We start from the raw sequence: 115,343 nt of genomic DNA on the forward strand, positions 1-115,343 counted from the left end.
CTGTTGAAGAGTCGCGATTGTTTCGCCGTTGGCAGGGTTAATACTATTAAATGTTTTACCACTGGTTGCTTCAACGTAGCGTCCATGGATATACAGTTGATAAACTTGTACATCACTCATTTTGTCTCTCCTGCAAAGGCTTGTTCGCAAATTGCAATTGCGTTTTTACATAATCGTAAGCAATGGAACGGGCCAGCTCGCTATCAAATTCATTGTGACGGCTTAAACTGCCACGTAGCCATAATCCATCAATCAATGCTGCCAGACCTCTTGCGGCAACACTGGCCTGTTGTTCATCCATTAACTTGAGAAAATAAAACTTCAAGTTGGAATACAGGCGTTGATCATTAATCTTTTGCAAACGGCTCAGGTCCGGTACATGCATACTTGCAGACCAAAAGTCTAACCAGACCCGCATTGCTTTTTCATTTACCTGACTAATGTCAAAGTTAGAGTCAATAATTGCCTTAATCTGGCTTTCCGGATGCGAATCTGCTTCTGCTCTGTATTGTTCGGTTTTCCGACGCAAAACATTGAGCATTTCTTGCATACAGGTATTTATTAACCCTTGTTTGTCGCCAAAATAATGGCTGACAATACCGGTCGACAACTCGGCTTTTTTTGCAATTTGTGCAATGGTGGTATTGGATAACCCCACTTCATAAATTACGTCGAGTGCAGCGTTCATAATCTCTTCACGGCGCACATGCTCTGGTTTTACTCTGCGTTTTGTCATGATTTTCCACATCAGCACTTTTAGGGGTGCTTTAAATTCAGCATGTTAACTTGCAGAGCATCATAGCACTTTTTTTATCATACTTGTTATTGATTGAACGTTCAATCAATAACAAGTATGATGTGTAAAAATCAATGAATTTTTGAATCTGACTTCGGGGAAGAAGAGGTAGAATCAGAAGTTCTTACGGATAGGATGATGCGCATAAGTCCAGTACTTATCACGTTATTTTGGAAAAAATACACCGATTGCAAGGAGCAATAAGATGGTGTTGAAAAGTGATGGATATTCTTCAGACCATATTCGGTTAAATCGTTTCGTATTTTGGAGTTCGGCAGTCAGTATCGGCATTTTTGGCCTATTATTTGTACTGTTTCCAGAAAAAAGTCAGTTTTGGCTGACCTATGTGCAAGAGCAGGTAAACCACTTTTTTGGGTGGTATTACATGTTAGTCATTGTGCTGTGTTTAGGCTTTGTGGCTTGGCTTGCCTTCTCAAAAGTGGGACAGATTCCTTTAGGAAAAGACCACGACAAACCTGAGTTTGGTTATTTGGCTTGGACCTCTATGTTGTTTTCAGCAGGTATTGGTATCGCGCTACTTTATTATGGTGTTGCGGAACCAGTTGACCATTTTCTAAGACCGCCAGAAGGTGAGGCCGGTACTATTCAGGCCGCCCGCAATGCCATGACCTATAGCTTTTTGCACTGGGGTATTCATGGCTGGGTGCTTTATGCCTTGCTGGGTGTGACATTAGGTTATTTTGCCTTTAGACAAGATTTACCACTCGCACTACGTTCGGCACTCTATCCAATTTTTGGAGAGCGAGTACATGGTCTAGTTGGCGATTTTGTTGATGGCTTTGGTATTTTAGCAACTGTCATTTCATTAGTGACCAACTTAGGTATTGGTGCTTTGGTGTTAGTTTCAGGTATTTGTTATTTAATTCCTGAAATACCGCATAGCTCTGCAACTTTAATCACTGCAGTTTTAATCATGATGTTTGTGGCGACAGTCACTACAGTGATCGGGATTGAAAAAGGCTTAGCATGGTTATCGCGTATTAATTTACGTTTGCTCTATGCTTTACTTTTATTTGTATTTTTAACCGGACCGACTAACCATTTGTTAAATGGTCTTGTACAAAATACGGGCGATTACCTTAATAATTTTATGGGTAAAAGTTTTGATATGTATTTATACAATCAAAAAGCCAGTGGCTGGTTGGGTTCATGGACTGTGTTTTATTGGGCATGGTGGATTGCTTGGGCACCTTTTGTAGGAATGTTTATTGCCCGAATTTCTAAAGGCCGAACCATTCGAGAAGTGGTTTTGGGTGTATGCCTCATTCCACTAGGTTTTACCTTGGCTTGGATCTCGATTTTTGGAAATACTGCAATTCATTTTATTCTTAACCAGAAACAGAAAGTTTTAGGTGATATGGTTTTAAGTGACCCTGCGTTGTCATTATTCAAATTACTCGAATATCTCCCGTTTAATCCGTATATTGCCGGGATTGTTGTTGTAATTTGTTTCGTTTTATTTTTGACACCGGTTGGGTCTGGTACACTAATGATCGCCAATTTGTCCTCGAAAGGGGGCACCAGTGATAGTGATTCACCGATCTGGTTACGCATCTTTTGGTCCGTGGTCATTACCATTGTAAGTATCGGCTTATTATTAGCAGGTAGTTTTAACTCCATGCAAAGTGCAGTGGTGTTATGTGGTTTACCATTTTCTGTGATTATTTTGCTTTATATGTTTGGCCTAGCCAAAGCCCTAAAGCAAGATGATTTTGACCCGAATGTTGCGAAAAAGCAGTTAGCTATTTCAAAAGACATTTCTATTCCATCGAATTGTGACCAGAACAAAGTGACCGAAGTTTTATAACCTTGGTTCATCACATTTATTTATATTTTTTGCGTTCAAAGCAGTCTTTTCATTATTGTTAAATAGTGAAAAGACTAAATTGAATATTTTATTTTTCTTCTATTCCTTGAGGATTGTATGGCAACAGATAATCCAAGAGCAGTTGATGATTTAACATTATCTAAATCTAAAAAAGACCCGCTTAACCGTGTGGTTTTTTATATTTCAGCTCTAATCATTTTAATCTTTTCTCTCGTTACTTTTTTATTTAACGATTTCGCAAATCGAACCATTAACACCGTTCTTGCGTGGGTAACGTCAACCTTTGGCTGGTATTATTTACTGGCTGCTACGCTGTATATGGTGTTTGTAATTTTCATTGCCTGCTCACGATATGGTGAAATTAAACTTGGTCCTAAACACTCAAAGCCTGAGTTTAGTTTACTGAGTTGGTCTGCCATGCTGTTTTCGGCAGGTATTGGTATCGATTTAATGTTCTTCTCGGTGGCCGAGCCATTATCTCATTATATGCAGCCACCTGTTGGTGTAGGCCAGACCTATGAAGCGGCACGCCAAAGTATGGTGTGGACGCTGTTTCACTATGGTTTGACCGGATGGTGTATGTATGCCTTGATTGGTATGGCACTTGGTTATTTCAGTTATCGCTATAACTTACCGCTTACCATTCGTTCTGCACTTTACCCAATTTTTGGGAACAGAATTAATGGGGCAATTGGCCATAGTGTAGATACTGCCGCCGTCATTGGGACAATTTTTGGTATTGCGACCACCTGCGGGATTGGCGTGGTACAGCTGAACTATGGTTTACATGTTTTATTAGGACTGCCAGAGAATATCTGGATGCAGTTTGCACTCATTGCTATTGCAGTCGGTATTAGTATTATTTCAGTGACATCTGGGGTAAATAAAGGCCTTCGGATTTTGTCTGAAATCAATATTTATGTATCGATTGGTCTTTTACTGTTTATTTTGTTCTTGGGCAATACCGAGTTTTTACTCAATGCGCTGGTACAAAATATTGGTGATTATTTAACTCGCTTCCCAACCTTAGCCTTACAAAGTTTTGCTTTTGAGCAACCTAAAGATTGGATGAGCAGTTGGACTTTGTTCTTCTGGGCATGGTGGATTGCTTGGTCGCCATTTGTAGGGTTGTTTTTGGCTCGTATTTCTAGAGGCCGTACTATTCGCGAGTTCGTGTGCGGGACTTTAATTATTCCTCTGCTATTTACCTTAACGTGGTTATCCATTTTTGGTAATAGCGCATTGCACAGCGTGATTTTTGAAGGCAACCAGACTTTAGCTGCAACGGTATTATCTAATCCGGCACATGGTTTTTATGACCTGTTAGCGCAGTATCCGGGCTTTACTTTCATTGCTTCAGTCGCAACAGTAACAGGCCTTTTATTCTATGTGACTTCTGCCGATTCGGGGGCATTGGTTTTAGGTAACTTCACGACCAAGCTTACCCATATTGATAATGATGCGCCGCGTTGGTTAAGCGTGTTTTGGGCAATTGCCATTGGCTTATTAACGCTCGCTATGCTGATGACCAACGGGATTACCGCTTTGCAAAATGCAACCATCATTATGGGACTGCCGTTTAGTTTCGTGATGTTCCTTGTGATGGCGGGGCTTTATAAATCGCTCAGACTTGAAGACTACAGGCATGCAAGCCGAAGTATGAACGCAGCACCTGTGGTGGGTAACGTCGACATTCTCAATTGGAAACAGCGTTTGAGTCGGGTTATGCATCATCCGGGAACCTCTGAAACCAGACGAATGCTCGATACCGTTTGCAAACCTGCTGTTCAGGCCGTAGCTGACGAACTCATTAAGCAAGGTATGAACGTAGATGTGCAGCAAACCCCACTTGAAGATGAAGAGGCACTATATCACCTCGATATCACCATTCATTTGGAAGAAGAGCAAAACTTCGTGTATCAGATTTGGCCAGTCCGTTATAGCGCGCCTAACTTTAGTCAACGTGTAAAACGAGGCAAACAGTTCTATTACCGTCTCGAAACTTATCTTTATGAAGGTTCTCAAGACAACGACCTTGTTGGTTACAGTAAAGAGCAGGTCATTAATGATATTTTAGATAAATATGAACGACATATGACGTTCTTGCATATTAATCGTATTAGCCCTGGGAACCGTCCATTATTCCCAGATCCGCAAGCTTAAGGGGAATATGCATGGTCTCACCATATCTGCATTCTTTTGCTTTATTTTTCTCTTTGCTCAATCCTTTTTTAATGAGCATTTATATGATTGGCCTGATCCGCCATTCAGAAACCAAGGTGTTTAACAAAGCCTTAATTCAGGGGAGCTTGATTGCTTATATCGTCTTTATGCTGTTTGCATGGGGCGGTGAAGCAATCTTTAGTAAATACCTGAATGTACGCTTTGAGGCTTTCCAGATTTTTGGTGGCCTTATCTTTTTGGTGATTGGCTATCGCTACGTGTTTCAGGGGGCCGACACCATTGGTGAAATGCGCGGTGCTCCTGAGCATTTAGCTGGAACCATCGCGATGCCTTTTATGATCGGGCCGGGTACCATTAGTGCGGCTGTGGTGACAGGTATTGAAATGTCGATTGGTGCTGCGGCACTTGTGATCGGATTTACCATGTTTTTAACATGCAGTATTTTGATTTTGATGAAATTTTCACATGATCATTTACGCTACAAACATGCAAAATACATCGATCGCTATTTTGATATAGTCGGGCGTTTATCTGCTTTATTAATCGGTACGATTGCTGTTGATATGATTATTAATGGTATTACCGGACTGATCCATAAAGTATAGTCAGGCTCATATAAAACGATGCTATGTCATTTAAAATGGAACAAAATGGCATAGCATCTTTTGATTACTTTTGGCTGCTTCTCAAATTTTTATTTAAGAAAAACTAAAAAATAATTAAAAATAATAGTTTAAAAAATATTCGTTCAAAAAAAGAATTAAGAATATTAAAAAATACGATGCTATGTTGTGGATTTAAGCATGTTTTTTTTGTGAATTATCAACCATAATGTTTTCTGAGCTTGTTTGAGACAGAGTTGAGTCATGCCTACATTAGATGAAATGACAACCGTAACTGATGATCAGTCAGAATTAACCATGTCAGTTTTAATGACACCGGACATGGCAAATTTTTCAGGTAATGTTCATGGTGGAACAATTCTAAAGCTGCTAGACCAAGTGGCCTATGCTTGTGCAAGTCGTTATTCAGGCAGCTACGTCGTAACGTTGTCTGTAGATAAAGTGAATTTTAAAGAACCGATTTATGTGGGCGAACTCGTTACATTTTTAGCGAGTGTCAACCATGTGGGTCGTACTTCAATGGAAGTGGGTATTCGTGTAGAAGCACAGAATATTCAAAAGCGTACCGTGCGCCACACCAATAGCTGTTATTTCACGATGGTTTCGGTTGATGAGAATGGTAAACCTCGTGAAGTGCCTCAATTAAAACTCGATACAGAGTGGAAACGCTGTCGATTTGAAGCGGCAGAACACCGCAAGGTATTACGCCTACAAGAAAATCATAATCCTTCTTGTAGCATGTATAAAAAAACTTCTTAAAAAGAAAAACGACTAAAATAAAAAAGATCGAACCGCAGCATGGTTCGATCTTTTTTTATTCACTGAAATTCAACTTCCTGTTTCGTTTCAGCAAAATTATCTCTGAGCTTGGAGGAGAGTACAGAGATAATTATTGAGCAGCAGGAGCAGCTTCAGAAGCAGAACCTACCGCTTCAGATGCAGCATTTGCAGTGTTTGCTTGTTCTTGAGTTGAAACTACAACTTTATCTTCTGCTGGAGCATGAACTTTATCATGTTTAGAAGCAGCAAAAGTTGAAGCAGCAGTTAAAGCTAGGGTAGTAGCGAGTAAAGTTTTAGCTAATTTCATTTTATGGCATCCTTAAATTCATTAAAAAATAAATCAAACCTAATCGTTCAACCTAACGGAGATAAAACATGTATGGCTAAATGACTAAGCTAGGACACATGCTAAGCCGAGCTTTGGATTACATCAATTAACTTAACAATCTATTACGCCTATCTTAACAATATGAAATATACGAGCCGTTTATGTGCGTCTACTGTAAAATTAAAGCGCTAGTTGAACGCTAAAAATGTGAAAGAATATTTCTTGTTGAGTAAAAAAAAGCCAAATTGTTTACGTAAACAAAACACTTTGGCATGAATTATGAATGCCTATAAATAGAATATTCCGTTTAATTCTTTTTTATCTAAAGTTAATTTAAATAATTGATGAGATTTATGTCACATAAAGGTTATTTTAGCCGGATAATTGAAAACTATAGCTTCAAAATGAAAAAACATTTTCATAGTAGTTAAACAGTGATATACCTTTTTTAGTTTTTAAACCTTGTTGATTTGAGCCACCTGTGAAAATTTTAGCCCAAAAAACTGTTCCTACCCATATTATTTCAGGGTTTTTAGGAGCAGGGAAAACGACGTTATTGCAGCATTTGTTAAGTCAGAAACCCAAAAATGAAGTGTGGGCGGTTTTAATGAATGAGTTTGGGCAAATTGGAGTAGATCAACAGCTTTTACCACAAGATCAGGGCTATGCAGTAAAGGAATTATTGGGCGGCTGTTTATGTTGTAGTAGTCAACTCCCAATGCATATTGCTTTGGCTCGCTTGTTAAGTGAACAAAAGCCAGACCGACTTTTTATTGAGCCTACTGGGCTTGGGCACCCTTCGCAATTATTTGATCAATTAACCGAACCGCATTGGCAAAACAGCTTGGCTATGCGTGCATTGATTACAGTTGTCGATGGTAGCCGTTTGCATGACACCAATTGGGTTAAACAAAACCTGTATGAAGATCAGTTAAAGGCTGCACAAATTGTGGTGGTCTCTCATGCTGACACCATGACTTTTGAAGATGAACAGGCACTGGTTGAGCTTAAAGAAGAATACCAACCTTATCAGCAGCAATGGCTAAAGACCGAGCATGGTCAACTTGAACTAGCACAAATTGATGTGCCTGCTCGTTTAACTGCACGCTCTATACAACCTTTACTGAAGCTTCAAAAACAAATGACCGAAGCTGAAGTTGCTAAAGAAATTCATCAATTGCCATATCACTATGTTGAGTCGGCACAAGGTTATATTGTGGCGGGTTGGAAATTACCTAAACGTTGGAAATTTGAATTTTATGCTCTGCTCGATGTGTTATGTGCACAGAAAGACTGGCTACGTATTAAAGGAATTTTTAATACAGATCAGGGATGGAAGACCTTTAACTTTAATCCTGAACAGTTTAACTATAAGTCTGGTGAAGAAGGGATTGATAATCGTATTGAAATGATTAGTCAACATGACCACGACTGGCTGGCCTTTGAAACTGAATTATTAGCGTGCAGAATTGCTGAATAGAGAATATTGAAAAGATAGTTCAATATTCTCCATAAGAAATTCAATTTTTTATATCAAGTACTTGTTTTGCTTGTGCATGGTCGATGTCTTTTTCCCAATGGGCAATGACTACGGTCGCAACACAGTTACCAATGAGGTTGGTACAGGCACGGATAATCCCGATAAACCAGTCTACAGACAGTAAAAGTACTAAACCAATTGCAGGTAAGCTTGGAATGACTGAAAGTGTTGCAGCAAGAATCACTAAGGCAGATCCTGGAATACCGTGTGCGCCTTTAGAGGTAATGAGCGAAACCAGCAAAATAGCCAACAAGTCATGCATAGAAAGATCGATATTGCAGGCCTGTGCAATAAAGATCACCCCTAGAGTTAAGTAAATTGAAAAGCCATCTAAATTAAAAGAATAACCGGTTGGGATGACCAGACCGACTGTTGAATCTTTAATGCCTAGGTTTTTAAGCTTTTTCATGACTTGAGGAAGTACCGAGTCAGAAGAGGCGGTCCCTAATACAATCGCGAGCTCATCTTTAAAATAGCCCACAAACTTGAAAATGTTCAGGCCGGTAAGCTTTAGAATTGAACCTAAAACAATCACAACAAATAAAATGCAGGTTGCATAAAAGAGTAAAACCAGATAACCGAGTTGCAGGAGTGAGTCTGATCCAAATTTTGCAGTGGTATAGGCAACTGAACCGAATACACCAATTGGAGCTAGGCGAATAATCAGTCCCATAATTTTAAAGAAAACTTCAGAAAAAGCTTCAAGTGCCTGACGTACCAGTTCTGCTAAATGTTTAGGAATTAAAAGGAGAGAAATACCAAACAAAATTGCGATGAGTAAAATCTGTAAAATATCGCCGTTGGCAAAAGCAGCCGTAAATGTTTTAGGAATAATATTAAGCAGAAAGTCCGAACCCGTATGCATGTCGTGAGCACGCTCGGTATAGGTGCTTAAATCTTTAGCATCTAAATGGCTAATATCAATATTCATGCCGACGCCCGGTTTAAAGACATAAGCAACAATAATTCCCAAAATTAAAGCAATACTGGTGACTACTTCAAAATAAAGAATGGTTTTTGCACCGACTTTGCCCATTTTTTTAATGTCGTTCGCACCATAGATTCCCAGTACTACTACACAAAATACAATTGGAGCAATCAACATTTTAATGAGAGAAATAAAACCATCACCAAGAGGTTTTAAAGCTAGGGAGAAATCATGAAAAGCAAGACCCACTGCAATACCAAGGAAGAGAGAGCAGAGGACTTGTAGAAATAAACTACGTTTAAGTTTTTGCCACATAAGTCATCAAATCAAAAGAGAGGAGTACAACCCTTTAAAGCAAAAAGCCCGCCAACTTTGTAAGTACTCGGCTGTTTTGGAATAAGATGCAAATGAAGCATGAAAGAAGTGTTGTATTACTGAGTTTTTTCTATAATTTTTTAATTAAAATCGAGTATTCTTAGCGCCAAATTTTTGGACATCTCAACTATGGCGCTTAAAGCAACAATTTATAAGGCAGACTTGAATATTGCCAATATGGATGACCATATTTATGGCGATTATCAATTGACTCTTGCCTTACATCCTTCAGAAACTTTAGAACGATTAATGGTTCGTGTTATGGCATTTGCACGCTTTGCCAGTGATAGTCTTGAATTCACCAAAGACCTTTTTGAAACCGATGAGCCGGCACTTTGGCAAAAAGACTTAACAGGGCAGTTAGAAACCTGGATTGAAGTTGGTTTACCATCTGAAGATAAAGTCAGAAAAGCCAGTGCTCGTTGTAAAACTGTGGCAATTGTTGCCTATGGTTCCCAAGTCGAAGACTGGTGGAAGAGAAACAGTAAAATTAAAACACTGGGTAATGTTCAGGTATGGCAAATCGCGCCTGAAAGTACAGCAGAGTTAGAACAACTTTGTGAACGTACGATGCAGCTACAGTTAAATGTTATGGATAACGAATGGACTTTGTTAAGTGACAAGGGCCAAGCAAATGTAGTGTGGACACAATTACAGTAAAACTGAAAAGCGCAACAAATTTTACAACTTCACTTGCTAGACTAAAGATTGAGTCTGAGCTGTGAAATTAAATGAAACGGAAATGTTATGATCACTGAATTAGAAATTATCGATTTAAAAGTAGGCGAAGGTAAAGAAGCAGTTAAAGGTGCCTTGATTACCACTCACTATACAGGGTGGTTAGAAGATGGTACTAAATTTGACTCTTCTATTGATCGCGGAAATTATTTCGAATGTGTCATTGGTACAGGCCGTGTGATTAAAGGTTGGGACCAAGGCATCATGGGAATGAAAGTTGGTGGTAAACGTAAACTTATTGTTCCTGCGCATTTGGCTTATGGCGAACGCAAAATGGGTAAAATTATTCCGGCAAACTCAAACTTGATTTTTGAAATTGAATTGTTTGATGTAAAAACTCGTGATGAATGAAATCAAAATTTTACCGTTTGATTTTTTTATATAAGCTTTAAATATGAATATATTCGTTATTTATATTTTAGCTTTTTGAATATTTAAGATTATTTTCAGTTTATTTCATTATAAAGGTGAACTGAAAAACTGTTCTTTTGGGGCAGTTTGAGCTTAAGAACTAAATAAATAAGAGTTTTAGTTCTTAAGTTTAAATTTCACATAAATAATCTATATTGCTATTGAGACGCTATTTCATGATTACCCGTTTTGCATCTCCTTTGTTGAATCTAACGCTTGGCTTAGCTTTAGCAGGCTTGTCAGGTATGGCACTAGCTAAGCCTCCTAAAATAGATGCTTCAGAACTTACTGTTATTGGCTATCATGAAATTACCGATACTAAAAATGCCTTAATTCCTCAATATGCAGTGACCACAAAACAATTTGGTGAGCATATCGATTGGCTGCAAAAAAATGGTTTCCATTTTATTACTGTAGATCAGTTGATTCGCGCTCATCAGGGCAAAGCTGCACTGCCGACCAAGCCAGTTTTATTAACTGTAGATGACGGTTATCAGTCTTTTTATCAAAATGCCTATCCAGTTATTAAGGCTAAAAAAATCCCGGTAGTGCTTGCTGTTGTCGGTTCATGGCTAGAGCCAAAAGCAAATCAAAAAGTAGATTTTTCTGGCGAAGAAATTTCACGTGATAAAATCTTAAGCTGGCCTGAACTTAAAGAAATGCAAGACAGCGGTTTTGTTGAAATTGCAAGCCACAGCTATCATTTACACCGTGGTATTACCGGTAACCCTCAAGGCAACTCTGAACCTGCAGCGACAACTCGTTTTTATGACGTAAAAACTAAAACGTATGAAAACGACAGCCAATATCAGACCCGAATTTATAATGATTTAAAAAAGAATAATCAGTTGCTTAAAGAACATGGTATACGTTCACCACGTATTATGGTGTGGCCATATGGTCGCTATAATATGCAAACTGTTCAAATTGCTAAAAAGCTTGGTATGCCAATTACTATCACACTTGATGATGGGGCCGATCATGCAAAACAGTCTCTACAAAATATGAGTCGTATTTTGGTCGAGGGTGGAATGAGCACAAATGATTTAGCTCAAGAAATTAAAAATCGTGAGTTAAATTTAACGGATAATAATCGTCCGCAAAAAATCATGCATGTGGATCTCGACTATATTTATGATCCAGACCCGCAACAACAAGAGCGTAATTTAGGTAATTTACTCGACCGTATTAATGCAATGGGTGTAAATACAGTTTATTTGCAGGCTTTCTCTGATGCAGATGCGAATGGTTCTGCCGATATGGTATACTTCCCAAATCGACATATTCCTATGCGTGCTGATTTATTCAACCGTGTTGCATGGCAAATTCAAACACGTACTCCTGTAAGCCGTATTTATGCGTGGATGCCATTATTGGCATGGGAACTACCAAAAACTGATCCAGTATCAAAAGACTTGGTTGTGACCCAACAGGATAAGACGAGTGGACACCTCAATATGGGATACATTCGTTTAAGTCCTTTTTCACCAGAAGCGCGTCAAACTATCCGTGAAATATATGAAGATTTAGCAAAATCATCGTCTTTTAATGGAATTTTATTCCATGACGATGTGACCTTGTCTGATTATGAAGATGCAAGTCCAGATGCTTTAAAAGCTTATGCAAAACAAGGCTTACCAACAGACTTGGCAAAAATTCGTGCGAATGACGAAGATTTGCAAAAGTGGACTGCATTTAAAACAAGATATTTAGATGATTTTGCAATGCAGCTTGTTGATGAGGTTCGTCAATATGAACCGTTCCTGTTAACAGCACGTAATTTATATGCGCAAGTGGCTTTAAAACCATATGCGGAAAACTGGTACTCTCAGTCACTTGAAGAGTCACTAAACCGTTATGATTTTACTGCTATTATGGCGATGCCTTATATGGAGCAAGTGAAAAATCCAGATCAATTCTATAAAGATATGGTTGATCGCGTGAAAAAATATCCAAATGGCATTAAGAAAACAGTTTTTGAGCTACAGGCAACAAACTGGCGTAATAACGAAAAGGTACCTTCAACTGAAATGGCTGCGACGATTCATTCTCTCTATGAACAAGGTGCAATGCATGTTGCATACTATCCAGATGACCCAATTAAAGATCATCCGGACGTGAACGTAATGCATAAAGCATTTGCTGAAAAGTCATCTCGTCTTGTGCCATAGACGAGGCTGAAACATGACAATCTTTGCTGCAATATGGTCGCACGCCCTAAAATTCGTTTTTTATTATCCATTGTTTATGTCATATCTATGGATGATTGGTGCGATCATTTTCTATTGGAAGGAACGTAAGGCTCCACCTTATGATCAACCCGCTCCATTAGAAAGCTATCCGAAAGTTGCTGTACTCATCCCTTGCTTTAACGAAGGTGATAATGCAGAGGAAACCATTAGCCATGCTTTAAAATTGGATTATCCAAATTTTGAAGTCATTGCGATTAATGATGGTAGTTCGGATAATACGGGTGAAGTGCTCGATCGTTTAGCTGAACAATACGAAAAACTTCGTGTTGTTCATCTTGCACAAAACCAAGGAAAAGCGATGGGGCTACAGGCGGGCAGCCTGATGACCGATGCCGAATTTTTAATTGGTATCGATGGCGATGCTTTGCTTGACCCACATGCAGCAAAATGGATGATTCGTCATTTTCTTCAGAACCCAACGGTTGCAGCTGTAACTGGAAACCCACGTATACGTACGCGTTCAACTTTGTTAGGCCGTATTCAAGTCGGTGAATTTTCTTCGATTGTGGGAATGATTAAACGTGCACAGCGTACATTTGGTCGTTTATTTACAGTGTCTGGTGTAATTACAGCTTTCCGTAAAAGTGCTGTTCATCAAGTCGATTATTGGTCACCAAATATGTTGACTGAAGACATCGACATTACTTGGAAGTTGCAGCGTGCAGGCTGGGACATTCGTTTTGAACCGAATGCCTTGGTTTGGATTTTGATGCCTGAAACTTTAAATGGTTTATGGAAACAGCGTTTACGTTGGGCAATGGGTGGAGCACAGGTTTTAATTAAAAACATTGATGTGTTCACCAAACCAAAATTGAATTTTTTATGGCCTCTCATGTTTGAGCTTTGCTTAACTTTAGTATGGTCATATTTAATGCTGGCAATGGCTTTATTGTGGTTGGTACATTTTATTTTACCAATCCCTGCTTTAGCCGTTGTGAGTTCCCCATTTTTACCGTATGGTAGCGGTATTTTATTGGGGGCAACCTGTCTAATTCAGTTTGCTTTAAGCAAATGGATGGATAGTCGCTATGAACCACATCTAGGAAAAAATTATTTCTGGATGATCTGGTATCCATTGGTCTTTTGGCTAATCACCATTTCGGCAACCATTGTGGCATTTCCAAAGGTCTTACGACGTGGAGATGAGAAACGAGCACGTTGGGTGAGCCCGGATCGGGGCATTCGTTAGATGAAATGCAAGAGTCATGAGATTTTAAAGATCGTGCTGTATTGATGTCTGGGGAAAACCGCAGCACTTCGTTAGGTAAAGAGAAATGAAGACAAATTCGTTGATTATTGATTTACGTCGTCAACTACCATGGCACAAACGCTATGTTTCTACAACAAGCACAGCCATGATGTGGGGCGGTTGGTTGTTGTTGTGGCGTCCGTTTGTATTTATCTGGGTATTGGCAGAGCTCCAAAAAACTCATTTAGTACATCGTTTGTTTAGTGCTTTTGGTGTAGGAATTGAACATGGCATTACTGCTCTGATTGCTTGTGCAATTGGCTTGCTGCTCTGGAGTCATGTGTTGCCTGAACGCCGTGTTGGAGGGAATGCACTTAACATGAAACAGACAGATGATTATGCACGTTACTTTGATTTGCCAGAACAAGAAATTGAACAGGGCCGTAGCCAAAAAATTACGGTCGTTCACCATGATGAATTTGGTAAAATCGTTAGAGTTGAATAAATCTAATAAATAAAAGAAAGCCCACATCATGTGGGCTTTCTTTTTTGCATATTCACTCTTAGTAAGTTATAAATTTAGACCCCGAAGCGTAGTGTTTGAATCGGTTTTATTTGCCTCTAAACACTGGAGGTCTTTTTTGTAGCATAGCAAAAACACCCTCTTGAACGTCTTCTGTAGTTAGTAAAGGTTGAAGATGGTTTTGCAATTGATTAAAGGCCGCCTCGTAGCCTTCATTAATTGCTTCACGTGCAGAGGCAAGAGTGGCTTTTACGGCAAGGGGCGCTGCTTGAGCAATATGTTCAGCGAGTTCTATGGCACGTTTAAGCTCCGTACCTTCTGGGCAAACTTCTGTAATTAGGTTCATATCCAAGGCTGCTTTGGCATCAAAAGAGTCACCTGTAAGCAAATAGCGCATGGCTTTGGCCCAACCCGCGGCTTGAGTGAAACGTGCAGTTGCTCCGCCAAAAGGTAAGATGCCACGTTGAACCTCCATTTGAGCAAACTGAGTATTTTCACTTGCAATCGCAATATCTGCATTGAGAAAGAGTTCTATACCAGCGGTATAGCAATAACCCTGTACTGCCACAATCAAAGGTTTACTCAGCTTTCGACCTATTGTGCCCCACGGGTTAATTTCATTTTCACTAAAATCAAAAACACCTGTAGCAAGCTTAGGTTGTAACTCAACTAAATCTAAGCCAGCTGTAAAATGGTCACCGTGAGCAAAAACAATCGCACAGCGCAGGACATCATTATTTTCATATTCGGTGAGCGCTAGTGATAAGTCTTTAATCATGTGACTATCAAAGGCATTACGTTTTGCTGCGCGATCTAAGCCAATTAAAAAAATATGTCCGCGAGTTTCACGGCTGACTTTTCCTTCTTGATTTGACATATTTTCAAGCTCTTTTATTTGTCTCTCATTATCTTTTAAACAATCATTTAAAAACTAGCAAATAGAAATTGTTAGTGACTTGATCAGTATTTCTTTTGTCTATGTATTGAAGTAAATCAATTTCATACGAAAAGACAGATCCTAAGATAATGTCAATTTTCATGATTTATTTAAATTAGCAGTTTGCTTAGTCTCATATTTTTCTCATAATACGCTGTTAAATTGATCTCAATAAGCAGCTTCTCTTATGTCACCTCTAGAAATTTTTGCAGTCTTAATTAGCCTCATTGGAGTCGGATTAACGGTAATCCGTAATATGTGGTGCTGGCTGTTTAATTTCTTCGCCTTTGTTTTATACGCTTATTTGTTTTACGAATTTAAGCTTTATGGTGAAACGATTTTGCAGTTCTTTTTTATGGCTGTAAATTTTTATGGCTTTTACTATTGGCTCAAAGGAAAGCAGCAAGATCATGACATTCGAATCGAGCCTATTGCAGTTCAAACCGCTATTATTCAAATGATTATTGCCGCGGTAGGTGGTTTGCTCTTTGGTTTGGTTCTTAAAAACTTTACCGATGCAGCGGTGCCGATGCTCGACTCTCAGCTTGCGGCATTTAGTTTGCTTGCCACTTACTGGACCAGCCGAAAGCATATTGCGACATGGATACTTTGGGTATTTGTCGACATTATTTATGTGGGAATGTTTATTTATAAAGATCTGTTTTTAACTTCTGCTTTATATGCAGCCTTTGTATTAATGGCAGCTTATGGTTGGTATCAATGGGAAAAGGTTAAAAGAAAGCAGGTTGATCATATAGATTTAAAAAAAACTATTTAATGTATGAGAAAATATTAAAACAATAATCCTGTTTGGAAATTATTTGATGACTCATACTTTAAAAAACTTTTATTTTGTTTATTTCTTTGTTCTGGTTATGCAAATGCTCAGATTAACGCTGTTCCTTTAAAGCAGCTTAGTAAATTACCGGATTCATGTCAGAAAGATGAAGCTGTTGAAAATAATAAATTAGCTATACAGACGGCACAGGTAAAAATACAAAGCTATTCTTGCTTTAAGCCTGATATAGCTGATGCGCTAGGCTATAACGTATTTGCTATCAATTTAGATAAAAATAAAACCTATTATTTTAAAGCGCAAACTCAGGATATATCCTCAATAGCAGGTCAGACTATACATAAAATTGATTCTGAAACCTTTGCAATAGACAATTATCAGGAGCGTGGTGGAAATTTTATTATTTTTTGGATAGCGGACTGGTCAAATATTTATACACAAGATATTTCTTACTATACGGATGATGAAACTTCCATAGATAGTTTTATTAAAGACAGACAGATTTATTTACAGAAGAAAAAATATTTGGATAATACCAAAACTAAAAAAGTTGGATCTCCTTTAATCATTATGAAAGACAAACAAAAAGGTTTGATCATAAATAAGAGTAAGGCACAAAACTTTTAAATCATTAATTTCTGGATTTTTATGAAAAATTTAACTCATATATTTTTATTTTGTATTGGCTTTTTAGTAACAACTACCTCTTATGCGCAAGTAAATATTAAACCTTTATGGCATGGTAAAGTATTGAACAGTTTTGATATTCCTTTAAATAACCTGAAAAAGCCAAAGCAGTTTATTAAAGGTGAGGCTGATGAATGCAATGGTGGTTATTTTCCAGATCAATGGGTATATGAAGATGGAGTGATACTCTCTACGGGATCTTTAGATAAGGTATATGTAAGCCAGCAAAATGGTCTAAAGTATGGTTCTCGATTATTTAATCATTTAACTACCGAGAATGATTTTAAAAAGTTTTTTGGTAAACAAATAATTATATCTGAAAATCATACTTACTCTATATTTCCTTGGGAAGGTAGTAATGATGGCTTGCACTTTCATTTCCGTAATGGAAAACTACATTACTATACGTACTCTATTGATGACTGTTAATGATTAATCTTTAAGAATAGCCATGATCCTGAATTTAGTCATATATAAACAGCAACAGTTTGATGCGATGGCCCAAAAAATTATGGCTGAGCCTGCAAAATATATAGATTTTAATTCAGTATCGGATTTTTATAATGCTGTTTGGCTCAAGGACTTTCCCCAAGGGACTCAGTTCTCTGCGACAGGTTTAGATGATGGAGCCGAAGAGTTTTATGCAGTAGTACAGTTTAAACAGCAGTATTTAAAATTTGATATTAAAGAAAATCATTCGACACTGAGTTTTCAGAATATAAATGGTGAAACTTTTAAGTGTAATTTTTAATTGATGAAATCAAAGCACAAAAAAAGCGACTTAACGTCGCTTTTTTTAATAGATAAATTTTGAAATTTTATCTGCCGTTGCGATGACCAGAGCGGCAATATCTTCTTTAAAGGTCTTTTCATCATAAGTGGTAATTGGGCAACTTACCGAAAGGACAGCCACCATTTTTCCATTTGATTGTTTGAAAATAGGGGCAGCACAAGCAGCCATATCATGGTTATAATGACCCCAGCTCACCATCGACTTTTGAGTTTTTACATAATTCAATTTTTGCAATAACGCTTTTAAACTGGTTGGGGTCAGTTCTGAGTAACTATCCCAGTCATTGAAATTACGATAGCGTTGGCGTACTTCTGCTTCTGGTAAATCTGACAATAACATTTGACCAATAACTGTTGCATGGGCAGGCCAGCGAGTACCTAAATTAATATTGCTGGTAAATGTCCCCATAGATTGAACGTTATTTACAAAAACAATGTGTGTACCTTCTAAAACGGTCAGGTGTACTGCAAGTTTGGTCTGGTCACGTAGTTCTTTCATTAAAGGAGTCGATAAATCAAGTAATGAAAGCTTTGATAAACTGTTAAAACCAAGCTCCATAACTTTTGAATCAAGCGCATATGTTTTTTGTGAAGCTTTTCTTAAGTAACCGCAAGCTTCAAGTGTATAGATAAGTCGAAATGCACTAGAACGGTTCACTTCCAAAATTTCGGCAATTTCTGTAATCGTCATTTCTTGTGCTTGTTGATTAAATGCTTGCAAGATGGCTAAACCACGCACAAGCCCTGGTACTAAATACCGATCATCATTTTTTGTTGTTTCTGATTCTTGCAAATCTTCTTCAATCTCTAGGCTCATTCGTGTTGTTTTCCTATAAATAAAACAGGGTTCGAATTAGGGCATTATGCTTTATTTTAGAACAATTGTAATTATAAAGATTACATAAAACAATTTTTATATTTAAAACAATGTTTCCATTCTTAAACGTAACAAATTATTTAAAATTTATTAATTAATTGATTTAAATAATTATTTTTACTTTGACAAAAAATAACCAAGAGGATTATGCTTAGCTTGTGTTTTGAAAATCAAATTATGTTTTGTATATAAAACAAAATGAGGACGCAAGGTATGAGTTGGATCTCAGTTTGTCAGCAGGGTGACGTTAGCGAAGATGAGCCGAAAGCCGTCGAAGTTGAAGGGAAAAAAATTGGTGTTTTTTTTGTCGATGAAAATTACTTCGCTATCGAAAATGTTTGCCCTCATGCGTATGCCTTATTAACGGAAGGATTTATTGAAGATCAAACTGTGGAATGTCCATTGCACGAAGCAATTTTTGACATTCAGACAGGTGAGCTAAAAAGTGGACCCGGGTGTAGAAACCTATGTACGTACCCAGTTCGTGTTGAAGGACAGGATATTCAAATTCAACTCTAGTCCTCACATGTACAAGGAAGCAGAACAATGAAGACATTTAATGAAAAGTTGGCAAGCTGGATTCATGCAACGCCGGCAACCGAAGCAGGTATCAACAATATTCAAGTTCCAGGTCAATCTGAATTGTTGGTTTGGCAAACACGTTATAAAGAACCGACTCTCTACGAACAAGACTTTGTAAAGAACTTGATTCAGGCATTTTCTGCGGGCGCAACAGAATTAGATGAGGTTGTTTCTGCACTTAATCAGCAAGGTTTCCGTTGTGAATCTGGTGATGAATGGACTTCTGAGAGCTTTACAGAAGAAATGCAACGTTTAGGTTATTGATTCAGGGAAGAATAAAATGAACGCAATCGTATCAACTTCACAAAGCGCTGAAGAATATTTAGAACTTGGTTTACGTGACCAATGGCATCCGGTGTTAGCAAGTTGGGAAGTCGCTGCTAATCCGGTTGGGATTACCCGTTTAGGTGAAAACATTGTGGTTTGGCGTGATGCCGAAGGTCAGGTTCATGCACTTGAAGATCGCTGTCCACACCGCGGTGCTCGTCTTTCACTCGGCTGGAACTTGGGTGATCGAGTTGCTTGCTGGTATCACGGTGTTGAAGTTCGTGCCGATGGTGTGGTTGCCGATGTACCAGCCGTTCATGAATGCCCAATGACTGGAACCAAGTGTTTAAAGAGCTATCCGGTCATTGAACAGCATGGTGCTATCTTCATCTGGTTTGGGATTGATGCAAATGAACAACCCGCACCGCTTGAGTTCCCAGAACAACTGGCAAGCGAAGAGTGGAGTTCATTCCTTTGCCAAGCAGACTGGAAAGTAAACCATCAATATGCCATTGATAACGTCATGGACCCAATGCACGGTACATATTTGCACTGTACGTCACACTCAATGGCAGAAGGTGAACGTACCGCAGAGATGAAACACCGCACAACTGAAAATGGTTTTGTTTTTGAAAAAGAAGGCCAAACAGGTGTGAACTTTGACTGGGTTGAATATGGTTCGACTGGTGCAAGGTGGTTACGCCTTTCAATTCCTTACCGTAAACAGTTTGGTCCGGGTGGTGAATTCTGGATTGTGGGTTACGCAACGCCAATTGATGCCAACAATACCCGTGTATTTTTCTGGCGCTGCCGTAAGGTGAGTGGTTGGCAACGTAATGTATGGCGCTTCTTATATCGCAATCATTTAGAACAATTGCATTGGGATGTATTGGAACAAGACCGAATTATTTTAGAAAACCTTGCGCCAAATGCACGTGCACGAGAATTCTTATATCAACACGATGTTGGGCTTGCACGTTTACGCCGTTTAATGAAGAAAGAAGCTGAGAAGCAATTAAAGAAAATTGCTGCACTAAATGCATCAAACCGTATCGAGATGCAGGAAGAAGCTCATGGCTAATGTAGCGTTGTTGCAAGGCAAAAAAGTTTTAGTGACTGGTGCCGCACGTGGTTTAGGGCGAGATTTCGCTCAAGCCATTGCTGAGGCGGGCGCTGAAGTTGTAATGGCAGATATTTTATCTGACCTCGTGCAACAAGAAGCACAAGCCTTACAAAAACAAGGACTCAAGGTCCATGCAGTCACTGTTGACCTTGCCAATGCAGACTCTATTGAAAATGCTGTCGCAAAAAGCGTTGAACTGTTAAATGGTTTGGATGGTCTTGTGAACTGTGCAGCGCTTGCAACCAATGTGGGTGGAAAAAATATGATTGATTACGATCCTGAACTTTGGGATCGGGTTATGAATATTAATGTGAAAGGCACATGGTTAATTACAAAAGCGTGTATTCCACATTTAAAACAATCGGCTGCCGGCAAGATTATTAATGTTGCGTCAGATACAGCACTTTGGGGCGCACCGAACCTGATGGCTTATGTGGCGAGTAAAGGTGCAATTGTTGCCATGACACGTTCAATGGCAAGAGAGTTGGGTCAGTTCAATATCTGTGTCAATACTTTGTCTCCGGGGCTGACTCTGGTTGAAGCAACCGAGTATGTGCCACAGGAACGTCATGATTTATATGTCAACGGAAGAGCGATTCAACGCCAGCAACTTCCACAAGATTTAAATGGAACAGCATTGTATCTACTGTCGGATTTGTCCTCTTTTGTGACAGGTCAAAATATTCCGGTCAATGGCGGTTTTGTCTTTAACTAAGGAGTAGTCAAATGATTACAGGGATCGAGATTTTAAAGTTTGGAGTTGAAGATAGAGCCGCTTCAAACAAATTTTTGGCAGATTTTGGTTTAAGCCAAAGTACTTCAGATATTGAAGGTGCAGATTTATACCAGACTCAAAACGGCAGCAAGATTTATCTATTTAATTGTGATGATAACCGTTTGCCGCCTGCTATTGAGCAAGGTTCAACTTTACGTGAAGTCACTTGGGGTGTTGATAGTCTTCAAGACCTTGAAGACTTGGCAGCTCGTTTGGCCGATGTAGACGGTTTTAAACGTACTGAAAATACAGTTCAGTGTCTTGACCCAAATGGCATGACTATTCGTTTTGAACAAAGTTTTGTAAAAGAAGTACCAGAACTTAAAACGGAAGGCATTAACCAATACGGCAACATTCAACGTGTTAATGCAGCAAGTCCTGTTTATGAAAAAGGTCAACCTGTTGCGATTGGACATGTGGTGTTTTTCACACCGGATTTAGCAACTACTGAAAACTTCTATATTGAAAAAGTAGGCTTTCATTTATCTGATGCTTACAAAAATCGCGGTGCATTCTTACGTTGCCGCGGTGAAGGTTATCACCACGATTTATTCTTACTTAGCGTTCCAAATAAACCTGCTGGTCTAAATCACGTTGCGTTTGTTGTTCGTGATATTCATGAGGTGATTGGAGGCGGATTACATATGAACCGTTCAGAGTGGTCAACCTTTATTGGACCGGGACGTCATCCAATTTCTTCTGCTTATTTCTGGTACGTCAACTCACCATTGGGTGGTGCATTTGAATATTACACCAACGATGATTATTTGACTGAAGAATGGCAGCCACGTGTAGAAGAACATCGTCTAGAGCTTTTCACTGAGTGGGCGATTGAAGGTGGTCTTGATGACAAAACCCGCCGTCAGGTAAAGCCTGTGTAACAGGTATTGCTTTACAAGGAAGAAAGGCTATGGAAAAGATTGTAATTGTAGGGGCGGGGCAAGCTGCAGGTTGGGCAGTCAGCACCTTACGTCAAAATGGTTATGTGGGTGAAATTCATGTGGTCTCAAATGAAGATCAGGTGTTTTATGAGCGTCCGCCTCTGTCTAAGCAAGTACTTTCAAAAGAAGCAACGTATGAAAGTTTGAATCTGTTCTCCCCAGAACAGGTCCAAGAGTTCAACATTCAATGGCATAAACCAGAAATTGCAACAAAAGTCGATCGCGAGCAAAAGCAGGTTCATTTAGAAAGTGGTCAGATTTTGCCGTATGACAAATTGCTGATTGCAACTGGAAGCCGTGCACGTGTACCCGTCAATACATGGCAGTTCATTCCTAATGTTGTGACTTTACGAAATGTACGTGACTGTGAACGTCTGGCTGAAATTTTAAAGAATGCAAAAAATGTTGCTGTGATTGGCGGCGGCTGGATTGGTTTGGAAATCGCTGCAACCGCACGTAAGCAAGGCAAAGAGGTTCATATTTTTGAATATGGCGACCGTTTGTGTGCAAGAAGTGTGAGTCCGGAAGTTTCTGCATTTTTAAAAAATATGCATGAGACCCAAGGTACAAAAATTCATTTAGACAGCAAGAGCCTTCATTTGGTGGAAGCACCAGATCAAAAAGTTGAAGTGGTGAACCATCCTCAACATAGCCAGTTATTTGATTGTGTTGTAGTGGGTGCAGGTGCCGAAATTGCTAAAGAGTTAGGCGTGCATGCTGGGCTCGATGTGAAAGATGGCATTGTGGTGAATTGTTTTGGACAGACCTCAGATCAAGACATTTATGCCGCAGGTGATGTCGCGATTCATCCGGGCTTGGGTTATTGCATTCAGTCTTGGGCAAATGCACAAAATCAGGCGATTGCAGCTGCGAAATCAATGCTCGGAATTGAAACTGAATATACCGATATTCCTTGGCTCTGGTCTGATCAATACCACTTTAATATCCAGATTTTAGGAACGTATCAACCTGAAAAAACCAAAGAAATGGTGATTCGCCAAGGCGGTGAAGATCAGGTGAGCTATTTATATCTGGACCATGAAAATCGCTTGCTGAATATGATTGCCATTAATGACTCGAAGTTAATCAAGCTGGCAAAGCGTTGGATGCAAGCCAATACCGTTTTAGATCCAAAATTATTAGCAGATGCTGAATTTAATGTCATGAAGTTAAAACCGTAAACATTAAATCTGGTTCTCATTACCAAATCGAAGGAATGACACATGAGTAATGAAGAAAAAAGTGGATTAAAGCATTGGGTGCCTGCTTTTGTCCTTATGGTGTGTGTAGTACTGGCCTTTTTCGACAAGATCAGTATTGCGGTTTTATTTTCAGACCCCCATTTTCAAAGCTCGATGGGAATTGCTGAAGATAAAGCCAAGCTCGGATGGCTCATGACAAGCTTTTTACTTGCTTATGGGTTTTCATCAGTCTTTCTAAGCTTTTTAGGCGACATTTTTAACCCAAAGAAAATGCTGTTCTGGAGTGTGACCTCTTGGGGTTTACTCATGCTTTGCATGGGCTTTACCACCAGCTACTCAGGCATGTTGATTTTACGGGTTTTACTTGGTTTGGCAGAAGGTCCGCTATTTGCTTTGGCATACACCATTGTTAAACAGACTTACACAGACCGTCAGCAGGCACGTGCCTCAACCATGTTCTTACTGGGTACACCGATTGGTGCATTCCTTGGTTTCCCGATCACTGCAAATGTTTTAGCTCATCACGACTGGCACTCCACTTTTTTTGTGATGGCTGGTTTAACACTGATCGCTATTTTTAGCATTGTTTTTGGTTTACGTAACTTACAGCTCAAGAAAACTGTCGAAATTGAGGGCGAGAGTAAACGCACCAACTTCAAGGGTCACATTGCCAATACTAAATTGCTGCTCAGCAACAGCGCATTCTGGTTGGTTTGCCTCTTTAACATTGCATTGATGACTTATTTGTGGGGCTTAAACAGTTGGGTTCCTTCTTATCTTATGCAAGACAAAGGATTCAATCTCAAAGAGTTTGGGATGTATTCAAGCTTTCCATTCATCGCCATGTTAATTGGCGAGGTGGTGGGTGCGTTTTTATCTGACAAGTTAGGCCGCCGCGCTATTCAGGTATTTAGCGGTTTATTACTGGCGGGCATCTTCATGTATGTGATGGTCATTATGACCCAGCCATTATTGATTATTGCTGCCATGTCTTTAAGTGCGATGGCGTGGGGCTTTGGAGTAGCTGCGGTATTTGCTCTGCTTGCCCGAGTAACTACCTCAAATGTAGGGGCGACTGCGGGTGGAATATTTAACGGTTTAGGCAATTTTGCAAGTGCAATTGCGCCTGTTCTTATCGGTTACATCGTGATGCAAACACATAGTTTTAATTTGGGAATTACCTTCTTGGCTGCAGTCGCTGTCATTGGGTCGTTGTTCTTGGTTCCTCTTTTAAAACGTTATTAATTCACTGTATAGGAGTTTAAAAAATGACTACACAACAATTCGAAACGTGGAAACAGCCGGAAGGCGCTTCTTTAGAAGATTGGTTAAACACACGTATTGCTCGCTTTGAGACTCGTAAATATGACTTTGAGGCTTTGAAGTTTCAAGCCGATTACGACCCGAAATATCGTCGTGCTCAAATGCGCTATATGGGTACGGGTGCAACTGGTGTTGCAAATGACAGCAACACTGTACCTGCAGAGAACTTTACGTTTTCGACTATGGTGCTACCACCACAGTGTGAAGGTCCTTTGCACATTCACCACGACGTTGAAGAAGTTTTCTTTATGCTCCGCGGCGAAATTGATTTGTTTATTGAGCACAACGGCGAGAAATTCCAGACCCGTTTAAAAGAGCGTGATCTGATTTCAATTCCACCGGGGATCTACCGTGGTTTGTTTAACCCAGGTCAAGAAGATGCCTTGATGTGCGTGATGTTGGGAACAGGTAAACCAACAATTCCTAATTATCCACCAGAGCATCCATTGTCTCAAATCAAACGTTAATTGTTTGATGAAGTGAATGAAGGGAAAGAATTGAAAATGATGACACTCATTGAAAAGTTAGCAGAATTTCCGGTGAAAACGGTCAATGTTCAAGGCCAGCAGCAAGCCTATCGGGAAGCTGGTCAGGGCGAATACCTTGTGCTGTTGCATGGCATTAGTTCAGGTTCTGCTTCATGGGTAAACCAACTTGAAGTGCTGTCTCATCATTTTCATGTCATTGCCTGGGATGCACCGGGCTATGGCAAATCAGATGAACTTTTAACGGATCAACCGAATGCAACCGACTACGCAAAGCGTTTGGCAGCGTTATTCGATGTTTTAAAAATTAAAAAAGCGATTGTGGTCGGACACTCATTAGGCGCCTTACAGGCCAGTGCATTTGCTGCACTTTACCCAGAGCGAGTGGAACACTTGGTTGTTGCTAACTTAGCTCAAGGCTACCAACGTCACGATGAACAAACACAAATTCAGGTTTTTGAAAAAAGACCAAAAATGTTGAAAGAACTCGGTGCTAAAGGAATGGCCCAAAGCCGTGGACCTCATTTGATTTATAAACAAGAGCCACAAGCCTTAGCTTTAGTTTCAGAAGTGATGCAACAGTTGACCCTACAGGGTTTCACACATGCATCGTACTTACTGGCATATGACGAAATACGTAATTACTTAACCGATTTAAAAGTCCCATGCACAGTGATTGCAGGGCAGCAAGATCAAATCACTCCTGCGTTAGGTATACAAGAGCTTGCTCAGGAATTGCAGTTGGAACAGCGCTTCGTCATAGAAGATGCAGGACATTTAAGTTATGTCGACCAACCGCAAGCATTTAACCAAATTATGTTGACGATTCAGGAACAATCGTAAGAGAGATTAAGGATTATGAGCTTCCAAGTTGAAGGAAAAGTTGCAGTTGTTACCGGTGGCTCATCTGGGATTGGGCTGGCTGCTGTTGAAATACTGGTTGCAGAGGATGCAAAAGTTGCTTGGTGTGGTCGCGATGAAGAACGTTTAAATGCTTCTAAGCACTATATTTTAGAAAAATTTCCACATGCCAATATTTTTACCAAAGCATGTAATGTGTTGAAAAAAGAAGAAGTTCAGCAATTTGCCAAAGAGGTCAAACTCAATTTGGGCAATGTAGACATGCTCATTAACAATGCCGGGCAAGGTCGTGTTTCAAATTTTGAAAACACACAAGATGAAGACTGGATGAAAGAAATTGAACTGAAATATTTCAGTGTTTTACATCCGGTACGTGCTTTTCTTGACGACTTAAAACAGTCGGCAAATGCCTCAATTACCAATGTGAACTCGTTACTGGCATTGCAACCAGAACCGCACATGATTGCGACTTCATCTGCACGCGCTGCACTGTTGAATTTAACCCATTCTTTGGCGCATGAGTTTACTCAGTATGGCGTTCGTGTGAACTCGATTTTACTCGGTATGGTCGAATCTGCGCAGTGGAAACGCCGTTATGAGACCCGTTCAGATTTAAATCTGTCATGGGAAGAGTGGACAGGCAATATCGCAAAAAACCGTGGTATCCCAATGCAGCGTTTAGGCCGCCCGGAAGAGCCTGCACGTGCTTTAGTTTTCTTGGCATCACCATTGGCATCTTACACCACAGGTTCGGCAATAGATGTCTCAGGTGGTTTTAACAAACATTTATAAATATCAGGTGCTGTCATGAAAAAGTTGATGATGATTGGTTTTGGCGCAATGGCAGCAGAAGTGTATGCCCATTTGCCTCAAGATCTGCAACTCAAATGGATTGTAGTGCCATCTCGCAGCATTGAGAAAGTTCAATCACAAGTCTCATCTGACATTCAGGTGATTTCAGATATTGAGCAATGTGATGGTACGCCAGACTATGTCATTGAGGTGGCAGGTCAAGCAGCAGTGAAAGAGCATGCTCAAAAAGTTTTAGCGAAAGGCTGGACCATTGGACTGATTTCGGTGGGTACTTTGGCTGATAGTGAATTTTTGGTTCAGCTTAAGCAAACTGCCGAAAAAAATGATGCCCATCTGCATTTACTTGCAGGGGCTATCGCAGGTATTGACGGTATTTCTGCTGCTAAAGAAGGTGGCTTGCAAAAGGTCACTTATAAAGGCTGTAAAAGTCCAAAAAGTTGGAAGGGCAGTTATGCAGAGCAATTAGTCGATTTAGACCATGTTTCAGAACCTACGGTCTTTTTTACAGGAACTGCCCGTGAAGCTGCCATGAAATTTCCTGCCAACGCCAATGTTGCAGCAACCATTGCACTTGCAGGGCTTGGAATGGATGAAACCATGGTTGAGTTAACTGTTGATCCAACCATCAACAAAAATAAACACACCATTGTAGCAGAAGGTGGTTTTGGACAAATGACCATTGAACTGGTGGGAGTACCGTTGCCAAGTAACCCGAAAACATCAACTTTGGCTGCGCTTAGCGTGATTCGTGCTTGTCGCAATAGTGTAGAAGCAATACAGATTTAAGAAGGATTTGATCATGGCAAAGGAAATTTATATTGCGGGTGAATGGCGATTAGGCCGTGGTGCAGTCATTCAAAGCCTGTTTCCGGCAGATCAGTCGGTAAACGCTGAGCTTTCAACAGCAACGCTTGAAGATGTAAATGAAGCAATTGAAAAGGCAGATCAGGCTTGGCGTGAACCGAGCTGGAGAAACAGCTTGCCGCATGAGCGTGCACGTATTCTTTATAAAGTTGCAGACATTATTGAAGCGCGTGTAGATGAATTAGCGAAACTACAAACCCGCGATAATGGAAAGCCTTTAACCGAAACTCGTGGTTTAGTGATGAGCGCGGCGGCAACTGCACGCTATGTTGCTGCGGCATGTGAAACGTTGAATGATGAGCTCACCACTCAGCGTGCTCCAGACTTTATGACCATGAGTGTGCATGAACCAGTGGGCGTTGTGGCAGCCATTACCCCTTGGAACTCTCCAATTGCGAGTGAAGTTCAAAAGCTTGCTCCAGCTTTGGCAGCAGGAAATGCCGTGGTGTTAAAACCAGCAGAAGCAACTTCACTGATTGCTTTAGAGCTTGCCAAAATTTTTGAAGAAGCAGGTTTACCAAAAGGCTTACTCAGCGTGCTAGTTGGGCGCGGTTCTGTGATTGGTGATGCAATTGCTCAGCACCCATTGGTTCGTAAAATTTCTTTTACAGGTGGAACAACCACGGGTCGTCATTTGGCACACATTGCCGCAGATAAACTCATTACCACTTCGCTTGAGTTAGGTGGTAAGTCACCAACCATCGTTTTACCGGATGCAGATGTCGAACTGGCAGCTAAAGGTGTCGCGTACGGTATTTTTAGCTCGGCAGGCCAAGCGTGTATCGCAGGTTCTCGCTTATTTATTCATAGCAGTCTTTACGATCAGTTTTTAACGCGTTTGGTTCAAATTACTAAAGGCTTACGTGTGGGCCATCCAGAACAAGCTGGTGTGCATTTAGGACCACTGGTCAATGACAAGCATTTGCAGTCAGTTGATCGCTATGTACAGCTTGCCAAAAGCGAAGGTGGTCAAGTTCTGATTGGTGGTGAGGCACTTACGAATGGTGACTATGCCAAAGGAAGCTATTACTTACCAACGATTATTACGGGTTTAAATAACAGTGCTCAAACCTGTCAGGAAGAAATTTTTGGCCCTGTTTTAGTCGTTATGAAATATGACAATGAGCAAGATTTAATTGCCCAAGCCAATGACAGTTGTTTTGGTCTTGCCGCAGGTATCTGGACTGAAAGCTATCGCAAAGCTTGGCGAATTGCACGTGCTTTAGAAGTGGGAACGGTATGGATTAATACCTACAAAAAATTCTCGATTAGTGCGCCGTTTGGTGGCTTTAAAGACAGTGGGATTGGGCGCGAAAAAGGCCGTTTGGGCATTTTATCGTACATGCAACAAAAGAGTATTTATATGGGGCTGAATGAACAGCCCAACCCTTGGTGCGATTAATAAATTCAAGGACTGAAAACAAATTTTGAGGAACAGACATGACTGAACGTGTAAATGTAGGCGAAGCAATCGCAAGAGTATTAGAAGCGCACCAAGTTGATAGTATTTATGGTGTTATTTCCATCCACAATTTACCTATTGCTGATGCAGTTGGGCGCCGTGAAAAAATGCGCTTTGTTGCAGCACGTGGTGAAGCGGGTGCAGTCACCATGGCAGATGCACACTCACGTTTTAAAGGCTTAGGTGTAGCGCTGACCAGTACGGGTGCTGGGGCAGGTAATGCGGTGGGTTCACTGATTGAAGCAATGAATGCGAGTAGCCCTGTATTGCATTTAACTGGTCAGGTTGAGCGTGAATATCTTGACCGTGATGCAAGCTTCATTCATGAAACCAAAGACCAACTTACATTCTTACGAGCATCAAGCAAAGCGGCGTTCCGTATTACCAGCCCAGACAATGCTGTTGGTGTGATTCGTGAAGCCATCCGTGTAGCAACCACAGTTCCAATGGGACCGGTAAGTGTTGAGCTGCCGATTGATGTGCAGGCAGCAGAAATTGATTTGCCACTTAACTTAGGACCAGTCAAAGCACTTGAGTTACCACAGGCAGAGCAAGCAGAAATTGATCTTCTGGTAAACGAAATCAAAAAAGCAAAACGTCCGATTTTCTGGATTGGTGGTGGAACTTTAAATAGCGTTGCTGAAGTTAAAGCAATTGCAGATTTAGGTATTCCGGTTGTTTCATCGACTCATGCTCGTGGGGTTTTGCCAGATGATCATCCACGTAGTTTAGGTGCGTTCCATAACTCGGCAGGCGTTGAGCAATTATTAAAAGATGCTGACTTAATGGTTGTGTTGGGTTCTCGTTTACGTAGTAATGAAACCAAAACTTATTCGGTTGAATTCCCTGAAAACATTATTCAGGTGGATGCCAACCCAGTGGCTCAGCAACGTAATTACAAAATTCGTAACTTCATTTGTGGCGATGCCAAAGATGTCTTAACACGTGTGTTAGAACAACTTCAAGGTACTTCAAAAGTTGATGCCGATTACGATGCTGCTGTAGTGGCGGCTAAACAAGCTGCCATTGATGCACTGCGCAAGCAAATCGATCAGTATGCATTAATTTGTGATCACTTGCGTGCGGCTTTACCGCAAGACGGTATTTTTGTACGTGACATCACTATGTCGGGTAGTACATGGGGCAGTCGTTTATTCCCTGTACAAGCACCAAACCAAAACATCCACTCACTTGCGGGTGCAATTGGTTTAGGCCTTGCAACAGCAATCGGTGCTTCAGTTGCTAACCCTGACAAAAAAGTAATTGGTTTAGTCGGCGATGGCGGCTTAATGCTTGGCATTGGTGAAATTGCAACTATGGTACAAGAAAACACCAATATGGTCCTAATGATTATGAATGACGGTGGTTATGGCGTAATGCGTGGCATTCAAAATAACTACTTCGGTGGTCGCCAGTATTTCAACGAACTGCATACTCCAGACTACAAACTTCTTGGTGAATCAATGGGTGTGAAAAGCTGGAAAGTGGGTAGTGCAGAAGAGTTTAAAACGGTTATTCAAGAGGCTGTCGCTTTTGAAGGGCCAACAGTGATCGAGCTCGATATGAACTCGATTGGACCATTAAACTTCGCGGGTCCACCGCAAAAGAAACTGTATTAACCAGTTTGGATGGTTTAGTACATATGCGATGGGAGCTGCTAAGCCATCCTTTTTTTAGATAAATTTTTTTGTCTAAAAAACAATAAAAACGAAGTTTTACAGGTAAAACAAATAAAGTTCCAGCAGGACGCTGGAACTCAATCAAGGATGTAGAGATGAAAAAGACTTCATTGATCATGGCATTCATTGCGCAGCTTACGATGGGGGTAAGCGTCAATGCATTTGCAAAAGACTCATTGCTTGAATGGAAAAGTGATGACGGCACCGACTCATTAAAGTTAGGTGGGGTGGTTCGGTTAAATCAGCGCTATGAAGATTGGGAAGGCCCAAACCGCGGTTTCGGTAAGCTCTATTTTGATATTTTCAGAGTCGATTTAAAAGGTAAGTTTGATGATGCTTACATCAATGCCAGCTATCTATTTCAAGATCAGCAGAAAACATCTATTGAAAAGGCATACGTTGGCTATAACTTAAATGCCAATAACAGCATTGAAGCAGGTCTGGTTTATAAACCTTTTACAATTTATCCCTATCCGCAAAATGGCTGGACCTATCACATTCCATTCTTTTTAGGGTATGGAAATAACATTGCGCCGGGACTTAACTGGAATTATCACGACAAAGATTGGGATGTAAAACTCGGTTACTACCCGCAAATGTTAGAGACCAACTTGCGTTATTCACCTGAGAGTGCAACTTATGATGATTTGGCAGGAAATGCATTTCCATCTCAAAAAGCCTATCAAAATGAAAAGCGCAATCAAATCAATACCCGCATTGTTCGCAAGTTAGAAACCGATTTTGGTAAGCAGGAGTTTGGTGTTTCTGGCGCGATTGCACAGTTACATAACAAAGTGACCGATAAAGACGGCAAATATTATGCAGTCGGTTTACATACCGAAAACAACTACAATCGCTTTAATTTACAAAGTTCTGTCATTCACTATCAATATGATGCTAAAAACCCAGATGGTGTAAATAATGACATGACTTTAATGGGTAATAATGGCTTTACACCTGCTTATTTCATTGCTTCAGAAGGTACGATTGCCAGTTTAAACCTTGCTTATACGTTACCTGTGACCAATATGGGCAAACTAAAAGCCATTAAGTTTTATAATGACTATAGTTATCTCGATAAAAAACGTGATGATTGGTCAGATTCGCAAATGAACACTACAGGCATGATGTTTATTGCTTCGCCATTTATGGTTTGGGCAGACTATACGTGGGGTAAAAACTCCAACATTATTGGTGGCTCGACCAACTCAACAGGGTATACCTCTGCCACTTCACCTAACAGTGATAAATGGCTATACCGTATTAACTTTAATATCGGGTTTACTTTCTAAAGTAAGCAGTATTAAAAAACCACGCAATCGGCGTGGTTTTTTATTTAATAAGTGAAAATTTTTAATACCTGTTTTTTTCAAACTTATTCCAAAACACAAAGGCAGTTACAAAGGCCAAAATTGTTAGCGCGAAAATATAATACATCGCACCAATATCACTGTATTGACTGAGCCAATGAACTAAAGGTAGGGTCATACCACCAACAATTGCATAAGACAAATTATAAGAAAACGAAATGCCAGAGAAGCGAACAGGCGCGGGGAACATTTTAACCATACTGCTCGACACCATGCCGACAGTACCTGAGCATAGACCTAACAACATATATAAACCAAAAATGGTTGAATGTGCGGCATGACCTAAACTGTGATAAAAAACTGCCGCTGTAAGTGCCACAGCAAGCGCACCGATCATCATGACTTTGCCACAACCAAAACGGTCAGCAAAATAACCAGCCAAAATACAGCCGACCATTTGCATGATAATGGCTGCGCTTTGCATTTCAAAAGTCTGTGCACGATCAAAACCAAATGAACCAATCAACAAATTTGGCATGGCTAAAATCACTACCACCACACAGCCCGTTAAAAACCATGTAAATAACATGCCAATCGCAACCGCTGTTTTATGCGTTTTTAAGACTTGTTTTACAGGCATTTCTTTTGAAATTTCTTTACGTGCCTGCATGGCTTTAAATACAGGTGTTTCTTTTAAATACGTTCTTAAATAAAGTGCAACTAGACCAAAAATACCACCTGCAATAAAAGGTATACGCCAAGCCCAGTCATGGATTTGTGCTTCACTAAAATTCAGTGAAATCCATAAAGACATCAGTGCACCCAGTAAAATTCCTAAAGAAAGCCCAGCGGTGAGTAACCCATTTGCCAGTCCGATTTTTCTTTCAGGGACGTGTTCCGATACAAAGGTCCATGCAGCTGGAATTTCCCCCCCAATCGCAATCCCTTGCACCACACGCATAAGCAATAAAAGTAGAGGTGCCAAATATCCGATATTTTCAAAGGTGGGCAAAATCCCGATAAATAGGGTAGGCAGTGCCATCAGCAAAATTGAAAGTGAAAAGAGCTTCTTACGCCCGACCAAGTCACCAAAATGGGCCATGATAACCCCACCTAAAGGGCGGAAAAAGTAACCTGCTGCAAAAATGCCGTAAGTGTTGAGCATGGCCCAAAACGGACTAAGCGTACTTGGAAAAAAGAGGTCGGAAATGATTTTTGCGTAAAATACATAAATCACAAAATCGTAAAACTCTAAAGCGCCACCCAATGAAGAAAGGGCGAGGGTTCGTTTATCTTCTTTAGTGAGATAGTTCGCGTCCTGCAAAGTTAATTCCTGATCCATTTTTTACTTAGTTGTTGTAATTGAAGTTAGGATATTAATGGAAAAGTGAAATAAAAGTAAATGGAGGAAATTTGTTCTATAGGGATATGTGGATTTTACTTAGTAAGCTAAAAAAGCTTTAAAACAAAAAATGCTTTAGATGAAACAAAAACAGATGTCGGAATGACTTTTCTTTTGGCCTGTTCAGCGACACAATAAAACTTGTCATAGCCAGTTTAATGAGAGATTCAAAGGATGAGCGTAGTTTTACCTGTCGCGAAGCGCGGTGAAGATATTTTGAAATTAATCGCGGCTCCTGTTTCGGCAAATGAGCTAAACAGTAATTGGCTTTATCAGCTTGCTGACGCTATGCATGCAACAATGCTTGAGCGTAATGGGGTGGGGATTGCAGCACCGCAAGTTTATATCTCTAAACGCGTCATTATTGTGGCATCTCGACCAAATCCACGCTATCCGGATGCACCTGAAATGGATGCTGTGGTTATGGTAAATCCTGAAATTTTAGAGTTCTCAAACGAAGTTTGTTTAGGTGAAGAAGGCTGCTTAAGTGTGCCAGACGAACGTGGACAAGTTGAACGCGCAGAAATGGTTAAGGTGAAATACTTAACACTTCAGGGTGAGACGATTGAAAGCGTTTTTCATGGTTTTCCTGCTCGTATTGTTCAACATGAAATTGATCATTTAAATGGGATCTTGTTTGTAGAAAGAATAAGCTAACCATCTCTTTAAAGTTTTGAAAAACCTATAATGAGCTTGAAATGGAGAAGTTATAGGAATTACAATACTTATAGCGTGATATTTAAATCATTACAAAAGATATAATTTTAATATTATCAGCAGGTTGTGCTGAAATTTTGCGCGATGTTGTAAATCTCCTCATTTAAGGTTACTGACCATGAAAACCCCTCTCCCAGATTATTTGGCAAATGTTATAGAAGCCTGTGACGTCGATAATAGCGGTCATCTCGCCGATTATATTCCTGAGTTGGCAAATGCAAACCCAAATCGATTAGCTTTAGCAATGTCTACGGTAGATGGGGAAATTTATTCGGTCGGCGATGATGATGTTGAGTTCACCATACAATCGATTTCTAAACCTTTTGTATATGCCTACGTTTTGCAACAACTTGGCATTGATGCAGTACTCGCGAAAGTAGGGGTGGAGCCTTCAGGGGAAGCCTTTAATGAAATTTCATTGGGTAAAGACGGCCGACCAAAAAATCCAATGATTAACTCTGGCGCAATTACTGTACATTCCTTGATTCAGGTCAAACATGGTTTGCATAGCGCAGAAATTCTACGCCGTTTTATGAGCGAGCTTGCAGGCCGCGAATTAAGTTTTGATGAGTCTGTTTATGATTCGGAAGTCAAAACAGCCTACCGTAATCTTTCGATCGGTTATATGTTGCGAACGGTAGGGATTTTAGAAACTGACCCAGTCGATATTGTGAATGGGTACATTCGCCAATGTGCGATTATGGTTACAGTGAAAGACTTGGTACGTATGGGCAGTGTGCTTGCCAATGGTGGGGTCGACCCTAAAACTGGAAAGCGCTTACTAAATCGATCTGTGGTTAGACAAGTACTCAGTGTCATGATGAGCTGTGGTATGTATGATGCCGCGGGTGACTGGCTTTCAACTGTAGGTATTCCTGCTAAAAGTGGTGTAGCAGGTGGTATCTTGGGCGTGCTACCTGGTCAGGTCAGTATGGCTGCTTTTTCACCTCGACTAGATGAACATGGTCATAGTGTTCGAGGTATTGATATTTTAGAACGATTATCTCGTGACATGGGGTTACACCTCATGGAAGGAACACCTTCTGCACAAACCATTGTACAAAGCCATTATCGTACTGGAAAAGATGCATCATTGAGTGTGTATGTGCTGCGTGGTGTGTTGAAGTTTACTGAAGCTGAAATGTTATTGCGTATTTTACAAGACGAGACAATTGATCAAAGCACAATCGTCATTGATTTAACTCAGATTTCACTTATCCACGATGTGGGTAAACGTATGTTTTTAGAAGGCTTAGATCGTTTAATTGATGATGGACATACACTTGTTCTAGTCGATCCAGAACAGCGCCTAGATCATGCGAGAACTGGTAAAGACAGAGAACTTCATGTTTATCACGATTTCGATGATTTGCTCGAAAAGCATGACCTCCCTGCAAAAAAAAAGACTTATAGCGACATCGCGGCACTTCTAAATTGCTGAGGTGTTTTTCCTAGATGTCGCTTAAACATCGCACTGAACGCGCTGGGGTTTGTATACCCCAGTGACTCTGAAATTTGAGAAATAGATTCACCATTCGCGATTTTACTCAAGGCAAGTGCAATATGCATTTGCTGTATCCATGCCCGATAAGATAGCCCAGTTTCTTTCTGGAACATACGCATTAAAGTTCTAGAACTCGTGCCAATATCATCAGCCCAATCTGTTAAATCTTTTGAACTGTCAGGGGTATGTAATAACTCTTGGCAAATTTTTAAGAGTCTTTTGTCTTTCGGCCACGGAATCTGGATAGACAACAAATTGGCCCGATGTATTTCTTCAAAAATCAAAATTTGTAAAGAACGGGAAAGCTCTTGAGAGGTCGGTGTATTTGGAATTTCCTCTCGTTTAATTTCATTTAAACGTATTAAAAGTTCATGCAACAGGTTACTCACCCGAATAATAAAGCAATGTTGTCCCATTAGAGGGGCTGCATTTACTTCAACCAATGCCGTATTTAACTTCACGTGACTCAGTGAAATCACACTGTGCTCTACATGTGCTGGAATCCATAACGCACACATGGGTGGCACAATCCACACATTATTCGGTGTAAACACCTGAATAGTTCCAGTAGATGCATATAAAAACTGCGCACGTGTATGCGTATGGGTTGGGGTGATTTCTCGGTAAGAATGCTCGGAAGATAGCCCAATCACCAGTTCAGACAAATCGGACTGAATAAGAGAATCGGACATAAATTATCCTAGAAATTGTCACTTATACGATGATTATTGGAAGATAACTTTATAAGCGACAATTTACAATAAGCATCTCATTTAAAAATATTGGAGTTTTTCAGGTATGACGTCTTCAATACAATTGAAAGATGGTATTGCCAATACCGTTGCAAATGATCAGCCTCAAGGAATGATTATTAAAATTGTAGGCGCCGTGGCGGTTGCACATTTACTGAATGATTTAATTCAGGCGGTGTTACCAGCCATCTATCCAATGCTAAAAGCAAACTTTTCGCTGAGTTTTGCGGAGGTTGGCCTGATTTCGTTTGTATATCAAATTACAGGTTCTCTGCTACAGCCTTGGATTGGACTTTATACCGATAAACATCCAAAACCGTATCTTCTCCCACTCGGAATGGTCGTCACATTCTGCGGCATTATCTTGTTGGCATTTTCACCAAGTTTTGCTGTGTTGTTATGTGCATCTGCACTTATTGGAGTCGGGTCCGCAACCTTTCATCCAGAAGCTTCACGGGTAGCACGAATGGCATCGGGCGGGCGCTTCGGTACAGCTCAGTCGACTTTCCAAGTGGGCGGAAACACAGGTACTGCCATTGGCCCATTATTAGCAGCGTTATTAATTGTTCCATTTGGACAACATGCAGTTGCGGGCTTGGTGATATTTGCACTTTTAGCAATTTGGGTTTTATTTGGCGTAAGCCGTTGGACCGTGAGTCATGCTAAAAGTCAGGTAGTTGCGCGTGCTACCCAAGCACATACTAAATTGCATGGCCGTAAGCTCATTATCGCCTTGGGCACAATTAGTGTGTTGATGTTTGCCAAATTTACCTACATTGCGAGCATTAGTAACTACTTTACCTTTTACTTAATTCAAAAGTTCCATATCAGTATTCAAACAGCTCAATTACACCTATTTGCTTTTTTGGCGGCTGTGGCAGTAGGTACATTTGCTGGTGGCCCAATTGGCGATAAGATTGGCCGTAAAGCTGTGATTTGGGTTTCATTTGTTGGTATGGCGCCATTTGCATTAATGATGCCGTATGCAAACTTATTTTGGACAACAGTTTTTTCAATTATTGCTGGTTTGGTGTTGTCATCGGCTTTTGCAGCGATGGTGGTGTATGCGCAAGAAGCTGTTCCGGGCCGTGTGGGTATGATTGCGGGTTTAATGTTTGGCCTTATGTTTGGGGTAAGTGGTATTGCCGCAGCTGGGCTGGGGCATTTAGCGGATATTAACGGTATTGAATGGGTATTTGGTTTATGTTCATTGTTGCCATTACTTGGTTTTGCAACAGCACTTTTACCAAACACAAAGGTTAAATAAATGAAAAGACTCTCAGCCATATTCAACTGAGAGTCTTTTTAATATGCACATAGCCTCATTAAAAAGACTATTTTTGAACACCAAACTTAAATACAGTAACACTGTTATAAGTTTGATTTGGGTTTAAACGTGTAGACGGGAAAGCCGGTTGATTTGGGCTGTCTGGAAAATGCTGTGTTTCTAATGCTAGTGCGTCTGCTTGTCGGTAGAGTACGCCATTTGCGCCAACAATATTTCCGAGTAAATGATTGGCTGTATACATTTGGACACTTGGTTCAGTGGTTAAGACTTGCATGGTCCGTTTAGATTTTGGGTCAACCACAATCGCTGCAAGATTGAGTTTCCCTTGAGACTTTTGATTAATTACCCAAGTTTGGTCATAGCCATATCCATAGGCGAGTTGCTGATTATTTGCTCGAATATCTTTCACAATTGCTTTAGGCTTCCGAAAGTCAAAAGGCGTACCTGCAACTGAAGCAATTTCACCTGTTGGTAAAGAGTTTTGATCGGTTACTAATATACGGTCTGCATTGAGTTGGACAATATGATCGAGCACACCATAAGGATTATTGCCAGCGCCTGATAAATTGAAATAACTATGGTTGGTAAGGTTGACGACTGTAGGTTGATCAGTTTTGGCTTTATATTCAATCTTGAATTCATTTTGATCTGAAAGACTGTAGATTACTTCTACATCTAATTTTCCGGGAAAACCTTGATCACCATTTGGACTGGTTAACTTCAGAGAAGCTTTAACGGTTTCACCTTGAGAGACGAGGGGTTTAACTTGCCAAACACGTTTATCAAAACCAGGATTCCCGCTATGTAATGAGTTCGGGCCATTATTTTTTTCGAGGTTATACGTTTTTCCATCTAAGCTAAATTTAGCATTACCAATCCGGTTCGCATAACGACCAATCAAACCACCAAAATGAATGCCTTCCTTGGTATCAGTGACTTCATAGCCTTTTAAGTCATCAAAGCCCAAAACAATATTATTTTGTTTGCCTTGTGCATCGGGAGTCAAAATCTGGGTAATTACACCACCGAAACTAATAAAAGATACCGAGACTCCTTTGTTATTGCTCATGGTATAGAGTTCAACTTTTTGACCGTCTTGAGTCGTGCCATATGGCTTTACATTTAAGGTTGCTGCATTTGCCAGTTGTGCAAAGCTGTAAATCGTAACACCTAAAATTACTAGTTTTTTCATGCTTATACTCTATTTTTTAATAGTTAGATTGCATGAATATAAGATTGATTTTTCGTCTTTTTAAAGAGGTTTTTATTATATATAGTGTTAATGAGGATTAGCGCTGTTAACTCTAACTATTGAACAAACTGGCCCTAGTCCTATTAATAAAACTCAGCGGTAAGCTATTTTTATGACTCATTCTGTCTCAGTTTTAAAATTTTCACTTGCTCTTAATGGCTTGTCATTTGATTTAGACAACCAGCACATTCAACTTGAACTGGGTTTGGGTTTTATTAATTCAAAAAGTATCAGCAATGGCGTTGTTGATGAGCTTGCGGTTGAAAAGATGATTTATTTTATTGAAGAAATCATCGAGTCTCAGCCCCTCAGAAATTTAAAGATAAGTGGGGTAGTTGTTACGGCTGATACCGCCATGGCACAACTCAGTGAGTTATTTTTTAGTGCTAAAAAGCAAATCAGCCGTATTGAGCTTGAGCATGGATTTAATGATTTTATTGAGCGTTTAAGCTACTACACAAACCAAGTGGCTCGAGATCAGGTTTATGTTTTTACCTACTTTGTATTTGTTCGAGAGATGATGCATCACTTAAGAGTTGAGGAAATTCAGATCATTTAAGAAATCACTTTCTCAATCTGCTAACTCATCATGAATCCAGTTTAAAAACAGTTCAATTTTAGGAATAAATTGATGCGTTCGAGGATATACCAAATGATGAGCAGAAATAGGAATCGATAGTTCATCTGCAAAAACTCTAACCAACTTTCCTGAGTCCAAATAATTTTGAGTGAGTAAATTACTTTCCAAAACAAATCCTAGTCCATGCATAGCTGCTTCAAATATCGAGTTTTTTAAAACTAAAAATTATGATAGAGACTTGGAAGGTTGATTTTATCTTTTTTTCAAAATAAATAATTGAATTTAATGGTATTAATATTTGTAATTGATGATAATATCTGTAGGGATTTAAAAAACAAAAAATTAATATGAGGATCTTATGAGTTATAAACTAATCAAAATAAGTGTATTAAGTACTATTTTTTTAATTGGTTGTGGGGAGGAGTCCAAAAGAGAAGAAAATGAGTATGAAAAAAATATGCTTACAATCGAAGCTGAAAATTTTAATGATAAAGTTAACTTGAATGTAAAAGAAGAGGAATATAGCTTAATAGCCCAAGGAAATAGCTCAGATGTAACTCTCTATTTTAACAAACCCGATAAAACGGACCTTCCTATTTATGGTGAATTACAGCTTTTGGCTGAAAGTAATAAGGCACGTTTTGCCTCACTTGCTTGGATAAATAAATATAATGATATGAGTGTTTTATTTTGTATAAATTATGAAGACTGTTCAGATAATACGGAATATAGTTTTGATAATGATAAGACCTCTTGCGAAAGTCGTTATTGCAAGTTCATCCGATTTACCAGTGCAGCGATTAAGTTAATGCGTAAACCGAATCTTTTCCGTCTATTTCGATAGCGTTCACTTAATATTCTAAATGTTTTCAATTGACTATTAATATGTTCGATCACAACTCGTATTTTTCCAATCATTTTATTGTACTTTTTCTCAACATCAAATAAGGGTAAATTCTTCTTTTTCTTTATTGGCATCAATAATTTAAAGCCATCTTGCTCTAATCCGTAGTACCCTAAATCGGTCATAACATATTTACAATGTTTGAATTTTTTAACCGTTCTTCTTGCCAATTTAATGTCATGCTGACTGCCATTCGATATATCTAGCCCTATGATTTGTTTGCTGTTCGGATGATAGATCACTTGTGCTTTTAGCGTATGTTTCTTCTTTTTACCACTGTAGAACTTACTCTGATTTTTTTTTCGGACGTTCTATTGAACATTCTGTCGCATCAATAATGACCCAGTTAAACTGTTCGTCTGCTGTGGTAATGCTTCGTTTTGGCAGAGTAAACCGTCTTGATTTCATCAATGCATCTTCAACCTTTTTAATGGTTCGATTCACATTACTTTCAGCGATATGGTAATTTGCAGCCAACTCCAATTGAGTGCTGTAATTCCGTAAGTAATTGAGTGTTAATAATAATTGATCCTCTATAGCTAAAGTATGAGGACGCCCAGATTTCTTTTTAAGTGATTCTACTTCTTTTAAAACTTCGATCATTTCACTAAAAACTGGTCGAGGTACACCAACCAAGCGCTGGAATTCAGAATCTGAAAAACGATTTAATTTCTGATATCTCATGAAATTTAGATTGAGGTGGTTTTTACTTTCGCAAGAGGTCTATAGTAGACAATTAAATATAAGATTTAAAAATAATTTTAATAAATTATGGAAAAATTATTTAGTTGACTGGATAGAAAAAAAAGATTTAACGGCAAAAATTACAGGTAACTTAGAATTAAAAATACCCTCTAACTGGGTGGGTTTTAATAAAGATAGATTTCCAAGAAAAAGTGGGATAGGTATCCTCGAATTAGATAATCAAGTATATAAATTATCTGATATGAATTCAGATATTATTATTTATAAAGATGGAAATAATAAAAACATTGGTAGTGTAGATGAACTTGTTTTTAAAAAAGATGATGATATTGTGAATATTGAAATATTTAAAGAAAGTAATAATAATCAATATTCTAAAGATATACAACTTAAAGTTCGAAATTATAATTTAACAAATTATGAACCAGGTTTTTCCTTTTATGGCTTAGTTCCTGCTTCGTCGATCTCGTGGGGAGATAATGAAAAGATACTATCTATTAATATACAGAACTTGAATTTATTTGATAAAGAACGAAATAAATTTAGAGTGTTAGATTTGGAATATAATATTCCTAGGAATACTTCTAATATTTTAATTAATAAAGAAATATATCCTATATTGCGCCAAAATTATGGTTTCGCTTATGTCGTAAATGATCAGAAAAAATATTCTATTAGTTTAATAGGGCAAACAGGAGCTTATCCATTGGAAGTAATTCAAGAATTCAATGGTCATATTTCAATTGAAACTACGAAAGAAAATGAAAAAATAGTTTGTGGAGATCGCTATAAATCTTGTTCAGGTTTATCTATGGATAATGATAAAAAAACTTTTAGATTTAATAATGTTAAATTAGGTGAAGATGTTTTCAATGGAATGATTTATATTCCAGGAATTATTGATTAAATATGATAAAAAATCCCCTCACTAGAGGGGATTTTTTATTACTATTTAAACTTAAACAATCGAGTCATCTAAATTCGGCGCTAACCAACGCTTTGCTTCATCTAGTGTCCAACCTTTACGTTTTGCATAATCTTCAAGTTGGTCTTGAGAGATTTTACCTACGTTGAAGTATTCACTTTGTGGATGAGAATAATAGAAACCACTTACCGAAGATGGCGGCATCATTGCAAAGTGTTCAGTCAGTTTAGTACCAATTTTGTCGGTAGAACCTAACCAGTCAAACAATACTGCTTTTTCAGAGTGCTCAGGGCAAGCAGGGTAACCTGGTGCAGGGCGAATACCGACATATTTCTCTTTAATCAGTTCTTCATTACTAAGCTGTTCATCAGCTTTATAACCCCAGAACTCTTTACGAATGCGTTCATGTAAGTGTTCGGCAAAAGCTTCTGCAAAACGGTCGGCTAGTGACTGAACTAAAATTGCAGAGTAATCATCACCTTTGGCTTTGTATTCATTTGCCAATTCTTCTGCACCAAAAATCGATACAGTGAATCCGCCTAAGTAGTCCTGCTGCTCGCTATCAGCACGGATGTAATCTGCCAAAGACAAGTTTGGTTTACCTGTCACTTTGTCAGATTGCTGGCGTAAGTGCTCAAAAGTATGCGTAACATTTTGCCCCGCTTCATCAAATACGCTCACTGTGTCTGCATCAGTGCGCTGAGCAGGGAACATACCGAATACGGCACGAGCATCAAAACGGTTATTGTCGATAATATCTTTCAACATTGCTTGAGCTTGATTGTACAAATCTGTTGCAGCTTCACCAACCACTTCATCTTCTAAAATTTTCGGGAATTTACCTGCCAAGCTCCATGAAATAAAGAATGGTGTCCAGTCAAAATAATCCACGAGTGTTGCAAGCGGATAATTCTTTAAAACTTGTGTTCCTAAAAGATTTGGTTTTGGTGGCACGTAGCTTTCATCAATTTTAAAACCATTTTCAACCGACTCTTTATAAGTCAGTTTGGCCGCTTTTGGTTGTTTGTTGGCTAAACGTTCACGAATTTTGGCATATTCAGCACGGTGCTCTTCAATAAATGCACCTCGCATGTCTTTAGAAAGCAAGGTTGTAGCAACACCTACAGCACGTGAAGCATCGGCAACATAAATTACTGCATCATTCTGATACTGAGGGTCAATTTTTACTGCCGTGTGGGCTTTAGATGTCGTCGCACCACCAATTAATAGAGGAATGTTAAAGCCTTTGCGTTGCATTTCTTTCGCAACAAATACCATTTCATCTAAAGATGGAGTGATCAGACCAGACAACCCGATGATGTCACATTTTTCATCAATTGCGGTTTGTAAGATTTTCTCGCAAGGTACCATTACACCAAGGTCAACAATGTCATAACCATTACAGCCAAGTACCACGCCTACAATATTCTTACCAATATCGTGTACGTCGCCTTTTACCGTTGCCATGAGGACTTTACCTTTAGATTGTCCTTCAGACTTTTCAGCTTCAATGTAGGGGTTGAGCCATGCTACAGCTTGTTTCATTACACGGGCAGATTTCACAACCTGCGGTAAGAACATTTTGCCTGAACCAAACAAGTCACCAACCACGTTCATACCGTCCATCAGCGGTCCTTCAATCACATCTAAAGGACGTTTAGATTTTAAGCGCGCTTCTTCGGTGTCTTGGTCAATATAAGTCGTAATACCTTTAACTAGTGCATATTCAAGACGTTTTTCAACCGACTCATTACGCCATTCAAGGTTTTCAGCTTCTTTAGCTGCGCCGCCTTGTCCGCGGTATTTTTCTGCTACTTCAAGCAGTTTCTCAGTCGCAGCTTGACCAGATTCACCTTGGTTTTGGTTTAATATGACATCTTCAACAGCTTCTTTTAGCTCGGCTGGAATATCATCATAAATTGCCATTTGCCCAGCGTTCACAATACCCATGGTCATGCCTTGCTTAATGGCATGGTACAAGAACACCGAGTGAATGGCTTCACGAACGGGTTCATTACCACGGAACGAGAACGAAACGTTCGATACACCACCAGAAATCATGGCATGTGGTAAGTTCTGTTTAATCCAACCTGTTGCTTCAATAAAATCGACCGCGTAGTTGTTATGTTCCTCAATGCCAGTTGCTACTGCGAACACGTTCGGGTCAAAAATAATATCTTCAGCAGGGAAGCCTACTTCATTCACTAAAATATCGTATGAGCGCTTACAGATTTCGCGTTTACGTTCAGCAGTGTCAGCTTGTCCAGCTTCATCAAAGGCCATCACAATAATTGCGGCACCATATTGACGGCAGAGGCGGGCTTTTTCGACAAACTCGTCATAACCTTCTTTTAAGGAAATGGAGTTAACAACCGGTTTACCTTGTACGCATTTTAAGCCAGCTTCAATGATTTCCCATTTTGATGAGTCAATCATGATTGGCACACGTGAAATATCAGGTTCTGATGCTACAAGGTTTAAGAAATGCACCATCGCATTTTGCGAATCGAGCATCCCTTCATCCATGTTAATGTCAATAATTTGCGCGCCAGCTTCCACTTGTTGCTGTGCAACCTCTAAAGCTTCGGCAAAGTTTTCTTCACGAATGAGGCGTAAGAATTTTTTAGAACCGGTAACGTTAGTACGTTCACCAACGTTTACAAAGAGAGAGTCATCATAAATATTAAATGGCTCTAAACCACTTAGGCGACAAGCAGGTACGGTTTCAGGTACTTGGCGAGGTGCAATATCTTTGACTGCATTGGCAATGGCGCGAATATGGTCTGGTGTCGTACCACAGCAACCACCAGTAATATTAATTAAACCGCTTTCAGCAAATTCTTTTAAGAAAGCTGCAGTTTGCTCAGGTGTTTCGTCATATCCACCAAATGCGTTTGGTAAGCCCGCATTGGGGTGTGCTGAAACGAAAGTATCTGCGACATCAGAAATGGTTTTTACGTGAGGACGCATAGCATCTGCACCAAGGGCACAGTTAAAACCGATTGAAAGCAAATCACCATGGCGCACAGAGTTCCAGAAAGCTTCCGCAGTCTGACCCGTTAAAGTACGACCTGATGCATCGGTAATTGTCCCTGAAATCATAATTGGTAATTCACGACCAATTTGTTTAAAGACTTCTTTGACTGCAAAAATCGCTGCTTTACAGTTTAATGTATCAAATACGGTTTCAATCAAAATGATATCTACACCGCCTTCAATCAGTGCATGAGTCGCTTCAATGTAGTTTTCTTTTAACTCATCAAAGGTAATGTTACGAAAAGCAGGGTCATTTACATTCGGTGAAATTGAACAAGTACGCGATGTAGGCCCAAGTACACCAGCAACAAAACGTGGTTTTTCTGGAGTTGAATATTTTTCACAAGCTGCTTTGGCTAAACGTGCTGCTTCACGGTTAATCTCTGGAACAAGATCTTCCATGTGATAGTCAGACATTGAAACACGCGTGCCATTAAAGCTGTTGGTTTCAATAATATCTGCACCAGCATCAAGATAAGCTTCATGAATGCCTTGAATAATTTGAGGTTGTGTCAAAACTAAAAGGTCATTATTACCCTTTAAGTCATGTGCCCAATCGGCAAAACGCTCACCACGGTAGTCGGCTTCTTCTAATTTATGGCGCTGGATCATAGTTCCCATAGCACCATCAATAATCAGAATGCGTTTAGCAAGAAGCGCTTTTAGGGTGGCAAGCGTAGACATAGAAAACCCCGATCTTTTATATGAATTTAAAAATGCGGCGCTATTGTAACAGAATAGCAGCACAAATGATGACCTACGAAGGTCATGAGACAATAAGTAAAAAAATAAAAAAGAGGGTGTTTTATGACAAAAACGAAAGAATTTTCATGAAATATTCATCAAATGATCATGATATTGAAATATTTCATGCTCAATATGCCGAAATATTACAGTTGTTCTGTATGAAAAATAGACATATAGGCCATTTTATTTATTTTTTTGCTGTAAAAATAAGCACAAAAGGAGCTCATAAATAATGAATTAAGTTATTGTATTTTAAAAATAAAATAAAAATGATCGGGGAAAGGTGCATCAAATGAGGTCAAAATATAAAAAATTGACTTCATCAGGCGGCTCTTTGTCATATAATTGTCATAATTTAATTTAAGAATACAGAGGATTTTATTATCCTCTTACCGTCTGCATGAATTCTAATCTACCCCCTGTTTCGGATTCAAAACTTGCGGCAAACCTGCAAGCAAAATCGACGAATGTACACGTCCCAACACCGAAATTTTTTATGCCGGTGTTTCTGACGATTATTGTTGCAACACTTATTTATATTGGGTTTCAGGTTAGTGCTGATTTAGCGCATGTTCCACCTTTGAGCCTTTATTCGGTTATTCTTTTATCTACTGCACTTTTCATTGCATTGGGCTTTGAATTTGTAAACGGTTTCCACGATACTGCTAATGCAGTTGCAACGGTCATTTATACAAATGCATTGCCTGCACCAGTTGCAGTCATGTGGGCTGGTTTTTGTAATTTTCTTGGGGTAATGGTCGCAAGTGGTGCTGTTGCTTATGGCATTATTGCATTGCTTCCTGTTGAACTTATCATGAACATGGGTAGCGGTGCTGGCTTTGCAATGGTTTTTGCATTGTTAATCGCTGCAATTCTTTGGAACCTTGGTACTTGGTTCTTAGGAATCCCAGCTTCTAGCTCTCACACCTTGATTGGTTCAATTTTGGGTGTGGGTATTATGAACCATCTATTGAGTGCATCGACTGGCGTAACGACCAGTGGTGTAGATATGGACCAGGTGATTAAAGTAGGTAAGGCATTATTATTTTCACCTTTAATTGGTTTTGCTTTTGCAGCAATCTTATTCTTGTTGGTTAAAACTATTTTCAAACGCCAATTAGAATTATTCCAGCCACCTGAAGGTAATAAGCCACCACCAGCAATCATTCGTGCAATTTTAATCTTTACCTGTACAGGTGTAAGTTTTGCACACGGTTCAAATGACGGCCAAAAAGGTATGGGTCTCATCATGCTCATTTTGGTTGGTTTAGTACCGTTAGCTTATTCAATAAATAAAAACCTAGATACACAACAGGTTCAATCATTCCACCAGCTTTCTTCTCAAACTGCTGTTTTGTTAAACCATAATCAGCAAGAATTGACTGATGAAAAAGCGCGTGAAGTTTTAACTAAATATATTCAAACCAAGCAACAGACACCTGAAGTTGTACCTGCATTGGCAAGTATGACTGATCATTTAGGTGCTCGTGTTTCTAGCTATAGCGACTTAAAAGATATTCCTGAAGCTGCGATTAGTGAAATTCGTAATGATATGTATTTAAGCACAACCACGTTTAAACGTTTGGACAAAGCAGATGCTTTACCAAAAATGGATGATTCACAGAAAAAGCTTGTGAAAGATTATCGCGGTAGCTTGGATTCATTCTTACAGTACATTCCAAACTGGGTGAAAGTTGCGGTTGCATTAGCGCTTGGTCTTGGCACTATGGTTGGTTGGAAACGTATTGTGGTGACTGTAGGTGAGCGTATTGGTAAGAACCATATGACTTATGGTCAAGGTATGTCTGCTGAGCTTATTGCAATGAGTACTATTGCAGCAGCAGATGGTTTAGGTATGCCAGTTTCAACTACTCATGTTTTAAACAGTGCTGTTGCGGGTACCATGGTTGCAAATAAATCAGGTCTAAACTTTAATACCATTAAGACAATTTTGTCAGCTTGGATATTTACTTTACCTGCGACCATCTGTTTGTCAGGTGGTTTATATTGGTTGTTCTTAAAGTTCATTTAAGTTGTCTGCTTAAATCTAAAAAGCCACTATTATTAGTGGCTTTTTTATTGTCACATTTAAAAAAAAGATCGCTTTTTTCAAATAAACTCAGTAAAGAATGAATGATTACTGCAAATACTTATTGCTAGGTGACTAGCTCAAAAATTGATGAAAGGATATAGGATGAAAACGGTTCAACTCGATCAACTCAAACAACAATTCCCACTCATTCAAACATTACAAGATTACCAAGAAACATTTTGGTTTAATCCGAACCGTTATCCTTTAAAAGAAGCTCTCATGAAAGTAGGACTGACAGAGCAAGATGTAAAAGATGCCGAAGCAAGGCTAGAACGTTTTGCACCTTACTTAGCAAAAGTATTTCCAGAAACTCAAGCACTACATGGAAAAATTGAATCAGAACTAGTTGAAATTGCAGATATGCAACAAGCCTTATCTGTAGAAAAACAACAGAAGCTTACTGGAAAGCTTTGGCTTAAAAAAGATAGTCATTTACCTATTTCGGGTTCAATCAAGGCACGTGGTGGAATTTATGAAGTCTTGGCTCATGCTGAAAAGTTAGCAATTGAGGCAGGGTTTCTCAAGTTAGATGATGATTATAGTCAACTTGACCAAGATGCATTTCGAGCATTTTTTTCCAAATATCAAATTGCAGTAGGTTCTACAGGTAATCTTGGTTTATCAATCGGTATTATGAGCGCGAAGCTCGGTTTTAGAGTGACCGTGCATATGTCTGCCGATGCAAGACAGTGGAAGAAAGATAAACTGCGTTCATTAGGTGTCAATGTTGTGGAATACGCCAGTGATTATGGTGTCGCTGTAGAGCAGGGACGTAAAGCAGCAGAACAAGATCCAAATTGTTTTTTTATTGATGATGAGAATTCGACGACTTTATTTTTAGGTTATGCAGTAGCAGGAATACGCTTAAAACAACAGTGTGAGCAAAAACAGATTAAAGTCGATGCAGAACACCCATTATTTGTTTATTTGCCATGTGGTGTCGGTGGTGGCCCTGGTGGAGTGAGTTTTGGGTTAAAACTCGCTTTTGGTGAGCATGTACATTGTATATTTGCAGAACCGACTCACTCTCCATGTATGTTACTAGGTGTTTATACAGGGTTGCATGATCAGATTTCAGTAAACGATATTGGTTTAGATAACATTACTGCTGCAGATGGATTGGCTGTTGGCCGTGCTTCTGGTTTTGTCGGCCGTGCTATGCAGCAGTTAATTGACGGTTACTACACCATTCATGATGAGTGTTTATATGAGCTGATTGCGCTTTTAAATCAAACTGAGAATATCCAAGTTGAGCCCTCGGCAGCGGCAGGCATGATGGGGCCATATTATGTGCAAACTACTCGTGATTATTTGGCCTTGCATCAATTGTCAGCTGAAAAGTTACAGCATGCGACACATGTGGTATGGGCGACTGGTGGTGGTATGGTTCCACCTGATGAAATGCAAAAGTATTTAACACATAGTCAAAACAAATAATTGCACAAAAAAAGCCCAATTTTAGAATTGGGCTTTTAACCTCATTATTTTTTAGAAAATTTCTTAAATGGAAGCTTTTCGGCCGCAAAACCATAGATTGCAGCAAAAGGAAGGGCTGTACGGGCTAAATAAGCCACACGCCATAGACCGCCATGGTTGGCACCTTCCATCATCAACTCTAGAGGATGGTCAAGCACAGTTTCAGGATTTGCGACAGAAGATTCATTTCTTAAGTCATGGATCCAGAGTGCCGCCATAATGGCATTTGTGGTTTCTGGACTAAACGCTTCTACATCAAAAAGTTCCGCACCGTTAAAAGCGGCCTTAAGGAGTGGATTTTTTGTGACCGAATGAGTTGTCGTAGATGGAGCAATATTAATACTCACGCGTTGGCCTTGATGACGGGCAAGTGTTGCTCGCCATTGTTGAATACGTTTAGCTAATGCGTAGTTTGGCCCTTGTTCAACTACCAAGCAGTCTGCAATACCATAAGTTTTGCCATTTTCGCTGGTAATCAAGTCTTGATAAGGTGCTTGGAAAAAACGTTTGAGCGATAGTGTAGAGATACCTTTTGCAGCCATTTTTTGTAGTTGTGAACGAGATTTAAATTTCTCTTGAGCTGCCTCTGCAACTTCTTTAGGTACTGCGTAAACATCGGTTGGAGTACACATAAACATTAAGCTTGTATCAGGTTTATGTTCACTCACATATTGCATAATACTGTCCATGGCCATTGAGACGCGGACATGTTTTTCACCATCTAGATAAGCAATAGCAGCTAAATCTAATTTTTGAGGAAATTGAACTAACCACTGTGCAATTTCTGGTAGTTGAGTCAGTAAATTGGCACCTAATTTATCTCTTAATTCAGAAGCTTTTGCTGTTGAGTCAACTGATTCAATTGTAGGTGCAATCAGCGTTGCGTTTCCTTGCTGAATTGTATTTAAAATTTTCCCCCAAACTCGTGGGTTCGGTAAATCAATTGCAACAATATTCGCTTTCCACTTTGCTAGCCAAGGTAAAGGACCAGCTTCTGAAGCCGCACCAAACAGAACCATGGTTCGATCAGATAAATCAAACCATTCTGGATGAGCGGCAGCTTCACGTAAAGCCTTGGCATGGCTTGGTTCAATAATACCTGCATTTTCCCATTTTTGAATTTGATCAAGTAAGCTTTGCCCGCTAAGTTTTTGGCCTTTATATGGAACATACCATTCTGGTGCAGCTTCACTTTCACCTTTAAATTTAACTGTATTTAAAGGCTTAGTGGTAGGGATGTGCAGAGCATCTTTTAAAAGATAGTGTTTACCATCGCGGAAATAGTCAAAAAGATGATGAGCCTTATGTAAGCCCTGTTTGGCGATAGTAATCGGGTTATTGCTATTAGAAAGCCCATGTTGAACAAGTGATTTAAAGTATCTTGGATAGTTTTTCCGCCAGTTTTTTTCAGTCAAAATCTGTTGAGCAGTTTTATTATCTACAATAGATAAAGCTTCTGACAAAATCTCTTGGCCTGTGCGAGAAGTACTTTGTTTTTTTGTTGAAGCGTGTATCGGAAATTGTAGACCTTCGTCTGGACTCTGGCTGGACATAAAATATCTCACTTGGACGGTAGTATTAATATACAGGTGTATACATTATCTATGCCAATTAAAAGAAACGAGTGGCAATAACTGACAAAATGAAAATTAAATTATTTTTGTGATGAAGGTAGTTTGAGTGAATTTTTATGATAATTTGATCTCATTTTAACTTCATTTTTTTTCACATTTCTAGAACATTTTTATAGACTTACGTTACATAAATGATTATTTTGTATAGAGCGAATTCATCAGATCTAAGCTGAAGATAAAATGTTCAAAATGTATCAATAAAAAAGATACGATGATGAGTAAAAAACTAGACTTTTTTATTAAACGATAAGAAAAGTCAAACGGAATAAGAAAGAATTGGGGTGAAACTAGATGGAAGACAACGTAAGATTGTCTTTTAAAAATCTTGGGGATATGGTGATTTTTTTACACCATAATTTTCTAGTTTCGCCCCATCTAATTTTGGGTGAAGCCCTATACATAAGCTGTAAATCATCTTTCTAAATAGTCAGATTAATTTGCTTATAGTCTATCTAAACTTTTAACAACGACCTTTCTTGGCCTGACCTGGTGGACAAAAATCTCCTGGATGATTGTGATAAGGCGAATCCGGATCAACTACTACACTGCCAGCAGGGGTATAAACTGCACAAGCCGATAGTGATAGTGTGAAAATTGCTGCTGCACAAACTAGAAATTTTTTCATCATATTGTTCTCTCTTTTTATCATTCTCCCTTTTACTATTTACTATAGAAATTATTAGATTGTTTTTCGATCTATTTTTGGTTAAGAAATATCAACACTCTAAACTAGTTTTTTTAGCGATTAAGGCGTACGTAAAATTGTACGAAAACCTACATGAGTAGCGGCTAAATCAAAATCTTGTGGGTAGCGACTACTATTACGGTAACGTGAACAGTAATTTTCAGCACACAAAAATGAGCCCCCTTTAATCACATATTGAGTGCTGCTCATTTCTTTTTGTCTTAAATCAGAATAATTACCCATATGTTGATCATGCGCACCTTGATAGGGAGAGGATGTCCATTCCCAAACATTTCCAATCATATCGAATAGCTTAAAGCCGTTGGATTTAAAACAGCCGACAGGAGCAACACCAGTAAAATGGTCGTGATTCAAATTTTCAAAAGGGAATGTGCCTTGCCAGTAATTTGCTTGTGGATGCTGATGTTCATCGGTAGGTGCTTGGTGTAAAGGTGTGTCAGTTTTTGAGTTTGCTTTAGCGGCGTATTCCCATTCTAATTCTGTTGGTAAATCACGTCCTAGCCAAACTGCATAATGTTCAGCATCATTTTTCGTTACGTATCTTACAGGCTCATGAGGATGAGGGAGAGCTCCATTTTTGCCATTTGGAGTTTTCCATGTATATCCTGATTTGAGTTGCCACCATTGTTGGGGATGACGTGGATCTGGAGTAAAAACAGCAGCCTGTTTTTGTTTTTCAGCATCGGTAATATAACCAGTTGCCTTCACAAAACTTGCGAATTGAGCAACAGTGACTTCAGTTTGATCAATCCAGAAACCTTTAACTTCCCGTTGTTTTTTCCCAAAGTTAAGTTCATCTGGATAAGCTTTTTCAGAACCAAAATTAAATTGTCCATCTGGTATGAATACCATACCTGCGGTTTTATTTTTAAGCCAGTTTGTAGGAAGCCCTGTATAGCTTTTACACTGTTCGATAGAACCCAAAGCAGCCGATGAGGTGGCTTGCTTTGGTAAAACTGTTTTTGTGTCAGAGCTATGTTCAGACTTACTACAGCCTGTGATGAATAACAGGCTGATTGTAGTGCTTAGAACCAGTTTCAATTTCATTTGGCGTTATATTCCTGTACGCCATTTTGTTCGGTGTATTTTTGATAAACCGAGAGCAACTCTTGTACTTTTGCAGGGTAAAGCTGCGCAACATTATGATTTTCACCACGATCAGTAGCAATGTTATAGAGTTCCCAAGAACCTGATCCTAATTCAGGGCGTCCTTGAAGTGCAATTTTCCATTCGCCTTGTTTAGCATATTTACTACCGTGTAATTCATCGGCAAAGCTGAAATTAGCTGGACGGATAGTTTGTGATTTATTTTCAAGTACAGACTTCCAAGAGTAACCACTTGGTGTATTAATGGTTCGGCCTTTATATTGTCCTTGAGGTACCGGAATATGGGCATAATCTAATAATGTTGGAAAAACATCGAGTACAGATGCGAAGCTATGATTGGTTTCTTCAGCTTTTTTCTGATTTGGTAATTTCACAATAGCAGGAGCTGTAGTTGCACCTTCGCCAGCTGTATCTTTCCATAAATGAAAAGGTGCCGCGCTGACTTCAGCCCAACGTGGTCCAATATAGTGGTAAGAAGTAGGGGTGCCTACGTTTGCTACAGAGTTATCAAAACCAGATTCACTGCCATACCCACCACGAATGAAACCTTCTGCACCATTGTCAGAAACAAAGAAAATTAAAGTATTTTCATAAAGATTATTTTGTTTTAGGTATTGGATAATTCGGCCTACATTTGCATCAAGATTTTCTACCATACCTGCGTAGATTTCCATTTTACGGGCTTCAAGTGCTTTCTGCTCAGCTGTTAACTCCTCCCATTTTCCATATTTTTGTGGTGCATTTTGAGTGGCGATTGGTTCTGCTGCTTCAAAATTTGCTGGAATAATTCCAAGCTGTTTTTGACGTGCTATACGTGCTTTTCTAATGGCGTCATAACCGACATCGTAAACGCCACGATATTTTTCACGGTATTCTGCTGGAGCCTGTATAGGCCAGTGAGGTGCTGTATAGGCAGCATAAGCAAAGAATGGCTTACCGCTATTTTTACCTGACTCTAAATAGCTCAGCAATTTATCGGTAAAATAATTGGTCGAGAAAAAGTCATCAGGTAATGCTGAAATTGGAATAATTTGCCCATCTTCGGTATAGGTTGAATTTCGTTTAAACGCGCTTGGAGCTTGTTTAAAGTGATGGTCTAAACCTTGTAATAAGGTAAATGAATGATCAAAACCTTTGGCATGTGCGTTGGTTTCAGGGGTTAGCCCCAAATGCCATTTACCACTAATATATGTCCGATAACCATTGTCTTTGAGCACCTGCGCAATTGATAAAGAGCGTTCATTTAAATAGCCTTCGTAACCTGGTTGGCCTTTTAAATGGTCTGGTGTAAGCTCTGCCATAGCACCTATGCCTGCTAGGTGATGATCAGTTCCTGAAATAAGCTGCGAGCGAGTAGGGGAACAAGTGGGTGCAGTATGATAATCCGTTAAAAGTCGACCTTCTTGCGCCAAACTATCAATATTAGGCGTATGAATTTCACCACCAAATGCTCCTAAATCTGAATAGCCTAAGTCATCGGCCATAATAAATAAAATATTGGGCTGCTTTGGAGTACTTACCGTGGTTTCTTGTGAATCATTATCGTTACAGCCAGCTAAAGATAAGCTAAATAATGCAATTGAAAGACTAGATAAAAGAGCTTTGTACTTCATTGTATCATCTGAATTATTAAAAGAATTGTGCTTGAGTTTAATCAGATGGTTTTTGCAATCAAAACAAGGAATTGATCAAAGAAAATCAGAAAAATATCTGAGAATTTATCGTGATAAATAAATGAGAAAAAAAGAAAAGCCCATATCGGGCTTTTCAAAAATATTAAGTTTAAAACGGTAAGCGGGTAAGCTGATCTAAGAAATGTGGAATCACTCGCGGTTCAATCAAAATTGTTACAATTACGCCGTAAGCTGCTCCCCATAAATGGGCACTATGATTAATATGTGTATTGCCACGTTTACCTGCCCAAATGCTATAAGCAACATAGAGAACTGCAAAAATAATAGCGGGTACTGGAATAAAAAATACAAAAATAAGTTTCCATGGCTGAAACAGGATATAGGCAAATAGAACAGCAGATACTGCCCCTGAAGCTCCAAGACTTGCCCAGTTTGCATCATTTTTATGTTGTAGATAGCTTGGTAAAATCGCAAAAATTAACCCGCCCAAATAGAACAAGACAAAGCCCATGTCGTAGAAATATTGGCGATAAAAACTTTCAATGATGCTACCAAAGAAAAACAGGGTAATCATATTAAAGAGTAAATGAGTACCATCTGCGTGAATAAAGCCATGTGTGATGAAGCGATCAAATTGTCCACGTTGCATCGCAGGCGGCCAAAAGATTAGGCGGTTCATAACGTTTTGATTGCTAAAAGCAAGTAAAGAGATAATGACCGTAATAATAATAAGGGTAATGGTATGGTTAAACGGCAAATGCAACATAAGAAATATTTAAAAAATGATCGATACTGAGGTCAATAATGCCATTAAAAATACAACTTGAAACCCCGTTGTGTATAAATCCGACAAATTTAGTTGATTTTTTTTAAATCCACCTCATCTTCGGTTAATATAAAGGCATCAGCTTGAGGAATATTGTTATGTCGACTGAGAACACCAACACTGCTGTTGCAGAAGAAATTCCGAACCTTTTGATTACACCATCTGCACAAGAGTATTTGCACGAATTATTGGCGAAGCAAAATACTCCGGGAATTGGCGTTCGAATTTTTGTTGAACATCCGGGTACACCACGTGCAGAGTGCTGTATGGCATATAGTGCACCAGAAGAAGTGGTGCCAACGGACTATAAACAGGACTATCCTGATTTCCCTGCATACATTGATGCGCCGTCTATTCCATATCTTTTAGACGCTGTTATTGACTACAACAAAGATCGTTTCGGTGGTCAGCTAACTTTCCGTGCACCAAACTCTAAAGTGCCGCGTGTAGGGCCAGATGCATCAATTGAAGAGCGTATTACTTATGTACTTCAAGCGGAAATTAATCCAGGTCTTGCAGGACACGGCGGTAACTGTAGCTTAGTTGAAGTGCAAGATGATCCTGAACATGGCTTAACTGCTGTATTGAAGTTCGGTGGTGGTTGCCAAGGTTGTTCTGCAATTGATGTAACCTTGAAACAAGGTGTAGAAACAACATTAAGAGAGCACATTCCTGAACTACAACGTGTAGTTGACCAAACAGACCATACGCAAGCAGAAGGTGCTTATTTCAAATAATTAAATTATTTGAAAAGTGAAATAAAAAAGCCTCGAAATGAGGTTTTTTTATTACTCAATATGAATAATGATAATTATTATCAATATCATTTGTAATTTTATTTATCTTTGTTACAATGCGAAACAGAAAATGAGAGATGTTTAATAAATCAATATATTGGGAATACTTATGTCGAAGCGTATTATCCAGTCAGTGCTTTCTGTTTCAGTACTGGCAAGTATGATGTCTATGGCTTTTGCCGCACAAAATGAGCAAGAACAAGCTGAACAAACATTAGAAAAGCCTGCTGAACCTGTGAAATTGGAAACAATTTTCGTAACAGCGGAAGAGCAAGTGAAGCAATCGCTTGGTGTATCGGTTATTACCAAAGAAGATTTAGAAAAACTACCAGTTCGTAATGATATTTCTGACTATGTACGTCGTATGCCAGGTGTCAACCTGACAGGCAATAGCGCAACAGGGCAGCGTGGTAATAATAGACAAATTGATATTCGTGGAATGGGGCCTGAAAACACACTTATTTTAGTGGACGGTAAACCAATTAACTCTCGTAACTCAGTCCGTTATGGCTGGAAAGGAGAGCGTGATACACGAGGCGACTCAAACTGGGTACCAGCAGAAGCAATCGAGTCGATCGAAGTTTTACGCGGACCAGCAGCTGCTCGATATGGCTCAGGTGCTGCTGGTGGTGTGGTTAACATCATTACTAAAAAAGTAACTAATGAAACTCATGGTTCAGTAGAGTTTTATACTTCACAGCCTGAAGACTCCAAAGAAGGTTCATCAAATCGTGTTGGTTTTAATGTAAGTGGGCCATTAATTAAAGACGTTTTGTCTTATCGTTTATATGGTAATTACAATAAAACGGAAGCTGACGATGTTGATATTAATAAATCTATTGGCAGTACAGCAGCTGGCCGTGAAGGTGTTAAAAATAAAGATATTTCAGGCCGTTTAGCTTGGCAGGCAACAGACCAACAAACTGTCTTGTTCGATGTTTCTTCTAGCAAACAAGGTAATATTTATTCTGGTGACTCTCAGTTAAATGCAAACGCAGAAGCAGATGCGATTCTTTCGCAGCTCATCGGTAAAGAAACCAATACCATGTATCGTGATAGCTATGCGGTAACGCACGAGGGCGATTGGTCTTGGGGTAAGAGTAAACTCGTTGCTCAATATGATAAAACGCATAACAAACGTCTACCCGAAGGCTTGGCGGGGAGTGTAGAAGGAAAAATTAATAACCTTGATGATAAAGCCACCTCACGTTTAGAAACTCTTCGCTTTAACGGTGAGGCTAATATTCCTTTCGAATACTATGTACCCCAAGTATTAACTGTAGGTACGGAATGGGTTGAAGACAGATTTAAAGATAATGTCTCGACAAATCAAGGTAAAGACAGCAGTGGTTCAGGTTATGGCGATCAATTGGCGAAAGGTGATCGTAGTAAAATGGAATCACGTATTGCTTCTGCATATATTGAAGATAACCTGAAAGTTACAGACAGCACAGATGTTGTATTAGGCTTACGTTTTGATGACCATAGTAAATCTGGTTCTAACTGGAGCCCAAGCTTAAATATTACCCAAAGACTTAACGATTATTTCACTTTAAAAGGTGGGGTAGCAAAAGCTTATAAAGCACCAAATATGTATCAAAATGCCGAAGGGTATTTATTAAGTACAAATGGTAATGGTTGTCCAGCCAATATTGAGTCACGTTGTTTGTTACAAGGTAATGGCGATTTAAAACCTGAAACATCGGTAAACAAAGAGCTCGGTATTCAGTTCCAAAAAGATATTGTGAATGCGAGCTTAACTTGGTTCCGTAATGACTATAAAGATAAAATTGTGGCTGGTACAAATGTTGTCGGAACAGTTGATGGTTCAAGTACCAATGCAAATACAGGAGCTGTGACGAATACGAAGTGGAATATTCTGCGTTGGGAAAATACGCCTAAAGCTCTAATTCAAGGTTTTGAGGGAAGCTTAGGATTAGACTTTGGTGATATCCGCTGGACTAACAACTTTACTTATATGATGGACTCGAAAGATAAACAAACAGGGAACCCATTATCTTTAGTACCAAACTATACGATTAACTCAATTTTTGATTATGACATTACGGATCAGTTAGATGTAAATTTTGTATTTACTCAATATGGTCGTCAAAAATCACGCCAGTTTGCAGAAAATAGACTTGAATCTGGTATAGGTTCAGGAGGTGCGAATTCTGCGCTTAAGCCAAGTACTGTAAAAAGCTATAGTATTGCTGGAATTAATGTCGGTTATAAATTTTCAGACAATATAAGTACACGCGTTGGTGTAAGTAATCTATTTGATAAACAAATTTTAAGAGACAGTAATTCTATTAGCCAAACTTATAATGAGCCAGGTCGAGCTTATTACGCTTCTTTAAAATATTCTTTCTAATCAATAAAAGTAACAAAGGCGCTTCAAGCGCCTTTGTTATTTAAAATATCTAAAGCTTTTTCAGAATAATAAAACTTCTCTAAATACACACGGGCACGGCGTCTTAAATGTCCTGTTGTAACGAGTTGTTGTAATACGGGTACAAGCAAGTCGGTGAGTTCATGCTTCACCAAACTTTCATCAATATTGAGGTCACGGAGTAGTAAGTCAAAACTACGTTCCTGATTACGGACATACCAAGTATAGATACCATCGTGGACTTGCTGTTTTAGATAATCGGTTTGACGAATGTGGTCCCAGATTTCATGCCCTAGACCTACAGTTTTTGTTAAATCTTGAACTTCTACATAATTTTTTAAAACAGCAAGTGGCATAGTTTTAACTTTGTGCCAAACATTTGCCTGAAAATGATAGAGCTTATCATTGTCAAAATGTTGGTTTAAAACGCGCTCACTCATTTGGCTAAGTTTTAAAATATTCTTTTGCAAATAATGGTTAATGGTATCGTCCAGATTAGAATCGGTCACTGTTTCTAATACTGATTTACCCATTTTCATGAAGCGTCCTACACCTGGCACGCGTTTTGACATTGATTCATCTAAATAATCATGCATTGTTTGTTGAATCAACTGAGTCAAAAGAGCTGAAAAAGCTGGATTATTTACAATTGTTTTAATCAGTTTTTTACGATGCTCTTCTTTACTTGCAACATACTGTGCAATGCGGTCAATCGTTAAAACAGGAATAACATCTTCAACTGTTGCCGTCTCATTTGCAGGATGAATCAGGGCGAAGCGTATATGCTCTGCAATTTGTTCGATCAGAAAATCAGAAGCGGGGGTATCTAAAATCTGCTTTTGAATGAGATGTTGAATCTGTTCAAAAGTCCAAAGGTGTTGTAATTGCCGACTCCCCAACCAATGGTAAAACTGTTCAAACTCTTGTTGAATCACCTGAGCCTGAACAAATTGCTCATCTAAAAAATCTAGATGAGCTTCAATAAGTTTTTCAATAATTGGTTGGGTAGACATAAGGTCTCACAAGTCCGGAGTTTTATTTAAGGTGTTGCCGTTTTTACTGACTGATTCGATTCTACTTTAAGTAAAAATGGTACGTATTGTTGAATGACCAGTTGTTCAGCTTCCAAAATCGGCATATGACCTACATTTTCTAAAATAACTGGCGGTTGTGCATTTTTTAAAAGTCGTTTGAGTTCACTCGCCACTTCTACATTAATAATCTTATCTTGTTTGCCCCATAAAATAAGTGTAGGCGCGTCGATCGTTTTGGTAAGTACAGCAAATGAATCTGGAGTATAGACTTTATTGAGTGCAATCAATTGATCAACTAGTTTTTGTGTTTGAGGTGCCTGATTAATCATCAATTTTTCTTGAGCTTGTAAGAACTCTTTAGGAATAAACGGAGGATTAAACATGGTTTGTTTTAACAAATAGTTAAAGTCACCTTTTTTAGAGACTAACAGTTGTTTTAGATAGGTAGGATCTTTGAGATAAATTGTGTTGGCAGAACGGAAAATACCACCGCTATCAACTAAAAATAGACTTTTAGTTTCAAATGGATATTGTCCCGCATAAAGTAGGGCAATTGAGCCGCCAAGTGAGTGCCCCGCAATATGAATAGGCCCCTTCAAATTTGCAGCTTCAACAAAGCGGCGTAATTTTTCAGCAAGGTTCGGAACCGAATAATCGAAGTCTTGCGTAACGATAGTTTCGCCACTACCTGGTAAGTCCGGAATAATCACGTGGTAATTCGTAGTTAAGTAATGCGCCATGCGATTCCAATTGTCGCGGCTGCCACCTAAACCATGAATAAGTAACAAGGTCGGTTTTGTGGTTGAACCACCTTCACTATATGACCAAGTAATATCACCTACTTTTAATTTTTTACTTTGCAGTCCGGCCCAGCTACGTTCTTGCTGTAATATTGTTTGAAAACTGACATCAATATTATCGGCTGCCTGCGTTTGAGAAATACTAGTTACTGACAACAAACTACAAGCTAGAGTCAATGCAGTAGCAGTTTTTTTCATAGAGGCTTTAATTGGAGCGGACAGCCTTATCATACATTTCATCCTTGAAGCTTAAACGAGTTTGAAAAATTATTGAAAAACTTTGCCAATGAGTCATTTGCCAAACGTTTGGAATGAAGAAAATTATAGTCAATCTATAAACTAAAGTATGTCTATTTTTTCACTAAACAGTAGGGAATTGTGCGGTTATCCTTCTTATAAAACTCATTAAAGCTTTAAAAATATTTTCTTAGAAAAGGATTCATTTTTTGTCAGTGACATTCAAATTTTGACACATTAAAATGATTTCTAACCTTGAAAAAACAATGGAAATATAAAATGCCTACTGCGCAAGAAGTTTTAGATCGTTTGAAAGCAGGTAATCAACGATTTGTAAATGGAAATACTTCCCTTGCAAAAACCTTATCGCATCATGAACGCGCTGAAATGGCAAAGGATCAAAATCCGTTTGCAATTGTATTAGGCTGTTCAGATTCTCGTGTACCAGCAGAAATGGTATTTGATCAAGGTCTTGGTGACTTATTCGTAATCCGTGTTGCTGGTAATGTTGTTGCGCCTTCACAAGTTGGTAGTGTTGAGTTTGCGGCAGAACGTTATGATTGTCCGGTTGTAGTTGTATTAGGACATAGTCATTGCGGTGCGATTCAAGCGACTATTGATACGTTGATGAACCCTGATCATCCGCCATCATCTAACTTAATGTCGATTGTGAACCGTGTTCGTCCATCAGTTGAAATTTTAATGCAAACTGATCTGAAAAATGATTTGAAAAAACTTTCATGTCATGCAGTACGTTCAAACGTTTTTGCTTCGGTCAATCAATTACGTCATGGTTCGGCTGTGTTAGAGAACCTGATTGCAAAAGGCGAGTTGATTGTTGTTGGTGCTGAGTATTCATTAGAAACTGGTGAAGTTACTTTTTTTGACTTCTAATCAGTCTATAAAGATTTAAAACTAAAAGGTGCCTATAGGGCACCTTTTATGTATGGATAAGCTAAATTAAGTAATTTTGACTGCGCTTGGGCATTTGGATGAATCAAGTCATTTTGCATTAGTTGTTTTTGTCCAGCGACGCCATCAAGGAAAAACGGTAGCAGTTTCACCTGATATTTTTGGCTTACAGTTTTATAATTGGTTTCAAATGCTTTGCTATAAGCTGTGCCATAATTAGGCGGAATCTTCATACCAAAAAGAATAACCTGCGCCTTTTGTTGTTGGCTTAAATGGACGAGCTGCGACAGATTTTGTTGAATTATTTGTGGTGGTTGACCTCGTAAACCATCATTCCCACCTAATTCAATAACTACGACTTCGGGTTTATACGTTTGTAAAAGCTTAGGTAATCTGGCCAAAGCGCCACTTGTGGTTTCACCACTCATACTTGCATTGACCACTTTATGTTGTTTGGGATACTGTTGGTCTAGACGTTTTTGTAGTAATTGTACCCAACCTTGTTTAGGGTCTATTCCGTAACCGGCACTAATACTATCTCCTAAAATTAAAATAGTTTTGGCCGAGACCAACATAGGCAACATGCTCAATGCGATGAGCAAGAGACTTTTAGAACCAGACAAATAAGATTTATACATTTGTGTTTCGACCCGAATACTAAATATATAGGACTGTCCCCATCATGCCACAACCTATCATTGCTGCCCATCAAGTTACACAAACTATTCATATTAACCAAAATCAATTTACGATTTTAAAAAATATCGATTTAGATATTTATGAAGGGGAGCAGGTAGCCATTACGGGACGTTCCGGTTCAGGAAAATCGACTTTACTTGGTATCTTAGCGACTTTAGACCAACCGTCTGAAGGCGAAGTATGGTTATGTGGTCAGCCTGTTCATGAGTTGACGGAGGAACAGCGCGCCCAGATCAGAATGCAGCATGTTGGCTTTGTATTTCAGTCTTTCCAACTTTTACCGCAGTTAAGTGCGCTTGAAAATGTGATGTTGCCGCTTCGGTTACGTAAAAATTTTGATTATAAAATTGCTGAGCAGAAGGCCTTAGACTGGTTGCATCGGGTAGGTTTAAGTCGTCAAGCGGAACAAACGCCTAAAGTCTTATCTGGTGGTGAGCAGCAACGTGTGGCAATTGCACGGGCACTTATTGCAGAACCACAAATTATTTTTGCAGATGAACCTACTGGAAACCTAGATGGTCAAACAGCCCAAGAAATTGAACGGCTACTTTTTGATTTAAATAAAGAGCTCGGTACGACGCTTATTTTGGTCACACATGATCGCAATTTGGCTGGACTTTGCCAGCGTCATGTTGAATTAAATGATGGTTGTTTAAAGACAGTACAGGGTGGTTAGACTATGCGTAATCTACTTAAGCCACTTTTGCTACAAAGCTTTCGCACTGGAGGGTTATATTTACTCATCATTGCGCTTTCACTTGCGATTAGTGCGACCACGGCTCTTAAGTTTAGTAATGACCAAGTTAAAAATGCGGTTAGCCTACAAGCCTCGCAAATGTTAGCAGCTGATTTGGTTCTGTCGAATAATGAACCTCTAGACACTAAATGGCAAAAAAAGGCGGAACAGATTGGCTTAAAGCAGACTCATGTGACTATGTTTAGTTCAATGGCACATACTCAAGATCAGTTTGTCATGGTCAATGTGAAAGCTATAGAACATGCGTTCCCATTAAGAGGAAAACTTGAGATTGAGCCTAGTGCACAGAGTATTCAACCTGGTCAAGTGTGGCTAAGTCAAAGAGCAGCTGATTTACTTAAAGTTAAACTTGGCGATACGGTATCTATTGCAGATGCCCAATTTCACTTTAGCGGCGTAATTGTGCGAGATTCAAATCAAGAACTCGGTTTTTCAGGTTTTTCGCCCACAGTTATTATTCATCAAGCAGATATTGCTAGAACCCATGCAATTCAAACAGGCAGTAGAATTGATTATCGACTGTTAATGTCTGGTCAGCCTGAACAGGTTCAGAACTTTAGTAAACTATTTAAGCAACAACATCAACCTGCAAACGATCAGGAAGAAACCATAGGGTTGCGTTTACGCGATGCTAGTGAATCAAATAGCAGATTATTACGTCCGTTAGAAAACCTAGATACCTTTTTGCAATTGGCCAATATTTTAACGATTTTATTGTGTGGTATCGCCATTGCTTTAACAAGCCAACGTTATGTTCAGCAAAACCAAGATCATATTGCTGTAATACGTTGCTTTGGTGCTAGCAAGTTTCAAATTTTATGGGCCTATATTGGGCTACTTTGCGTAGTCAGCGTAATTTCAATTGTGATTGGTAGTCTATTAGGAATAATGATGGGCTATGGTTTACTTGAGCTCATGTTACAACTGATTCCACAACTGGAATTAAGTTTTTCTGTGGTTGGATTTTTACTTGGTCCCTTACCAATTGCCATTTTTACCAGTGTAATTGTGCTACTTGGGTTTATTTTGCCAAGCATTTGGGAATTGTTAAATACGCCACCTATTCGAGTTATTCGCGAACAGGCAAAATCCCGAAAATCATTATTCTTTATGTTTTTTGCAGGCATCACCAGTCTTGTTATTTTTAGCTTAGTTTTAAGTGAAAACTTAATGCTCAGCATTATAGTTTTGGCTACCATTTTCGTTCTTTGTATTTTGCTATACACCGTTGTTTGGGGTGTGCTTCGTAGTTTAAAAAAGATGAAAACTCGTTTGTCTTTTTATATTCGTTCACCATCGCAAAGTGCCTTACAAATTACTGCTTTGGCTTTAGGGTTAAGTCTTATTACAGTGTTAAGCGTGCTCAGAACAGATTTAATAGAACGCTGGCAACAGCAGTTACCTGAGGGTACACCAAACCAGTTTGTATACGGGTTGCCTCCATTTGATTTAAAAGCTTTTGAGCAACAATTAAAACAAAATGGTTGGCAAAGCACACCGTTATATCCCAATGTTCGGGGGCGATTACTCGCAAAGAATGATATTCCTTTTTCTGAAGATGCGATCAAGCAAAATAATTCTTTAAGACGTGAATTAAATTTAACTCAGTCAAGTACATTGCCAAATGACAATGTCATTACAAAGGGGCAGGCCACTTTTAATGCTGTAGGGCAAGTTTCGGTCGAGGCAAAAACTGCTGAAAGTCTAGGTATCCAGCTTGGCGATAAGCTTACTTTTAGCCTGCCAGACGGTACTTTACAGGCTAAAGTTGTGAATTTTAGAAATGTTGAATGGGAAAGTTTTAGCCCAAACTTCTTCTTTATATTTTCACCTAAAACTTTAGATGAAAATGCTGGTAGTTACTTGGGCAGTTTTTATGTGCCAAAACAAGATCAACCTAAAATGATCCATATGATTCAGCAATTTTCAAATACGGTTTTTATTGATGTTGACCGTATTTTGGATGAAGTAAAGCGCTTAATGAATGTCTTGGTTAAAATTGTGACTGTGCTTGCAGCTTTAGTTGGCTTCTCTGGAATACTCGTTTTAATTGCTTGTTTAAATCTATTAATGGATGAACGCCGTCGGGAAGTGGCTTTGTTACGTTCATTTGGTTTGTCTAAAAATAAAATGAAGCAAATGCTCAGTTTAGAAATTGGATTTTTAGGGCTGTTAGCAGGCATTGTTGCCTGCTGTTTTGCCGAGGTAATTAGTGCAATTGCAAGTTATAAAATGAATATGGCTTTACAGTGGCATATTGAAATATGGTTAATTTTACCGCTTGCCATGATGTTACTTTGTGCTCTTATTGGTCGATATAGACTCGGTTATCTTTGTAATTTACCGCCACTACAAAGTTTAAGAGAGTTGAACCAGATTTAAGTTAGGGCAGTATTTCTGGATTCTGAATTAAAACTTCATGCCAAAGTGGAAGTAATGGTGAGTTAAGCTGATTACAGTAAATATAGAAACCGACAGTCATGAAAAGTCCTCCCACTAACCCTAAGAATTTTAGGAGGCTTTTAAATTGAGTGCGGTAGCTTAAATACCAAATGAGTGCGAGTAAGGCACCCATAATCATACCGCCGACATGTGCAGCATTATTAATACCTGTGGCAACCAGACCAAATATAAGGTTAATGGCCATAATCATTAATAATGCTTTTTTATCAAGTATGTAGACTTGATGTGGCAAGGGTGGAAATAAAGAAAGAACGGTTAACGCTGCACCTAATCCCATCACAGCGCCCGATGCACCTGCACTTACGTGAGGAAGTAAGCTTTGATCAAAATGTTGTAGTAATTCATGTCCATTTTGAATATTGATATAACTACTCAAAAGACTACCAAACAAACCTGCAAGTAAATATAGACCAATAAAATATAAGCGACCAAATAAAGCTTCAGCGACATTACCAAAAATATATAGGGCCCACATATTGAGCATAAGGTGAATAATACCAAAGTGAAAAAACATGCTGGTAAATAAACGTTCTGGCTGTCCAGAGAAAGTAAGTGGTGTAAAATCTGCTCCCCAGCGAAGTGCATCTTTTATAGCTGGGTCACTTATGTCCACCCCAGATACAATTTGCCAGATGAACAAACCTACATTGATCGAGATCAGTAGGGCGGTCAGCCACCAAGCTTGTACATTGAGTTTACGATTAATGTGCGGAGGCTGAGTTTGAGTCATGCTATGCTTTTGTTATATATGAACATGCTTTACAGCTTAACATGAAAAAAGTTGAATACAGGAGATCAAGACGAACATGAAAGCTTTTATTGTTCGCGTGTTGTTAATTTTTATTGGGGCAATTCTCCTTATTCAGCTTTGGATCTTTTCAAGTTTGGTTTGGTGGCGTACACATGAAGTTGATACCACCATGTTTATGCGAATTGATTATTGGTCAGATACATCTCGGCCGATTGTTCATGAATGGCTCGACTATGATGATATTAGCGACAATTTCAAACATGCGATTTTGGCAGGCGAAGATGCAAAATTTATTCATCATCATGGCTTTGACTGGGATGGTATCCGTTTTGCTCTAGAGCGTAATAATGAAGAAGGTGAAGTTGTCGCAGGTGGTTCTACCGTGTCTCAACAACTTGCAAAGAACTTGTTCTTATATAATCAGCGCTCATTTATTCGTAAAGGCCAAGAAACGATAGCAACGTGGATGATGGAGCGCATGTGGTCAAAACGCCGAATTCTTGAGGTGTATATGAACTCGGTTGAATTTGGTAAACATTTATATGGGGTTGAAGCAGCTGCTCAATATTATTATGGTAAAAGTGCTAAAAGCTTAACGCGCGAACAAGCAGCTTTTTTAGCAGCCTTATTGCCTGATCCGAAATATTATCAAGATCACCGCAATGATCGTAAACTACAATATCGAAAACGCGTAATTTTACGTTATATGAATAGCACCCCAATTCCTGAATAACACTGTCTTAAAGATGTGTTATTTTTTTAATTTTTATAAAATTGACATAATTTTGCAGCATACTGTTTTGCAGAGATTTTGGTTGGAAAGAGATAGATTTAGACATGAATACAGCGATTACAGCAACGACCCCAACAGAATATAGTTATAACGACCGTTATATTAATCGTGAGTTGTCTATTCTTGACTTTCATTTGCGTGTATTGGAACAGGCAGTCGACCCTTTACATCCTCTATTAGAGCGAATGAATTTCTTACTGATTTTTTCGCGTAATTTAGATGAGTTTTTTGAAATTCGTGTGGCGGGAGTCATGGAGCAATATGCTCTAGGTAATGAAAGTCGAAGTCCAGATGGCTTAACACCAAGACAAGTCTTACAAAAAATCTCTGAAACTGCTCACGCTGCAATTGAACGTCAATATCGTATTTTAAACGAAGAAATTTTACCTAAACTTCGTGAGGAAGATATTTGCTTCTTGCGTCGTGGGGAGTTAACACCAGCTCAATCGGCGTGGGTGAAAAAGTATTTTCAGGAACAGGTCGCACCTGTGTTGACACCAATTAGCTTAGATCCAGCCCATCCATTTCCACGCTTAGTCAATAAAAGCTTAAACTTTATTGTGACCTTAGAAGGTAAAGATGCGTTTGGCCGTCAAATTGATTTAGCTGTTGTACCAGCGCCGCGTTCATTGCCACGTGTTGTACGATTACCAGACGAACTAACGGGTGGCAAAGAGCATCATGTTATGCTGTCCGCAATTATTCATGAACACGTATCAGACTTGTTCCCTGGCATGACTGCAACTGGATGCTATCAATTCCGCGTAACTCGTAATGCGGATTTGGCGCTCAATGAAGACGTTGAAGATTTAGCTAAAGCTTTAAAAGGTGAATTAAGTTCACGACGATTTGGTCGTGCAGTTCGTTTGGAAGTAACTCACAACTGTCCACAACATATTTATGAATATTTGCTTGAAGAATTCGACTTAAACGAAGAACAACTATACAAAGTTGATGGCCCTGTAAACTTAGCCCGTCTGGTTTCAAACTTTAAACGTCCTCATTTACGTTACGACTCACACACGCCAGTCGTACCGAAAGTGTTTAAAAAGACCGAGAGTATTTTCTCGGCTATGCAAAAGCAGGATATTTTACTGCATCATCCTTTTGAATCATTTGCTCCTGTTATTCAGTTACTCCGTGAAGCAGCACGTGACCCACAGGTGCTCGCAATTAAACAAACGCTTTACCGCAGTGGAGCGGACTCTGAAATTGTTCAAGTCTTGGCCGAAGCTGCACGTAATGGAAAAGAAGTAACAGCAGTCATTGAATTACGTGCCCGTTTTGATGAGGAATCAAATATTGAAGTGGCAAATGTACTTCAAGAAGCAGGGGCGGTAGTTGTTTACGGTATTGTGGGTTATAAAACACATGCCAAAATGATTATGGTGGTACGCCGTGAAAACAATAAACTGGTACGTTATGTTCATTTAGGAACAGGTAACTACCATGCTATGAATGCCCGTATCTATACCGATTATGGTCTCATGACGACCGATAAAGACTTGTGTGAAGATGTACACCGCATTTTCCAAGAGCTGACTGGTATGGGCAAAATGGCAAAACTGAAAAAATTACTCCATGCTCCTTTTACTTTGCATGCTCAGCTCATCAATTTCATTGATGAAGAGATTGCCAATGCAAAGGCTGGTCGTAAAGCCCAAATTATTGTGAAAGTAAATGCATTAACTGAAGTTCAACTCATTAATAAATTATACGAAGCTTCTCAAGCTGGCGTGCAGGTAGATCTCATTATTCGTTCGATTTGTTGCTTACGTCCAGGTTTACCAAATTTATCGGAAAATATTCGTGTACGTTCAATTGTAGGACGTTTCCTTGAACATACACGTGTTTATTATTTTAGTAATAATGGTGATGCCCGCATTTATTGTTCAAGTGCTGACTGGATGGACCGTAACTTATTTAATCGTGTTGAAGCATGTTTCCCAATTGAAGATCCTGCGTTGAAAAAACGTATTTATCAGCAAGGTCTTCTTAATTATTTGCAAGATAACCAGCAAGCTTGGTTATTACAAGGGGATGGTACTTGGATACGTGCGCAGCCTGCTGAGGGTGAAAAATTACATAATGCTCAAAGAGAATTATTAGAAACATTTAAATAAAACTTAATATTAAAAAGCCGGCTTCGTGTCGGCTTTTTAATTATTTGAAATTCATAGTAATTTAATATGATTTCTTAAATGGTTGCAGGATATACGATAATAATTTGAAACACCGCAATATGTTTTAAAAATATGTGATTCTTTACATAAAACATTGAATTTTAAAAATATACAAATTACGTGAAATCTACTTTAATACGCGGCATTAAATATACTTAACTTTGGTAAGTGAATAATATGCAAGGCTTTATTAAAAGTTTATTTATTAGAATAGACCTCTTGCGAAAGTAAAAACCACCTCAATCTAAATTTCATGAGATATCAGAAATTAAATCGTTTTTCAGATTCTGAATTCCAGCGCTTGGTTGGTGTACCTCGACCAGTTTTTAGTGAAATGATCGAAGTTTTAAAAGAAGTAGAATCACTTAAAAAGAAATCTGGGCGTCCTCATACTTTAGCTATAGAGGATCAATTATTATTAACACTCAATTACTTACGGAATTACAGCACTCAATTGGAGTTGGCTGCAAATTACCATATCGCTGAAAGTAATGTGAATCGAACCATTAAAAAGGTTGAAGATGCATTGATGAAATCAAGACGGTTTACTCTGCCAAAACGAAGCATTACCACAGCAGACGAACAGTTTAACTGGGTCATTATTGATGCGACAGAATGTTCAATAGAACGTCCGAAAAAAAAATCAGAGTAAGTTCTACAGTGGTAAAAAGAAGAAACATACGCTAAAAGCACAAGTGATCTATCATCCGAACAGCAAACAAATCATAGGGCTAGATATATCGAATGGCAGTCAGCATGACATTAAATTGGCAAGAAGAACGGTTAAAAAATTCAAACATTGTAAATATGTTATGACCGATTTAGGGTACTACGGATTAGAGCAAGATGGCTTTAAATTATTGATGCCAATAAAGAAAAAGAAGAATTTACCCTTATTTGATGTTGAGAAAAAGTACAATAAAATGATTGGAAAAATACGAGTTGTGATCGAACATATTAATAGTCAATTGAAAACATTTAGAATATTAAGTGAACGCTATCGAAATAGACGGAAAAGATTCGGTTTACGCATTAACTTAATCGCTGCACTGGTAAATCGGATGAACTTGCAATAACGACTTTCGCAAGAGGTCTAATATTTTTAGGGGTAATGCCAGTGACTGCATATGCAGATCAAAAGTGCTATGGAGATATTATTGTTTTTCATAAATATGATGATCAAATGATATATCCCTACTTTATACAACCCTCTAAGGAAAAAAATAAGAAAAATGAATCACAAACCAAGGTAATAACGGTCCAGAAAAGAAAACCTACTCAAGATGAACTGGTAGCACAAAAGAAAGTTGAAGATACTCAATTAAAAAAAATAGATGAAAAGAAAAATCTTGAGAATAAAAAACAGCTTGATGCAGCAGTCGCTAAAGAAATTTTAGAAAATGGCGAAAAAAAATGGATGGTACAGGTAGCGTTGGCACCTAATCAAAATAAAGCAAATATGATCCAGTCACAATTGCAGGCGAAAGGATATAAGATTGTGACTAGCCCAACCACAAAAGGAATAAGGGTTATGGTAGACCCCGCTAATGATTTTGCGATTGCACAAATTATTCGAGAAAAAATAATTTCAGATGAGAGTTTAGATTTAAGATCGGCTTGGGTTTTTAAATGGGCTTCTTTAACAGCACAGTAAAAGAAAAAGGAGTCTGAAGACTCCTTTTTTTTATTCATATAAATTTGTTGTGATCTTCTGCATGATTTGCAGTAGTACGTCAAACTCGCTTTGCAATGGCGTACTTTTACGCGTAACGAGTGCTAGAGTACGACTTGGTGCATCTTCAATTGGTTTTGCAGTAATCTGATCATTAAACTTGATCATACTATTTTCAATTGCGATTTCTGGTAAAAGCGTAAAACCTAAATTAGAAGAAACCATTTCGACTAATGTTGGTAGTGAACTTGCTTTTAAACGGTTATCGTTTTTACGTTCACCAATTGGACAAGCACTTAATACATGGTCACGTAAACAGTGGCCTTCTTCAAGCAAAATAAGGCGTGACAAATCAAGGTCATCGAGAGAGTTTGCTTGAAGTGCATTTGTATCTTGCTTACTACAAACAAGATATAAATTTTCTTTTGAAATTTCAGCTACTTTTAGACTTCTTGTGTCAAAAGGTAGAGCAAGGACGATCATGTCCAAATTACCGTGTTCTAAGCGTTCTACAATTTTCTCACTTTGAGCTTCATGTAAATGCAACTGAATCTTCGGTAATTGTTGATGCACTTCATCAAGTAACCGTGTCAGGATAAAAGGTGCAATGGTTGGAATAACACCTAAATGAAGATCACCAGTTAATGGTTCACTCATTTCACGGCTTAAACGCATTAAATCCTGAGCATCTGCTAGCAATACACGGGCTCGAGCAACGACTTGTTCACCTAATGGCGTTAAACGCACATTTTGACGGTCACGCTCAACCAGAACGCCACCTAATAGCCTTTCTAGCTCCATGATACCGCCCGATAAAGTCGATTGGGTAACAAAAGAGCGTCGTGCTGCTTCAGTAAAATGCAAAGTTTCCGACAACGTAACTAAATATGATAGCTGTCTTAGTGAGGGTAATGCAGCCATAGTGTCCTAGTATGATGATTTAAAATGATGCGCAAATAAACCGCTAAGCTGTGGAATAAAATGGGCAGGGATATCATGCCCCATTCCATCAATTAATTCAAACTTAGCACCGGAAATTGCTTTTGCTACAGCCTTACCGTGGCTTGGTGGAAGTAAGCGGTCACGCGAGCCATGTAAGACTATAGTGGGTTGCTTAATTTCACGGTCCAGTTGCAGTAAGGAACCTGTACATAATATTGCTAAAAACTGTTGAAGTACACCAGCAGGATAATAGCTACGTTGATAAAGTTTTCGTGCAGTTTGTACAGCTTCAATATGGTTAATATAACCAGGAGAACCAATCAATTGGAATAATTTTAAGCTGTGGTTAACAATCCCTTCTTCATCACGTGATTCTGGCTTGCCAATTAAGCTTAAAAGTTGTTTAGGAAACGGTGGAGGTAAAAACGGTTGGTTGTTACTTGTAAACATTAAACCTAATTTTTCTACTTTTTCCGGATATTTTGCAGCAAGTATCTGAGCAATCATGCCGCCCATTGAGGCACCGATCACATGCGCTTTACTTATGCCTAAACGGTCGAGAAGCATCGATACATCATCTGCCATATCATAGAGCGTATAAGGTGCACCTTGATTACTTAACCCTAAAGCAAAGCGCCCCATCAATTTCATGGTATTTAAACGTTTACCCTGATGACGTACTTTCGAAGAAAGGCCAATATCACGGTTATCAAAACGAATAACACGAAAACCTTGATCAATGAGCGATTTACAGAAAAAGTCCGGCCAAAATAGCATTTGGGCACCTAGACCCATAATCAGCAAAATGGTGGGATGTTCTGCTTTTCCTCCTACTTCTACATGCAATTCAATACCATTGCCTAAGTTGACTTTAGTTTCTTGCATAAAAGGAGTGTAGGGTGAAATACTAAATTGTAAGGCGCTATTCATGTTATGCATTCCTTGAAGGGAATACTCTCGAGCGAGCATTCCCAATTTAAACCTTATGCTTGGGCAGGAATAAGATCTGGAACAAGCTTAGTTAACGTTAAACGTTGCTTGCCTGCTGTTGCACCTAACAATACGAAACCACGCAATGTTCCTTCATTGTCAATTGCTTTGGCAAGCATACCATCGTCGAATTCTTCAGTTTCCCAATTTACATCGACATCAACCGGAGCCGGTAAAACTGTAAGCGGTGCAGCCGGAGTTTTTACCGCAACTGGCATAGCGGGGTAATGTACATTTGTCTGTTGACCGCTTAATGTTTTTGCTAGAGCACGCGCTTGTTGCATAATTGGCATTACATAAGGAAGCAGGGTACCGTTCACTTCTGCACAGTCACCAATTGCATAAATATCGGCTTGATTGGTTTCAAGCAAGCTATTGGTAATTACACCACGGCTAGTTTGAATATTTGCGCTTTGAGCAAGAGAAATATTCGGTTGTAAGCCAATGGCTGAAAGCACAATATCAGCGACCAAAGTCTGACCATTTGCCAATGTAACCGCGTAATCTTCACCGTTATTGATTTTACTTACTTTTTCAACGGTTGTGCCTAATGCAAATTTAACCCCAGCTTCTTCAAGATTTTCTTGGAAAGCTGAAGCAATGTGTGAAGGTAATAAACGGCCTAACGGTTGAGGCGCTAAATCAATTACCGTTACATCATATTCGCTATGAAGTAAGTCATTGGCAAATTCACAACCAATCAAACCAGCACCCAAAATCACAACACGTTTATCTTTGCGCTGAGCTAGATTTTCACGGAAAGAACGATAATCAATAAGAGAGTTCACCACATGAATGTCATCACTGCCATCACCTGCAATTGCAAGACGAATCGGGTTAGCACCAACGGCTAAAATCAGTTTTGAATACGGCTGATTTGAAGTTACCCCATCTTTTTCCAGAACAAGCTCATGACGCTCAGCTAAAATTTCTTTTACCCATGTAAAAGGTTCAATACGCATATTGAGCTGCGCACTCATTTTTGCGGCATCACCTAAAGGAATCTGTTCTGGAGCCTTTTTACCTGCAAAAGCGTTAGATAACGTTGGTTTTGCATAGTTCACTGCATCATCCGCACAAATCATCACAAGTTCTTGCTCTGGGTTAAGCTTACGGAACTCACGTGCTAAGGTATAACCCGCCATGCCTGATCCGATAATGACGATTGGATGCATTTTTTTCTCCAGAATTAGAATTGTTCATTTAATACGGTGATTGGTGATATATAAAAAAGACCATGTAAATCATGGCCTTTTAATTTAAGACATTAGATCTCGATCATTTCAAAGTCAGCTTTTGAAACGCCACAATCAGGGCAAGTCCAATCATCAGGGATATCTTCCCATTTTGTTCCAGCTGCAATGCCGTCTTGTGGCCAACCTTCTGCTTCATCGTAAATCCATCCACAAACGATACATTGATATTTTTTCATGAGACTCTCCGCACTGATAAGTTTGCTCAAAGCTGCCTTTCAGTAAAACTATTCCATCTATTAATAATGTAACTACGATCCGTTCAATAATAACTAATGTAGCTTTGATCGGGTATCAAATTTTTACGCAGTTCTACATTTAAAGTAAAGCACATAAGGGAGTTTAATCATTCGTAAGCAAAGATGAATGGCATATCGAGACAAATAAGTGGTTATTTAGGCAAAACTTCCACTTAAACGCATAATAAATCATATGTTTTTATTCACTCACTAATGTAATAAGACCTTACGTGATATGAAGGGTTACAAAAAGAACAAAGCATTTATATAAATAAAGCTCTTAAAAACATAAGCTGATTAATAAATAGACAGATAAATTGATGTTTATATAAAACGAGAAAGTTTATTGAACACTTGAGTAACAGAGATAAGGAAATTGAATATGGAAATTCTAGTATATGAAGTAGAAATTAATGCGCCTATAGAAAAAGTATGGGACATACTCTGGAATAGCGAGACATATAATGCATGGACAAAATTCTTTGCACCGGATTCTTCAATGAAGACGGACTGGAAAGTTGGCGGTAATACATATTTTCTAGACGGAGAAGGAAATGGAATGGTTTCAACCATTGAAGAAATGAAAAAGCCTGAAGTATTAATTTTTAAACATTTAGGAATGATTAAAGAAGGAAAAGAAGACTTAGAAAGTGAAGAGGTGAAAAGCTGGAGTGGTTCGTTAGAAAAATATTTTTTAAGCCAAAATGGGAATACTACAACTTTAAAAGTTGAATTGGCCACCTTACCTGAATATATCGGTATGTTAAAAAGTGGCTTTGTTCAAGGTTTTGAAGTTGTAAAACATATTGCTGAAGGAAGTTAATTTATCTTATTCAGTTAATTGTTTAGGCAAAGTATTTTTTATGAATTTTAGAAATAAGATCATTGAGACGAGAAGGATAAGCAAGACGATGATGGCCTCCGTCATATGTTTCTACTGTCATATAAGGTGAAAGCTTTTCCTGTACTTGGTACATATCAAGTTGCTCGTCTCCTAATTCTAAATAAGCCATTTTAGGATTAGAGTGATCAAGATCTTCATCACAAAGGTCGGGATAATCATTACGAAAACTAGGATTAAGGCTTGGATTGGCAACAACAACAGCTAACTTATGTTGAGCAGCTGTTTTTAAAGCCCAATAGCCACCAAGGCTATGACCAACTAATAAATCTGGTTTAATCGTTTCAATTGCTTGATGATAAAAGTCCTTCACTGAGGCATAACTCAAGTTACGATAATCCACATCAATACAAAATTTTTCAGGATGCAAGATGGCATGGAATTTTGTTGATTCACGAGAAGAATCCAAGCCATGTAAAAATAGAATTTTCATTATTTGCTACACAATCTCATAGATAAAATAAAAGGCAAAATAGGCCTTTTAAAAATCGAGGTTATTTGGATTTTTTTATATTTTACTTAAAGCTAAAAAAAATGATCTTAGCGATTGGTCTAACTAATTTTCATCATTCAAACCGCCTTTAATTTGATGGCTTTGACTTTTTTCATTTTTGTTTGATTGAAATCATTCGAAAAACCTCAGCAATCTGTTAAGCTATGCCACTTCATTTTTACTTAATCGAGGCAGAGATGACGCAACAAAACGCTCAATCGACTTCTGAACCAACTATTTCCGAAAACGATTTAATTGCACAGCGTCATGCCAAATTAAAGCAAATCCAAGATGTTGCAAAGGATACTGGAAAGAGTCCTTGGCCAAATACATTCAAACGTGAACATTACGCTGCTGATCTACAAGAACAATTTAAAGATCAGTCGAAAGAACAAATTGAAAGCGCTGAACATGTATATGTAAAAGTCGCTGGCCGTGTCATGTTAAACCGTGGTTCTTTTATGGTGATTCAAGATATGACTGGTCGCATTCAGTTATATGTTGACCGTAAAGGTTTACCAAAAGATACGCTTGAAACGATTAAAGGTTTAGACCTAGGCGACATTATTGCTGCTGAAGGTTATATTGGTCGTTCAGGCAAAGGTGACTTGTATGTACACCTTGAAGGTTTTGAACTTCTTACAAAATCACTTCGTCCGTTGCCAGATAAATTTCATGGTTTGAACGATACAGAAGTTAAATACCGTAAACGTTACCTTGATCTAATCGTAAATGAAGAAACCCGTAAGACTTTTGAAATTCGTGCCAAAGTTGTTGCAGGTATTCGCGCATTTTTAACAAATGAACGTTTCATGGAAGTTGAAACGCCAATGATGCATGTGATTCCAGGTGGTGCGTCTGCACGTCCGTTTGAAACGCATCACAATGCTCTAGATATGCCATTATTCTTGCGTATTGCACCTGAGCTTTACTTAAAGCGTTTGGTTGTTGGTGGTTTTGAGCGCGTGTTTGAAATTAACCGTAACTTCCGTAATGAAGGGGTGTCAACGCGTCACAACCCTGAATTTACAATGATCGAGTTTTATCAAGCTTATGCTGATTATAAAGACTTGATGGCTTTAACTGAAAACATGCTTGAAAAGCTAGCTCTTGATATTTTAGGTACGACTGATGTGCCTTACCAAGGTGAAGTGTTTAGCTTTAAAGGGCCATTCAAGAAAATCTCTATGTTCGATGCGATTTTAGAGAATAACCCTCAGTTCACACCTGAAAATGTAGGTGATCGTGAGTTCCTTGCAAAATTTGTGCGTGAAGAGCTGAAAGAAGAAGTTAAACCTGGTTTCGGTTTAGGTAAACTTCAAACAATTGTATTTGAAGAAACGGTTGAGACTAAACTCCGTCAACCTACTTTTATTACTGAATATCCAGCCGAGACTTCTCCACTCGCTCGTCGTAATGATGACAATCCGCACATTACCGATCGTTTTGAATTTTTCATCGGCGGACGTGAATTGGCAAATGGCTTTAGCGAGTTAAATGATCCGATTGATCAGGCTGAACGTTTCCAAGCTCAGGTTGCGGAAAAAGATGCAGGTGATGATGAAGCAATGCATTACGATGCAGAGTTTGTTGAAGCGCTTGAATATGGTTTACCTCCAACAGCGGGTGAAGGTATTGGTATTGACCGTTTGGTTATGCTTTTTGCAGATGCGCCAAGTATTCGTGATGTAATTTTATTCCCGCATATGCGTCGTAAAGAAGGTTAATTTAATATTCAATAAAAAAGGCAGTGTAAACTGCCTTTTTTATTAACTATTTATATATAAAAAAAACTTAAATTATAGAAAACTTAAGACCTCGTTAAAAAATGTAATTGCACAGTTTAACAATTGCAAATTTGCAATAAAAAAATTAATGTGTTGCTCATAAATAACTTTGAGAATTGTGCTGACATGTTTTTAAGAAAAACACTTTCAATTGCATTATTAGCTACTGCCTCATCAGCTGTTTTTGCCCAAGGTTTGGTGCTTAATAATGATGATTTACGTACAGATTTAAATTGGTTAAATCAGCAAGGTGTCATTAACATCAGTACTTCTACTTGGCCTTTAAGTGGTGATGAAATTCAGCGTGCACTCTCTCAGGCTAAAGTAACACATCCAGCTCAACAAAAAGTTATTAACTCAGTTCTCAATGCATTAAAGGCAGATAACGATACAGTTAAAGTGGGTGCTTTTGCTGGAACAGATATCAAAGATATTCCTCAAGCATTTGGGAATAATCATAAATCACAGTATCAAGGCTCTGTAGAGTTTAATGCTGGTGGTGAAAACTGGGATGCAAAAATCCGTGTAAACGCAGAAAAAGATCCGCAAATTGATAATGGTCATGATGCCAATGTGGAAGGTTCGTATGTCGCTGGTAAAATCTGGAACCAATGGGTTGTTGCCGGTCAAATTCCAACATGGTGGGGACCTGGGCATGATGGTAGTTTAATCCGTGGTGATGCAAGTCGTCCTGTTTATGGGGTGACAGCTCAAAGAGCTATACAAAATGCATTTGATACCAAATGGTTATCTTGGATTGGGCCTTGGCAATACCAACTATTTGCAGGTCAGTTAGATGATTATAAAGCTATTCCACATGCTAAGTTATTAGGTTTGCGTGTTACTGCAAGTCCATTACCTTACTTGGAACTAGGTGCTTCACGAACTTTACAATGGGGTGGTGAAGGGCGTTCTGAAAGTTGGAACTCATTATGGAATGCAATTAAAGGTAATGATAATGTTTATGATGCAGCTGAAGACAGATCTAATCAAATTGCTGGATTTGATGCTCGTTTAAATCTTCAATCACTTTTAAATGCCCCTGTTGGTATTTATGGTCAATATGTAGGTGAAGATGAAGCGGGGCACTTACCATCGAAGAAAATGTATTTAGCTGGTGCTGATTATTCTTCTAGCTATAAAAATATGCCTTATCAACTTTATGCTGAATGGGCAGATACACGTACTAATGGCGATGTAAAAGGAATTTCTTATAACCATTATATTTATACAGATGGTTATTACCAGCATGGTTTCCCTCTAGGGCATGCAATGGGTGGTGATGGTCAAATGTATTCTGTTGGTGGCGATATTCGATTTGACACGATGAATCGCTTAAGTGGTCGTGCAATGGTTGTTAAAGTGAATGAATCTAACTTGGCAATCAATAAAGCTTTCCCTAAAGAAGATAAAATTAAAGCGCTTGATTTAACTTGGACGCATTACATCAAACCAGATCTTCCATTAAAAATTAATGGTTGGATTAGTGACTCTGATTTAGAGGGTAATGATTCAGGTGCATCTATTGGTATTGAAATTCCGTTAGAACGTAAAATGTTTGGTTTCTAAGAATTAAATAATGCTATAGAAAGAGAGAAGCTAAAATGGCTTCTCTTTTTTTATTGTATTTAAAGAAATCTAAAGATGAGATCGTGATTTGCTTCGGTTAACGATGCGAGCTAGGATGGACATGTTATCTATGCGAATCAGTATCTTACATTTATATGATGAATTTGAATATCAATATGAAAAAACAAGCAAAAGAAAACAGTTTTAAATCACTATAATGCATAACTAATGCTATAAGCCTCATAAAGGCTTGTGGTTGGATTATTTATCACAAAAAATTGGAGTTGTTATGGCACTCGTTCCTCCACATGGTCTTCTAAGTGGTGGTTTAATACCACTTCTAGATTTTATGGGCAAAATGGATAGAGAAGGACGTGTTCATGACTGAATCAAGACTTACACATCTCAAGCAACTTGAAGCTGAAAGTATTCATATTATTCGTGAAGTTGCGGCAGAATTTGAAAACCCAGTCATGCTTTACTCAATTGGTAAAGACTCGGCTGTAATGCTCCATCTTGCATTAAAAGCATTTTATCCTGCGAAGCTTCCTTTTCCTTTATTACATGTAGACACTGGATGGAAGTTTAAAGACATGATCGCGTTTCGCGATAACATGGCAAAAACGCATGGCTTTGATTTAATTGTTCATCAGAACAAAGAAGGCCGTGAAGCAGGTATCAATCCATTTGATCATGGTAGCTCAAAATATACAGATATTATGAAAACCCAAGCTTTAAAACAGGCTCTGGACAAATATCAATTTGATGCTGCTTTTGGTGGTGCGCGCCGTGATGAAGAAAAATCACGTGCGAAAGAGCGTGTGTATTCATTCCGTGATAGTAAGCACCGTTGGGATCCTAAAAACCAACGTCCTGAACTTTGGAATCTTTACAATGGTAAAGTGAACAAAGGCGAAAGTATTCGTGTATTCCCATTATCAAACTGGACTGAGTTAGATATTTGGCAATATATCTATTTAGAAAATATTCAAATTGTTCCTCTTTATTTCTCTGCTGTTCGTCCTGTGGTTGAGCGTAGTGGTACGCTCATTATGGTGGATGATGAACGCATGCGTTTAAAAGAGGGTGAAGTTCCGCAAATGAAGTCTGTACGTTTCCGTACGCTAGGCTGTTATCCATTAACAGGTGCAGTCGAGTCTGAAGCTGATACATTGCCAGAAATTATTCAGGAAATGTTATTGGCAACAAGTTCTGAGCGTCAAGGTCGTATGATTGACCATGATGAAGCAGGCTCAATGGAAAAGAAAAAGCAAGAAGGCTATTTCTAAGACAGTTTCTAAATTTGTGGAGTTTGAGCAATGTCTCATCAATCAGACTTAATCAGCCAAGACATTCTGGCTTATTTAAAACAACATGAACAAAAAGACCTTTTACGCTTTTTGACTTGCGGTAATGTAGATGATGGTAAAAGTACCTTAATTGGCCGTTTACTTTACGATTCAAAATTGATTTATGAAGATCAATTGCAAGCTGTAACACGTGACAGTAAGAAAGTGGGTACAACAGGTGATGCACCGGACTTGGCATTACTTGTAGATGGTTTGCAGGCCGAGCGTGAGCAGGGTATTACCATTGATGTAGCTTATCGCTATTTCTCGACTGAAAAGCGTAAATTTATTATTGCTGATACACCGGGACATGAACAATATACCCGTAACATGGCAACTGGTGCATCGACTGCTGATCTTGCAATCATTTTGATTGATGCACGTTATGGTGTACAAACTCAGACTCGTCGCCATACATTTATTGCAAGTTTGCTTGGTATTAAGAATATTGTAGTTGCCATTAATAAAATGGACTTGGTTGAATATTCACCTGAGCGCTTTAATGAAATTCAGATTGAATATGATGCATTCGTGAGCCAGTTAGGTGATCGTCGCCCAGCCAATATTTTATTTGTTCCAATTTCTGCTTTGAATGGCGATAACGTTGTAAATCCATCGGCTCATACTCCTTGGTATAAAGGCCAGACTTTGATGAGTATTCTTGAGTCTGTGGAAATTAGCCGTGAGTCAAATAAACATGAATTCCGTTTCCCAGTTCAATATGTGAACCGTCCAAACCTCGATTTCCGTGGCTTTGCGGGTACGGTTGCTTTAGGTGAAATTAAAGTTGGTGATGAAATTGTAGCGTTACCTTCTGGTAAGCGTTCTACAGTTAAAGAAATTGTTACTTTTGACGGTAACCTTGAGCAGGCAGTTGCAGGCCAAGCAGTTACATTAACGTTAAATGATGAAATTGATATTAGTCGCGGAAACGTGCTGGTACGTGCAGGTGAGCAACCATTAATTTCACGTAGCGTTCGTGCTTCTGTGGTATGGATGAATGAGCATCCACTTGTAAAAGGTAAGTTGTACAATATTAAGATTGGTACACAAACCGTTCCAGCAAAAGTGACGAACATTCACTACCGTGTAAATGTGAATACACTTGAGCATACTCAGGTCGAAGAGCTTGAGTTAAATGCAATTGCGGATGTTGTGGTTGAGTTCGATGCTCCAGTCGTGTTTGACCGTTATCAAGATTCGCGTTACACAGGTTCATTTATATTTATTGACCGTTTAAGTAACGTGACCGTTGGTGCGGGCATGGTAGAGGCGGCTGTAGAATGGACTGCTCATAGCAATGCTGTTACTGCCGAAGACCGTGCTGCTCGTTTAGGTCAAAAACCTGCCGCTATTGGTGTTTCTGCACAATTAATTGAAAAAGCTCAAGCTTTAGAAAGTTTGCTGATTCAGCAAGGTGTAGTTGCAATTGCAAAAGCAAGCTTAACAGCTGAGCAATTGGTTCTATTACGTGAGACGGGTGTTGTGGTTATCACAACTTCTGTGGAAGGTATAGATACAGAGATAACTGCTGAAACTGTGGAAGAAGCAGTAGAAAAAATCGTGGAATTGGTTCGTCTTTAATAGATTGAAAATGAGTTCTAAAAAAACCCGCGTAAGCGGGTTTTTTTATTGAGTTTAGAAAATATTTTGAGTTTTTAACATTAAATATTCTCTTAAATCTTTAGGATAGTTCTGAATCATCTTTAAAAATGTATCTCGATCACCTTGATATAAGGCACGTGTTGCTTCTTCATAATTTGGCATATTACCTAACATGGCAGACATAAAACGATCGATGGCTTGTTTGGCGAGCATAATATTGCCTTCCGAATTTGGGTTATTTAACTCTTTATCAATTAACTTGCGAATCACTGCTGATGCACTCGCACTTTGTTGATCTAACCAATCCCAATGTTTTTTCTGTAAAGTGATTTCACGCGAAATTACGCCAAGTTTAGGTCGTCCAACTTTTTTAATTTCTTCCGGCTCAGCATAACGTTGTTGAAATTCTTGTTCCGAACCAGAAAGGTCAAGATCAATTTGTTGACCTGTTTGATCATTAAAAATCAGAATATTTTCCGTTGTTTTCGGAAGTTCTTTGAGTTTTTTTGCAAGTTCAACAAGGGAGTCACTCGCAATAAACGTGCTTCCAGTGAAAGCAGTATAGGTGATTTTAGTATTCATTTTAGCCGTATATTTTTATCAGGGTAAAATAATATTATCAGGGTAAAATTAATTTGGCAAATAGTAAAATTCATAACCAAAGAATTATCAGGTTTTATGAATGTAGTCTCTTAGATTAGGACTATAAAAATAGTCAAGATAATCGACCATTTAAAATTTTGTTCTGCTTTAATATTGCTTTTATGAGAGAATGTGTCTTTAGTTGTATGTATAAGGACTCCTATGTTTGAGCAATCTCCTGAATCTTTAAGCGATATCGAAATTTTAGACATTTTACAGTCGATGAAAAAAGATAAGCTAGATACGGAAGCACATGAGATCATCCGTAGCGGGGGGAAAGCAGGACGTCAGGAAGCGCATAAACAGGCTTTGGTAGCACTAAATACAAATTTTGAAGAGAAATTTGTAGAAGCAGTTACTCTTGCACTAGGTTTAAATGCAGCTCAAGCTAAAAAAATTCGCTATAAAAAAGATCGAATTCGTATTTTAAAAGCACGTGGTATTGATTATTTAGCTATTGATGGGGCAGAAACAGCGCAAGTTTTGGCACAAATTTCACAAGCAATTGTTCGTGAAGATGGGATAGTTACCCATGACTTACATGATATCTTCCCATTTTGGAAAGAAGGTTGGCCAATGGTGCAATTTGATAATGCCTATAAAATTTTAGAAGAAGATATTACCTTGCACTTTCATGCGTTCTTAGATGCCATGATTGAGTATGTGAATAAATAAAAAAAAGCCCCAATTGGGGCTTTTTTTTTTATAGCAGAATATGCTTAGATTGCACTAAAAAGTGGGAAAACACCAATCACTAAAGCTGTACCCATTAACACCATACAAGTAATAAATGCCCATTTAAAAGTGAACTTTTGATGATCTGCAAAATCGACTTTAGCAAGACCACATAACAAGTAAGTTGATGGAACAAGAGGTGATAATAAGTGTACAGGTTGACCTACAATTGAAGCACGAGCAATCGCTTCTGGACTAATACCATAATGTGAAGCAGCTTCGGCAAGAATAGGCAATACACCATAGAAGAATGCATCGTTTGACATAAAGAACGTCAAAGGCATGCTTACCAACGCTGTAATTGGTGCAAGATATGGTCCCATGCTTGCAGGAATCATTGCGACAAATTCTTTAGACATCGCTTCAACCATGCCTGTGCCAGATAAAATACCTGTAAAAATACCTGCCGCAAAAATTAAACCGACAACAGCCAAGATACTATCTGCATGCATAGCGATACGTTTCTTCTGCATATCAACATCTGGATAGTTAATAAGCATCGCAATACAGAACGCCAGCATGAATAACACTGACATTGGTAAAATACCTTTGATCAACGCAATCATAAGAATAATGGTAAGTACCATATTTACTTTACGTAAATGTGGACGAGTCGCTTCCGGATCTTTTGAAACGGTAATGTTGTCACCATGGTGACTTTCAAGCTCAATTACCCCTAGACGTTTTTGCTCATAACGACCATATAAATATGCCAAGAAGAATAACCAGCCAATACTAATCACCATTGGAATGATCATTGGTACAAAAATATGGCTTGGGTCGACTTGAAGCGCACTCGCTGCACGAGCAGTAGGGCCTCCCCATGGTGTTAAATTCATGACACCACTACATAACAACATAAGTGCTGTCATGATCAGTGTATTCATACCTAGACGTTGATAGAGAGGAAGCATTGCTGCGACACAAATCATATATGTAGTCGAGCCATCACCATCAAGAGAAACTAATGTAGTTAAAAAAACGGTCCCTAATGTAATTTTTAGAGGGTCACCTTTAACTTTTTTCAAAATCCATTTAACCGGAGGATCGAAAAGACCTGCGTCGATCATTAAGGCAAAATATAAAATCGCGAATAATAGCATTACGCCAGTAGGCGCAAGTTTTTTGATGCCTTCTAGCATCATTTCGCTGAGACCCTTAAGCTCAATATGACTTAAGCTTTCAAAATAATGACCAAGGCCCCAGGCGATAAGAGAAAAAATAAATGGGATAAGAATTAAAGCAATAATAGGGCTTAAACGTTTGGACATGATTAAATACATGAAGCATAAAATCATGCCAACACCAAGTAATGTCAGCATACAATCAATCCTTTGCCTTTAGTTTTACTGAACAAGTTTATTCAAAACTCTGACTTTGATTATTCTTATGAATTTTTATTAAAAAGACAAATAATATATTTAGTTTATTTGGTTAATATATATTCACTTGGAAAGGTATATTCTAGGAAAATACTGAATATATATATTATTGGTATAGTCTATTTATAATATATAGTAGTTATTATTAGAGCATATAAAACCTTTATCATATTTGGAATTATCATATATTTTTAACAATTATATTTGTTTTTGAATGCTGAAATGAGAAGTATACCCATTTACATTGCTTGCTATAGCTACGTTACATAAGTAAGAGGAAGCTGTAAATGCTTTATGTGCAAATTTTTATTTCTATTTAATTAAAAATTTTTATTTTAATTAAAGAGTTAATTTATATATTTAAAAATATGATTAAGATAATAAATTAAACTTTTAAAATGACAATATCTTAAAATAAGTATGAGTTTAAAAATTATTTTATTAAAAAAATATCCCGCTTTAATTAGCAGGATATTTTGCACCAAAATAAATCAATTTTCATCTGGTGTTGAGGGGAGGTCAGATTTTTCTAATACACGTGTTACCAGTAACTGATCAATTTTAAAATGGTCCACATCGACAACTTCGAATTTATAACCACCGAATTCAACAAAATCTGCGGGGCGAGGAATTTTGCGTAAACGGTACATCATAAATCCGGCTAATGTTTCATAATTTTCTTCATCAGGCATTTCATCAATTTCTAGAGCATGTCTTAGGTCATCAATTGGTGTACTTCCATCAATTAACCAAGAATTATTATCACGTTTAATAATTTGCTGCTCTTCTTCAATTGGGGTAACCCAATCGCCCATAACGGTAATCATAATATCGCTTAAGGTAATAACACCGACCACAAGCGCGTATTCGTTAATTACAACGGCAAATTTTTCTTTTGTTGAGCGGAAGCGATCAAGTAATTCAGAAAGTGTTAAAGTGTCAGGAATAATGAGAACATTACGTATAGTTGATTCATTTAACTGTGTAGGCGATTGATTATTTAAAATACGAACTAAAAAATCTTTGGCATCTACATAACCAATAACCTGATCAATATTTTCATTACAAACCAAAAATTTAGAATAAGGATATTCCGCTAGTTTTTGTCGAATGCTGTCTTCATGTTCATTTAAAGTAAAATACACAACATTTTCACGCGTTGTCATACTTGACGGCACTGTGCGTTCTTCAAGCTCAAATACATTTTCAATAAAGTGATGTTCTTGTTTCTGAAGTACGCCTGCTTGGGCACCAGCATCCATAACTGCTGAAATATCATCAAAAGTTATATTATCTTCACGTGTTGTATTTACTTTAAATAAGCGAAATAACAAGTTTGCAATTGCGTTGATTCCCCAAGCTAAAGGCTTACAGATTTTAATAAAAATCTGAATAGGATTAATCACGCTAATTGCGATTTTTTCAGGTGCAATCATTGCCAATCGTTTTGGCATGAGATCGGCAAATAAAATAAATAAAGAAGTTACCAAGGTGAAAGATAGGGCGAAACCAATTGTTTGCGTCCACGGACCTTGGTAAAAGCGGTCAACTAAGTTGACAAAGAAAGGACGAAATGCAGCTTCACCCAAGATACCGCCTAAGATTGCGACAGCATTTAGGCCAATTTGGGATGCTGCAAAAAAGTCTGCAGATTGTTCTTGTAAATCAAGTACCTGTTGAGCACGTTCTTCGCCAGCTTCGGCCAAAATTTTTAACTTTACTTTTCTGGCACCAGCTAGAGCAATTTCAGTTAAAGATAAAAAGCCTGCTGCGATGATGAGCAGTACGATGATAATGATATTTTGAAAGAGACTCACAAATCACCCGAGGATCATCATTATTATGACTATGTTTTAACACAAAAAAGCGCTGAGGTAATCAGATTGATTGCTCAGCGCTTAAGATAATGTTTGAAAGAGACAATTAAATTAAAATTTATTTAATAGTGGGAAAATTGTGAATTATTAGTTAGGAATTCACGATTTTCCTCTTCGATCATTTGGCGAGCAACGAATAAAATAAGTTGGCGTAACCAGCGATGAGCTGGATGATGATGTAATAATGGACACCATGCCATCTTGAGTTCGAACTCAGGAATATAAAACGGTGGATCCTTAATGACTAATTTTGGATTTTGTGCTTGCAAACGAGCCATTCGAGTTGGAAGCGTCGCAATCAAATCAACATTTTGAGCAAGTAATGCTGGCATTTGATAGTGGCGCGTAAACACAGAAATTTTACGACGTTGACCAATACGTTCTAATGCCTGATCAATCCAGCCTAGGCCACCTTGTTTGTCAGGGTTTACCCCAAAACCTACACCCATACCAGTTTTAGATACCCAAATATGTTGAGCATCTAAATAGCTTTTTAAGTTTAAATGAGTAACAGCAGGGTGTTTGTCATTTAAAATACAGCTAAAGCTATCACGCCAAACTAAAACTTGGTGGAAGCTTTGTGGAATTTCATTGAAGCGATTAATTGCTAGATCAACTTTACCTTGCTCCATGTCTCTATATGACACGTCACTTGGAGTGAGAAAATCGAGTACAACGTTGGGTGCTTCAGAGCGTAGAGCTTTAACAAGACGAGGAACTAGGGTTGCTTCTGCATAGTCAGAAGTCATAATACGGAAAACGCGATTACTGGTATAAGGGCGGAATTCGGTACGCGGTTCCAAAATCATGGAAAGATCAGAAAGGGCATCGCGAATACGTGGTTGTAATTCAAGCGCACGTTCTGTCGGCGTCATCCCTTCAGATGAACGGATCAGGAGAGGGTCATTAAATAAATTACGCAAACGGCGTAAAATATTACTCATGGCAGGTTGAGTAACACCAAGTTGTTCGGCTGCGCGAGTAACATTTTTTTCACGAAGAAGAACATCAAGATATATTAATAGATTAAGATCTACCCGCTCCAGATTCATAAAAAAAATACCGAAAATAAAACCCTAAAATTGTTTCAAATTATGCCATATTTAAAGAACATTGTGTGAAAAAATGATGAGAAAAACGACATTTTTTGTTGAAATTAAGTATGCCTGAAAAGCACCTCAAATGCTCGATTTTGTTATCTTTGATATGTTTTTATATTTGTAGTTATGGAAGAAATATTTTTAATTAATATTTAGTATTGTTCTAGCATGTTGATTGACTTTTTTCATTGGCAAAAGTCGCCTAATTTACAATTGACTTTTAACACTAAAAATGAATGGAAAAATCTTAAGAACTGTATAAAAATAAAACTTGGAGAGTTTTTTGATCAAAATACTATACTCCTTTAGGATTATTTTGTTTTTATAAACAAAGTGTTATGTTTTTTAGTTTTACTTATAATATCGATTTATTGGTATATTTTTTAAATAAATACTGAAGATTAACGAAGGATATTGGATTAATTGATTGGCTAAGTCTAAGCTGTGTACATGAAGAAGCAGCTGGTGTCATAAGAAATTTAAGTAACATGACTCTAGGCTTCGATCGATGAAATCCTAAAATGAATACAGGACAATATCATGACTACATATCAAACAGCGATTGATGCAGTACGTGAATTAAAATCAAAATTCGGCAACACTTGGGCAGACATTAGCCCAGAAGATGCTGCTCGTATGCAACTTCAAAACCGTTTCAAAACAGGTTTAGATATTGCTAAGTATACAGCTGCGATTATGCGTCGTGATATGGCTGAATACGATGCTGATTCAAGCAAATATACTCAATCATTAGGTTGCTGGCATGGTTTCATCGCTCAACAAAAAATGATTGCTAACAAAAAATACTTCGGTACTACTAGCAAACGTTATATCTACCTTTCTGGTTGGATGGTTGCTGCACTTCGTTCAGAATTCGGTCCACTTCCTGACCAATCTATGCACGAAAAAACTTCAGTACCTGCTTTAATCGAAGAAATCTACACTTTCTTACGTCAAGCTGATGCAAAAGAATTAAATGACTTGTTCCGTGCTTTAAACAAAGCAAAAGAAGCGGGTGACTCTGCGAAAGTAGCTGAAATCACAGCTCAAATCGACAACTTCGAAACTCACGTTGTGCCAATTATTGCGGACATCGATGCTGGTTTCGGTAACGAAGAAGCAACTTACTTACTTGCTAAGAAAATGATTGAAGCTGGTGCTTGTGCGCTTCAAATCGAAAACCAAGTATCTGATGCAAAACAATGTGGTCACCAAGCTGGTAAAGTAACTGTTCCACATGCTGACTTCATCGCTAAGATCCATGCTCTTCGTTATGCATTCTTAGAATTAGGTGTAGAAGAAGGCGTTATTGTTGCTCGTACTGACTCTGAAGGTGCTGACCTTACTCAAAGCATCCCAGTAGTTAAAGAACCAGGTGACATCGCCTCTAAATATATTAGCTACTTAGACACTCAAGAAATTGATATTTCTGAAGCAACTGATGATGAAATCTTAATTAAACGTGATGGCAAGTTACACCGTCCAACTCGTTTAGCTTCTGGTTTATATCAATTCCGTGAAGGTACTCAGATTGACCGTGTTGTACTTGACTGTATCACTAGCCTTCAAAATGGTGCTGACTTACTTTGGATCGAAACTCCGACTCCAAACGTAAAAGAAATTGCACACATGGTTAACCGTGTTAAAGAAGTGGTTCCAAATGCGAAGCTTGTTTACAACAACAGCCCATCATTCAACTGGACTTTAAACTTCCGTCAACAAGCGTATGACCGTTGGGTTGCTGAAGGTAAAGATGTATCTGCTTACGACCGTGCTAAATTAATGAGCGCTGAGTACGACAACACTGAATTAGCTGCTGATGCTGATGAAAAAATCCGTACTTTCCAAGCAGACGCTGCGCGTGAAGCTGGTGTGTTCCATCACTTGATCACACTTCCTACATACCACACTGCTGCTCTTTCTACTCACGAATTGGCACAAGGTTACTTCGGTGATCAAGGTATGTTAGCTTATGTTGCTGGCGTACAACGTAAAGAAATCCGTGGCGGTATCGCATGTGTGAAACACCAAGCAATGGCTGGTTCAGACATCGGTGATGATCACAAAGAAATCTTCGCTGGTGAAAACGCACTTAAAGCTGGTGATGACTCTAAAAACACAATGAACCAATTCTCAGCTCACTAAGAATTGACTTCATAAAAAACCGCTCAAATGAGCGGTTTTTTTATTTATATTGAAAAAATTTATTAGTCTTCTTTTTTCAACACATAATGTTCAGCCAAAGAACCTTCAACTTTTTTACCTTCCATGTCTAATGCAGTAGCAGTATTCTCACCAATAAAGAATTTACGGTTTTGAGCTTTATCATCTAAGGTAATAACAGAAGTATTGTCTTTATCGAAAGCAAACTTACCGTGTGTTTCAAATGGGTTTGTATCACCTTTACCTAAATAAGTTTCATTCAACTCATAAGTTTTATCATCTTTTAATTTTAATTCAGTTTTGATGCCTTCACAGTCTGCGCAAGGAAGTGTTCCTTTGTATTTACCATTCCAGTCGAGAGAGTTCTCTGCTGTATGTTCAGTATCTACGGCAACAGCATTACTTGCTTCAGTAGTTTGTACAGGGGTAGATGCATCAGAAGTTGTCTCTGTTTTATTTTCGTGTTTATTACATGCGACAAGGAGAGTACTCATAAGTGCAATTGCTAATAATGATTTTTTCATAATGACCAAAACCTCAAAATAAAAAATAAAAAGTATTTAAAGCCTAGAAAAAAAGAAAATAAAATAAAAGCGTTACTATGTTGCTTAATTTTATCAAAAGGTAAAGTGAATGCTTATTAGGAACCTTTTAATAGTAATTTTTAAAATTAAGTTGGTGGGGTAGAGGTATCCATTCGGGCGATTTAATGGATACCTGTTTTTAATTATGGCTGTGCAGAAACTCCACCTAGAGAGTCGCATGCTGCTTTATAAAGTTCATATTGCTTCTTTACCACTTCATCTAAAGGCATAGCGAATAATTCTTCACCCTCTTTATAACTTTCTACATAAGTGGTCGCTTTATCTTTACTCACGGCTAAAGTTTGTTGGTAATAAGAATTGATAGAGCTTGTAGGCATTTCACTGGTTTCAACATTTTTACATTGAAAATTATTTAATAGTTTTTCTGCACGTTTGAGCTCACTAGATTGGCCAAAAATACACCCAGTTAAAAATACAAAAGGTACTAACACGAAAAAGATTTTCATGGAAAAAATTTATAAGAGCGAGGATGGGCGCTATTGTATAAATAATTCCATGCTTTACTGTGGTTTTATGTTAGACATTGACTATTTTTTAACTCATTAAAATAAAAAAATTGTTTCTAAGTTTGTAATGACCTCTTTTTGTATTTGGTGCATATTTTGCTTACTAAAAAAGCCATTATTAAAAATGAGCCAAAATGAATCGGATTCAGCAATTTTCTCAGACTTCTTTAGCACCATTTTGGTATGCACAATTAGAGCTTGGTTTTAGTTTTAAAAATTCTCGCACCATAATGAGTCATAGAAAACATCATGGCCCTGTTCGGGTGCAAAAAATGCTCTGGCCCGAAAAAACTGGAGTTTGCCACGCTATTATTGTTCATCCACCAGCAGGAATTGCAGGAGGGGATCATCTTACTTTCCAAATTGAAACAGCAGAGCAGGCACATGCAGTTATTACCACACCTGGAGCTGGGAAATGGTATAGAACCAATGGTAAACAGGCTTTTCAGCATATTTATCTGACTGTAAAAAATGACTCTATTTTAGAGTGGATGCCACAAGAAACGATGTTATTTGATGGTGCTGTAGCACATTCGGAAACACATATTCACCTTGAACAAACAGCAAGTTTTATTGGATGGGATATGCTGGTTTTGGGCCGACAGGCTCGAGCTGAGAATTTTGTTCATGGAAGTTATCACAATCAATTTAAGTTATGGCGTGAGAATAAATTACTAGTTGCCGATACTTTATATTTTGAGGGGGGAGATCGCTGGTTAAGCTCATGTTTAGGAATGAATAATCTGGCTGTAATGGCAAGTTTCTGGGCTGTACCGCCAGCAAAATTCCGTTCTTCATTTTATTTAGAGCAACATATTGAACTCATTCGTGAACTCATTATGCGTATGGATGTGCCTGTGACTTTGACGTTACTAGAAGATGTGCTGTGTGCGCGGTTTTTAGGAAATGATGTGCGAGTTTGCCATGATGCTTTCGCGGCTATAAGAGCAAGATTAAGACGGTATTGGTTTGATTTAGATGAGGAATTCCCAAGAATTTGGAAAACTTAATTTACGTTAAATTGCGTATTTTAAAAACGATTAAAACAAGTATGCTGCTTTTGAGCACGCATTTTGCTTAAAGAAAACTAGATGCTATTAGGAAAGAGATATGGAACTCAATCCAACAGAAAAAGATAAGTTACTCATTTTTACCGCAGGTTTGGTGGCTGAGCGTCGTAAAGCACGAGGTTTAAAGCTGAATTATCCAGAAGCTGTTGCGTTTATTTCGGCAGCCTTACTTGAAGGTGCTCGAGATGGAATGACGGTGAGTGAACTTATGCACTTTGGCACGACTTTATTAAAGCGTGAAGATGTTATGGATGGCGTAGCGGAAATGATTGCTGAGGTTCAGGTCGAAGCAACTTTTCCTGACGGTTCGAAATTAGTCACTGTTCATCAGCCAATAGTATAAAAGGAACGCTTATGATCCCCGGTGAAGTTATTACTCCAGACACTGATATTGAACTGAATGTCGGACGAGAAACTTTAAAAGTTGTGGTGGCTAATCTTGGCGACAGGCCTATTCAGGTGGGTTCACATTTTCATTTTTATGAAGCAAACGATGCCTTACAGTTTGATCGTGAGATAGCAAAGGGTTTTCGCTTAAATATTGCGGCGGGTACTGCGATACGTTTTGAACCAGGGCAAAGCCGAGAAGTGGAACTTGTTGCTTTAGCTGGTAAGCGAGAAGTATATGGTTTTGCTGGTCGGGTAATGGGGCGTTTGGATGAAAATGTTGATTAGAAAAGCAACGAAAGATGACACGGATAATATTGTTGCCATAATTGCTCCATATGTAGATCAAGTGATTGCAAATGATGAAGGGCGCTCACGCTTTAAACCAGAAGTCATACAAACAATTTTTGATCGAGAAGATATTCATTATTTTGTTGGAGAGATTGATCAACAGGTCGTGGGTATAGTCGCTTATATGGAACCCTCACATTTAATGCATTTTTTTATTAAAAAAACATATTTGAAACTAGGTCTAGGGCGACAACTTTGGGATTTCATAGAAGAAAAAATTAAAAATGAAAATATAGACGTTGAAAAAATTACGGTGAATTCAAGTTTTTATGCTCAAGATATCTATGAAAAATTTGGTTTTATTGTAAGTGGTGATGCTGCTGAAAAATGGGGAATCCGGTTTATCCCGATGACAAAATATTATGCTTTGCTATCAGAAAAATAAGGAACTAATCGTATGAAAATGTCACGTCGTGCATATGCTGAGATGTTTGGTCCAACGGTTGGAGATCGTATTCGACTAGCTGATACAGAACTTTTTATTGAGGTTGAACAAGATTTAACGACATATGGTGAAGAAGTTAAATTTGGCGGTGGTAAAGTCATTCGTGACGGGATGGGACAATCGCAACTTTTAGCTGATGAAGTTGCCGATACAGTCATAACCAATGCTTTAATTCTGGATTGGTGGGGAATTGTTAAAGCCGATGTAGGTTTAAAAAATGGCCGAATCTGGAAAATAGGAAAAGCTGGAAACCCCGATATTCAACCTGACATTACTATTCCTTTAGGTGCTGCAACAGAAGTGATTGCGGGTGAAGGGCAAATTTTAACGGCAGGTGGTATTGATACCCACATTCACTGGATCTGCCCGCAGCAGGTTGAAACCGCGCTGATGTCTGGGACAACAACAATGGTAGGTGGGGGTACAGGACCAGCAGCCGGAACTTCGGCAACCACAGTAACTCCAGGGCCTTGGCATATTGCGACCATGTTGCAGGCGATTGATGATTTGCCTATGAATATTGGCCTGCTAGGCAAAGGGAATTTGAGTTTACCTGACCCTATTCGTGAGCAAATTAAGGCTGGGGTAATTGGATTAAAATTACATGAAGATTGGGGCTCAACACCAGCAGCAATTGATAACTGCTTGAGTGTGGCAGACGAGTTTGATGTTCAGGTCGCAATTCACACGGATACTTTAAATGAAGGTGGTTTTTTAGAGGAAACCCTAGCAGCTTTTAAAGATCGTACCATTCATACGTACCATACTGAAGGTGCAGGTGGTGGACATGCTCCCGATATTTTAAAAGCAATTGGGCAAAGTAATGTCTTGCCATCTTCGACCAACCCAACGCGACCTTATACCATTAATACCATTGACGAGCATTTAGATATGCTCATGGTTTGTCATCATTTAGACCCTGCAATTGCTGAAGATATTGCTTTTGCGGAAAGTCGTATTCGCCGTGAAACTATTGCTGCCGAAGATATTTTACAAGACTTAGGTGCAATTGCCATGATGTCATCAGACTCGCAGGCGATGGGGCGCGTGGGTGAAGTCATTTTACGTACTTGGCAAACTGCCCACAAAATGAAAGTACAACGTGGCCCATTAGAGGGTGACAATGAGCTTCATGATAATAATCGGGTTAAACGCTACATTGCCAAGTATACAATTAACCCAGCAATTACCCATGGTTTAAGCCATGAAATCGGTTCGGTTGAAGTCGGAAAACTTGCTGATTTAGTGTTATGGAAGCCTGCGTTTTTTGGCGTAAAACCTTCCATGATTATTAAAGGTGGCATGATTGCAGCTGCACCGATGGGTGACATTAATGCTTCCATTCCAACCCCTCAACCTGTGCATTACCGTCCAATGTTTGGGGCTTATCCGCGTGGTGTGCATAACACTTGTATTACCTTTTTATCTCAAGCAGCAATTGATGAAAAAGTTGCTGAGAAACTAAATCTGAAAAAGTTAATTAGCCCATGTAAAAATACGCGTTCAATTACCAAAGCCGATATGAAACACAATACATATTGTCCAGTTATGCATGTGCATCCCGAAACTTACGAGGTACGAGCAGATGGTGAATTACTAACGTGTGAGCCTGCTGACGTGTTACCAATGGCACAGCGTTATTTCTTATTTTAATGAATTTTATAGAGGTGATTTGCCTCATTAACTTATATGAAAGAAATAAGTAAGGAGAGAAAAGCTAAATGAAAATTTACACCCAACGTCTTGAAGATATTTCTCCTGATCAGACATTTGAAACGGTTGAGCTAACGTTTGATACCCGTCAGAAATCACGTTTTCGAGCGGCTTTAGCAAGTGGCGTAGATATCGGTGCGGATTTGCCTCGTACTGGCATTTTGCGTAGTGGTTCATATATTGCAACGCAAGAGGGCGATGTATTGCGAGTTGATGCAAAACCTGAACGGTTAATGCAAGTTACTGCTCAGACTGAATTTGATTTGCTTAAAGCGGCCTATCATTTAGGTAACCGACATGTTCCATTAATGCTGACACCAACAGCTTTATATTTTGAGCCTGATCATGTACTTGCTGAAATGGTAGAAGGTTTGGGGCTTACTGTGACAGAAACCGATCATCCGTTCGAGCCTGAAAGTGGTGCCTATGCACAGCATAGCCATGATCATCGTTTAAGCCCAATCAAAGCTTTGCACCATGTCCATTCATAACGCAGCGCAATTACTTCAACTGCTGACACTGTCTTCGACGGCATTGCCAGTTGGAGCGTATTGTTATTCACAAGGTGTAGAAACAGCCATTGATATTGGCTTAATACACGATGAAAGCTCTGCCATTGCTTACTTTGAAGAAGTGCTTGAAATGTTGTTGGTACGCTTTGAGTTACCTGTACTTAAGCGTCTTATGCAACATTATGATGACTCAGACGAGTTCTTGACTTGGGCACATTTGTATAAGGCAAGCCGAGAAAGTAAAGAGCTACTTGCTGAATCTCAGCAACTCGCATTTTCTTTAAATGCATGGATTAAAGATGTTTTGAAAAAGCCAGTTGAGGTTAAAAAGCAGTTTGGTTTTGTACCTGTCTATGCACAGCTTTGTGGGCGTTTAGAGCTTAAAGATATTGATGTACTCACGGCGTATACCTTTACTGTTTTAGAAAATCAGGTTTTAGCAGCCGTAAAAACAGTCCCATTGGGACAAATGGCAGGACAAAGAATTTTGTGGCATTTGCATGGGCGAGTACCACACGCTGTAGAGAAGGCTTTAAAACTTAAAGATGAGCAACTGAGTAGTGCTTTACCTCGCTATGCCATGCTGAGTATGAAACACGAAACACAATATTCACGATTATTCAGATCTTAAAATTAGGAAATAAAAGGATAAAAATCATGACAGAACGTAGTCCATTACGAGTTGGAATTGGCGGACCAGTCGGTTCAGGTAAAACAGCACTTACGCTTAACTTATGCCGTGCCTTACGTGATAAATACAATATGGCTGTAGTGACAAATGATATTTATACCAAAGAAGATTCAAACTTTTTAACCCGTAATGAAGCGATGTCACCAGATCGTATTGTGGGTGTGGAAACAGGTGGTTGCCCTCATACAGCAATTCGTGAAGATGCCTCAATTAACTTGGCCGCGATTGATGATTTGTGTGAGAAATTTGATGGCTTAGAACTCATTATTATTGAAAGCGGTGGCGATAATTTGGCCGCAACATTTAGCCCAGAACTTTCTGATTTAACCTTGTATGTTATTGACGTGGCAGGTGGTGAAAAAATTCCACGTAAAGGTGGGCCGGGTATTACCAAGTCAGATTTACTGATTATTAATAAAACTGACCTTGCACCTATGGTTGGTGCAAATCTTGATGTGATGGACCAAGATGCGAAACGTATGCGTGGTGAAAAACCATTTTTATTTTCAAACATGAAAACACAAGATGGGCTTGAAGAAATTATTCAATTTATTGAGAAGCAAGGGCTGTTTAAAGCTTAAGGAGTAACTATGAATTTCATTAAAAAATGTAGTGTCGGGCTCCTTAGCATGTTACCTGTGTTAGCTATGGCACACCCGGGTCATGATCATGAGCATTCTGGATTTGTAGCAGGTTTTATTCATCCTTTTACTGGTCTCGATCATTTAGTGATGGCTTTAGGTTTTGGTATCTTATTATGGTCAGCAGCTAAACAATGGAAAATTGCCGGTGTCATTACTCTAAGTATTGCTTTGATTGTAGGCTTTTTAGTAGGTGCCCAAGGTCTAATACCAGAGAGTATCGCTGAATATGGGATTATTGCTTCTTTGATTGTTACAGCGATTGCATTATGGACAAAATCAAATCGGATATGGCCTATGGCTGCTGCTTTACTCGCAAGTTTTCATGGAGTAGCTCATGGAGTTGAGTTAGCACATGCAGGGCATATTGTTGCATTAGTAACTGGTATGGTTACCGGTATGGCACTTATTTATTGTGCTGGACTTGCATTAGGCGCAATATTTACACGATATGTACCTTATGGCAAAAAAATTATGGGTACCTGCGCAGCAATTGTGGCAGTCATTGGTTTAAGTTAATTAAAACCTTGCAAAAAAAGGTAGCTTTAAGCTACCTTTTTGAATTTGCAAAATAAAATGTGTGTAGAGAAAATTTTTTATACTGTTTTTACAGTGATCACTATGCTTTATAGTGGATATATTCAGGCTTATGATTTTTTTCAACCAGAAAGCGATGATTCTGCTTTATTAAATACAGATCAGTTGTTAGATCAATCAGATTTAAACTTGGAACAAAGGCGGTTGGCAATTGAGCATGATGATGAAATTAATAACTATAATGTGCTTAAAAACGAATTTTATTCAAATGAGTGTTGGGTGATTTATAATTATACAGCTTATGATACGGGGCAACTTCACAGCAAAAGCATCGCTGGTTTAACGAATCATATTAATATTCAAGATTTATCCATTTCAGTTGGGTATGGAGTTAACTATAGTGTTAATCCAAGACTAAAAATTGGTTATGAATATATTTCGAGTTTTCCTTACGACCGAGCTCAACTCATACGATTTTTTACGATCTATTTATTCTGAAATGCAAAATTAAAATAATCTAATTCAGATAAATAGATCAGTTAAAGTAATTCGTTATAAAAATTCTACATGATTAAATTTTCTGATAAAGACCTGCATGGACTGTACCAGCTTTAGTGGTTTTAACTTGTTGCCATGTTGCAGGAAGTTGAAGCTGAGATAAATCTCGGTCAGCTTCAACATAAATGTATCCATTCTTTTTAATATGTGAATCTGCCAAGTGAGCGAGCTCTTGCCATAGATCGAGACTATAAGGCGGATCTAAAAAAACTACATCAAATTGTTCTTTTAGGCGCGGTAATGCTTGTTGAGCAGTTGCATTAACTAAATGACAATTTTGCGCTTTTAAAAGCTGGATATTCTCTTTTAAAAATCGTGCTTGAGTCTTATCAGGTTCAATCATATAAACAAATGCGGCACCGCGCGAAAGTGCTTCAAAGCCTAATGCACCAGAACCTGTACAGATGTCGAGAACCTGAGCATTTTGAATGTCCCACATGAGCCAATTAAATAACGTTTCACGGACACGATCTGGGGTTGGTCTTAAACCCTCAATACTGGCAAATGGCAAAACTCGTCTTTTCCATTCGCCCCCAATAATGCGCAACTGATTTTTCATTATTCATCGATCTCATTTGTAGCAGGGCGAGCAGGAGCAGCTTGTGGAGCAGATGTTGCTGCTGCGGTAGTTGTAGCAGCTGCTGGAGTAGAGCTAGCTGTTTCGCCGCCACTTGGAAGCTCGCCCGGTTTAATTCCGGCTGTCATAAGGCCACCATTAACTTGATGGTTGGCTGGACGAATTGGATTTTTATTGCGGGTTAATAACCAGTAATCAAATATTGGCTTAGCAAGTTGAGCTGCGGAACCACCATGACGACCATTTTCCCAAATGACCGCAATAGCAATTTCTGGTTTATCGGCAGGTGCAAACCCAACAAAAAGACCATGGTCAAGTTGGCGTTCACTAAGCGCAGCTTCGTTGTAGCGTTTACCTTGCGCGATACTCTTAACCTGTGCCGTACCTGTTTTTCCGGCAATTTGATAGAGCGATGTACGGATACCACGTCCAGTACCTGATTGAATTACATCAATCATGGCTTCTCGCATTTTTACCCAGTCTTCGTCTGTACCGTTGAAATTAATTTTTCCATCAGGCGCATTACGGACTGTAAAAGGTTTTGCACCATGCGATGCACGTAAAACATGTGGAACTACATGAGAGCCGTGATTCGCTGTAATAGCAGTTGCCATTGCAAGTTGTAATGGAGTTGCAGTAAATGCACCTTGACCAATACTGACGGAAATTGTTTCACCTTTCATCCATTTAGTTTTGCGTGTACGCATTTTCCATTCTGGACTTGGGTATAAACCTTCACTTTCACTTGGTAAGTCGACACCTGTTTTTTGACCAAAGCCAAATTGGCGCATCCATTGGTTCATCTGGTCGATGCCCATTTGATTTGCCAAAATATAAAAATAGGTATCGCAAGACATGATAATCGCTTTATGCATGTTCACGATGCCATGACCAGTTTTTTTCCAGTCACGGAATTTATGAGAGTCTCCAGGTAAATGGAAGTAGCCCGGATCGGAAATAGCAGTAGACCAGTCGACAATACCATAATGTAAACCACCCATCGCTTCCATTGGTTTAATGGTCGAACCAGGAGGGTATGCCCCTTGAACAGCACGGTTATAAAGAGGTTGATCGATGTTGTCACGTAGCGAGCTATAATCTTTATGATTAATGCCCGTCACAAATAAGTTTGGGTTAAAGCTTGGACTTGAAACCAACGCAAGAATTTCACCTGTACGTGGGTCTATCGCAACAATTGCACCACGGCGTCCAGCAAGTTGCTGTGATGCTACGACTTGTAAACCATAATCTAATGATAAGTACAGGTCATTACCGCGAGTTGGGTCTTTACGTCCTAAATGGCGCAATACATTACTATGAGCATCTGCTTCCACAGATTCATAACCCGGTGTTCCATGAAGTAAATCTTCGTAACTTTTCTCTACGCCGATTTTACCAATCAGGTTTGTTCCAGCGTATAAATCTTTATCAATACTTTTTAATTCTTTATCGTTAATACGGCCCACATATCCAATCACATGAGCAAACAACTCACCATGCGGATAATAGCGCGTCATTTGGGTTTCAATTCTCACCCCAGGGAATTTGTATTTAACTTCACTAAACTTGGCAATATTTGTCTCGGTTAAGTTCAGCTTAATTGCTACGCGTTCAGTTTTACGCGCCGTTTTAATACGGCTTTTAAAGCGGTCTACATCTTCTTGAGTCAGCTCTAAAATGGGTTGTAATTGTTCAATAACCGCATCCGGATCTTCAACATCAGCCTTACTTAATGTTGCGGTAAAAACAGGATAGTTATCTGCTAATAAAACGCCATTACGGTCATAAATATAACCACGAGCAGGGGGGAGAGGTTGTAAGCGAATACGGTTTTTATCCGATGCGGTCGAGAACTCATCGTAATGAAAAATTTGTAGATAGGCGTATCGGCTTGCTAATACTAATAGACAAATAATCACAAGACCTACGGCAAAAAATATACGACCTCGATAAATGCGCTTTTCTTGCTGGATATCTTTTAAAGGAAAGTGCTGTTTCATACGGATCGACTTAATGACATAGGATGAGAAAAATAGCTGCTTATTCTAACGCAAGCGCAGTTAAAATATTGCATAATTTTCAAAGTTTCAGTGAAGAAACAAATTGGCTTTTTTGACTTTGTAGACAACAAAATTGTAGAGTCTTGTATATAAGAAGCAAAATAATTCTGTTAAAGTCTCTCATTCAATAGAATAGGGTTGTTCTCACCATACGATTAGGGAAAATGGAGAAAATAATGAGAAAAATTTATCCCTTACTTGCAGTTTTGACAGTAAGTAGTTGGGCTCATGCTCAAGATTATTCATTTCTTCCAGAAGCAAAATTAGCAGATCATAAAGCAGCAACTTGGAATGTAGGCGCAGGTTTTACTCAAAAATTGTTACATCTCAATGGTGAGTGGGTAAATCCTTATGGGATTGCTTATGCAAAAGTTGGTGCATTTTTAAATGGTGATAAAACTGCCGGTGGACAAGTCGGATTTCGCTATCCTTACTACCTTACCGGAACTGATAAGAATGGTTACTATATTGGCTTTTATGCTGGACATCTTGATAGCAAATCTGTAGACGGAGATTATAAATCTCGTTTAGGTGCTGGCGTCGATTTGGCATATGTATTGTTGAATTCAGAAAGGATTAGTACCTTTAGTGTGGGTATTGGAGCAGCTGAAAAATTAACTGATCAAAATGGAGCCGTTGCTGCCAATACAAAACCGCAAATACAATTTTCTTATTCTCTAAGTTTTGGTTTATAAAACAAAGCAGCTTATCGTTAACTCGCCATAAGCAGAGCACAAATAAATACGAGAGTCTTACATGTTAGAGTACGTCAGCGGATTGTGGCAGACCTTTTTACACAGACCTGATTTTTGGGCCGTTTTGAGTATCATTCCGGTCACTGCCTTTGTCACATGGGCACATGTGTGGATGGCTTTAAAAATGGTGTTTTACCCAATCAAGTTTTGGGGATTCCATTTAGGACCTTTACCAGTCGGCTGGCAAGGTATTGTGCCACGTAAAGCAGGGCGTATCTCAGGAATTATTACCGATAATACTCTATCTAAGTTAGGCTCTTTACGTGAGTTTTTAGAGGCAATGGACCCTGAAGACATGGCACGTATTATTGGTGAACAAGTCGGATTTGAACTTGAGCATTTGATTGATGAAGTGATGATCGATCGTAATGCAGTGCTTTGGGAAAATTTACCTTATTCGATTAAACGCCGTATTTATGCTCAAGCACATAAGCAGTTACCAGGTGTGCTAAGAGAATTAGTAACTGAACTGACCATGAATGTCGAGTCACTGGTTGATATGCGTGAAATGGTGGTGAGCCAAATGGAAGGTGACCGCCGTTTAATGGTACGTATGTTTTTAAAAGTTGGGCAAAAAGAAATCAACTTTATTTGGCATATTAGTGCTCTAATCGGGATGTTCTTCGGTATTTTCCAGATGGTTGTCTGGTTTGTTGTACCTTGGCATTGGACGGTACCATTTTGGGCATCTATTTGGGGCTTTTTAACCAACTGGATTGCAATCTGGATGGTATTTAACCCAATTGAGCCACATTACGTTCGTTATCCGCAAATATTTAGATTAACCAAAGATCGCAAGTTCCCTTGGATTGTGCCTGTTTTACGAATCGGTACCTATAATTTCCAAGGTGCTTTCATGAAGCGTCAAGAAGAAGTCTCTGAAGTCTTTTCTAGTGTAGTGACAGAAGACCTAATTACGTTAAAATCGATTATGACAGAAATGATGTACGGTTCACGCAAGGACAAAACACGTCGTATTGTTAAACGTCATATTAACGAAATTATGGAAACTCCACTTGTTCGTACATCTTTACAGCTTTCTTTGGGCCCAAGAGAGTACGCAAGATTAAAGACGGACTTGATTGATCGTTCAATTGAAATTACGATGGGACCCGTATGTGACCCTGCACTGAATGCAAGCCGGGCACAGAAGATTTTTCAAATGTTTAAAGAGCGTATTCGTGAACTGACACCAAAAGAGTTTCAGAATTTGTTACGTCCAGCATTCCAAGAGGACGAGTGGATTCTTATTGTACTAGGTGGGGTAACCGGATTTATTGCTGGTACAATACATTTGTTTGTGGCTTTCTTATAATTCGAAGTCGGGCAGGATCTATCAGGATCAACGAAATTAAATCTGCCAGACCTCACATTCATTGTTTTAAATGAGGATGTTTTTTATGCGCATTATCTTACTCGGACCACCTGGGGCAGGCAAAGGTACTCAGGCTCAGTTGATCTGTAAGCGCTACAATATCCCACAAATTTCAACCGGTGATATGCTCCGTGCTGCAATTCGTGAAGGTACTGAATTAGGTTTAAAAGCTAAAAGTGTAATGGAATCTGGCGGTTTAGTTTCAGATGAACTCATTATTGGTTTAGTAAAAGAACGTATTGCTCAACCGGACTGCGTGAATGGTTGTATTTTTGACGGCTTCCCACGCACGATTCCTCAAGCAGAAGCATTGGAAAAAGAAGGCATCAGCATCGATCACGTGATTGAAATTGATGTACCTGACGAAGAAATCGTAAAACGTCTTTCTGGTCGCCGTCAGCACCCAGCTTCTGGCCGTGTTTACCACACTGTATACAATCCACCTAAAGTGGAAGGTAAAGATGACGAAACTGGTGAAGATCTTGTTCAACGTCCAGATGACCAAGAAGAAACCATCCGTAAGCGTCTAGCGTCTTATCATACTGAAACAGAGCAATTAGTTGGTTTCTATCAAGGCCGTGCTGCTTCTGGTGAAAATGCGCCAACTTATGACAAGCTTGATGGCTTGCGCACTATTGAAGATGTACAAAAAGATTTGTTCAACATCTTAGACAAATAATTTAATATTATTTGTGATAAAGAGCCCTCTTTATGAGGGCTCTTTTCTTTCATTGAGTGCGGGAGAACGATATGAAAATCATTTTGTTTTTAGTGGTATTGCTGAGTCTGGCACTATTGTTATTTTTACTATATCAAAGTCAAAAAATGTTGCGTCATGTGCAGAAACAACAGGCTTTGGAAAATAAAAAGAACGGACGAGAACGTCAACTACATCCCAAATTGCAGCAGCTTAAAAAACCTCAGGATTAACTGAGGTTTTTTGTTGGAATTGCTTTTGTGGCGCCAAATTCAAAGCGGTCTGGCCAGTTACATACATCAGCAACAACACACTCGAAACATTTCGGTTTACGGGCAATACAGCAATAACGGCCATGTAATATCAGCCAGTGGTGTGCATCTATAATAAATTCTTTTGGAATTACCTTAACTAAACGGTGTTCAACTTCAAGAACATTTTTACCTACTGCTAAGCCAGTACGATTTCCCACACGGAAAATGTGTGTGTCGACAGCCATAGTTGGTTGCCCGAATGCTGTATTTAAAACCACGTTGGCTGTTTTACGACCTACACCTGGTAAAGCTTCCAAGTCTTTTCGATTACTTGGAACTTCGCCGTTAAATTGCTCCATTAAAATCTTACAGGTCTTAATAACATTTTCAGCTTTCGCGTTATAAAGGCCAATGGTCTTTATATATTCTTTTAAGCCGTCTACACCTAAGTTATAGATTTTTTCAGCAGTATTGGCGACAGGATAAAGCTTATCTGTTGCTTTGTTTACGCTAACATCGGTTGCTTGTGCCGATAACATGACGGCAATTAATAATTCAAAAGGTGATGAATATTTTAATTCGGTTTCTGGAGAAGGTCTTTGTTCACGAAGGCGTTCAAAGAAAATTTGAATCTGCTTTTTCGTCATGTTTTTGACGGCCATTCAGACCTCCTGTAATTGAATGAGTTGCTGTTGTAGTTCATCAAGTTGAAGACGTTTTTTTGCATCTTCTCGAACACTGAGCTGCTTTTCCAACTTTTTAATTTGTGTGCGAATTTTAGCTAATTCAATCGTAGTTTTTGCATCATTTACAACCGCTTCTTTTGGCTTCTCAATGATTTGAATTGAAGGTAAATCATCAAGTGCTTGAGAAAACTGTGCAAAAAGTTGTGTATCGATTTCAGCGCGTACAACAGGCCCTTTACGATGTATACGACGTTTTTCTTCGCGTTGAATATGCGCGTAGTAACGTTGTCTTAAATCATCTTGCTCTGCAATGCGCTGTTGTTCGTTCGGCAAAGCTTGAGTGTCTTCGACCAGATCAATACAGTCAACTGGGCAGGGTGGAATACATAACTCACAACCTGTACACAAATCAGTCAAGATGGTATGCATGAGCTTACCACTACCAATAATGGCATCTACAGGACAAGCATTAATACATTTTGTACATCCGATACATTCGTCTTCGCGAATAATCGCTTTCATGCGTTGCGGGCGTCCATCGGCTTGTACAGGCCAGACACTTGTTTCAGCAGGTAACGATGAACGATTTAATAATTTTGCGAGCGCATCTGCCACTGGCTGTCCACCAGGAACACATTTATTTGCTTCTTCACCTTCAGCAATGGACTTTGCGTAAGGTAGACAGCCGTCACGGTGTCCACATAAACCACATTGTGTTTGTGGTAATAACGCATCAATCTCGCGTATGAGAGAAATAGATGGATTCATAGAGGAAAATAGCTTGCTTAAAACGATGCGATAATGAAGAAAAACCTAAGTAAGGTCAATGGATTTTAACGAATTTATTGGCTTTTTGATTGACCTAAAATGTAGCTAATATTGCACAATAATAGATCAATAAAACTGAAAAGATAAATGACTATTTTTGATTTTTAGATAGTTTTTCTAAAATTAAGTTTATGATAATTAAGTAAAATAAAATAATTTAAAATAACTATTGTTAAAATTGATGGAAAGGGATTTAATATTTTGCTGCTAAATGATGCATTTTAAAATGTATTGCACCAATTTAATTCATTACTATGCTGAGGACCGTGCATTGAAATATAACAATCTGAATGAATTCCTGAATTACGTGCAAGCGCGTGATCCGCATCAACCTGAGTTTTTACAAGCTGTCGAAGAAGTCATGACAAGTTTGTGGCCATTCATTGAAAAAAATCCGGAATATGCAGAGCAGGGATTGTTAGAGCGTTTGGTTGAACCTGAGCGTGTGATTCAATTTCGTGTTTCATGGATGGATGATCAAGGGCAGACTCAAGTAAACCGTGCTTTCCGTGTTCAATACAATTCAGCAATTGGTCCATTCAAGGGCGGTATGCGTTTCCATCCGTCGGTCAACCTATCTATTTTAAAATTTTTAGGATTTGAGCAAACTTTTAAAAACTCACTGACTACTTTGCCGATGGGTGGAGGAAAAGGAGGTTCAGATTTTGACCCTAAAGGTAAATCTGATGCTGAAATTATGAGGTTCTGTCAGGCACTCATGATTGAGCTTTACCGTCATTTAGGTCCCAATACCGATATTCCAGCTGGAGATATTGGCGTGGGTGCGCGTGAAGTAGGCTACATGGCTGGCATGATGAAAAAGCTCAGTAATGACACGGCATGTGTATTTACTGGTAAAGGAATTTCATTTGGCGGTAGCTTAATGCGTCCGGAAGCAACAGGTTATGGTACGGTTTATTTTGCAGAAGAAATGCTAAAAACACGTGGGCTATCTTTTGCTGGTAAAACTGTTTCAGTATCTGGTTCTGGTAACGTTGCGCAATATGCGGCAGAGAAGGCAATGTTCTTAGGTGCGAAAGTGGTTACCTTGTCAGACTCGAACGGTACTGTTTATCTAAAAAATGGCTTTACAGATGAGTTGCTTGCTGAGGTCATGGAGCTGAAAAACGTTAAGCGTGGGCGTATTTCGGAGTTTGCTTCTAAGCATGGTTTTGAATATTTTGAAGGTAAAACCCCTTGGCATATTCCTGTAGATATTGCTTTACCATGTGCTACACAAAATGAATTAACAGGCGAAGATGCTAAAACACTTATTGCTAATGGTGTCATTTGTGTAGCTGAAGGCGCTAACATGCCATCTACACTTGAGGCAGTTGAGCATTTTATTGAAGCTAAGATTTTATATGCCCCTGGTAAAGCATCTAATGCAGGTGGTGTGGCAACTTCTGGCTTAGAAATGTCCCAAAATGCAATTCGTTTGGGCTGGACACATGCTGAAGTCGATGAACGCTTACATGCAATTATGAAAGATATTCATGCCAACTGTGTTAGATATGGTACAAAAGAAGACGGTACTGTGAACTATGTAGATGGTGCCAATATTGCCGGCTTTGTAAAAGTTGCTGATGCGATGCTTGCACAAGGTATTTATTAAAATATAGAAATAAAAAATCCGATGCTTATGCATCGGATTTTTTTAGTCTAAAAATTATTTTTTAGGCTTTTTAACCATTTCTTGCTCTACAATCATATCTAACACATCTGCTTGGCTAGATTGATCAGCTGCTGGGTTTTTCACTTCAAAACGTTTTACACGTAAGATTACGCGTTGGTTTGGATTGTGTTCAAAACCTTCGATTTGACCATAATATAATGACCAGTTTTTGTCGGCATAAGTTTTTACGCCTTTGTCATCATATTTAACTTCACGAACTTGCAAACAAGTTTGTGGCGCAACACCCGTACAAGATTTAGTTTCTGGTGCTACTTCAAGGAAAACAGTTTTACCTTCAGACTGGTATTTTGCTTCAGGTGTCATTTTACCTGTGAAAGTATATTTCTGACCTTGAGCATCAAGGATTGTTAATGTTGGTTGATCAGCATTTGTCGTATTAAGCTCAAATGGAATCGCACGTTTTTGGAACAGGCTACTAGAGAATTGTTCCTGTTTCATTAACGCAGGTTCACACGCCATCATTGTCGACATGACATCAGCAGTTACGATAGTATTGTTTTCAACTTTCCAAGTTGTACCTTGGCGGTTACAACCTGTTGCGATAGACAAACGGTCGTTTGTGAAGTTAAGAACGATCGGCTTTTTAGTATTTTCAGGTTGATATGCCCATGAATAATCAGTTAAAGCTTGAGTATTAGTTGCTTTTACGCCTTGGAAAATATGCTTTTGACCTGCTTTATCTGTCACGCTTAAGATTACCTGACCATTGCTATTACTAATTTCGATTGGCAATTTTGCTTCACTAAAGATGCTATTAGACAATTGTTCTTGTTTCATTAAATCGTCTTGGCAAGCCATCATTGTCGATGCGAGAGGAGAGGTTACAAGTTGGTTGCCTTCAACTTTCCAAGTACCACCTTGACCATTACAACCTGTGTTAATTGCTAATTTACCATCTGCATTAAAATTAAGAACAAGTGGCTTAGAAGCTTTTACATTTTGATAAGTCCAAGCATATTCATTTAAAGTTGCTGCAAGATTTTGTTGTTGCTCAGATACAATTGGAGCTTGAGTATTTGAAACTGTTTGACACGCCATCAAAGAAAAAGGTAACAACGCAAGAATTAAATATTTAATTTTCATTTAAAAAACTTCAAGTAAAAAAACAACAGCACTAAGCTTAAAACATTCTTAAAAAAATAAAATGTAAACATATGATTGTTTCGGTTTTTAAAATGTATAAGTTTGTAAATTATTCGAATTTTTAATAAAAATAGTGGTATACCCCGCAAAAACGGGGTATTTCCTAAAAATTAATCAAAACGGTATATATCCATACCTAACGAGCCCATTGTGAAGCTGCTATGAACAATCGTAAAACGATGGCCAGTTCCCATTGCAAAAAATAACGGTGCAAAATGTTCAAGAGTTGGATGATTACGTTTTATATAAGGTAATGATTGCCATTCCAACACGCCATCGTAATCTTGATGAGAAAGTTTATTAACAACAGTATTTCTAAACGTTGAAGCCCATTCAGGAACTTTTGAACTATCACCTTGCCATGACAATTCAGCAAGATTATGGGTAATACTTCCAGAACCAATCAGTAAAATTTGCTTTTCACGTAAAGGCGCAAGTGTTTGCCCAATTCTATAAATTTCTTGTGCGCTTAAGCTCATTGGTAAGGAAATCTCAACAACAGGAATGTCTGCATCTGGATACATATGTAAAAGAGGCATCCATACACCATGGTCGCGAGGGCGGGTACTATTGGCATGAGCAACGAAGTGAGCATCTGCCAACAACTTTAAGATTTCTTCGGCAAGTTCTGGTTGACCTGGTGCGCTATAGCGAATCTCATACAACTCTGGCGGGAAACCACGGAAGTCATGCCATGTTTCTGGACGTGTTGAACTACTTACTTCAAGCGCTTTACTTTCCCAATGAGCAGACATCACGATGATTGCCTTTGGGGTAGGTAGATTCACACTAAGGCGATGTAAGGCAGGGCCCACTTGTTCTGGATCAAGTGCAAGCATGGGTGAACCATGTGAAATAAACAGTCCGGGAAGGGTTTGTAGTTCCATTTCATTACACCTGAGTTGAAAAGCAGAATAATAGTCATTATGCCAAAATCAGGACATGTTAAAAGTATCCTGATTTCAACGGATTGTTCTTAAAATGAAACGTTTGTTCTTTTTATGCACGGTGGTAAGGATGATTATGATTAATAGACATCGCTCGGTAAAGTTGTTCGATTAATAAAACACGAACTAAAGGATGAGGCATGGTAAGTTTTGAGAGTGACCAATGCCAGGCAGCAGCTTTACGTACCTGATCAGACAAGCCATCTGGGCCACCAATAGCCAGTGCAACATCATTACCTTCAAGCATCCATTGTTTCATGGTGTCAGCCAGCTTTTCTGTACTAAGTTCGCGTCCGCCAACTTCTAAAGCAATAAGTGTCTCGTTGGGCTTTAAAGCATTTAAAATACTTTCACCTTCAATTTGGCAGTATTTTAAAATATCTGCTTCTGAGTCATTTTTGCCGCGTTTTGCCATTGGAAGTTCAATCACTTGAGTCTGAACGAAAGGTTGGATGCGTTTGAAATAATCTTCAAAACCAGTAAGTACCCAAGCAGGCATTTTTTGACCAATGGTCAGAATACGAATTTTCATGTGGTCTATTCAGTCAAAACAGCTGACGTATTATACCTGAGGAGACAATAACTGCGGGGGAGTAAGTGAGCATAAAAAACGCAGTCCAAAAAACAGTGTTGGACTGCGATCAAATGATCATCTGTCTGGAGTTCAGATGATCATAGAGAATAAAAACAAGGCTATCTGTAACATAAGATAGATAAGAGTAAATAATAAAATTAATCACTCTTACTTCTTATTATGAGGATGGTTGGATATTTTTCAATCAAATTATGTAACAAAAAAAAGAGAGCCGAAGCTCTCTTTTTTATTTTTTAATTAGTGACGTGCTGCTTTTGAGCCTTCCACCGGTTTTACAATCGGTGTTTTTGGTAAAGGCTTTGGCATTGAAGTTAATGCTAAAGGCAAGATCTCATCAATACTTTTCACAGCTTTGATTTCTAATCCTTCTTTCACATTGTCAGGGATCTCTGCCAAATCACGAACGTTATCTTGAGGAATAAAGACAAGCTTAATTCCACCACGATGTGCAGCAAGAAGTTTCTCTTTCAAGCCACCGATACGCATCGCACGACCACCAAGACTTGTTTCACCTGTCATCGCGATGTCTGGACGAATCGCAATACCAGTAAATGCTGATACAAGTGCAGTTGTTAATGCCAAACCAGCAGATGGTCCATCTTTTGGAGTTGCACCTTCAGGTAAGTGAACGTGTACATCAGTTTCTTCAAAACGAGATGCTTCAATACCAAGTTCATCAGCACGTGTACGTACTACAGTCATTGCTGCGGTAATTGATTCTTTCATTACGTCACCGAGTGAACCGGTTGTAATAAATTTACCTTTACCTTTAACAGCTGCAACTTCAATAGTAAGTAACTCGCCGCCTACAGAAGTCCATGCCAAACCATTTACACGGCCTACTTGTGCTTCATCTTCAGCAATACCAAAGTCAAATTTATGTGGACCTAGGTATTCAGGAAGATTGGCAGAGGTAACATCAAGCTGTAAGTTTTTAGATTTTTTACTTACGGCTTCTTTTACCACTTTACGCGCAATCTTAGAAACTTCACGTTCTAAACTACGAACACCAGCTTCACGTGTATAACGTTGAACAATGTCACGAATCGCTTCTTCATGAATTGTTAACTCTTTTGGACGTAATCCGTTGTTCTTAATTGCTTTAGGAACAAGGTAGCGTTCAGCAATGTTTACTTTTTCATCTTCGGTATAACCCGGTAGACGAATGACTTCCATACGGTCAAGTAATGCTTCTGGAATATTCATACTGTTCGCAGTACAAATAAACATTACTTCAGAAAGGTCAAGATCAAGATCTAAATAATGATCGTTGAACTTACTGTTTTGTGATGGATCAAGTACTTCAAGCAATGCAGAAGCTGGATCACCACGGTAATCTTGTGCCATCTTGTCAATTTCGTCGAGTAAGAACAATGGGTTCTTCACGCCAACTTTTGTTAAAGACTGCACAATTTTACCTGGCATCGCACCAATATAAGTACGACGGTGTCCACGAATTTCTGCTTCGTCACGTACGCCACCAAGCGCCATGCGAACAAATTCACGACCTGTTGCTTTAGCTACTGATTCACCGAGTGAAGTTTTACCAACCCCAGGAGGACCTACTAAACAAAGGATAGGACCTTTGAGTTTTTTCACACGTGATTGAACAGCTAAGTATTCAACAATACGGTCTTTAACATCATCAAGACCATAGTGGTCAGCATCAAGAATTTCTTGAGCTTTATTTAAGTTAATACTGACTTTACTTGCTTTGTTCCACGGCGTATCTAAAATCACTTCTAGATAGTTACGTACCACAGCAGCTTCACTAGATGCAGGCTGCATTGCTTTAAGTTTGCGGAACTCAGCTTCGGCTTTTTTACGTACGTGTTCAGGTAAATCAGCTTCAGCAAGACGTTTCTCAATTTCAGCAACGTCATCTTCAGCACCGCCATTCATATCGGAAAGCTCACGTTGAATGACTTTCATTTTTTCATTTAGAAAGTATTCACGTTGGTTCTTTTCCATTTGGCGTTTTACGCTGTCATGTAAAGTTTGCTCAATTTGCTGTTCAGCAGATTGATTCATCAAGTAGTTCATCAACTCTTGCAAATGAGCTTCAAACTCATCGTACTCTAAAAATTTCTGTTTAATTTCAATATTTAGAGGTACACGAGTTGCTACGAAGAACATCAATTGCAATAAGTCTTCGATTTTATTGGCAGCAGCTACCAGTTCACGTGCATTACGTAATTTTGCTTCTGCATATTGAGCAAATAGGTTACGTAACTCTTGTAAACGAGTTTCTTGAGTTGCCTTATCTACATTAATAGTCATTGGGCTTAAATCATGTTCAGCAGTCAAATAACTATCTTCATCGATAATTTTTGTGAGCTTAGAACGATGTAAGCCTTCAATAAGTACTTTAATGCAGTTTTCATCATTTTCATGATTAACTACTTGTACAATCTTAGCGACTGTACCGTACTGGTATAAATTGTCGTGATCAATTTCTTCTGTAAGCGAATCTTTTTGCGCAACTACAAATACTAAATTGTCACTGTTACGAGCCACATCAACTGCATTGATCGATTTTTCACGACCCACGAATAGCGCAATTTGCATGTGTGGATAAACCACCACATCACGTAAGGCTAATAGTGGTAATACACTTGGAACCTGAGGCTCTAAGTCAGTTTTTTCATTCATAATAAGTTCAGACATGGGCACTCCTAATGAGTGACAACGAGGTTGCCATGTTTTTTATAGTGATGTGTATTTTAAAAATTACAAGGGCATGACAATAGAAAATGTTGAAAAAAGGACTAATTTAGTCAACTTTTTTTTAAAAATGTTATGAATCAATAGATTAATTCTTAAGAAGAATGAAATTTTGTAGTGAAGCTGAGCATTTTTACTTAATAATTATACTTTTCCGTACAAGTAAGGCGGTCAGCTTTCAAAAAAACTTTATTTAGTTTTATTTTATAATAGGTATTTTTATTAAGTATATTTAAAATTTTATTTATTTTATAATTTATTATTAGTAGTATAAAAGCATTATTATTTATAATATACATGTGTATTTTAAATGGATGGTGATTACAGAATAATTATATTAATAGTAATATTTATTTTAGAGTTAATATTCTATTTTTAATAGAGTACAAGTGTATTTTAAAGAGTTTATTTCTTTATTAATTTTATAAAAAATAACCATATATTTAGAGTTATTATTCTATTTTAAAATAAATTTACAAATTATTAACACAATAGAGATAATATGATTTGCTTTTAAAATATATTAATAAATTCAAGTAATTAAAAATTAATCAATATTTTTGTTTTGTGAATTTTGTCTCACTTTTTCATAAATTTAAAGGATCTAATGTTTACCCCTTAAATTTATTCAATTAGGATGCCGCCTCTTTTTTTTGGTCAAATTTTTTTAAAAATGTATTTCTACATTTTTATTGACCTTTAATTTTGGTATTTGTCTGAGAAGTTTTATGAATAAAGTTTATAAGGTCATTTGGAATGCTTCAATTGGAGCATGGGTTGCAACATCTGAAATTGCAAAAGGTAAAACAAAGACTAAATCAAAAACTTTAAATGTATCAGCGGTAGTTTTAACAAGTGTAATTAGTTTTGCTCCAAATGCTTTCGCAGGGACAAATACCGAAGGGGGAGTAGGTCAAGGAACCTCTATTTCAGGTACAACTTCATGTCGTGAGGGGAATGCGAGTACAGCCAATGAAAAAGATGTTGCTATTGGTTGTGGAGCTCAAACACAAGACAGAATGGGCTCTAACATCGCAAACCGTAATAATCCTTATAATAATTCTACTGGTGCTTATGCTGGTGCAATGAAACAAGGCGGTGCGATCAGTGTGGGTACTGGCGCTGTAGTTGAGAAAGGTTTAGGTACCGCAATTGGTTCTTATGCGACAACTCAAGGTATTTCAGGCGTAGCAATTGGGACTGGAGCTTTGTCTTCTGGAAATACTGCTCTTGCACTTGGACGACAATCTGCCGCGACTGCTGATTTTTCTCAAGCCATTGGTAATGTTGCAGCTGCTACCGGTAAAGGCTCTTTAGCAATTGGTCACTCGGCAACTGCAGAAGGTTACCGTTCAATTGCAATTGGTTCGCCAGATATTGAAAATGCTGACCCAGTTGCGGGGCAAGCAGGTGCTGCTTACCAACCTAAAATGGCAACAAAAGCAACGGGTAGAGGTGGATCAGGAAATTTGAACAACACTTATAAGTGATATTTTGCTCCCCAAATGATGTTATAAACATCAATATATGGAGTATTTTATGGCACATAGACCAAGAAGAAATCATTCAAATGATTTTAAAGCTAAGGTAGCACTTGCTGCGATTAAAGCAGAAAAAACACTTGCTGAATTGAGTGCTGAATTTGATGTTCATCAAAACCAAATTATCGACTGGAAAAATCAACTGATTTCAGCTTCCTCGCAAGCTTTCGATCAATCAAAAGCTCCAACAGAACCACCCATCGATCTAAAAAAACTACATGCAAAAATCGGTGAGCAGGCATTAGAAATTGATTTTTTAGAAGGTGTGTTGAAGAAACTGGGCCGCTTCAACCACAAAAGTTAATCGATGACTCACTTCAGATTTCAGTATCTAAGCAAGCTCAGCTGCTGAAAGTCTCCCGTGGTTGTTATTACTATCGCCCAAAACCTGTGAGTGCATCAGATCTGAAGCTGATGCGGTGTATGGATGAGTTACATATGCAATACCCTTTTGCAGGTAGCCGTATGATGCGTGATTTGTTGAATCGTCAAGGACATCATATAGGACGACGTCATACACGTACTTTAATGAAGAAAATGGGCATTAATGCGTTATATTGCAAACCAAATTTAAGCCAGGCTAATCAAGCTCACCGCAAATATCCATATCTGCTCAAAGGATTGGCTATTCAGCGCAGTAATCAAGTGTGGTCTACGGATATAACGTATATCCCTATGGCAAAAGGCTTTGTTTATTTATGTGCTGTGATTGATTGGCATAGCCGCAAGGTACTTGCGCATAGAGTATCGATTAGTATGGAGGTTACATTTTGCATAGAAACATTAAATGAAGCTATTGAAAAATATGGTCGACCTGAAATATTTAATACAGACCAAGGCAGTCAGTTTACCAGTGATGCATTTATTGATGTATTGAAATCAAATGGCATTCAAATCAGTATGGATGGTAAAGGTCGATGGGTAGATAATGTGATGGTTGAACGATTATGGCGGAGCGTTAAATATGAAGAGGTGTATCTCAAAGCTTATAGCAGTGTCACAGATGCGAAAAAGCAATTGAGTGCATATTTTGAGTTTTATAATCTGAAACGACCTCATTCGAGTCTAGACAAAATGACACCAAATGAGTTTTACTATGATCAGCTACCCCAACAAAACAAGGTGGCTTAACTAGAGCGGAATATCACTTATAAATACGCTTTTAGTTGTTCAAACATGTGGGACCACCTCTGGGTAAAGACTCGATTGCTTTTGGGGGGGGTGCAGTAGCAACGGAAGAAAATGCTTTAGCGATTGGTGCATTTTCAGAGTCTAAAGGTAAAAAATCTGTTGCAATTGGTACAGGCGCAAAAGCACAAAAAGATAATGCGGTTGTAATTGGAGACCAAGCTG

General features: G+C 38.6%; 108 protein-coding genes and 3 pseudogenes (2 of these 111 cut by a window edge). 71 read left to right on the plus strand and 40 right to left on the minus strand.

Features of this window, described 5'->3' with window-relative positions:
- Both betB and betI read right to left on the minus strand, forming a co-directional pair.
- A protein-coding gene (gene betB / locus CSB87_RS14345; protein ID WP_004888293.1) for a betaine-aldehyde dehydrogenase crosses the window boundary here: on the minus strand, positions 1-120 show its beginning. 1,353 nt of this gene lie to the left of the window's left edge; the window shows 120 of its 1,473 coding nt (coding positions 1-120); its start codon is at positions 118-120; its stop codon lies off the left edge, out of view.
- Complete coding sequence (gene betI, locus CSB87_RS14350) at positions 113-736, minus strand: transcriptional regulator BetI (RefSeq protein WP_000166965.1); 624 nt, start codon at positions 734-736, stop codon at positions 113-115. The genes betB and betI overlap by 8 nt, the downstream gene beginning before the upstream one ends.
- Positions 737-1,001: 265 nt before the next feature.
- On the opposite strand from betI, the gene CSB87_RS14355 reads away from it, so the two are divergent.
- The 4 genes from CSB87_RS14355 (at position 1,002) to CSB87_RS14370 (ending at position 6,211) form a co-directional block, all read left to right on the plus strand.
- The gene (locus CSB87_RS14355; protein ID WP_004888292.1) at positions 1,002-2,624 is read left to right on the plus strand and encodes a BCCT family transporter; all 1,623 of its coding nucleotides are present in this window, start codon (positions 1,002-1,004) and stop codon (positions 2,622-2,624) included.
- Between the two features lie 117 nt (positions 2,625-2,741).
- A complete protein-coding gene (locus tag CSB87_RS14360; protein ID WP_004888290.1) occupies positions 2,742-4,808 on the plus strand; it encodes a choline transporter in 2,067 nt (688 codons plus the stop codon).
- Positions 4,809-4,819: 11 nt separating this feature from the next.
- The gene (locus CSB87_RS14365) at positions 4,820-5,434 is read left to right on the plus strand and encodes a MarC family protein (protein ID WP_002054351.1); all 615 of its coding nucleotides are present in this window, start codon (positions 4,820-4,822) and stop codon (positions 5,432-5,434) included.
- Positions 5,435-5,695: 261 nt separating this feature from the next.
- Positions 5,696-6,211 carry an acyl-CoA thioesterase gene (locus CSB87_RS14370; protein WP_002054353.1) on the plus strand — a complete coding sequence of 172 codons (516 nt, stop codon included), beginning with the start codon at positions 5,696-5,698 and terminating at the stop codon, positions 6,209-6,211.
- Positions 6,212-6,341: 130 nt separating this feature from the next.
- Here CSB87_RS14370 and CSB87_RS14375 read toward each other — a convergent pair whose 3' ends face one another.
- Complete coding sequence (locus tag CSB87_RS14375; RefSeq protein WP_002054416.1) at positions 6,342-6,539, minus strand: hypothetical protein; 198 nt, start codon at positions 6,537-6,539, stop codon at positions 6,342-6,344.
- A gap of 502 nt (positions 6,540-7,041) precedes the next feature.
- On the opposite strand from CSB87_RS14375, the gene CSB87_RS14380 reads away from it, so the two are divergent.
- The gene (locus CSB87_RS14380) at positions 7,042-8,040 is read left to right on the plus strand and encodes a CobW family GTP-binding protein (RefSeq protein WP_004888286.1); all 999 of its coding nucleotides are present in this window, start codon (positions 7,042-7,044) and stop codon (positions 8,038-8,040) included.
- Positions 8,041-8,080: 40 nt separating this feature from the next.
- Here CSB87_RS14380 and dctA read toward each other — a convergent pair whose 3' ends face one another.
- On the minus strand, positions 8,081-9,343 hold the full coding sequence (dctA, locus tag CSB87_RS14385; RefSeq protein ID WP_004888284.1) for a C4-dicarboxylate transporter DctA: 1,263 nt from the start codon (positions 9,341-9,343) through the stop codon (positions 8,081-8,083).
- Positions 9,344-9,532: 189 nt separating this feature from the next.
- On the opposite strand from dctA, the gene CSB87_RS14390 reads away from it, so the two are divergent.
- From CSB87_RS14390 to pgaD, 5 genes are all read left to right on the plus strand, one after another.
- Positions 9,533-10,063, plus strand: a complete 531-nt coding sequence (locus CSB87_RS14390; protein WP_002054386.1) for a YaeQ family protein — start codon at positions 9,533-9,535, stop codon at positions 10,061-10,063.
- A gap of 87 nt (positions 10,064-10,150) precedes the next feature.
- On the plus strand, positions 10,151-10,492 hold the full coding sequence (locus tag CSB87_RS14395) for an FKBP-type peptidyl-prolyl cis-trans isomerase (protein ID WP_002054441.1): 342 nt from the start codon (positions 10,151-10,153) through the stop codon (positions 10,490-10,492).
- A gap of 236 nt (positions 10,493-10,728) precedes the next feature.
- The gene (gene pgaB, locus CSB87_RS14400; protein ID WP_002054296.1) at positions 10,729-12,723 is read left to right on the plus strand and encodes a poly-beta-1,6-N-acetyl-D-glucosamine N-deacetylase PgaB; all 1,995 of its coding nucleotides are present in this window, start codon (positions 10,729-10,731) and stop codon (positions 12,721-12,723) included.
- A 13-nt stretch (positions 12,724-12,736) separates the two neighbouring features.
- Positions 12,737-13,993, plus strand: coding sequence for a poly-beta-1,6-N-acetyl-D-glucosamine synthase (pgaC, locus tag CSB87_RS14405; protein WP_004888283.1), 1,257 nt, complete (start codon positions 12,737-12,739; stop codon positions 13,991-13,993).
- Positions 13,994-14,078: 85 nt separating this feature from the next.
- Positions 14,079-14,498, plus strand: coding sequence for a poly-beta-1,6-N-acetyl-D-glucosamine biosynthesis protein PgaD (gene pgaD, locus CSB87_RS14410; protein WP_004888282.1), 420 nt, complete (start codon positions 14,079-14,081; stop codon positions 14,496-14,498).
- 106 nt (positions 14,499-14,604) lie between these two features.
- Here pgaD and CSB87_RS14415 read toward each other — a convergent pair whose 3' ends face one another.
- On the minus strand, positions 14,605-15,393 hold the full coding sequence (locus CSB87_RS14415) for a crotonase/enoyl-CoA hydratase family protein (protein ID WP_004888281.1): 789 nt from the start codon (positions 15,391-15,393) through the stop codon (positions 14,605-14,607).
- Positions 15,394-15,640: 247 nt separating this feature from the next.
- Here CSB87_RS14415 and pnuC point away from each other — a divergent pair, with 247 nt between their 5' ends.
- The 3 genes from pnuC to CSB87_RS14435 all read left to right on the plus strand — a co-directional run bounded on the left by pnuC (position 15,641) and on the right by CSB87_RS14435 (position 17,687).
- Complete coding sequence (gene pnuC / locus CSB87_RS14420; protein WP_004888280.1) at positions 15,641-16,231, plus strand: nicotinamide riboside transporter PnuC; 591 nt, start codon at positions 15,641-15,643, stop codon at positions 16,229-16,231.
- A gap of 666 nt (positions 16,232-16,897) precedes the next feature.
- Positions 16,898-17,365: a hypothetical protein gene (locus CSB87_RS14430; protein WP_004888279.1), complete on the plus strand. Its 468-nt coding sequence runs from the start codon at positions 16,898-16,900 to the stop codon at positions 17,363-17,365.
- 22 nt (positions 17,366-17,387) lie between these two features.
- A complete protein-coding gene (locus tag CSB87_RS14435; RefSeq protein ID WP_004888278.1) occupies positions 17,388-17,687 on the plus strand; it encodes a hypothetical protein in 300 nt (99 codons plus the stop codon).
- A gap of 45 nt (positions 17,688-17,732) precedes the next feature.
- Here CSB87_RS14435 and CSB87_RS14440 read toward each other — a convergent pair whose 3' ends face one another.
- Positions 17,733-18,545 (minus strand): IclR family transcriptional regulator, encoded by an 813-nt coding sequence (locus CSB87_RS14440; protein ID WP_004888277.1) that lies wholly within the window; start codon positions 18,543-18,545, stop codon positions 17,733-17,735.
- Between the two features lie 273 nt (positions 18,546-18,818).
- Here CSB87_RS14440 and CSB87_RS14445 point away from each other — a divergent pair, with 273 nt between their 5' ends.
- From CSB87_RS14445 to CSB87_RS14510, 14 genes are all read left to right on the plus strand, one after another.
- Positions 18,819-19,124: a non-heme iron oxygenase ferredoxin subunit gene (locus tag CSB87_RS14445; protein WP_000118514.1), complete on the plus strand. Its 306-nt coding sequence runs from the start codon at positions 18,819-18,821 to the stop codon at positions 19,122-19,124.
- 27 nt (positions 19,125-19,151) lie between these two features.
- Positions 19,152-19,451, plus strand: a complete 300-nt coding sequence (locus tag CSB87_RS14450; RefSeq protein WP_000847096.1) for a recombinase-like helix-turn-helix domain-containing protein — start codon at positions 19,152-19,154, stop codon at positions 19,449-19,451.
- 16 nt (positions 19,452-19,467) lie between these two features.
- Positions 19,468-20,535: an aromatic ring-hydroxylating oxygenase subunit alpha gene (locus CSB87_RS14455; protein WP_004888276.1), complete on the plus strand. Its 1,068-nt coding sequence runs from the start codon at positions 19,468-19,470 to the stop codon at positions 20,533-20,535.
- Positions 20,528-21,292: an SDR family oxidoreductase gene (locus tag CSB87_RS14460; protein WP_004888275.1), complete on the plus strand. Its 765-nt coding sequence runs from the start codon at positions 20,528-20,530 to the stop codon at positions 21,290-21,292. Before CSB87_RS14455 ends, CSB87_RS14460 begins: the two co-directional genes overlap by 8 nt.
- 11 nt (positions 21,293-21,303) lie before the next feature.
- On the plus strand, positions 21,304-22,233 hold the full coding sequence (locus CSB87_RS14465) for a VOC family protein (RefSeq protein ID WP_000627784.1): 930 nt from the start codon (positions 21,304-21,306) through the stop codon (positions 22,231-22,233).
- Positions 22,234-22,262: 29 nt separating this feature from the next.
- Positions 22,263-23,474, plus strand: a complete 1,212-nt coding sequence (locus CSB87_RS14470; protein ID WP_004888272.1) for an NAD(P)/FAD-dependent oxidoreductase — start codon at positions 22,263-22,265, stop codon at positions 23,472-23,474.
- Positions 23,475-23,516: 42 nt separating this feature from the next.
- Positions 23,517-24,740 carry an MFS transporter gene (locus CSB87_RS14475; protein ID WP_004888269.1) on the plus strand — a complete coding sequence of 408 codons (1,224 nt, stop codon included), beginning with the start codon at positions 23,517-23,519 and terminating at the stop codon, positions 24,738-24,740.
- Between the two features lie 23 nt (positions 24,741-24,763).
- Positions 24,764-25,285 carry a cupin domain-containing protein gene (locus tag CSB87_RS14480; RefSeq protein ID WP_004710136.1) on the plus strand — a complete coding sequence of 174 codons (522 nt, stop codon included), beginning with the start codon at positions 24,764-24,766 and terminating at the stop codon, positions 25,283-25,285.
- A 36-nt stretch (positions 25,286-25,321) separates the two neighbouring features.
- Positions 25,322-26,146, plus strand: a complete 825-nt coding sequence (locus CSB87_RS14485; protein ID WP_004888267.1) for an alpha/beta fold hydrolase — start codon at positions 25,322-25,324, stop codon at positions 26,144-26,146.
- Between the two features lie 15 nt (positions 26,147-26,161).
- Positions 26,162-26,956 (plus strand): SDR family oxidoreductase, encoded by a 795-nt coding sequence (locus CSB87_RS14490; protein ID WP_004888265.1) that lies wholly within the window; start codon positions 26,162-26,164, stop codon positions 26,954-26,956.
- Positions 26,957-26,971: 15 nt separating this feature from the next.
- Positions 26,972-27,763 (plus strand): aspartate dehydrogenase, encoded by a 792-nt coding sequence (locus CSB87_RS14495; RefSeq protein WP_000735778.1) that lies wholly within the window; start codon positions 26,972-26,974, stop codon positions 27,761-27,763.
- 13 nt (positions 27,764-27,776) lie between these two features.
- Positions 27,777-29,243: an aldehyde dehydrogenase gene (locus tag CSB87_RS14500; RefSeq protein WP_004888264.1), complete on the plus strand. Its 1,467-nt coding sequence runs from the start codon at positions 27,777-27,779 to the stop codon at positions 29,241-29,243.
- Between the two features lie 38 nt (positions 29,244-29,281).
- Positions 29,282-30,922, plus strand: coding sequence for a thiamine pyrophosphate-binding protein (locus CSB87_RS14505; protein ID WP_004888256.1), 1,641 nt, complete (start codon positions 29,282-29,284; stop codon positions 30,920-30,922).
- A 155-nt stretch (positions 30,923-31,077) separates the two neighbouring features.
- Positions 31,078-32,274, plus strand: coding sequence for a hypothetical protein (locus CSB87_RS14510; RefSeq protein ID WP_002054411.1), 1,197 nt, complete (start codon positions 31,078-31,080; stop codon positions 32,272-32,274).
- A 61-nt stretch (positions 32,275-32,335) separates the two neighbouring features.
- Here the strand turns inward: CSB87_RS14510 and CSB87_RS14515 are convergent, their stop codons facing one another.
- Positions 32,336-33,634: an MFS transporter gene (locus CSB87_RS14515; protein ID WP_004888255.1), complete on the minus strand. Its 1,299-nt coding sequence runs from the start codon at positions 33,632-33,634 to the stop codon at positions 32,336-32,338.
- 234 nt (positions 33,635-33,868) lie between these two features.
- Here CSB87_RS14515 and def point away from each other — a divergent pair, with 234 nt between their 5' ends.
- Both def and CSB87_RS14525 read left to right on the plus strand, forming a co-directional pair.
- Positions 33,869-34,351 (plus strand): peptide deformylase, encoded by a 483-nt coding sequence (gene def / locus CSB87_RS14520; RefSeq protein WP_004710118.1) that lies wholly within the window; start codon positions 33,869-33,871, stop codon positions 34,349-34,351.
- 178 nt (positions 34,352-34,529) lie between these two features.
- Positions 34,530-35,852: a glutaminase gene (locus CSB87_RS14525; protein ID WP_002054468.1), complete on the plus strand. Its 1,323-nt coding sequence runs from the start codon at positions 34,530-34,532 to the stop codon at positions 35,850-35,852.
- Here the strand turns inward: CSB87_RS14525 and CSB87_RS14530 are convergent.
- Positions 35,819-36,607: an AraC family transcriptional regulator gene (locus CSB87_RS14530; protein ID WP_004888254.1), complete on the minus strand. Its 789-nt coding sequence runs from the start codon at positions 36,605-36,607 to the stop codon at positions 35,819-35,821. The genes CSB87_RS14525 and CSB87_RS14530 overlap by 34 nt on opposite strands.
- A gap of 106 nt (positions 36,608-36,713) precedes the next feature.
- Between CSB87_RS14530 and CSB87_RS14535 the strand changes: the two genes are divergently transcribed.
- Entirely contained in the window at positions 36,714-37,934 is a 1,221-nt protein-coding gene (locus CSB87_RS14535) for an MFS transporter (RefSeq protein ID WP_004888253.1), read from the plus strand.
- Positions 37,935-38,001: 67 nt separating this feature from the next.
- Here CSB87_RS14535 and CSB87_RS14540 read toward each other — a convergent pair whose 3' ends face one another.
- Positions 38,002-39,147, minus strand: coding sequence for an aldose epimerase family protein (locus tag CSB87_RS14540; protein WP_004888251.1), 1,146 nt, complete (start codon positions 39,145-39,147; stop codon positions 38,002-38,004).
- A gap of 172 nt (positions 39,148-39,319) precedes the next feature.
- Here CSB87_RS14540 and CSB87_RS14545 point away from each other — a divergent pair, with 172 nt between their 5' ends.
- Positions 39,320-39,766, plus strand: coding sequence for a hypothetical protein (locus CSB87_RS14545; protein ID WP_004888249.1), 447 nt, complete (start codon positions 39,320-39,322; stop codon positions 39,764-39,766).
- A gap of 12 nt (positions 39,767-39,778) precedes the next feature.
- Here CSB87_RS14545 and CSB87_RS14550 read toward each other — a convergent pair.
- Positions 39,779-39,985, minus strand: a pseudogene (locus tag CSB87_RS14550) (LysR substrate-binding domain-containing protein); the annotation flags it as partial.
- Between the two features lie 160 nt (positions 39,986-40,145).
- On the opposite strand from CSB87_RS14550, the gene CSB87_RS14555 reads away from it, so the two are divergent.
- Positions 40,146-40,631 (plus strand): hypothetical protein, encoded by a 486-nt coding sequence (locus CSB87_RS14555; RefSeq protein ID WP_228131591.1) that lies wholly within the window; start codon positions 40,146-40,148, stop codon positions 40,629-40,631.
- Here CSB87_RS14555 and CSB87_RS14560 read toward each other — a convergent pair.
- A protein-coding gene (locus CSB87_RS14560) for an IS5-like element ISAba27 family transposase (RefSeq protein ID WP_076611894.1) occupies positions 40,553-41,375 on the minus strand; the annotation gives its coding sequence in 2 pieces (ribosomal slippage) (positions 40,553-40,993 and positions 40,995-41,375; 822 coding nt in all). The two genes, CSB87_RS14555 and CSB87_RS14560, sit on opposite strands and share 79 nt — an antisense overlap.
- Here CSB87_RS14560 and CSB87_RS14565 point away from each other — a divergent pair.
- On the plus strand, positions 41,374-42,303 hold the full coding sequence (locus CSB87_RS14565) for a hypothetical protein (protein ID WP_228131600.1): 930 nt from the start codon (positions 41,374-41,376) through the stop codon (positions 42,301-42,303). The two genes, CSB87_RS14560 and CSB87_RS14565, sit on opposite strands and share 2 nt — an antisense overlap.
- 51 nt (positions 42,304-42,354) lie before the next feature.
- Here the strand turns inward: CSB87_RS14565 and metH are convergent, their stop codons facing one another.
- Positions 42,355-46,041 carry a methionine synthase gene (gene metH / locus CSB87_RS14570; RefSeq protein WP_006581215.1) on the minus strand — a complete coding sequence of 1,229 codons (3,687 nt, stop codon included), beginning with the start codon at positions 46,039-46,041 and terminating at the stop codon, positions 42,355-42,357.
- Positions 46,042-46,106: 65 nt separating this feature from the next.
- On the opposite strand from metH, the gene CSB87_RS14575 reads away from it, so the two are divergent.
- From CSB87_RS14575 to CSB87_RS14585, 3 genes are all read left to right on the plus strand, one after another.
- A complete protein-coding gene (locus CSB87_RS14575) occupies positions 46,107-46,337 on the plus strand; it encodes a hypothetical protein (RefSeq protein ID WP_033845555.1) in 231 nt (76 codons plus the stop codon).
- 167 nt (positions 46,338-46,504) lie between these two features.
- The gene (locus CSB87_RS14580; RefSeq protein WP_004710095.1) at positions 46,505-48,136 is read left to right on the plus strand and encodes an inorganic phosphate transporter; all 1,632 of its coding nucleotides are present in this window, start codon (positions 46,505-46,507) and stop codon (positions 48,134-48,136) included.
- Positions 48,137-48,298: 162 nt separating this feature from the next.
- Positions 48,299-49,633 carry a D-serine ammonia-lyase gene (locus CSB87_RS14585; RefSeq protein WP_006582066.1) on the plus strand — a complete coding sequence of 445 codons (1,335 nt, stop codon included), beginning with the start codon at positions 48,299-48,301 and terminating at the stop codon, positions 49,631-49,633.
- Between the two features lie 44 nt (positions 49,634-49,677).
- Here the strand turns inward: CSB87_RS14585 and CSB87_RS14590 are convergent, their stop codons facing one another.
- The 5 genes from CSB87_RS14590 to CSB87_RS14610 all read right to left on the minus strand — a co-directional run bounded on the left by CSB87_RS14590 (position 49,678) and on the right by CSB87_RS14610 (position 55,519).
- Complete coding sequence (locus tag CSB87_RS14590; RefSeq protein WP_004888242.1) at positions 49,678-51,225, minus strand: hypothetical protein; 1,548 nt, start codon at positions 51,223-51,225, stop codon at positions 49,678-49,680.
- Between the two features lie 541 nt (positions 51,226-51,766).
- The gene (locus CSB87_RS14595) at positions 51,767-51,931 is read right to left on the minus strand and encodes a hypothetical protein (RefSeq protein WP_004710089.1); all 165 of its coding nucleotides are present in this window, start codon (positions 51,929-51,931) and stop codon (positions 51,767-51,769) included.
- Between the two features lie 120 nt (positions 51,932-52,051).
- The gene (locus CSB87_RS14600) at positions 52,052-53,059 is read right to left on the minus strand and encodes a formylglycine-generating enzyme family protein (RefSeq protein ID WP_004888241.1); all 1,008 of its coding nucleotides are present in this window, start codon (positions 53,057-53,059) and stop codon (positions 52,052-52,054) included.
- Positions 53,056-54,732, minus strand: a complete 1,677-nt coding sequence (locus tag CSB87_RS14605; protein WP_006581217.1) for an arylsulfatase — start codon at positions 54,730-54,732, stop codon at positions 53,056-53,058. The genes CSB87_RS14600 and CSB87_RS14605 overlap by 4 nt, the downstream gene beginning before the upstream one ends.
- A gap of 169 nt (positions 54,733-54,901) precedes the next feature.
- Positions 54,902-55,519 carry a rhomboid family intramembrane serine protease gene (locus CSB87_RS14610; RefSeq protein WP_004710083.1) on the minus strand — a complete coding sequence of 206 codons (618 nt, stop codon included), beginning with the start codon at positions 55,517-55,519 and terminating at the stop codon, positions 54,902-54,904.
- A gap of 158 nt (positions 55,520-55,677) precedes the next feature.
- On the opposite strand from CSB87_RS14610, the gene nfuA reads away from it, so the two are divergent.
- Both nfuA and CSB87_RS14620 read left to right on the plus strand, forming a co-directional pair.
- Entirely contained in the window at positions 55,678-56,316 is a 639-nt protein-coding gene (gene nfuA / locus CSB87_RS14615) for a Fe-S biogenesis protein NfuA (protein WP_002054458.1), read from the plus strand.
- Positions 56,317-56,485: 169 nt separating this feature from the next.
- Positions 56,486-58,750 (plus strand): TonB-dependent siderophore receptor, encoded by a 2,265-nt coding sequence (locus tag CSB87_RS14620; protein WP_004888239.1) that lies wholly within the window; start codon positions 56,486-56,488, stop codon positions 58,748-58,750.
- A 23-nt stretch (positions 58,751-58,773) separates the two neighbouring features.
- Here the strand turns inward: CSB87_RS14620 and CSB87_RS14625 are convergent, their stop codons facing one another.
- Positions 58,774-59,781, minus strand: a complete 1,008-nt coding sequence (locus tag CSB87_RS14625) for a hypothetical protein (RefSeq protein WP_004888238.1) — start codon at positions 59,779-59,781, stop codon at positions 58,774-58,776.
- A 26-nt stretch (positions 59,782-59,807) separates the two neighbouring features.
- Positions 59,808-60,833 (minus strand): alpha/beta fold hydrolase, encoded by a 1,026-nt coding sequence (locus CSB87_RS14630; RefSeq protein ID WP_004888237.1) that lies wholly within the window; start codon positions 60,831-60,833, stop codon positions 59,808-59,810.
- A 285-nt stretch (positions 60,834-61,118) separates the two neighbouring features.
- Between CSB87_RS14630 and CSB87_RS14635 the strand changes: the two genes are divergently transcribed.
- Positions 61,119-61,733 (plus strand): carbonic anhydrase, encoded by a 615-nt coding sequence (locus tag CSB87_RS14635; RefSeq protein WP_001141692.1) that lies wholly within the window; start codon positions 61,119-61,121, stop codon positions 61,731-61,733.
- Positions 61,734-61,765: 32 nt separating this feature from the next.
- On the opposite strand, the gene CSB87_RS14640 is transcribed toward CSB87_RS14635, so the two are convergent.
- Entirely contained in the window at positions 61,766-62,389 is a 624-nt protein-coding gene (locus CSB87_RS14640; RefSeq protein WP_006581004.1) for an arylesterase, read from the minus strand.
- Between the two features lie 44 nt (positions 62,390-62,433).
- Between CSB87_RS14640 and CSB87_RS14645 the strand changes: the two genes are divergently transcribed.
- Both CSB87_RS14645 and CSB87_RS14650 read left to right on the plus strand, forming a co-directional pair.
- Complete coding sequence (locus tag CSB87_RS14645) at positions 62,434-63,126, plus strand: ABC transporter ATP-binding protein (RefSeq protein ID WP_004888235.1); 693 nt, start codon at positions 62,434-62,436, stop codon at positions 63,124-63,126.
- 3 nt (positions 63,127-63,129) lie between these two features.
- Complete coding sequence (locus CSB87_RS14650; protein ID WP_031952378.1) at positions 63,130-65,589, plus strand: ABC transporter permease; 2,460 nt, start codon at positions 63,130-63,132, stop codon at positions 65,587-65,589.
- A gap of 1 nt (position 65,590) precedes the next feature.
- On the opposite strand, the gene CSB87_RS14655 is transcribed toward CSB87_RS14650, so the two are convergent.
- Positions 65,591-66,400: a rhomboid family intramembrane serine protease gene (locus CSB87_RS14655; RefSeq protein ID WP_004888233.1), complete on the minus strand. Its 810-nt coding sequence runs from the start codon at positions 66,398-66,400 to the stop codon at positions 65,591-65,593.
- Between the two features lie 76 nt (positions 66,401-66,476).
- Between CSB87_RS14655 and mtgA the strand changes: the two genes are divergently transcribed.
- The 4 genes from mtgA (at position 66,477) to CSB87_RS14675 (ending at position 71,051) form a co-directional block, all read left to right on the plus strand.
- Positions 66,477-67,154 carry a monofunctional biosynthetic peptidoglycan transglycosylase gene (mtgA, locus tag CSB87_RS14660; RefSeq protein ID WP_004710069.1) on the plus strand — a complete coding sequence of 226 codons (678 nt, stop codon included), beginning with the start codon at positions 66,477-66,479 and terminating at the stop codon, positions 67,152-67,154.
- Between the two features lie 104 nt (positions 67,155-67,258).
- The gene (ppk1, locus tag CSB87_RS14665; protein WP_002054335.1) at positions 67,259-69,337 is read left to right on the plus strand and encodes a polyphosphate kinase 1; all 2,079 of its coding nucleotides are present in this window, start codon (positions 67,259-67,261) and stop codon (positions 69,335-69,337) included.
- A gap of 313 nt (positions 69,338-69,650) precedes the next feature.
- A protein-coding gene (locus CSB87_RS14670) for an IS5-like element ISAba27 family transposase (protein WP_076611894.1) occupies positions 69,651-70,473 on the plus strand; the annotation gives its coding sequence in 2 pieces (ribosomal slippage) (positions 69,651-70,031 and positions 70,033-70,473; 822 coding nt in all).
- Positions 70,474-70,508: 35 nt separating this feature from the next.
- The gene (locus CSB87_RS14675) at positions 70,509-71,051 is read left to right on the plus strand and encodes an SPOR domain-containing protein (RefSeq protein WP_050488920.1); all 543 of its coding nucleotides are present in this window, start codon (positions 70,509-70,511) and stop codon (positions 71,049-71,051) included.
- Between the two features lie 30 nt (positions 71,052-71,081).
- Here CSB87_RS14675 and oxyR read toward each other — a convergent pair whose 3' ends face one another.
- The 4 genes from oxyR to rubA all read right to left on the minus strand — a co-directional run bounded on the left by oxyR (position 71,082) and on the right by rubA (position 74,433).
- The gene (gene oxyR, locus CSB87_RS14680; RefSeq protein ID WP_004888227.1) at positions 71,082-71,990 is read right to left on the minus strand and encodes a LysR family transcriptional regulator OxyR; all 909 of its coding nucleotides are present in this window, start codon (positions 71,988-71,990) and stop codon (positions 71,082-71,084) included.
- 6 nt (positions 71,991-71,996) lie between these two features.
- Positions 71,997-72,941 carry an esterase EstB gene (gene estB, locus CSB87_RS14685; RefSeq protein WP_002054414.1) on the minus strand — a complete coding sequence of 315 codons (945 nt, stop codon included), beginning with the start codon at positions 72,939-72,941 and terminating at the stop codon, positions 71,997-71,999.
- Positions 72,942-72,994: 53 nt separating this feature from the next.
- The gene (rubB, locus tag CSB87_RS14690; RefSeq protein ID WP_004888226.1) at positions 72,995-74,176 is read right to left on the minus strand and encodes a rubredoxin reductase RubB; all 1,182 of its coding nucleotides are present in this window, start codon (positions 74,174-74,176) and stop codon (positions 72,995-72,997) included.
- Between the two features lie 92 nt (positions 74,177-74,268).
- Positions 74,269-74,433: a rubredoxin RubA gene (gene rubA, locus CSB87_RS14695; protein WP_000760495.1), complete on the minus strand. Its 165-nt coding sequence runs from the start codon at positions 74,431-74,433 to the stop codon at positions 74,269-74,271.
- A 442-nt stretch (positions 74,434-74,875) separates the two neighbouring features.
- Between rubA and CSB87_RS14700 the strand changes: the two genes are divergently transcribed.
- Positions 74,876-75,316 carry an SRPBCC family protein gene (locus CSB87_RS14700; RefSeq protein WP_004888223.1) on the plus strand — a complete coding sequence of 147 codons (441 nt, stop codon included), beginning with the start codon at positions 74,876-74,878 and terminating at the stop codon, positions 75,314-75,316.
- A gap of 22 nt (positions 75,317-75,338) precedes the next feature.
- Here CSB87_RS14700 and CSB87_RS14705 read toward each other — a convergent pair whose 3' ends face one another.
- Positions 75,339-75,827 carry a YqiA/YcfP family alpha/beta fold hydrolase gene (locus CSB87_RS14705; protein WP_000697206.1) on the minus strand — a complete coding sequence of 163 codons (489 nt, stop codon included), beginning with the start codon at positions 75,825-75,827 and terminating at the stop codon, positions 75,339-75,341.
- Positions 75,828-76,084: 257 nt separating this feature from the next.
- On the opposite strand from CSB87_RS14705, the gene lysS reads away from it, so the two are divergent.
- From lysS to cysN, 5 genes are all read left to right on the plus strand, one after another.
- On the plus strand, positions 76,085-77,614 hold the full coding sequence (lysS, locus tag CSB87_RS14710; RefSeq protein ID WP_002054306.1) for a lysine--tRNA ligase: 1,530 nt from the start codon (positions 76,085-76,087) through the stop codon (positions 77,612-77,614).
- A 186-nt stretch (positions 77,615-77,800) separates the two neighbouring features.
- Positions 77,801-79,243, plus strand: a complete 1,443-nt coding sequence (locus tag CSB87_RS14715) for a capsule assembly Wzi family protein (protein WP_004888221.1) — start codon at positions 77,801-77,803, stop codon at positions 79,241-79,243.
- A gap of 256 nt (positions 79,244-79,499) precedes the next feature.
- Positions 79,500-79,631: a hypothetical protein gene (locus CSB87_RS14720; RefSeq protein ID WP_002054314.1), complete on the plus strand. Its 132-nt coding sequence runs from the start codon at positions 79,500-79,502 to the stop codon at positions 79,629-79,631.
- Complete coding sequence (gene cysD / locus CSB87_RS14725) at positions 79,624-80,532, plus strand: sulfate adenylyltransferase subunit CysD (RefSeq protein WP_000140408.1); 909 nt, start codon at positions 79,624-79,626, stop codon at positions 80,530-80,532. Before CSB87_RS14720 ends, cysD begins: the two co-directional genes overlap by 8 nt.
- Before the next feature lie 30 nt (positions 80,533-80,562).
- Positions 80,563-82,176 carry a sulfate adenylyltransferase subunit CysN gene (cysN, locus tag CSB87_RS14730; RefSeq protein WP_004888218.1) on the plus strand — a complete coding sequence of 538 codons (1,614 nt, stop codon included), beginning with the start codon at positions 80,563-80,565 and terminating at the stop codon, positions 82,174-82,176.
- Positions 82,177-82,230: 54 nt separating this feature from the next.
- On the opposite strand, the gene CSB87_RS14735 is transcribed toward cysN, so the two are convergent.
- Complete coding sequence (locus CSB87_RS14735; protein WP_004888216.1) at positions 82,231-82,779, minus strand: DUF2239 family protein; 549 nt, start codon at positions 82,777-82,779, stop codon at positions 82,231-82,233.
- A gap of 222 nt (positions 82,780-83,001) precedes the next feature.
- Here CSB87_RS14735 and CSB87_RS14740 point away from each other — a divergent pair, with 222 nt between their 5' ends.
- Positions 83,002-83,514: a hypothetical protein gene (locus CSB87_RS14740; RefSeq protein WP_002054476.1), complete on the plus strand. Its 513-nt coding sequence runs from the start codon at positions 83,002-83,004 to the stop codon at positions 83,512-83,514.
- A gap of 44 nt (positions 83,515-83,558) precedes the next feature.
- On the opposite strand, the gene CSB87_RS14745 is transcribed toward CSB87_RS14740, so the two are convergent.
- The 3 genes from CSB87_RS14745 to CSB87_RS14755 form a co-directional block, all read right to left on the minus strand.
- Positions 83,559-84,896 (minus strand): CitMHS family transporter, encoded by a 1,338-nt coding sequence (locus tag CSB87_RS14745; RefSeq protein ID WP_002054475.1) that lies wholly within the window; start codon positions 84,894-84,896, stop codon positions 83,559-83,561.
- 551 nt (positions 84,897-85,447) lie between these two features.
- Positions 85,448-86,773 (minus strand): hemolysin family protein, encoded by a 1,326-nt coding sequence (locus CSB87_RS14750; protein ID WP_002054376.1) that lies wholly within the window; start codon positions 86,771-86,773, stop codon positions 85,448-85,450.
- Between the two features lie 122 nt (positions 86,774-86,895).
- Positions 86,896-87,885, minus strand: a complete 990-nt coding sequence (locus CSB87_RS14755) for a LysR family transcriptional regulator (protein ID WP_001047619.1) — start codon at positions 87,883-87,885, stop codon at positions 86,896-86,898.
- A gap of 588 nt (positions 87,886-88,473) precedes the next feature.
- On the opposite strand from CSB87_RS14755, the gene CSB87_RS14760 reads away from it, so the two are divergent.
- On the plus strand, positions 88,474-90,078 hold the full coding sequence (locus CSB87_RS14760; protein WP_002054455.1) for an isocitrate lyase: 1,605 nt from the start codon (positions 88,474-88,476) through the stop codon (positions 90,076-90,078).
- Positions 90,079-90,140: 62 nt separating this feature from the next.
- Here the strand turns inward: CSB87_RS14760 and CSB87_RS14765 are convergent, their stop codons facing one another.
- The gene (locus CSB87_RS14765) at positions 90,141-90,620 is read right to left on the minus strand and encodes a copper resistance protein NlpE (RefSeq protein ID WP_004888215.1); all 480 of its coding nucleotides are present in this window, start codon (positions 90,618-90,620) and stop codon (positions 90,141-90,143) included.
- 203 nt (positions 90,621-90,823) lie between these two features.
- The gene (locus tag CSB87_RS14770) at positions 90,824-91,147 is read right to left on the minus strand and encodes a hypothetical protein (RefSeq protein ID WP_004888213.1); all 324 of its coding nucleotides are present in this window, start codon (positions 91,145-91,147) and stop codon (positions 90,824-90,826) included.
- A gap of 194 nt (positions 91,148-91,341) precedes the next feature.
- Between CSB87_RS14770 and CSB87_RS14775 the strand changes: the two genes are divergently transcribed.
- The 10 genes from CSB87_RS14775 (at position 91,342) to CSB87_RS14820 (ending at position 98,052) form a co-directional block, all read left to right on the plus strand.
- The gene (locus CSB87_RS14775) at positions 91,342-92,217 is read left to right on the plus strand and encodes an urease accessory protein UreD (protein WP_004888212.1); all 876 of its coding nucleotides are present in this window, start codon (positions 91,342-91,344) and stop codon (positions 92,215-92,217) included.
- Between the two features lie 100 nt (positions 92,218-92,317).
- Positions 92,318-92,620 (plus strand): urease subunit gamma, encoded by a 303-nt coding sequence (ureA, locus tag CSB87_RS14780; RefSeq protein WP_002054385.1) that lies wholly within the window; start codon positions 92,318-92,320, stop codon positions 92,618-92,620.
- A gap of 11 nt (positions 92,621-92,631) precedes the next feature.
- Positions 92,632-92,952, plus strand: a complete 321-nt coding sequence (locus CSB87_RS14785) for an urease subunit beta (RefSeq protein WP_004888211.1) — start codon at positions 92,632-92,634, stop codon at positions 92,950-92,952.
- Complete coding sequence (locus tag CSB87_RS14790; RefSeq protein ID WP_004888210.1) at positions 92,942-93,400, plus strand: GNAT family N-acetyltransferase; 459 nt, start codon at positions 92,942-92,944, stop codon at positions 93,398-93,400. The genes CSB87_RS14785 and CSB87_RS14790 overlap by 11 nt, the downstream gene beginning before the upstream one ends.
- Positions 93,401-93,412: 12 nt before the next feature.
- Complete coding sequence (gene ureC / locus CSB87_RS14795; RefSeq protein ID WP_004888209.1) at positions 93,413-95,113, plus strand: urease subunit alpha; 1,701 nt, start codon at positions 93,413-93,415, stop codon at positions 95,111-95,113.
- A gap of 68 nt (positions 95,114-95,181) precedes the next feature.
- Positions 95,182-95,664: an urease accessory protein UreE gene (gene ureE, locus CSB87_RS14800; RefSeq protein WP_002126865.1), complete on the plus strand. Its 483-nt coding sequence runs from the start codon at positions 95,182-95,184 to the stop codon at positions 95,662-95,664.
- Positions 95,651-96,316, plus strand: a complete 666-nt coding sequence (locus CSB87_RS14805; protein ID WP_002060172.1) for an urease accessory protein UreF — start codon at positions 95,651-95,653, stop codon at positions 96,314-96,316. The genes ureE and CSB87_RS14805 overlap by 14 nt, the downstream gene beginning before the upstream one ends.
- Positions 96,317-96,342: 26 nt before the next feature.
- Entirely contained in the window at positions 96,343-96,957 is a 615-nt protein-coding gene (gene ureG, locus CSB87_RS14810; RefSeq protein WP_000140200.1) for an urease accessory protein UreG, read from the plus strand.
- 9 nt (positions 96,958-96,966) lie between these two features.
- A complete protein-coding gene (locus tag CSB87_RS14815; RefSeq protein WP_004888204.1) occupies positions 96,967-97,536 on the plus strand; it encodes a HupE/UreJ family protein in 570 nt (189 codons plus the stop codon).
- A gap of 57 nt (positions 97,537-97,593) precedes the next feature.
- Entirely contained in the window at positions 97,594-98,052 is a 459-nt protein-coding gene (locus tag CSB87_RS14820; protein WP_004888202.1) for a hypothetical protein, read from the plus strand.
- A gap of 73 nt (positions 98,053-98,125) precedes the next feature.
- Here the strand turns inward: CSB87_RS14820 and rsmD are convergent, their stop codons facing one another.
- Both rsmD and mrdA read right to left on the minus strand, forming a co-directional pair.
- Complete coding sequence (rsmD, locus tag CSB87_RS14825) at positions 98,126-98,671, minus strand: 16S rRNA (guanine(966)-N(2))-methyltransferase RsmD (RefSeq protein WP_004888199.1); 546 nt, start codon at positions 98,669-98,671, stop codon at positions 98,126-98,128.
- The gene (gene mrdA, locus CSB87_RS14830; RefSeq protein ID WP_002054406.1) at positions 98,671-100,689 is read right to left on the minus strand and encodes a penicillin-binding protein 2; all 2,019 of its coding nucleotides are present in this window, start codon (positions 100,687-100,689) and stop codon (positions 98,671-98,673) included. The genes rsmD and mrdA overlap by 1 nt, the downstream gene beginning before the upstream one ends.
- A 236-nt stretch (positions 100,690-100,925) precedes the next feature.
- On the opposite strand from mrdA, the gene CSB87_RS14835 reads away from it, so the two are divergent.
- The 4 genes from CSB87_RS14835 (at position 100,926) to CSB87_RS14850 (ending at position 103,809) form a co-directional block, all read left to right on the plus strand.
- Positions 100,926-101,444 carry a hypothetical protein gene (locus CSB87_RS14835; protein ID WP_002054381.1) on the plus strand — a complete coding sequence of 173 codons (519 nt, stop codon included), beginning with the start codon at positions 100,926-100,928 and terminating at the stop codon, positions 101,442-101,444.
- Between the two features lie 61 nt (positions 101,445-101,505).
- Complete coding sequence (locus CSB87_RS14840) at positions 101,506-102,819, plus strand: membrane protein (RefSeq protein WP_004710044.1); 1,314 nt, start codon at positions 101,506-101,508, stop codon at positions 102,817-102,819.
- An 85-nt stretch (positions 102,820-102,904) separates the two neighbouring features.
- A complete protein-coding gene (gene adk / locus CSB87_RS14845) occupies positions 102,905-103,558 on the plus strand; it encodes an adenylate kinase (protein ID WP_002054405.1) in 654 nt (217 codons plus the stop codon).
- A 71-nt stretch (positions 103,559-103,629) separates the two neighbouring features.
- Positions 103,630-103,809, plus strand: coding sequence for a hypothetical protein (locus tag CSB87_RS14850; protein ID WP_004888196.1), 180 nt, complete (start codon positions 103,630-103,632; stop codon positions 103,807-103,809).
- Here the strand turns inward: CSB87_RS14850 and nth are convergent.
- A complete protein-coding gene (gene nth, locus CSB87_RS14855; RefSeq protein WP_002054431.1) occupies positions 103,806-104,492 on the minus strand; it encodes an endonuclease III in 687 nt (228 codons plus the stop codon). The genes CSB87_RS14850 and nth overlap by 4 nt on opposite strands.
- Positions 104,493-105,284 (minus strand): RnfABCDGE type electron transport complex subunit B, encoded by a 792-nt coding sequence (locus tag CSB87_RS14860; RefSeq protein ID WP_002054379.1) that lies wholly within the window; start codon positions 105,282-105,284, stop codon positions 104,493-104,495.
- A gap of 271 nt (positions 105,285-105,555) precedes the next feature.
- On the opposite strand from CSB87_RS14860, the gene gdhA reads away from it, so the two are divergent.
- On the plus strand, positions 105,556-106,959 hold the full coding sequence (gdhA, locus tag CSB87_RS14865) for an NADP-specific glutamate dehydrogenase (RefSeq protein ID WP_004888194.1): 1,404 nt from the start codon (positions 105,556-105,558) through the stop codon (positions 106,957-106,959).
- Positions 106,960-107,013: 54 nt separating this feature from the next.
- Here the strand turns inward: gdhA and CSB87_RS14870 are convergent, their stop codons facing one another.
- The 4 genes from CSB87_RS14870 to lon form a co-directional block, all read right to left on the minus strand.
- Positions 107,014-108,123 carry an META and DUF4377 domain-containing protein gene (locus CSB87_RS14870; RefSeq protein ID WP_006581012.1) on the minus strand — a complete coding sequence of 370 codons (1,110 nt, stop codon included), beginning with the start codon at positions 108,121-108,123 and terminating at the stop codon, positions 107,014-107,016.
- A 170-nt stretch (positions 108,124-108,293) separates the two neighbouring features.
- The gene (locus CSB87_RS14875) at positions 108,294-109,070 is read right to left on the minus strand and encodes a dioxygenase (RefSeq protein WP_004888192.1); all 777 of its coding nucleotides are present in this window, start codon (positions 109,068-109,070) and stop codon (positions 108,294-108,296) included.
- 112 nt (positions 109,071-109,182) lie between these two features.
- Positions 109,183-109,662 carry a 23S rRNA (pseudouridine(1915)-N(3))-methyltransferase RlmH gene (gene rlmH / locus CSB87_RS14880; RefSeq protein ID WP_002054393.1) on the minus strand — a complete coding sequence of 160 codons (480 nt, stop codon included), beginning with the start codon at positions 109,660-109,662 and terminating at the stop codon, positions 109,183-109,185.
- 300 nt (positions 109,663-109,962) lie between these two features.
- Positions 109,963-112,392, minus strand: a complete 2,430-nt coding sequence (lon, locus tag CSB87_RS14885) for an endopeptidase La (RefSeq protein WP_004710036.1) — start codon at positions 112,390-112,392, stop codon at positions 109,963-109,965.
- Positions 112,393-113,177: 785 nt separating this feature from the next.
- Here lon and CSB87_RS14890 point away from each other — a divergent pair.
- The 3 genes and pseudogenes from CSB87_RS14890 to CSB87_RS14900 form a co-directional block, all read left to right on the plus strand.
- Positions 113,178-113,903: pseudogene (locus CSB87_RS14890) on the plus strand (ESPR-type extended signal peptide-containing protein); the annotation flags it as partial.
- Between the two features lie 73 nt (positions 113,904-113,976).
- A protein-coding gene (locus CSB87_RS14895; RefSeq protein WP_106105085.1) for an IS3 family transposase occupies positions 113,977-115,121 on the plus strand; the annotation gives its coding sequence in 2 pieces (ribosomal slippage) (positions 113,977-114,241 and positions 114,241-115,121; 1,146 coding nt in all).
- Between the two features lie 62 nt (positions 115,122-115,183).
- Positions 115,184-115,343: pseudogene (locus CSB87_RS14900) on the plus strand (hypothetical protein); its annotated part runs 2,441 nt beyond the window's last position; the annotation flags it as partial.

Source organism: Acinetobacter sp. AR_0276, from assembly GCF_003000705.1.
In the GTDB taxonomy this organism is placed as follows: Bacteria; Pseudomonadota; Gammaproteobacteria; order Pseudomonadales; family Moraxellaceae; genus Acinetobacter; species Acinetobacter nosocomialis.

Bases quoted from the DNA above. Each gene is read 5' to 3' on its own strand.
- CSB87_RS14645 (WP_004888235.1), top strand. From the start codon at position 62,434: ATGCCACAACCTATCATTGCTGCCCATCAAGTTACACAAACTATTCAT.
- CSB87_RS14775 (WP_004888212.1), top strand. From the start codon at position 91,342: ATGAATCGGATTCAGCAATTTTCTCAGACTTCTTTAGCACCATTTTGG.
- ureE (WP_002126865.1), top strand. From the start codon at position 95,182: ATGAAAATTTACACCCAACGTCTTGAAGATATTTCTCCTGATCAGACA.
- CSB87_RS14870 (WP_006581012.1), bottom strand. From the start codon at position 108,123: ATGAAAATTAAATATTTAATTCTTGCGTTGTTACCTTTTTCTTTGATG.
- nth (WP_002054431.1), bottom strand. From the start codon at position 104,492: ATGGCCGTCAAAAACATGACGAAAAAGCAGATTCAAATTTTCTTTGAA.
- betI (WP_000166965.1), bottom strand. From the start codon at position 736: ATGACAAAACGCAGAGTAAAACCAGAGCATGTGCGCCGTGAAGAGATT.
- CSB87_RS14500 (WP_004888264.1), top strand. From the start codon at position 27,777: ATGGCAAAGGAAATTTATATTGCGGGTGAATGGCGATTAGGCCGTGGT.
- CSB87_RS14610 (WP_004710083.1), bottom strand. From the start codon at position 55,519: ATGTTGCATTTGCCGTTTAACCATACCATTACCCTTATTATTATTACG.
- pgaD (WP_004888282.1), top strand. From the start codon at position 14,079: ATGAAGACAAATTCGTTGATTATTGATTTACGTCGTCAACTACCATGG.
- CSB87_RS14705 (WP_000697206.1), bottom strand. From the start codon at position 75,827: ATGAAAATTCTATTTTTACATGGCTTGGATTCTTCTCGTGAATCAACA.
- CSB87_RS14575 (WP_033845555.1), top strand. From the start codon at position 46,107: ATGATGACCTACGAAGGTCATGAGACAATAAGTAAAAAAATAAAAAAG.
- CSB87_RS14600 (WP_004888241.1), bottom strand. From the start codon at position 53,059: ATGAAATTGAAACTGGTTCTAAGCACTACAATCAGCCTGTTATTCATC.
- CSB87_RS14460 (WP_004888275.1), top strand. From the start codon at position 20,528: ATGGCTAATGTAGCGTTGTTGCAAGGCAAAAAAGTTTTAGTGACTGGT.
- CSB87_RS14465 (WP_000627784.1), top strand. From the start codon at position 21,304: ATGATTACAGGGATCGAGATTTTAAAGTTTGGAGTTGAAGATAGAGCC.
- CSB87_RS14620 (WP_004888239.1), top strand. From the start codon at position 56,486: ATGTCGAAGCGTATTATCCAGTCAGTGCTTTCTGTTTCAGTACTGGCA.
- mtgA (WP_004710069.1), top strand. From the start codon at position 66,477: ATGAAAGCTTTTATTGTTCGCGTGTTGTTAATTTTTATTGGGGCAATT.
- CSB87_RS14580 (WP_004710095.1), top strand. From the start codon at position 46,505: ATGAATTCTAATCTACCCCCTGTTTCGGATTCAAAACTTGCGGCAAAC.
- CSB87_RS14655 (WP_004888233.1), bottom strand. From the start codon at position 66,400: ATGACTCAAACTCAGCCTCCGCACATTAATCGTAAACTCAATGTACAA.
- def (WP_004710118.1), top strand. From the start codon at position 33,869: ATGAGCGTAGTTTTACCTGTCGCGAAGCGCGGTGAAGATATTTTGAAA.
- pgaB (WP_002054296.1), top strand. From the start codon at position 10,729: ATGATTACCCGTTTTGCATCTCCTTTGTTGAATCTAACGCTTGGCTTA.
- CSB87_RS14630 (WP_004888237.1), bottom strand. From the start codon at position 60,833: ATGATAAGGCTGTCCGCTCCAATTAAAGCCTCTATGAAAAAAACTGCT.
- CSB87_RS14540 (WP_004888251.1), bottom strand. From the start codon at position 39,147: ATGAAAAAACTAGTAATTTTAGGTGTTACGATTTACAGCTTTGCACAA.
- CSB87_RS14360 (WP_004888290.1), top strand. From the start codon at position 2,742: ATGGCAACAGATAATCCAAGAGCAGTTGATGATTTAACATTATCTAAA.
- CSB87_RS14860 (WP_002054379.1), bottom strand. From the start codon at position 105,284: ATGAATCCATCTATTTCTCTCATACGCGAGATTGATGCGTTATTACCA.
- oxyR (WP_004888227.1), bottom strand. From the start codon at position 71,990: ATGGCTGCATTACCCTCACTAAGACAGCTATCATATTTAGTTACGTTG.
- CSB87_RS14820 (WP_004888202.1), top strand. From the start codon at position 97,594: ATGTGTGTAGAGAAAATTTTTTATACTGTTTTTACAGTGATCACTATG.
- CSB87_RS14355 (WP_004888292.1), top strand. From the start codon at position 1,002: ATGGTGTTGAAAAGTGATGGATATTCTTCAGACCATATTCGGTTAAAT.
- CSB87_RS14510 (WP_002054411.1), top strand. From the start codon at position 31,078: ATGAAAAAGACTTCATTGATCATGGCATTCATTGCGCAGCTTACGATG.
- CSB87_RS14745 (WP_002054475.1), bottom strand. From the start codon at position 84,896: ATGCTGACATTACTTGGTGTTGGCATGATTTTATGCTTCATGTATTTA.
- CSB87_RS14515 (WP_004888255.1), bottom strand. From the start codon at position 33,634: ATGGATCAGGAATTAACTTTGCAGGACGCGAACTATCTCACTAAAGAA.
- CSB87_RS14485 (WP_004888267.1), top strand. From the start codon at position 25,322: ATGATGACACTCATTGAAAAGTTAGCAGAATTTCCGGTGAAAACGGTC.
- dctA (WP_004888284.1), bottom strand. From the start codon at position 9,343: ATGTGGCAAAAACTTAAACGTAGTTTATTTCTACAAGTCCTCTGCTCT.
- CSB87_RS14505 (WP_004888256.1), top strand. From the start codon at position 29,282: ATGACTGAACGTGTAAATGTAGGCGAAGCAATCGCAAGAGTATTAGAA.
- CSB87_RS14735 (WP_004888216.1), bottom strand. From the start codon at position 82,779: ATGAATACTAAAATCACCTATACTGCTTTCACTGGAAGCACGTTTATT.
- ppk1 (WP_002054335.1), top strand. From the start codon at position 67,259: ATGAATACAGCGATTACAGCAACGACCCCAACAGAATATAGTTATAAC.
- CSB87_RS14555 (WP_228131591.1), top strand. From the start codon at position 40,146: ATGAGTTATAAACTAATCAAAATAAGTGTATTAAGTACTATTTTTTTA.
- CSB87_RS14475 (WP_004888269.1), top strand. From the start codon at position 23,517: ATGAGTAATGAAGAAAAAAGTGGATTAAAGCATTGGGTGCCTGCTTTT.
- CSB87_RS14490 (WP_004888265.1), top strand. From the start codon at position 26,162: ATGAGCTTCCAAGTTGAAGGAAAAGTTGCAGTTGTTACCGGTGGCTCA.
- CSB87_RS14375 (WP_002054416.1), bottom strand. From the start codon at position 6,539: ATGAAATTAGCTAAAACTTTACTCGCTACTACCCTAGCTTTAACTGCT.
- CSB87_RS14595 (WP_004710089.1), bottom strand. From the start codon at position 51,931: ATGAAAAAATTTCTAGTTTGTGCAGCAGCAATTTTCACACTATCACTA.
- estB (WP_002054414.1), bottom strand. From the start codon at position 72,941: ATGAATAGCGCCTTACAATTTAGTATTTCACCCTACACTCCTTTTATG.
- ureG (WP_000140200.1), top strand. From the start codon at position 96,343: ATGACAGAACGTAGTCCATTACGAGTTGGAATTGGCGGACCAGTCGGT.
- CSB87_RS14395 (WP_002054441.1), top strand. From the start codon at position 10,151: ATGATCACTGAATTAGAAATTATCGATTTAAAAGTAGGCGAAGGTAAA.
- CSB87_RS14445 (WP_000118514.1), top strand. From the start codon at position 18,819: ATGAGTTGGATCTCAGTTTGTCAGCAGGGTGACGTTAGCGAAGATGAG.
- ureC (WP_004888209.1), top strand. From the start codon at position 93,413: ATGAAAATGTCACGTCGTGCATATGCTGAGATGTTTGGTCCAACGGTT.
- CSB87_RS14470 (WP_004888272.1), top strand. From the start codon at position 22,263: ATGGAAAAGATTGTAATTGTAGGGGCGGGGCAAGCTGCAGGTTGGGCA.
- nfuA (WP_002054458.1), top strand. From the start codon at position 55,678: ATGTCGACTGAGAACACCAACACTGCTGTTGCAGAAGAAATTCCGAAC.
- CSB87_RS14535 (WP_004888253.1), top strand. From the start codon at position 36,714: ATGACGTCTTCAATACAATTGAAAGATGGTATTGCCAATACCGTTGCA.
- rubB (WP_004888226.1), bottom strand. From the start codon at position 74,176: ATGCATCCAATCGTCATTATCGGATCAGGCATGGCGGGTTATACCTTA.
- CSB87_RS14815 (WP_004888204.1), top strand. From the start codon at position 96,967: ATGAATTTCATTAAAAAATGTAGTGTCGGGCTCCTTAGCATGTTACCT.
- CSB87_RS14715 (WP_004888221.1), top strand. From the start codon at position 77,801: ATGTTTTTAAGAAAAACACTTTCAATTGCATTATTAGCTACTGCCTCA.
- CSB87_RS14765 (WP_004888215.1), bottom strand. From the start codon at position 90,620: ATGAAAAAATCATTATTAGCAATTGCACTTATGAGTACTCTCCTTGTC.
- CSB87_RS14605 (WP_006581217.1), bottom strand. From the start codon at position 54,732: ATGAAGTACAAAGCTCTTTTATCTAGTCTTTCAATTGCATTATTTAGC.
- CSB87_RS14370 (WP_002054353.1), top strand. From the start codon at position 5,696: ATGCCTACATTAGATGAAATGACAACCGTAACTGATGATCAGTCAGAA.
- pnuC (WP_004888280.1), top strand. From the start codon at position 15,641: ATGTCACCTCTAGAAATTTTTGCAGTCTTAATTAGCCTCATTGGAGTC.
- lon (WP_004710036.1), bottom strand. From the start codon at position 112,392: ATGTCTGAACTTATTATGAATGAAAAAACTGACTTAGAGCCTCAGGTT.
- CSB87_RS14480 (WP_004710136.1), top strand. From the start codon at position 24,764: ATGACTACACAACAATTCGAAACGTGGAAACAGCCGGAAGGCGCTTCT.
- CSB87_RS14525 (WP_002054468.1), top strand. From the start codon at position 34,530: ATGAAAACCCCTCTCCCAGATTATTTGGCAAATGTTATAGAAGCCTGT.
- CSB87_RS14835 (WP_002054381.1), top strand. From the start codon at position 100,926: ATGAGAAAAATTTATCCCTTACTTGCAGTTTTGACAGTAAGTAGTTGG.
- pgaC (WP_004888283.1), top strand. From the start codon at position 12,737: ATGACAATCTTTGCTGCAATATGGTCGCACGCCCTAAAATTCGTTTTT.
- CSB87_RS14435 (WP_004888278.1), top strand. From the start codon at position 17,388: ATGATCCTGAATTTAGTCATATATAAACAGCAACAGTTTGATGCGATG.
- rubA (WP_000760495.1), bottom strand. From the start codon at position 74,433: ATGAAAAAATATCAATGTATCGTTTGTGGATGGATTTACGATGAAGCA.
- CSB87_RS14785 (WP_004888211.1), top strand. From the start codon at position 92,632: ATGATCCCCGGTGAAGTTATTACTCCAGACACTGATATTGAACTGAAT.
- gdhA (WP_004888194.1), top strand. From the start codon at position 105,556: ATGATGCATTTTAAAATGTATTGCACCAATTTAATTCATTACTATGCT.
- CSB87_RS14430 (WP_004888279.1), top strand. From the start codon at position 16,898: ATGAAAAATTTAACTCATATATTTTTATTTTGTATTGGCTTTTTAGTA.
- CSB87_RS14495 (WP_000735778.1), top strand. From the start codon at position 26,972: ATGAAAAAGTTGATGATGATTGGTTTTGGCGCAATGGCAGCAGAAGTG.
- adk (WP_002054405.1), top strand. From the start codon at position 102,905: ATGCGCATTATCTTACTCGGACCACCTGGGGCAGGCAAAGGTACTCAG.
- CSB87_RS14875 (WP_004888192.1), bottom strand. From the start codon at position 109,070: ATGGAACTACAAACCCTTCCCGGACTGTTTATTTCACATGGTTCACCC.
- CSB87_RS14635 (WP_001141692.1), top strand. From the start codon at position 61,119: ATGCCTACTGCGCAAGAAGTTTTAGATCGTTTGAAAGCAGGTAATCAA.
- cysN (WP_004888218.1), top strand. From the start codon at position 80,563: ATGTCTCATCAATCAGACTTAATCAGCCAAGACATTCTGGCTTATTTA.
- lysS (WP_002054306.1), top strand. From the start codon at position 76,085: ATGACGCAACAAAACGCTCAATCGACTTCTGAACCAACTATTTCCGAA.
- CSB87_RS14365 (WP_002054351.1), top strand. From the start codon at position 4,820: ATGGTCTCACCATATCTGCATTCTTTTGCTTTATTTTTCTCTTTGCTC.
- CSB87_RS14650 (WP_031952378.1), top strand. From the start codon at position 63,130: ATGCGTAATCTACTTAAGCCACTTTTGCTACAAAGCTTTCGCACTGGA.
- CSB87_RS14700 (WP_004888223.1), top strand. From the start codon at position 74,876: ATGGAAATTCTAGTATATGAAGTAGAAATTAATGCGCCTATAGAAAAA.
- CSB87_RS14740 (WP_002054476.1), top strand. From the start codon at position 83,002: ATGTTTGAGCAATCTCCTGAATCTTTAAGCGATATCGAAATTTTAGAC.
- CSB87_RS14790 (WP_004888210.1), top strand. From the start codon at position 92,942: ATGTTGATTAGAAAAGCAACGAAAGATGACACGGATAATATTGTTGCC.
- CSB87_RS14640 (WP_006581004.1), bottom strand. From the start codon at position 62,389: ATGTATAAATCTTATTTGTCTGGTTCTAAAAGTCTCTTGCTCATCGCA.
- CSB87_RS14760 (WP_002054455.1), top strand. From the start codon at position 88,474: ATGACTACATATCAAACAGCGATTGATGCAGTACGTGAATTAAAATCA.
- ureA (WP_002054385.1), top strand. From the start codon at position 92,318: ATGGAACTCAATCCAACAGAAAAAGATAAGTTACTCATTTTTACCGCA.
- CSB87_RS14545 (WP_004888249.1), top strand. From the start codon at position 39,320: ATGACTCATTCTGTCTCAGTTTTAAAATTTTCACTTGCTCTTAATGGC.
- CSB87_RS14390 (WP_002054386.1), top strand. From the start codon at position 9,533: ATGGCGCTTAAAGCAACAATTTATAAGGCAGACTTGAATATTGCCAAT.
- CSB87_RS14455 (WP_004888276.1), top strand. From the start codon at position 19,468: ATGAACGCAATCGTATCAACTTCACAAAGCGCTGAAGAATATTTAGAA.
- CSB87_RS14770 (WP_004888213.1), bottom strand. From the start codon at position 91,147: ATGAAAATCTTTTTCGTGTTAGTACCTTTTGTATTTTTAACTGGGTGT.
- CSB87_RS14530 (WP_004888254.1), bottom strand. From the start codon at position 36,607: ATGTCCGATTCTCTTATTCAGTCCGATTTGTCTGAACTGGTGATTGGG.
- CSB87_RS14565 (WP_228131600.1), top strand. From the start codon at position 41,374: ATGAAATTTAGATTGAGGTGGTTTTTACTTTCGCAAGAGGTCTATAGT.
- metH (WP_006581215.1), bottom strand. From the start codon at position 46,041: ATGTCTACGCTTGCCACCCTAAAAGCGCTTCTTGCTAAACGCATTCTG.
- rlmH (WP_002054393.1), bottom strand. From the start codon at position 109,662: ATGAAAATTCGTATTCTGACCATTGGTCAAAAAATGCCTGCTTGGGTA.
- CSB87_RS14415 (WP_004888281.1), bottom strand. From the start codon at position 15,393: ATGTCAAATCAAGAAGGAAAAGTCAGCCGTGAAACTCGCGGACATATT.
- mrdA (WP_002054406.1), bottom strand. From the start codon at position 100,689: ATGAAACAGCACTTTCCTTTAAAAGATATCCAGCAAGAAAAGCGCATT.
- CSB87_RS14625 (WP_004888238.1), bottom strand. From the start codon at position 59,781: ATGTCTACCCAACCAATTATTGAAAAACTTATTGAAGCTCATCTAGAT.
- CSB87_RS14450 (WP_000847096.1), top strand. From the start codon at position 19,152: ATGAAGACATTTAATGAAAAGTTGGCAAGCTGGATTCATGCAACGCCG.
- CSB87_RS14440 (WP_004888277.1), bottom strand. From the start codon at position 18,545: ATGAGCCTAGAGATTGAAGAAGATTTGCAAGAATCAGAAACAACAAAA.
- CSB87_RS14585 (WP_006582066.1), top strand. From the start codon at position 48,299: ATGAAAACGGTTCAACTCGATCAACTCAAACAACAATTCCCACTCATT.
- cysD (WP_000140408.1), top strand. From the start codon at position 79,624: ATGACTGAATCAAGACTTACACATCTCAAGCAACTTGAAGCTGAAAGT.
- CSB87_RS14840 (WP_004710044.1), top strand. From the start codon at position 101,506: ATGTTAGAGTACGTCAGCGGATTGTGGCAGACCTTTTTACACAGACCT.
- CSB87_RS14850 (WP_004888196.1), top strand. From the start codon at position 103,630: ATGAAAATCATTTTGTTTTTAGTGGTATTGCTGAGTCTGGCACTATTG.
- rsmD (WP_004888199.1), bottom strand. From the start codon at position 98,671: ATGAAAAATCAGTTGCGCATTATTGGGGGCGAATGGAAAAGACGAGTT.
- CSB87_RS14755 (WP_001047619.1), bottom strand. From the start codon at position 87,885: ATGAATCTGGAGCGGGTAGATCTTAATCTATTAATATATCTTGATGTT.
- CSB87_RS14805 (WP_002060172.1), top strand. From the start codon at position 95,651: ATGTCCATTCATAACGCAGCGCAATTACTTCAACTGCTGACACTGTCT.
- CSB87_RS14675 (WP_050488920.1), top strand. From the start codon at position 70,509: ATGCCAGTGACTGCATATGCAGATCAAAAGTGCTATGGAGATATTATT.
- CSB87_RS14590 (WP_004888242.1), bottom strand. From the start codon at position 51,225: ATGTCCAGCCAGAGTCCAGACGAAGGTCTACAATTTCCGATACACGCT.